80 protein-coding genes, 11 tRNA genes, 1 other RNA gene and 1 riboswitch (1 of these 93 running past the window's edge) are annotated in these 95,684 nt (G+C 72.4%); of the genes, 47 read left to right on the top strand and 45 right to left on the bottom strand.

Annotated features, from left to right (window positions below; genetic code table 11):
* Positions 1 to 193 (top strand): hypothetical protein (locus tag ACZ67Q_RS17855; RefSeq protein ID WP_471182679.1); only part of this gene is annotated, 193 nt, incomplete at its 5' end.
* Between the two features lie 276 nt (positions 194 to 469).
* Here ACZ67Q_RS17855 and ACZ67Q_RS17850 read toward each other — a convergent pair.
* On the bottom strand, positions 470 to 1,024 hold the full coding sequence (locus tag ACZ67Q_RS17850) for a MarR family winged helix-turn-helix transcriptional regulator (RefSeq protein ID WP_471182676.1): 555 nt from the start codon (positions 1,022 to 1,024) through the stop codon (positions 470 to 472).
* A 134-nt stretch (positions 1,025 to 1,158) separates the two neighbouring features.
* Here ACZ67Q_RS17850 and ACZ67Q_RS17845 point away from each other — a divergent pair, with 134 nt between their 5' ends.
* Positions 1,159 to 2,418, top strand: a complete 1,260-nt coding sequence (locus tag ACZ67Q_RS17845; protein WP_471182732.1) for an MFS transporter — start codon at positions 1,159 to 1,161, stop codon at positions 2,416 to 2,418.
* 30 nt (positions 2,419 to 2,448) lie between these two features.
* On the opposite strand, the gene ACZ67Q_RS17840 is transcribed toward ACZ67Q_RS17845, so the two are convergent.
* Positions 2,449 to 4,104: an ATP-binding SpoIIE family protein phosphatase gene (locus ACZ67Q_RS17840; protein WP_471182673.1), complete on the bottom strand. Its 1,656-nt coding sequence runs from the start codon at positions 4,102 to 4,104 to the stop codon at positions 2,449 to 2,451.
* 242 nt (positions 4,105 to 4,346) lie between these two features.
* Positions 4,347 to 5,726: an NAD(P)/FAD-dependent oxidoreductase gene (locus ACZ67Q_RS17835; protein WP_471182670.1), complete on the bottom strand. Its 1,380-nt coding sequence runs from the start codon at positions 5,724 to 5,726 to the stop codon at positions 4,347 to 4,349.
* Positions 5,727 to 6,111: 385 nt separating this feature from the next.
* On the opposite strand from ACZ67Q_RS17835, the gene ACZ67Q_RS17830 reads away from it, so the two are divergent.
* Positions 6,112 to 6,876, top strand: coding sequence for a TetR/AcrR family transcriptional regulator (locus ACZ67Q_RS17830; protein ID WP_471182668.1), 765 nt, complete (start codon positions 6,112 to 6,114; stop codon positions 6,874 to 6,876).
* Positions 6,877 to 7,102: 226 nt separating this feature from the next.
* Positions 7,103 to 8,983: a sigma-70 family RNA polymerase sigma factor gene (locus ACZ67Q_RS17825; protein WP_471182665.1), complete on the top strand. Its 1,881-nt coding sequence runs from the start codon at positions 7,103 to 7,105 to the stop codon at positions 8,981 to 8,983.
* Here ACZ67Q_RS17825 and ACZ67Q_RS17820 read toward each other — a convergent pair.
* Both ACZ67Q_RS17820 and ACZ67Q_RS17815 read right to left on the bottom strand, forming a co-directional pair.
* On the bottom strand, positions 8,970 to 12,275 hold the full coding sequence (locus tag ACZ67Q_RS17820; protein WP_471182663.1) for a BTAD domain-containing putative transcriptional regulator: 3,306 nt from the start codon (positions 12,273 to 12,275) through the stop codon (positions 8,970 to 8,972). The two genes, ACZ67Q_RS17825 and ACZ67Q_RS17820, sit on opposite strands and share 14 nt — an antisense overlap.
* Before the next feature lie 597 nt (positions 12,276 to 12,872).
* Positions 12,873 to 14,972 carry an asparagine synthase-related protein gene (locus ACZ67Q_RS17815; protein ID WP_471182661.1) on the bottom strand — a complete coding sequence of 700 codons (2,100 nt, stop codon included), beginning with the start codon at positions 14,970 to 14,972 and terminating at the stop codon, positions 12,873 to 12,875.
* 713 nt (positions 14,973 to 15,685) lie between these two features.
* Between ACZ67Q_RS17815 and ACZ67Q_RS17810 the strand changes: the two genes are divergently transcribed.
* From ACZ67Q_RS17810 to ACZ67Q_RS17795, 4 genes are all read left to right on the top strand, one after another.
* Positions 15,686 to 17,107 carry an MFS transporter gene (locus tag ACZ67Q_RS17810; protein ID WP_471182658.1) on the top strand — a complete coding sequence of 474 codons (1,422 nt, stop codon included), beginning with the start codon at positions 15,686 to 15,688 and terminating at the stop codon, positions 17,105 to 17,107.
* 131 nt (positions 17,108 to 17,238) lie between these two features.
* The gene (gene lhgO, locus ACZ67Q_RS17805; RefSeq protein ID WP_471182655.1) at positions 17,239 to 18,459 is read left to right on the top strand and encodes an L-2-hydroxyglutarate oxidase; all 1,221 of its coding nucleotides are present in this window, start codon (positions 17,239 to 17,241) and stop codon (positions 18,457 to 18,459) included.
* A 171-nt stretch (positions 18,460 to 18,630) separates the two neighbouring features.
* Positions 18,631 to 19,473 carry a tRNA (guanosine(46)-N7)-methyltransferase TrmB gene (gene trmB / locus ACZ67Q_RS17800; RefSeq protein WP_471182652.1) on the top strand — a complete coding sequence of 281 codons (843 nt, stop codon included), beginning with the start codon at positions 18,631 to 18,633 and terminating at the stop codon, positions 19,471 to 19,473.
* Between the two features lie 50 nt (positions 19,474 to 19,523).
* On the top strand, positions 19,524 to 20,906 hold the full coding sequence (locus ACZ67Q_RS17795) for a PrsW family intramembrane metalloprotease (protein ID WP_471182650.1): 1,383 nt from the start codon (positions 19,524 to 19,526) through the stop codon (positions 20,904 to 20,906).
* A 34-nt stretch (positions 20,907 to 20,940) separates the two neighbouring features.
* On the opposite strand, the gene ACZ67Q_RS17790 is transcribed toward ACZ67Q_RS17795, so the two are convergent.
* The 6 genes from ACZ67Q_RS17790 to ACZ67Q_RS17765 all read right to left on the bottom strand — a co-directional run bounded on the left by ACZ67Q_RS17790 (position 20,941) and on the right by ACZ67Q_RS17765 (position 26,571).
* Positions 20,941 to 21,885 (bottom strand): aldo/keto reductase, encoded by a 945-nt coding sequence (locus tag ACZ67Q_RS17790; protein WP_471182647.1) that lies wholly within the window; start codon positions 21,883 to 21,885, stop codon positions 20,941 to 20,943.
* Between the two features lie 144 nt (positions 21,886 to 22,029).
* Positions 22,030 to 23,061, bottom strand: coding sequence for a M23 family metallopeptidase (locus tag ACZ67Q_RS17785; protein ID WP_471182644.1), 1,032 nt, complete (start codon positions 23,059 to 23,061; stop codon positions 22,030 to 22,032).
* Positions 23,062 to 23,072: 11 nt separating this feature from the next.
* Positions 23,073 to 23,228, bottom strand: a riboswitch (cyclic di-AMP (ydaO/yuaA leader).
* Between the two features lie 241 nt (positions 23,229 to 23,469).
* Positions 23,470 to 24,591, bottom strand: coding sequence for a PP2C family protein-serine/threonine phosphatase (locus ACZ67Q_RS17780; RefSeq protein WP_471182641.1), 1,122 nt, complete (start codon positions 24,589 to 24,591; stop codon positions 23,470 to 23,472).
* 518 nt (positions 24,592 to 25,109) lie between these two features.
* A tRNA-Met gene (locus ACZ67Q_RS17775) sits at positions 25,110 to 25,183 on the bottom strand.
* Between the two features lie 115 nt (positions 25,184 to 25,298).
* Positions 25,299 to 25,943: a GTP cyclohydrolase II gene (locus ACZ67Q_RS17770; protein ID WP_471182638.1), complete on the bottom strand. Its 645-nt coding sequence runs from the start codon at positions 25,941 to 25,943 to the stop codon at positions 25,299 to 25,301.
* A 124-nt stretch (positions 25,944 to 26,067) separates the two neighbouring features.
* Positions 26,068 to 26,571, bottom strand: coding sequence for a MarR family winged helix-turn-helix transcriptional regulator (locus ACZ67Q_RS17765; protein WP_471182635.1), 504 nt, complete (start codon positions 26,569 to 26,571; stop codon positions 26,068 to 26,070).
* 69 nt (positions 26,572 to 26,640) lie between these two features.
* Between ACZ67Q_RS17765 and ACZ67Q_RS17760 the strand changes: the two genes are divergently transcribed.
* Complete coding sequence (locus ACZ67Q_RS17760) at positions 26,641 to 27,771, top strand: dihydrofolate reductase family protein (RefSeq protein WP_471182632.1); 1,131 nt, start codon at positions 26,641 to 26,643, stop codon at positions 27,769 to 27,771.
* 79 nt (positions 27,772 to 27,850) lie between these two features.
* Here ACZ67Q_RS17760 and ACZ67Q_RS17755 read toward each other — a convergent pair.
* The 4 genes from ACZ67Q_RS17755 to ACZ67Q_RS17740 form a co-directional block, all read right to left on the bottom strand.
* Positions 27,851 to 27,923, bottom strand: a tRNA-Lys gene (locus ACZ67Q_RS17755).
* 212 nt (positions 27,924 to 28,135) lie between these two features.
* Positions 28,136 to 30,298, bottom strand: coding sequence for a DEAD/DEAH box helicase (locus tag ACZ67Q_RS17750; RefSeq protein WP_471182629.1), 2,163 nt, complete (start codon positions 30,296 to 30,298; stop codon positions 28,136 to 28,138).
* A 279-nt stretch (positions 30,299 to 30,577) separates the two neighbouring features.
* Positions 30,578 to 31,114: a hypothetical protein gene (locus ACZ67Q_RS17745; protein WP_471182627.1), complete on the bottom strand. Its 537-nt coding sequence runs from the start codon at positions 31,112 to 31,114 to the stop codon at positions 30,578 to 30,580.
* Positions 31,115 to 31,328: 214 nt separating this feature from the next.
* Positions 31,329 to 31,679 (bottom strand): metallopeptidase family protein, encoded by a 351-nt coding sequence (locus ACZ67Q_RS17740; protein WP_361636289.1) that lies wholly within the window; start codon positions 31,677 to 31,679, stop codon positions 31,329 to 31,331.
* 83 nt (positions 31,680 to 31,762) lie between these two features.
* Between ACZ67Q_RS17740 and ACZ67Q_RS17735 the strand changes: the two genes are divergently transcribed.
* From ACZ67Q_RS17735 to ACZ67Q_RS17720, 4 genes are all read left to right on the top strand, one after another.
* Entirely contained in the window at positions 31,763 to 33,328 is a 1,566-nt protein-coding gene (locus ACZ67Q_RS17735; RefSeq protein WP_471182624.1) for a metallophosphoesterase family protein, read from the top strand.
* A gap of 81 nt (positions 33,329 to 33,409) precedes the next feature.
* Positions 33,410 to 33,482 (top strand) — tRNA-Glu (locus tag ACZ67Q_RS17730).
* A 60-nt stretch (positions 33,483 to 33,542) separates the two neighbouring features.
* Positions 33,543 to 33,617 (top strand) — tRNA-Asp (locus ACZ67Q_RS17725).
* A gap of 24 nt (positions 33,618 to 33,641) precedes the next feature.
* A tRNA-Phe gene (locus tag ACZ67Q_RS17720) sits at positions 33,642 to 33,715 on the top strand.
* Positions 33,716 to 33,776: 61 nt separating this feature from the next.
* Here the strand turns inward: ACZ67Q_RS17720 and ACZ67Q_RS17715 are convergent.
* A complete protein-coding gene (locus ACZ67Q_RS17715) occupies positions 33,777 to 34,151 on the bottom strand; it encodes a hypothetical protein (RefSeq protein WP_471182621.1) in 375 nt (124 codons plus the stop codon).
* Positions 34,152 to 34,465: 314 nt separating this feature from the next.
* Between ACZ67Q_RS17715 and hrpA the strand changes: the two genes are divergently transcribed.
* The 3 genes from hrpA (at position 34,466) to ACZ67Q_RS17700 (ending at position 39,070) form a co-directional block, all read left to right on the top strand.
* Positions 34,466 to 38,410, top strand: coding sequence for an ATP-dependent RNA helicase HrpA (gene hrpA / locus ACZ67Q_RS17710; RefSeq protein WP_471182609.1), 3,945 nt, complete (start codon positions 34,466 to 34,468; stop codon positions 38,408 to 38,410).
* A 92-nt stretch (positions 38,411 to 38,502) separates the two neighbouring features.
* Positions 38,503 to 38,577 (top strand) — tRNA-Asp (locus ACZ67Q_RS17705).
* Positions 38,578 to 38,878: 301 nt separating this feature from the next.
* The gene (locus ACZ67Q_RS17700) at positions 38,879 to 39,070 is read left to right on the top strand and encodes a DUF6274 family protein (RefSeq protein WP_471182606.1); all 192 of its coding nucleotides are present in this window, start codon (positions 38,879 to 38,881) and stop codon (positions 39,068 to 39,070) included.
* A 439-nt stretch (positions 39,071 to 39,509) separates the two neighbouring features.
* On the opposite strand, the gene bldC is transcribed toward ACZ67Q_RS17700, so the two are convergent.
* Positions 39,510 to 39,716: a developmental transcriptional regulator BldC gene (gene bldC / locus ACZ67Q_RS17695; protein WP_003949541.1), complete on the bottom strand. Its 207-nt coding sequence runs from the start codon at positions 39,714 to 39,716 to the stop codon at positions 39,510 to 39,512.
* 590 nt (positions 39,717 to 40,306) lie between these two features.
* A complete protein-coding gene (locus ACZ67Q_RS17690; RefSeq protein ID WP_471182603.1) occupies positions 40,307 to 41,149 on the bottom strand; it encodes a DUF8083 family protein in 843 nt (280 codons plus the stop codon).
* 243 nt (positions 41,150 to 41,392) lie between these two features.
* On the opposite strand from ACZ67Q_RS17690, the gene ACZ67Q_RS17685 reads away from it, so the two are divergent.
* Both ACZ67Q_RS17685 and ACZ67Q_RS17680 read left to right on the top strand, forming a co-directional pair.
* The gene (locus ACZ67Q_RS17685) at positions 41,393 to 42,499 is read left to right on the top strand and encodes a Leu/Phe/Val dehydrogenase (RefSeq protein WP_361636271.1); all 1,107 of its coding nucleotides are present in this window, start codon (positions 41,393 to 41,395) and stop codon (positions 42,497 to 42,499) included.
* A 314-nt stretch (positions 42,500 to 42,813) separates the two neighbouring features.
* A complete protein-coding gene (locus ACZ67Q_RS17680; RefSeq protein ID WP_471182601.1) occupies positions 42,814 to 43,071 on the top strand; it encodes a DUF3073 domain-containing protein in 258 nt (85 codons plus the stop codon).
* A gap of 133 nt (positions 43,072 to 43,204) precedes the next feature.
* Here ACZ67Q_RS17680 and purM read toward each other — a convergent pair whose 3' ends face one another.
* The 7 genes from purM to purS form a co-directional block, all read right to left on the bottom strand.
* Positions 43,205 to 44,269 carry a phosphoribosylformylglycinamidine cyclo-ligase gene (gene purM / locus ACZ67Q_RS17675; RefSeq protein WP_471182598.1) on the bottom strand — a complete coding sequence of 355 codons (1,065 nt, stop codon included), beginning with the start codon at positions 44,267 to 44,269 and terminating at the stop codon, positions 43,205 to 43,207.
* Positions 44,270 to 44,312: 43 nt separating this feature from the next.
* A complete protein-coding gene (gene purF / locus ACZ67Q_RS17670; RefSeq protein WP_471182595.1) occupies positions 44,313 to 45,842 on the bottom strand; it encodes an amidophosphoribosyltransferase in 1,530 nt (509 codons plus the stop codon).
* A 61-nt stretch (positions 45,843 to 45,903) separates the two neighbouring features.
* Positions 45,904 to 46,341: an META domain-containing protein gene (locus ACZ67Q_RS17665; RefSeq protein ID WP_471182593.1), complete on the bottom strand. Its 438-nt coding sequence runs from the start codon at positions 46,339 to 46,341 to the stop codon at positions 45,904 to 45,906.
* A 56-nt stretch (positions 46,342 to 46,397) separates the two neighbouring features.
* Positions 46,398 to 47,195: a maleylpyruvate isomerase family mycothiol-dependent enzyme gene (locus ACZ67Q_RS17660; RefSeq protein WP_471182590.1), complete on the bottom strand. Its 798-nt coding sequence runs from the start codon at positions 47,193 to 47,195 to the stop codon at positions 46,398 to 46,400.
* Between the two features lie 130 nt (positions 47,196 to 47,325).
* The gene (purL, locus tag ACZ67Q_RS17655) at positions 47,326 to 49,584 is read right to left on the bottom strand and encodes a phosphoribosylformylglycinamidine synthase subunit PurL (RefSeq protein WP_471182588.1); all 2,259 of its coding nucleotides are present in this window, start codon (positions 49,582 to 49,584) and stop codon (positions 47,326 to 47,328) included.
* Positions 49,581 to 50,261 carry a phosphoribosylformylglycinamidine synthase subunit PurQ gene (purQ, locus tag ACZ67Q_RS17650; RefSeq protein ID WP_471182585.1) on the bottom strand — a complete coding sequence of 227 codons (681 nt, stop codon included), beginning with the start codon at positions 50,259 to 50,261 and terminating at the stop codon, positions 49,581 to 49,583. The genes purL and purQ overlap by 4 nt, the downstream gene beginning before the upstream one ends.
* Positions 50,258 to 50,521 (bottom strand): phosphoribosylformylglycinamidine synthase subunit PurS, encoded by a 264-nt coding sequence (purS, locus tag ACZ67Q_RS17645; RefSeq protein ID WP_103783996.1) that lies wholly within the window; start codon positions 50,519 to 50,521, stop codon positions 50,258 to 50,260. Before purS ends, purQ begins: the two co-directional genes overlap by 4 nt.
* Positions 50,522 to 50,830: 309 nt before the next feature.
* Between purS and ACZ67Q_RS17640 the strand changes: the two genes are divergently transcribed.
* From ACZ67Q_RS17640 to ACZ67Q_RS17605, 8 genes are all read left to right on the top strand, one after another.
* A complete protein-coding gene (locus ACZ67Q_RS17640; RefSeq protein WP_361636330.1) occupies positions 50,831 to 51,148 on the top strand; it encodes a histone-like nucleoid-structuring protein Lsr2 in 318 nt (105 codons plus the stop codon).
* Between the two features lie 328 nt (positions 51,149 to 51,476).
* Positions 51,477 to 51,548, top strand: a tRNA-Gly gene (locus tag ACZ67Q_RS17635).
* 80 nt (positions 51,549 to 51,628) lie between these two features.
* Positions 51,629 to 51,701, top strand: a tRNA-Gly gene (locus ACZ67Q_RS17630).
* 130 nt (positions 51,702 to 51,831) lie between these two features.
* Entirely contained in the window at positions 51,832 to 52,782 is a 951-nt protein-coding gene (locus ACZ67Q_RS17625; RefSeq protein ID WP_471182582.1) for an ABC transporter ATP-binding protein, read from the top strand.
* Positions 52,783 to 52,814: 32 nt separating this feature from the next.
* Positions 52,815 to 53,558, top strand: coding sequence for an ABC transporter permease (locus tag ACZ67Q_RS17620; RefSeq protein ID WP_471182728.1), 744 nt, complete (start codon positions 52,815 to 52,817; stop codon positions 53,556 to 53,558).
* A gap of 83 nt (positions 53,559 to 53,641) precedes the next feature.
* On the top strand, positions 53,642 to 54,916 hold the full coding sequence (locus ACZ67Q_RS17615; protein WP_471182579.1) for a sensor histidine kinase: 1,275 nt from the start codon (positions 53,642 to 53,644) through the stop codon (positions 54,914 to 54,916).
* 2 nt (positions 54,917 to 54,918) lie between these two features.
* A complete protein-coding gene (locus tag ACZ67Q_RS17610; RefSeq protein ID WP_361636328.1) occupies positions 54,919 to 55,521 on the top strand; it encodes a response regulator transcription factor in 603 nt (200 codons plus the stop codon).
* Between the two features lie 23 nt (positions 55,522 to 55,544).
* Positions 55,545 to 55,617 (top strand) — tRNA-Gly (locus ACZ67Q_RS17605).
* A gap of 127 nt (positions 55,618 to 55,744) precedes the next feature.
* Here the strand turns inward: ACZ67Q_RS17605 and ACZ67Q_RS17600 are convergent.
* The 6 genes from ACZ67Q_RS17600 to ffs form a co-directional block, all read right to left on the bottom strand.
* Entirely contained in the window at positions 55,745 to 56,644 is a 900-nt protein-coding gene (locus tag ACZ67Q_RS17600; protein WP_471182576.1) for a phosphoribosylaminoimidazolesuccinocarboxamide synthase, read from the bottom strand.
* A 104-nt stretch (positions 56,645 to 56,748) separates the two neighbouring features.
* Positions 56,749 to 58,251: a N,N-dimethylformamidase beta subunit family domain-containing protein gene (locus tag ACZ67Q_RS17595; RefSeq protein ID WP_471182573.1), complete on the bottom strand. Its 1,503-nt coding sequence runs from the start codon at positions 58,249 to 58,251 to the stop codon at positions 56,749 to 56,751.
* A gap of 199 nt (positions 58,252 to 58,450) precedes the next feature.
* The gene (locus ACZ67Q_RS17590; RefSeq protein WP_471182725.1) at positions 58,451 to 60,337 is read right to left on the bottom strand and encodes a hypothetical protein; all 1,887 of its coding nucleotides are present in this window, start codon (positions 60,335 to 60,337) and stop codon (positions 58,451 to 58,453) included.
* 278 nt (positions 60,338 to 60,615) lie between these two features.
* The gene (gene purD, locus ACZ67Q_RS17585; protein WP_471182571.1) at positions 60,616 to 61,869 is read right to left on the bottom strand and encodes a phosphoribosylamine--glycine ligase; all 1,254 of its coding nucleotides are present in this window, start codon (positions 61,867 to 61,869) and stop codon (positions 60,616 to 60,618) included.
* 138 nt (positions 61,870 to 62,007) lie between these two features.
* Complete coding sequence (locus ACZ67Q_RS17580) at positions 62,008 to 64,527, bottom strand: DNA polymerase III subunit gamma and tau (protein WP_471182569.1); 2,520 nt, start codon at positions 64,525 to 64,527, stop codon at positions 62,008 to 62,010.
* 160 nt (positions 64,528 to 64,687) lie between these two features.
* Positions 64,688 to 64,786: signal recognition particle sRNA small type (gene ffs / locus ACZ67Q_RS17575), an RNA gene on the bottom strand.
* Positions 64,787 to 64,858: 72 nt separating this feature from the next.
* Here ffs and ACZ67Q_RS17570 point away from each other — a divergent pair.
* Both ACZ67Q_RS17570 and ACZ67Q_RS17565 read left to right on the top strand, forming a co-directional pair.
* A tRNA-Ser gene (locus tag ACZ67Q_RS17570) sits at positions 64,859 to 64,946 on the top strand.
* A 201-nt stretch (positions 64,947 to 65,147) separates the two neighbouring features.
* Positions 65,148 to 65,606, top strand: coding sequence for a protein-tyrosine phosphatase family protein (locus ACZ67Q_RS17565; RefSeq protein WP_471182566.1), 459 nt, complete (start codon positions 65,148 to 65,150; stop codon positions 65,604 to 65,606).
* 132 nt (positions 65,607 to 65,738) lie between these two features.
* Here the strand turns inward: ACZ67Q_RS17565 and ACZ67Q_RS17560 are convergent, their stop codons facing one another.
* The 6 genes from ACZ67Q_RS17560 to ACZ67Q_RS17535 all read right to left on the bottom strand — a co-directional run bounded on the left by ACZ67Q_RS17560 (position 65,739) and on the right by ACZ67Q_RS17535 (position 73,224).
* Positions 65,739 to 66,368 (bottom strand): response regulator, encoded by a 630-nt coding sequence (locus tag ACZ67Q_RS17560; protein ID WP_471182563.1) that lies wholly within the window; start codon positions 66,366 to 66,368, stop codon positions 65,739 to 65,741.
* Complete coding sequence (locus ACZ67Q_RS17555) at positions 66,365 to 67,573, bottom strand: sensor histidine kinase (RefSeq protein WP_471182561.1); 1,209 nt, start codon at positions 67,571 to 67,573, stop codon at positions 66,365 to 66,367. The genes ACZ67Q_RS17560 and ACZ67Q_RS17555 overlap by 4 nt, the downstream gene beginning before the upstream one ends.
* A 77-nt stretch (positions 67,574 to 67,650) precedes the next feature.
* Positions 67,651 to 68,484 (bottom strand): pyrroline-5-carboxylate reductase family protein, encoded by an 834-nt coding sequence (locus ACZ67Q_RS17550; RefSeq protein WP_471182558.1) that lies wholly within the window; start codon positions 68,482 to 68,484, stop codon positions 67,651 to 67,653.
* Between the two features lie 277 nt (positions 68,485 to 68,761).
* Positions 68,762 to 70,495 carry a copper resistance CopC/CopD family protein gene (locus ACZ67Q_RS17545; protein WP_471182556.1) on the bottom strand — a complete coding sequence of 578 codons (1,734 nt, stop codon included), beginning with the start codon at positions 70,493 to 70,495 and terminating at the stop codon, positions 68,762 to 68,764.
* A gap of 64 nt (positions 70,496 to 70,559) precedes the next feature.
* Complete coding sequence (locus ACZ67Q_RS17540) at positions 70,560 to 71,171, bottom strand: GNAT family N-acetyltransferase (RefSeq protein WP_471182554.1); 612 nt, start codon at positions 71,169 to 71,171, stop codon at positions 70,560 to 70,562.
* On the bottom strand, positions 71,164 to 73,224 hold the full coding sequence (locus ACZ67Q_RS17535; protein WP_471182551.1) for a penicillin acylase family protein: 2,061 nt from the start codon (positions 73,222 to 73,224) through the stop codon (positions 71,164 to 71,166). The genes ACZ67Q_RS17540 and ACZ67Q_RS17535 overlap by 8 nt, the downstream gene beginning before the upstream one ends.
* An 80-nt stretch (positions 73,225 to 73,304) precedes the next feature.
* Between ACZ67Q_RS17535 and ACZ67Q_RS17530 the strand changes: the two genes are divergently transcribed.
* From ACZ67Q_RS17530 to ACZ67Q_RS17510, 5 genes are all read left to right on the top strand, one after another.
* Positions 73,305 to 74,000 (top strand): siderophore-interacting protein, encoded by a 696-nt coding sequence (locus ACZ67Q_RS17530; protein WP_471182549.1) that lies wholly within the window; start codon positions 73,305 to 73,307, stop codon positions 73,998 to 74,000.
* A gap of 437 nt (positions 74,001 to 74,437) precedes the next feature.
* Positions 74,438 to 75,034, top strand: coding sequence for an HhH-GPD-type base excision DNA repair protein (locus ACZ67Q_RS17525; RefSeq protein WP_471182547.1), 597 nt, complete (start codon positions 74,438 to 74,440; stop codon positions 75,032 to 75,034).
* 46 nt (positions 75,035 to 75,080) lie between these two features.
* On the top strand, positions 75,081 to 75,782 hold the full coding sequence (locus ACZ67Q_RS17520) for an HdeD family acid-resistance protein (protein WP_471182544.1): 702 nt from the start codon (positions 75,081 to 75,083) through the stop codon (positions 75,780 to 75,782).
* 75 nt (positions 75,783 to 75,857) lie between these two features.
* Positions 75,858 to 76,181 (top strand): hypothetical protein, encoded by a 324-nt coding sequence (locus ACZ67Q_RS17515; RefSeq protein WP_471182542.1) that lies wholly within the window; start codon positions 75,858 to 75,860, stop codon positions 76,179 to 76,181.
* A 59-nt stretch (positions 76,182 to 76,240) separates the two neighbouring features.
* Positions 76,241 to 76,387, top strand: coding sequence for a hypothetical protein (locus ACZ67Q_RS17510; protein WP_471182540.1), 147 nt, complete (start codon positions 76,241 to 76,243; stop codon positions 76,385 to 76,387).
* A gap of 24 nt (positions 76,388 to 76,411) precedes the next feature.
* On the opposite strand, the gene ACZ67Q_RS17505 is transcribed toward ACZ67Q_RS17510, so the two are convergent.
* Positions 76,412 to 78,061, bottom strand: a complete 1,650-nt coding sequence (locus ACZ67Q_RS17505; RefSeq protein ID WP_471182537.1) for a helicase HerA-like domain-containing protein — start codon at positions 78,059 to 78,061, stop codon at positions 76,412 to 76,414.
* Positions 78,062 to 78,169: 108 nt separating this feature from the next.
* Here ACZ67Q_RS17505 and ACZ67Q_RS17500 point away from each other — a divergent pair, with 108 nt between their 5' ends.
* The gene (locus tag ACZ67Q_RS17500; RefSeq protein WP_004943146.1) at positions 78,170 to 78,466 is read left to right on the top strand and encodes a type II toxin-antitoxin system VapB family antitoxin; all 297 of its coding nucleotides are present in this window, start codon (positions 78,170 to 78,172) and stop codon (positions 78,464 to 78,466) included.
* Between the two features lie 156 nt (positions 78,467 to 78,622).
* The gene (locus ACZ67Q_RS17495) at positions 78,623 to 79,234 is read left to right on the top strand and encodes a LytR C-terminal domain-containing protein (RefSeq protein ID WP_471182723.1); all 612 of its coding nucleotides are present in this window, start codon (positions 78,623 to 78,625) and stop codon (positions 79,232 to 79,234) included.
* Positions 79,235 to 79,319: 85 nt separating this feature from the next.
* On the opposite strand, the gene upp is transcribed toward ACZ67Q_RS17495, so the two are convergent.
* Entirely contained in the window at positions 79,320 to 79,955 is a 636-nt protein-coding gene (gene upp / locus ACZ67Q_RS17490) for a uracil phosphoribosyltransferase (protein WP_361636194.1), read from the bottom strand.
* A gap of 139 nt (positions 79,956 to 80,094) precedes the next feature.
* Between upp and ACZ67Q_RS17485 the strand changes: the two genes are divergently transcribed.
* From ACZ67Q_RS17485 to ACZ67Q_RS17470, 4 genes are all read left to right on the top strand, one after another.
* A complete protein-coding gene (locus ACZ67Q_RS17485; protein WP_471182535.1) occupies positions 80,095 to 80,319 on the top strand; it encodes a hypothetical protein in 225 nt (74 codons plus the stop codon).
* A 588-nt stretch (positions 80,320 to 80,907) separates the two neighbouring features.
* Entirely contained in the window at positions 80,908 to 81,444 is a 537-nt protein-coding gene (locus ACZ67Q_RS17480; protein ID WP_471182532.1) for a tRNA adenosine deaminase-associated protein, read from the top strand.
* Between the two features lie 59 nt (positions 81,445 to 81,503).
* Positions 81,504 to 81,935 (top strand): tRNA adenosine(34) deaminase TadA, encoded by a 432-nt coding sequence (gene tadA / locus ACZ67Q_RS17475; RefSeq protein WP_471182720.1) that lies wholly within the window; start codon positions 81,504 to 81,506, stop codon positions 81,933 to 81,935.
* A 45-nt stretch (positions 81,936 to 81,980) separates the two neighbouring features.
* Positions 81,981 to 82,065 (top strand) — tRNA-Ser (locus ACZ67Q_RS17470).
* A 101-nt stretch (positions 82,066 to 82,166) separates the two neighbouring features.
* Here the strand turns inward: ACZ67Q_RS17470 and ACZ67Q_RS17465 are convergent.
* A complete protein-coding gene (locus ACZ67Q_RS17465; protein WP_471182530.1) occupies positions 82,167 to 82,511 on the bottom strand; it encodes an MmcQ/YjbR family DNA-binding protein in 345 nt (114 codons plus the stop codon).
* Between the two features lie 99 nt (positions 82,512 to 82,610).
* Here ACZ67Q_RS17465 and ACZ67Q_RS17460 point away from each other — a divergent pair, with 99 nt between their 5' ends.
* The 4 genes from ACZ67Q_RS17460 (at position 82,611) to ACZ67Q_RS17445 (ending at position 85,417) form a co-directional block, all read left to right on the top strand.
* Positions 82,611 to 82,790: a hypothetical protein gene (locus ACZ67Q_RS17460; RefSeq protein WP_361636187.1), complete on the top strand. Its 180-nt coding sequence runs from the start codon at positions 82,611 to 82,613 to the stop codon at positions 82,788 to 82,790.
* 15 nt (positions 82,791 to 82,805) lie between these two features.
* Entirely contained in the window at positions 82,806 to 83,099 is a 294-nt protein-coding gene (locus ACZ67Q_RS17455; protein WP_471182527.1) for a Dabb family protein, read from the top strand.
* 202 nt (positions 83,100 to 83,301) lie between these two features.
* Positions 83,302 to 84,120, top strand: a complete 819-nt coding sequence (locus ACZ67Q_RS17450; protein WP_361636181.1) for an RNA polymerase sigma factor SigF — start codon at positions 83,302 to 83,304, stop codon at positions 84,118 to 84,120.
* 379 nt (positions 84,121 to 84,499) lie between these two features.
* Entirely contained in the window at positions 84,500 to 85,417 is a 918-nt protein-coding gene (locus ACZ67Q_RS17445) for an RNA polymerase sigma factor SigF (RefSeq protein ID WP_471182525.1), read from the top strand.
* A gap of 413 nt (positions 85,418 to 85,830) precedes the next feature.
* Here the strand turns inward: ACZ67Q_RS17445 and ACZ67Q_RS17440 are convergent, their stop codons facing one another.
* The gene (locus tag ACZ67Q_RS17440) at positions 85,831 to 86,031 is read right to left on the bottom strand and encodes a hypothetical protein (protein ID WP_471182523.1); all 201 of its coding nucleotides are present in this window, start codon (positions 86,029 to 86,031) and stop codon (positions 85,831 to 85,833) included.
* Between the two features lie 194 nt (positions 86,032 to 86,225).
* Between ACZ67Q_RS17440 and ACZ67Q_RS17435 the strand changes: the two genes are divergently transcribed.
* The 4 genes from ACZ67Q_RS17435 (at position 86,226) to ACZ67Q_RS17420 (ending at position 90,725) form a co-directional block, all read left to right on the top strand.
* Entirely contained in the window at positions 86,226 to 86,723 is a 498-nt protein-coding gene (locus tag ACZ67Q_RS17435; protein WP_471182520.1) for a MarR family winged helix-turn-helix transcriptional regulator, read from the top strand.
* A gap of 88 nt (positions 86,724 to 86,811) precedes the next feature.
* Positions 86,812 to 89,271 (top strand): MFS transporter, encoded by a 2,460-nt coding sequence (locus tag ACZ67Q_RS17430; RefSeq protein WP_471182717.1) that lies wholly within the window; start codon positions 86,812 to 86,814, stop codon positions 89,269 to 89,271.
* 109 nt (positions 89,272 to 89,380) lie between these two features.
* Positions 89,381 to 90,202, top strand: coding sequence for a YceI family protein (locus tag ACZ67Q_RS17425; RefSeq protein ID WP_471182518.1), 822 nt, complete (start codon positions 89,381 to 89,383; stop codon positions 90,200 to 90,202).
* 49 nt (positions 90,203 to 90,251) lie between these two features.
* Complete coding sequence (locus tag ACZ67Q_RS17420) at positions 90,252 to 90,725, top strand: PPOX class F420-dependent oxidoreductase (protein WP_471182515.1); 474 nt, start codon at positions 90,252 to 90,254, stop codon at positions 90,723 to 90,725.
* A 3-nt stretch (positions 90,726 to 90,728) separates the two neighbouring features.
* Here the strand turns inward: ACZ67Q_RS17420 and ACZ67Q_RS17415 are convergent, their stop codons facing one another.
* The 4 genes in view from ACZ67Q_RS17415 to ACZ67Q_RS17400 are tightly spaced (at most 46 nt apart) and all read right to left on the bottom strand, a layout consistent with a single transcriptional unit that may run on beyond the window.
* A complete protein-coding gene (locus tag ACZ67Q_RS17415; protein ID WP_471182512.1) occupies positions 90,729 to 91,493 on the bottom strand; it encodes a TetR/AcrR family transcriptional regulator in 765 nt (254 codons plus the stop codon).
* 36 nt (positions 91,494 to 91,529) lie between these two features.
* Positions 91,530 to 93,035, bottom strand: a complete 1,506-nt coding sequence (locus tag ACZ67Q_RS17410) for an MFS transporter (RefSeq protein ID WP_471182510.1) — start codon at positions 93,033 to 93,035, stop codon at positions 91,530 to 91,532.
* Between the two features lie 46 nt (positions 93,036 to 93,081).
* Entirely contained in the window at positions 93,082 to 95,334 is a 2,253-nt protein-coding gene (locus tag ACZ67Q_RS17405) for an ArnT family glycosyltransferase (RefSeq protein ID WP_471182508.1), read from the bottom strand.
* Positions 95,331 to 95,684, bottom strand: partial view of a bifunctional glycosyltransferase family 2/GtrA family protein gene (locus tag ACZ67Q_RS17400; protein WP_471182505.1) — the 3' portion only. Its footprint extends 915 nt past the window's final position; the window shows 354 of its 1,269 coding nt (coding positions 916–1,269); its start codon lies beyond the right edge, outside the window; the stop codon is at positions 95,331 to 95,333. The genes ACZ67Q_RS17405 and ACZ67Q_RS17400 overlap by 4 nt, the downstream gene beginning before the upstream one ends.

The following is a 95,684-nucleotide window of genomic DNA, read 5'->3' as shown; positions in this document are numbered from 1 at the left end:
GTTGAGTTCTCAAGGAACGGTCGCTTCCTTTGTACTCACCCTCTCGGGCTTTCCTCCGGGCTTCCCTTCGGTCTTGCGTTTCCGACTCTATCAGATCTTTTCTCGACCCGATTTCCTCGGTGCTTTCCAGGTTTCCGCTCTCGCGTTCCCCTTTCCGGCGGTTCCGACTCTATCAGATCCTTTCGGCGTCTGATCCCCGGTCAGCGGGGTTTGCCTTCCCGGCTGTTGGGCCGTTCCGACGTCTCAAACCTTAGCGGATCCTTCCGGCGATTCCCAATCGGGCCGCCGAGTCCCTATTCGAATTGAATTCGGGCAAGCCGAAATCAATCCCGTTGGGAGATCGTGCTGATGGTGTGAGGTGCCGCTCGAGGCGGCGGGAGATGCCGTCGCAGAACCGTTACGGCCCCGCGGCAACCCGAAGAACTCTACGGATCGAGGAGGGGGCTGTCAAGCGCCCCTGTCAACCTCTTTAGTCGAGGTCGGTGAGCCGACCGCCGGCGTCCGGCTGGGCGTGCTCCACGCGGCGCAGCAGGCGGGTCAGCACCTCGTCGAGGACCGTCCGTTCCGCGGGCGTGAGGTCCTGGAGGAGCTCCTCCTCGAACACGGACGCGAGGCGCATCGCCTCCAGCCACTTCTCCCGGCCCTCGGGAGTCAGCTCCACGATCACGCGGACCCGGTTGGACTCGTCGCGTTCCCGGGTGACCAGACCCTCGGCGACCATGCGGTCGATGCGGTGGGTCATGGCGGCCGGCGTGAGGCCGAGTCGCTTGGCCAGTTCGCTGGGGCCCATGCGATAGGGGGCGCCGGACAGGACGAGGGCCTTGAGGACCTCCCACTCGGCGTTGCTGATGCCGAGCTCGGCGGTCTGCCGCCCGTAGGCGACGTTCATACGGCGGTTGAGCCGGGAGAGCGCCGAGACGATCTTCTCGACCTGGGGGTCGAGGTCCTGGAACTCGCGCTGGTAGGCCGCGATCTGCTCTTCGATGGTCGGCTCGGCGCCGAGCGTGCCGGGGGTGTCGCCCATGGCCGCAGTATGGCACGCCCGTCCTTTGCCTTGAAGTCCTTCGCTGTGTACTCTTTAGCTTCGAACTTTACTTTCGAAGTCTTCACTCCTAACTAGTGAGAGAGGTGAACGTGACCAGGGAGAAGGGCGCAGCGATGCGCCGGATCCACGTGGGCAACGCACTCAGCGCGTTCGGGCTCGGCTTCACGGTCCCCTACCTGTACGTCTATGTGGCGCAGGTGCGGGGCCTCGGGGCCATGACGGCGGGGCTGGTTCTCGCCGTGTTCGCCGTGGCCGCGCTGATCGTGCTGCCGTTCGCCGGTCGGGCGATCGTGCGGCGCGGCCCCCTGCCGGTCCTGCTCGCCGCCCTGGTCACCGCCGCGCTGGGAGCGCTGAGCCTGGGGCTGGCGAGCACGTCGGCCGCCGTACTGCTGTCGGCGGCGGCGCTGGGGGCCGGGCAGGCCGTCATGCAGCCGGCGCTGGCGACGATGATCGTGGACTGCTCGACCACGGAGACCCGGTCCCGGGCGTTCGCGATGCAGTTCTTCCTGCAGAACCTGGGGCTCGGTATCGGCGGGCTCATCGGCGGGCATCTGGTGGACACCTCGCACGTGTCGTCGTTCACGCTGCTGTTCGCGATCGAGGCGGCGGTGTTCCTGTCGCTGGTCGTGGTGATGGCGACGGTACGGATACCGCACGCGCCGAAGATCGAGGACGCGCCGGCTTCGGCCGGGGGCAGCTGGAAGCAGCTGCTGGGCAACCGGGCCATGGTGCAGTTGTGCGTGCTGGGCTTCGTGCTGTTCTTCGCCTGCTACGGGCAGTTCGAGTCCGGCCTGAGCGCCTACGGCGTCGAGGCCGCCGGGATATCGACGTCCGCGCTGGGGACGGCGCTGGCCGCGAACACCGCGATGATCGTGGTGGCGCAGTTCGCCGTGCTGAAGTTCGTCGAGCGTCGCCGGCGTTCCCGGGTGATCGCGGCCGTGGGGCTGATCTGGGCCGTGGCGTGGGTCGCGGCCGGGTACGCGGGGCTGGGGCACGGCAGCCAGGAGATGGCGACGGCTGCTTTCGTCTCGACGTACGCGCTGTTCGGGCTGGGTGAGGCGATGCTGTCGCCGACGGTGGCGCCGCTGGTCGCCGATCTGGCGCCGAGCGGGCTGGCCGGGCAGTACAACTCCGCGTTCGCCCTGGTCAAGCAGCTCGCCCTGGCCGTCGGTCCGGCGGTGGGCGGTCCCATGGGGGCCGCGTTGCACGCGCCGTACATCGTGACCTTCCTGCTGTTCTCGCTGGCGATCAGCGTGCTGGCGATACGGCTGGGGAGGCGGCTCACCGAGGTGCAGGACCAGCCGTGGCGGGCCCGCAGCCGGGTGGTCCAGCGCGGTGGCGCGCCGGCCGACGCGGTGACCGCGGACGCGTAAGCGCGCGCACGACTGCCGTGCCCGCCGGTCTTACGTCTTCGGCAGGGCGAACTCGCACCACACCGCCTTGCCTCCGCCGGGGGTGCGTCTGCACCCCCAGTTGGAGGCGATGGTGGCGACGATGGCGATGCCCCGGCCCGACTCGTCGGCCGGTTCGGCGCGGCGGCGCCGGGGCAGGTGGTCGTCGCCGTCGGTGACCTCGACGATCAGCCGGCGGTCGGTGCGGCGCAGGCGCAGCTTCATCGGCGGCGTGCCGTGCTGGAGGGAGTTGGCGACCAGTTCGCTGGCGGCCAGGACGCCGAGGTCGTGCAGCTCGGGCGGGAAGCGCCAGCTGGTGAGGACACCGGAGGCAAAGGCACGCGCGCGGGGAGCCGCCTCGATACCGCCGAGGAGTTCCAGGGCCGCGTTGCGGAACAGTTCGCCGGCGGGGCCGGTGCGCGCGGGGTGCTGGAGGACCAGCACAGCGACGTCGTCGGCGTGGTCGGCGGTGACGCCGGCGGAGCGCACCAGGCGGTCGCAGACGACCTGGGGGGTGCCGGTGGCGCCGGCCAGGGCGCGCTCCAGGGCGGCGATGCCCTCGTCGAGGTCCTCGTCGCGGCGTTCGACGAGGCCGTCGGTGTAGAGGACGGCGGTGGAGCCGGGGGTGAGCGGGATGGAACCGGAGGTGTGCATCCAGCCGCCGGTGCCGAGCGGCGGGCCGGTGGGTTCGTCGGCGCGGTGCACGGTGCCGCTCTCGTCGCGCACGAGGATCGGCAGATGGCCCGCGGAGGCGTACATCAGCCGGCCCTCGTTGGGGTCGTGGACGGCGTAGACGCAGGTGGCGATCTGGTTGGCGTCGATCTCGGTGGCCAGGCCGTCGAGGAGCTGGAGCACCTCGTGCGGCGGCAGGTCGAGGCGGGCGTAGGCGCGTACCGCGGTGCGCAGCTGGCCCATGACGGCGGCGGCGCGCACACCGCGGCCCATGACGTCGCCGATGACGAGGGCGGTGCGGCCGCCGCCGAGGGTGATCACGTCGTACCAGTCGCCGCCGACGGCGGCCTCGGTGCCGCCGGGGTGGTAGGTGGCGGCGATGCGCAGGTCGTCGGGTTCCTCGAGTTCCTGCGGGAGCAGGGAGCGCTGGAGGGTGACCGCGGTTTCGCGCTGACGGCGTTCGCTGGCGCGCAGGCGTTCGGCGGCCTCGGCGTGGTCGGTGACGTCCGTGGCGAAGACGAGCACTCCGGGGCCGCCCCCGTCGCCCTCGGTGACGGGGGTGCAGGTGAAGGTGTAGGAGCGGCCGTCGGGGGCCTTGCGGGACTTCAGGGTGCGAGGGCGGCCGCTGCGCAGGACCTGGTCGAGCAGGGGGAGCAGGCCGAGTTCCTTCAGCTCGGGCAGGGCGTCGGCGGCGGGGGCGCCGGCGGGGCGGGGGCCGAAGGCCGCGCTGTAGGCGTCGTTGACGTGGGCGAGGCGGTGGTCGGGGCCGTGGACGAGGGCGACCAGGGCCGGGACGCGGTCGAGGACCGCGCGCACGGACAGGCCGTCGACGGCGGGGACGTCGGCGGCGGGCGTCGTCCCGTCGGCGGGCTGCTCGGCGCGGGCCGCGGGGACGGAGCCGTCGCCCCGCCGGTCCGCGGTGGTCGTGGCGTCGGTCCGCGCGGCGGCGCGGCGCTGCGTTCCGGGGAGCCGGGCGCTCCAGCGCGTGAAGTTCACGAATCCTTGCCTCGTGTAGTCGTCGTCGGCCGGCTCCGGGGCCCGGCCTGGGCTCTCGGGGCCGGGCGGCGGTGGCCGCACATTGTTGCAGCACCCGGGACATGCAGCACTTGGGGACAGCCTCGCATTGAGTTCGCGGACGGGTGGCGGCCCGCCCGGGCTCGGTGATCAGTCTTGCAGGGTGGCCGTCCGGGCCGACATCCGTCAGACGCCTCGGTGGCCGCGGGAGTTCCTGGGTCCGGCTAGTTGGACCCCTTCGGGTCGTTCTTCGGATGGTCGGAAGGCTTTCCACCGGCGGCCAGTTCGAACTCCGCGCGGGGATGTTCGAGTGAGCCGAGGGAGACGATCTCCCGTTTGAACAGCCCGGACAGGGTCCATTCGGCCAGCACGCGCGCCTTGCGATTGAAGGTGGGCACGCGGCTGAGGTGGTAGGCGCGGTGCATGAACCAGGCGGGGTAGCCCTTGAGTTTGCGCCCGTAGACGTGTGCGACGCCTTTGTGGAAGCCGAGGGAGGCGACCGAGCCGACGTACTTGTGCTCGTACGTCCGCAGGGGTTCGCCGCGCAGGGAGCGGACGATGTTGTCGGCGAGGACCGCGGCCTGGCGTACGGCGTGCTGGGCGTTGGGGGCGGTCTCGGTGCCGGTTTCCTCGGCGGTGACGTCGGGGACGGCGGCGGCGTCGCCGGCGCTCCACGCGTGCGGGGCGCCGTCGACGGTCAGTTCGGGGGTGCACTTGAGCCGGCCGCGCGCGGTCAGCGGCAGGTCGGTGGCGGCGAGCACCGGATGGGGTTTGACGCCGGCCGTCCACACGACCGTCCGGGTCGGGAAGCGGGCGCCGTCGCTGAGGACGGCGACGCGGTCCACGCAGGACTCCAGGCGGGTGTTCAGGCGGACGTCGATGTTGCGGCGGCGCAGCTCGGTGACGGCGTAGCGGCCCATCTCGGGGCCGACCTCGGGCAGGATCCGGTCGGAGGCCTCGACCAGGATCCACTTCATGTCCTCGGCGCGGACGTTGTGGTAGTAGCGCGCGGCGTAGCGGGCCATGTCCTCCAGTTCGCCGAGGGCCTCCACGCCGGCGAAGCCGCCGCCGACGAAGACGAAGGTGAGGGCGGCGTCGCGGATCGCGGGGTCGCGGGTGGAGGAGGCGATGTCCATCTGCTCGATGACGTGGTTGCGCAGGCCGATGGCCTCCTCCACGGTCTTGAAGCCGATGCCGTGCTCGGCGAGACCGGGTACGGGCAGCGTGCGCGAGACGGAGCCGGGGGCGAGGACGAGTTCGTCGTACCCCAGATGCTCCGGGGGTGTGCCCTTCTCCTCGGTGGCCAGGGTGGCGACCGTGGCGGTGCGCTCGGCGTGGTCGACGGCGGTGACCTCGCCGATGACGATCCGGCAGTCGGGCAGGAAGCGGCGCAGCGGCACGACGACGTGCCGTGGGGAGATCGCTCCGGCCGCGGCCTCGGGCAGGAACGGCTGATACGTCATGTACGGGTCGGGCGTGACGATCGTGATCTCGACCGCGCCTTGTCGCAGCTCCCCTCTGAGCTGCTTCTGCAGGCGCAGGGCCGTGTACATCCCGACGTAGCCGCCGCCGACAACGAGAATGCGCGCACGTTCCTTCACCATCCCATGACGCACCCGGCGCTGCCGTTTGTCCACAGCCCCGGCGATTTGTGTGACCGGGAGCCGGGGATGCCCAGGCATGGCCGAAACGTCGGACTCGGGGGCAGCTGCGCAGGTCAGCAGGTGTGCGCCGGGGTGCGCCGGGGGGTGTTTTCGGGACGTATGCGGCCCGTACTCCGATCGGGGGGCGCTCCGTGCGGAACCTGCCCCTTCTGAATTGACTCCCTCTCAACTATGTTCGTGTCACGACGGGGTGTCCTGGGGGAGGCGCTCATCGGGCCCGAGAGGTATCGCACGGCCGGGCCCGGGCACGCGATGCTTGTCCGCGCGCCCCGGCGCGTATCTAGGGGAGTCTCCGGGGGGAGACGTCATTACCGGGGGATCATTCATGCACATTCAGGACTCTCACTGGTCGTCCGCATCCGCTCTGGCCGCCGGTGGGCCGGTGAGCGCGGGGGGCCACGGGCGCGGGGAATCGGCACGGACCACGCCGCTGCGGGTGGACGCCCAGCGCAATCTGGAGCATGTACTGCGGGCGGCGCGCGAGGTCTTCGGCGAGCTGGGGTACGGCGCGCCGATGGAGGACGTGGCGCGGCGGGCACGGGTCGGCGTCGGCACGGTCTACCGGCGCTTTCCGAGCAAGGACGTGCTGGTGCGGCGGATCGCCGCGGAGGAGACGGCCCGGCTGACCGAGCAGGCGCGTACGGCGCTCGGCCAGGAGGACGAGCCGTGGTCGGCGCTGTCGCGTTTCCTGCGCACGTCGGTCGCTTCCGGTGCCGGGCGGCTGCTGCCGCCGCACGTGCTGCGGGTCAAGGTGGCCGAGGAGCAGGTGCTCGCGGCGGGCGCCGGTGTGGTGCCCGACGAGGCGCGGGTGCCGCAGCAGCGGTCGCAGCCGGGCGCCGGTGAGCTGCGGCTGGTGCCGGATCAGGGCATGGAGGACGACGCCGGTGCCTCGGCGCTGCTGGAGGTCGTGGGCCGGCTCGTGGAGCGGGCCCGCGCGGCGGGCGAACTGCGGCCCGACGTGTCCGTGTCGGACGTGCTGCTGGTGATCGCCACGGCGGCGCCGTCGCTGCCGGACGCGGCACAGCAGGCGGCGGCCTCGGCACGGCTGCTGGACATCCTGCTGGAGGGGCTGCGCTCGCGTCCCGTCTAGGCCGCCGGGGTGGGCACGCCGGGCCACTGGCGCGCCCACCCCGCGCAAGCCCTGTGTCAACGGCGTTCGTTGAGCCTTCCCCGAACGAGTGACGTTCAGTACCGCCATGCGCCAAGTCCGCCCGGACGAGTGGTTGCCGCGCACTGCCGGGCCACGGCCGAAACCCGATATGGCACGCTGACCCGGTGTTCGGGACTGGGTGGGCAGGCGGCGGGGGCGTTCCGCGATGAGCGTTGACGGGTGGGACGAGTCACTCGACGGCGAGGACGCGCAAGCCGGCGGCCCGGCCGCACCGCAGGTACCACCCCAGAGCAAGCGGGCTCCAGTGCCGCACAGTGCCCCCGCCGAGGGCGTTCCGGCCCAGCGGGAGTGGCGCGAGGGCAGCGTGCTGCCGCCGCCGCGCCCGCTGCCCCCGTCCGACGCCGACCTCATCCAGCGGATGCGCTCCGGCGACGACTCGGCCTACGAGGAGCTGTACCGCCGGCACGCCGACGCCGTCCGCCGCTACGCCCGCACCTGCTGCCGCGACGCGCACACCGCCGACGACCTCACCGCGGAGGTCTTCGCGCGCATGCTGCAGGCCGTGCGCGGCGGCTCCGGCCCCGAACACGCCGTCCGCGCCTATCTGCTCACCTCCGTGCGCCGCGTCGCCGCGCACTGGATCCAGTCGGCCAAGCGGGAACAACTCGTCGACGACTTCGCCGCCTTCGCCCAGCAGGCCGCCCGTTCCGCGGAAGTGGCCGACGACGACACGCTGGACCTCGGCGCCGATGTGCGCGCCATGCACGAGGCCGAGCAGTCCATGGCCATGCAGGCGTTCCGTTCGCTGCCCGAGCGCTGGCAGGCCGTCCTGTGGCACACCGAGATCGAGGACGAGTCGCCGAGCGAGGTCGCCGTCCTGTTCGGTCTGGACGCCAACGGCACGCGTGTGCTGGCCAGCCGCGCCCGGGAGGGCCTGAAGCAGGCCTACCTCCAGGCCCATGTCTCCACCGCCCTGGCCGGCGACGAGGAATGTGCCCGCTACGCCGACCAGCTCGGCAGCTACGCCCGGCGCAAGCTGCGCACCCGCGCCGAACGGGGTCTGCGCAAGCACCTCGAGGAGTGCGCCAAGTGCCGGCTGGCCGCCAGCCAGGTCGAGGAAGTCGCCGGCGGCATCCCCGCCGTGGTCCCGGTCGCCGTCATCGGCTGGTTCGGTGCCGCCGGGTACGCCAAGGCGCTGGGACTCGTCGCCGGGGGCGCCGGAGCGGGTGCGGCCGGCGCCGCGGGCACGGCTGCGGCGGCGAGCGGCGGCTCCTCCGGCTCGGCCGGCGGTGCGGCGGCCGCGGAGGGGCTGGGCGCGCCGGTGAAGGCCGGCATCGCCGCCGGTGTGGTGGCGGTCGCCGCCGCGGCGGTGGCGCTCGCCCTCGTCGGCGACGACAGCCCGGCGAGGAAGCCCGCGGCGGCGCCACCGCCCGTGTCCACACCCGTCGTACGGCCGCAGCCGCACACCCCGACCCCGCCTCCCCGGCCCAGGCCCGCACCGCAGCCGGTGGTCGCCGAACGGACCCCCGCCCCGTCCCCGACGCCGACACCCAGCCCCACCCCGAGCCCCCGGCCCAAGCCGAAGCCCGCGCCCCGCCCCAGGCCGACGCCGACCCCCACCCCGACACCGACCCCGCCCCCACCGCCGGCTCCGGCCGTCTACGAGTGGAACGAGCTGTCCTACGACATCGCCGGTGACGGCACCGGGCCCGAGATGCGCCTCGCCGGCAGCAGCTGGGTGTGGCAGCGCCACGGCCTGTCGATCGGCGGCAAACAGTACGACCGCGGGGTGAGCGTGCACGGCGACTCCTCCGTCACCATCGACCTGAACCGCTCCTGCACCGCCTACGACGCCCTCGTCGGCGTCGACGACATGACCCTGAAGCTCGGCAAGGTCTACTTCTCCGTCTACGCCGACGGGGTGCGGCTGTGGCGGTCCGGCAGGATCAAGGGCGGCGACAGCGCCGTACCCGTCCATGTGGACCTGACCGGCCGCAAGACCGTGACCCTGGTCGTCGAGCCGCACAGCCACTTCGACAGCCTGGCGGTCGCGGACTGGGCCGAGTCGAAGTTCAGCTGCGGGTAGAACGGGCCCCCGCCGGGAAGTGGGCCACGGCGGCCTCCAGCGCTTCCAGGGCCTCGTCGGCGGTGAGAGCCGCACCGCGCGCCCGCTCGGCGGCGTACACGGCGGCGGAGAGTCCCGCGCGGGCCGCGTCCTCGACCCGGCCGGCGGTCGCGCGCTCCGGCTGCGGGCGCGGCCGGCCGTCGCGCCAGGCGTCGGAGGCCGCCAGCAACCCCAGCGCACGCGGCAGATCGCCGAGCCGCGCCAGCAGATCGGCGGCCATGTCGGCCAGCGAGGAGATGACCACCTCCGAGCAGTGCGCCGCCAGGGCCTCCCGCATCGCCTCGGCGAGCATCGGCAGCCCGTGCTCGGGGCCGGACTCCGCGGCCGTGATCAGGGCGCCGACCGCCTGCAGCACGGCCAGGAACTGCGGGGGCGGAGTGCCGTTGCCGATCTCCGCGCCGGCCCTCTGCCACAGCTCACGCGCGGCGGGGAGGTCCCCGTCGTCCAGGGCGAGCTGCGCCCGCAGCAGCAGGATGAAGGAGCGGGAGTCCACCACCGCGTACCGGTCCGCCGCCTCGCCCGCCTCGTCCAGCGCGCGCAGGGTCGCCGCCCGGTCGCCGGAGCGGTAGGCGATCTCGGCGAGCCGCGCCAGCAGGAACGGCGACTCGGCGAGCGCCCCGACCTCGCGGGCCAGCCGCAGCGCCTCCTCGTACTCCGCCCTGGCCTCGGCGAACCGGCCGCGCGCCATGGCCGCCTCGCCGGCCGCGCTGCACACCTGGGCCCGCATCCAGCGGTCGCCCGCGCGCCGGCTGAGCGTGCGCAGCTCGGCGAGGTCCTGATCCAGACCGGCCAGGCCGCCGGAGGAGTCGACGACGGTGTGGGCACGGAACATCAGGGCCACACCGAGCTCCCAGTCACCGCCGTACGCCCGGCAGTTGGCGACCGCCGTGTCCAGGGCGGGCCGTACGTCGTCGCGGCTGCCCAGATGGAACAGGGTGATCGGCCACACCAGGCCCGGCAGCCGGGCCGCCTGCGGACCACCGCCCTCGAACGCGCCCCGCACGCGCGCGAGGTAGTCCTCGAACCGCTCGTCCCGCAGCAGCCGCTGCCCCGCCTCGGACTCCACGGTGAGGAACAGGTGGAGCATCCTCAGTGCCATCCGCAGCGAGTGCAGCGGGTGACGCGACTCTCCCTCCGGCGCGTCGAGAAAAGCGCCCACCGGATCCACCCTGGCCAGCTGAGCGCGCAGGGCGTCCCCGCCGTCCCGGCCGGCCGCGGTCAGGGAGTCCCTGGCGGCGCCCAGGCGCAGCACGCGGTCGGCCCAGCCGGTGCCCTCCTGCCGGTAGTTGCGCAGCCACCAGAACCACCCCATGGCGAGGACGAGCGCGGCCGCCTCCGCTTCCTCCCCCTCGGCGAGAGCGCGGTCAAGCGCCGCCCGGATGTTGTCCAGTTCGCTCTCCAGACGGGCGATCCACCGCAGCTGGTCGGCGGAGCGCAGCCGGGAATCGGCCTCCTCCACCAGGGCGCGCGCCCAGGCGCGATGCCGCCGCTCGGCCTCCGTGCGCAGCACGGGGTCCTCGGCGGCGCGCTCCGCGGCGTACTCGTGGATGGTCTCCAGCATGCGGTAGCGCATACCGCCGGAGCCCTCCCGCTCGTCCGGGGTCGCGACGACGAGGGACTTGTCGACGAGCGCCCCGATCAGCTCCGTGGCCGGGCCGGAGCACACGGCCTCGGCCGCCGCGAGGTCCCAGCCGCCCGCGAACACGGACACCTCGCGCAGCACCGTCCGCTCCTGCTCGTCGAGCAGGTCCCAGGACCAGTCGACGACCGCGCGCAGCGTCTGCTGGCGGGGCAGGACCGTGCGGCTGCCGGAGGTGAGCAGACGGAAGCGGTCGTCTAGCCGGTCGGCGATCTGCCGGGGGGTCAGCAGGCGCAGCCGGGCGGCCGCCAGCTCGATGGCGAGCGGCAGCCCGTCCAGGCGCCGGCAGATCTCCGTGACGGCCTCCGTGTCCCCGAGCGCGCCGGCGGCGTCGGGGCGGACGGCGGTGGCGCGCTCGGTGAACAGGCGGCGCGCCTGGTCGGGGAGGAGGGGCTCGACGGGGCGCACGGACTCGCCGGGGACACCCAGGGGTTCACGGCTGGTGGCGAGGATCGTGAGCCCGGGGCAGCGGGTCAGGAGCGTCTCGGCGAGGTCGGCGGCCGCGCCGATGACATGTTCGCAGTTGTCAAGGATCAGCAGCTCGCTGCGCGGGGCGCAGTGCTCGACGAGCAGGGCGACGGGGTCGTCCTGCCAGGGCGCCGACTCGTTGGTCATCAGCACGGTCTCGCGCAGACCGAGCGCGCTGACCACCGCGTCCGGCACCGCCTCCGGCCGGTCGAGCGGCGCCAGCTCGACCAGCCACGCCTGGGGGAGGCCGGCGGCGGCCTCCTCGGCGAGGCGGGTCTTCCCGGATCCGCCGGGTCCGGTGAGCGTGACCAGACGGGCCCTGTGCAATTCGGAACGGATGGCGGCGAGCTCGGGTTCCCGCCCGACGAAACTCGTCAGCCGGGGCCGCAGATTGCCGGTCCGGCGGGGCGGTGGTGCCGGGGCGGCCGCATCCGGGTGGAGCAATTCCGCGTGCACGGAGCGCAGTTCCGGACACGGGTCGGTGCCGAGGCCGTCGGCGAGGGTGCGGCGGGCGGACTCGTACGCGGCGAGCGCGTCGGCGGTGCGGCCCGTGTCGCGCAGGGCGCGGATGAGCAGGGCGTGCAGCGGCTCGTCGTACGGATGCGCGGTGGTGAGTTCCCTCAGCTCCGGTACGGCGTCGGCGGCACGGCCGAGCAGCAGCCGGGCCTCGGCCCGGGCGCGGATCGCCTCCCGGCGCAGGGCCTCCGGGCGGGCGGCGGCGGTGCGGTCGGGGAGGTCGGCGAGTGCGGGCCCGCGCCACAGCGCGAGGGCGTCGTCGAGGAGGCGGGCGGCGGTGCGGGCGTCATCGCTGTCCAGGGCGCGGGTGCCGTCGCCGACGAGCCGCTCGAAGACGTACAGGTCGACGTCGTCGTCGGTGGCGATGAGGCGATAGCCACCGGGGTCCGATACGACGGCGTCCTTGCCGAGGGCGCGGCGCAGGCGCCCGACGAGCGCTTGCAGGGCGGCGGGAGCGTCCTGCGGCGGGGCGTCCCCCCAGACCTCGTCGATGAGGGCGCCGGGTGCGGTGACGCGGCCGGGCCGCAGGGCGAGCGCGGTGAGCACAGCCCGCAGCCGGCTGCCGCCGAGCCTGACTGCTCGGCCGTCTCCATCGTCCACTTGGGCAACGCCAAGGATTCTGTACCGCACGGGGCCATTGTGGTCTGCGCCCGCCTACGGACCCGCGCGCGCCGTGGGCTCCGCGCCCGGCGACCTTGGGTCACGCGCCCGGCGTTTCATGCCACCGGCGTCTGGGGTGGCCGGGGGTCGGGGCGCTCACCGGCGTTGGCGGGTGCCTCCCCCAAGCTCTTCGAGCAGGGGGGACCCCCAGCGCCCACCCGTGCCGCCCCAGGGGCACGACCGCCGCAGCTGGGTCGGCATGGCGACCGCCCGGCGCTGCGGACGCCACAGCTACGCGGGGCGGCGACCCGCGGCCCGCCACCGGGACGCCGCACCCGCCGCCCGCCACCGCGACGCCGCACCCGCGTACGGCGGTAAGGGGACGGGGTGGGGGTGTCCGCCCGCAGCGGCCGGCACCGGGCAACGGTGCCGTCTCAAGTGACGGGCGGCCGGACCGAGGACGGACACCCCCGCCCCGTCCCCGACTCACCCACCGGCCGCAGGCAACGCACGCACGCCACGACGCGACCGCCACGGGCCGCCGCAGGCAAAAAAGGGGCGCGGGGAACGGCGCGACCAGCCACAACGCACCCGCAGAGCGACAACGCACCGCAGGCCGAGCAAGGCCTACCCCCGCCCGCTCCCGATCCCCCGCACCGGCTCCACCGCCCCCCGAGGCCGCACGATCCCCCCCGGGACCGCCCGCGCCCGCGCCGGCGTCCCCGTCCAGCACGTGCCGCGCCGCGACAGCAGCCGCCGGAGCCACAGTTCGAGCGAGATCAGGTCGGCCAGCCCGTCGAGGGGCAGAGGCTCACCCGCCACCGCCCCCCGCAGGGCCTCCCGCACGACCCGCGCCTCGATCAGCCCCGCCTCCGCGAGCAGCGGAGAGTCGAACAGCTCCATGAGCGGCTCACGGGAAACCCTCAGCCCCGCCCGCGCCGCCGCCGCGGCCGGCGCGTGGGACGGCGTCCCCCACCCGGGCGGCAGCTCCGTCACCCCCGCCCCCTTGAGCACCGTACGCAGAATCTCCGCCCGCGCCCCCGGCTGCACCCGCAGCGTCTCCGGGAGCGCCCGGCACGCCCGCACGACCTGGTTGTCGAGGAACGGTGCGTGCAGCCGCTGGCTGCGGATCTCCGCCGCCTGCTCCAGCACCCGCAGGTCCGCCGCGTGCCGGGCCAGCGCCGCACGCGCGCGATAGTCCCCCGGACGCTGCCCCGGCCCCACCCCGGACCGGTGCGTGGCCCCCTGCAGGCGAACCGATACTTCAGCCAGCGCCTCCCCGGTCAGCCAGCGCGCCGCGGGCCCGGGTCTGGCCCAGGTGAGCGCCGCGAGGGACGCCCCCACGGCCCCCTGGGGTTCGTCGAGCCGCCGGTCCATCAGGCGCGCGGCGAGGACCTCCAGCCCCGTGCGGTAGGGCGTGCGGGCGAGCCGCCGCGCCGCGCCGTACACGCGCGCGGGCACCAGCACCGACCCGTCCGCCTTCGCCAGCGCGGCCACCGGCCGCACCAGATGGCGCCGCTTGCGGTCCATCAGCAGGTCGGCCAGGCGCGCCGGATGGGCGTCGAGCACCTGCCGCGCGCCGTACCCGATGAAGTGGTCCGCGCTGCCCGAGGCGAGCCGGGCGCGATGCCGGGCGGCCGTCACGAGGGCGGGTCCCGGCTCGTCCGTCAGCGGCCCGTCCAGAGCGGCGTACGGCAGCTCCTCCTCCCCGCCCGTGACGACGACGTGGTGCAGCCGCGGGTTGGCCGCGAGGACGCCGGCCCTCTCCAGTTCGGCCTCGCGGCCGGGGACGGCGAGGTCGTTGAAGGTGACCGCCAGCAGCCGCTCGCCCGCGCCCGTCCCGTGTCCGAGGAGCGTGCCCGGCATCCCGGGCAGCCCGGCGGCGAGCAGCGCGAGCGTGCTCGAGGCGGGACCGCCGGAGAGGTCGGCGCCGATGCCGGGCACCGGCATGCCGCGGGCGGCGCGGCGTTCGGCGGGCCCCATCCCGGGCACCGGGCCTGGGTCGAGGTCGGGCACGTGGCGCGGCGCGGCCATACGTGCGCGTACCGCTTCGATCAGCGCGTCGCGCACACCGTCGACCGCGCGGTCCGGGTCGGCCGGGGGCGCGGCGACCGCGAGGGAGGCGACGGGCTCGTACCCGGCGATCTCGCGGGCCCCGGCGCGCAGGATGAGCGCGTGCCCGGGAGGGATGCGCTGCACGCCCGCGTACGGCGTCGAGTCGTGCAGCGCGGCGGGGACGTCGGGGGCCGCCAGCAGGGCGGCGAGGTGGCCGAAGTCGAGGTTGGCCTCGATGAGGTCGGCGAGCGGCAGCGCGGCGGTGGCGTAGGCGGTGCCGCCCGCCCAGGGGGTGTGGAACACCGGGCGCGCGCCCGCGAGGTCGCCGCAGACGGTGACGCGGCGGCCGACCTTGACTACGGCCGTGTAGCTGCCGGGCCAGGCGGTCAGGTGGCGCAGGGCGCCGCCGCGGGCGGCGAGCAGCCCGACGCGCAGCTGTTCGTCGCTCGCGCCGCACAGGCCGAGGACCGCGATCCGGGTCTGGTCGTCGGCCTTGACGACGCGCACCTCGTCGGGGCGCCAGTCGCCGACGGCCCACAGGGGGTCGGGGTCGCCCCACAGGAGCTGGGAGCCCACCGGGTGCACGGTCTCGCCGTCGTACCCGGTGGCGCCGGCGGAGCCGGACACGGCGGCTCCCGCGGCGGTGCTGCTCCATCCCACCAACCACCGCATCGACGCCTCCACAGGCTGTGGACAACCAGTGCACCGTACGAACGGTTCACCATGCTGCCACGAAGGACACGCCGCAGAGGTGCGACAGAGCCGCTCACGCTCCCCGGAGTGCGCCCCTGCCGACCCTGTTCACGCCCCTGTCACCCCGGCGTCGGCACCGTCGACTCCCGCGCACGGTACGGCATCCACGGCGCGAATGCGCCCCCTGTGCGCTCCTCCGCAATACCCCGTGCGCCCTCAACTGCCGTGGTGGGAGCGGGAATCAAACGACCGGGGCGGGGACGGGTTTCGGCCAAATCGGCGTCTCGGCGCGGCCGTTGGATCACTGCCATGCACGCTCCGTGCAGGCTCTGCGCGCGGCCGGCAGGCGCGCAGTCCGGGAGGCTTGTGGCGCCTCCCGGACCGGTCCGCCGCCCGCGGGGATGAAGACGGCGGCATCCCCCAGCCCACTGGATCCAGTACAGCGGGCCGACCCACGCAACGCCCATGGAACCGCTCCCGAGATGGCCGGAGAAGAGCGCACGGCCGGGCGCACGGCCACACGTCGGGAGCGCGCCACGACACAGCGTGCACGGCCCCGTACTCCCGTGCGGACCACAATCCCGCCAACCGGAACAAAGCCCCTTAACGCTTGGAAGCCAAGGAACTACGCTGGGTTTACGAATGCCGCGTGGTTATGCCAGAGCGGCAGCCGGCTTTGTCGAGGGGTGGCCATGTCCAGGGAGCAACGCGGGCCGAACGAAAAGCTCGGCGCCGTTCTCGCCCTCGCGGGAATCAGCAATGCGGGACTCGCCCGACGCGTCAACGACCTTGGTGCGCAGCGCGGGTTGACTCTTCGCTACGACAAGACGTCGGTGGCGCGCTGGGTGTCGAAGGGCATGGTGCCGCAGGGTGCCGCACCCCACCTCATCGCGGCCGCCATCGGCCAGAAGCTGGGCCGCCCGGTCCCGCTGCACGAGATCGGCCTGGCCGACGCCGACCCCGCGCCGGAGGTGGGCCTCGCCTTCCCGCGGGACGTCGGACAGGCGGTGCGCTCGGCGACGGAGCTGTACCGGCTGGACCTCGCCGGACGCCGGGCCGGCTCCGGCGGCATCTGGCAGTCGCTGGCCGGATCCTTCGCCGTGAGCGCGTACGCGACGCCCGCCTCGCGGTGGCTGATAACCCCGGCCGACAGCTCGGTGGCGCGCGAGGCGGGCCCCGCGGAGGGCGCCGGCGCACCGATCAAAGTCGGCCACAGCGATGTGCAGAAGCTGCGGGAGGCCGCCGAGGACGCCCGGCGGTGGGACTCCAAGTACGGCGGGGGCGACTGGCGTTCGTCGATGGTGCCGGAGTGCTTAAGGGTCGAGGCGGCGCCGCTGCTGCTCGCCTCCTACTCCGACGAGGTCGGCCGCGCCCTGTTCGGCGCGACCGCCGAACTCACCCGGCTCGCCGGGTGGATGGCCTTCGACACGGGCCAGCAGGAGGCCGCGCAGCGGTACTACATCCAGGCGCTGCGCCTGGCGCGCGCGGCGGCGGACGTGCCGCTGGGGGGATACGTCCTGGCGTCGATGTCGCTGCAGGCGACCTACCGGGGCTTCGGCGACGAGGGCGTCGACCTCGCGCAGGCCGCCCTGGAACGCAACCGGGGCCTGGCCACGGCCCGCACCATGAGCTTCTTCCGCCTCGTCGAGGCACGCGCGCACGCACGTGCCGGCGACGCGCAGGCCGCCGGCACGGCGCTGAAGGCCGCCGAGAGCTGGCTCGAGCGCGCCCGGCCCGGCGACAGCGACCCCACCTGGCTCGGCTTCTATTCCTACGACCGGTTCGCCGCCGACGCCGCCGAGTGCTACCGCGACCTGAAGGCACCGCGCCAGGTGCGCCGCTTCACCGAGCAGGCGCTGTCACAGCCGACGGAGGAGTTCGTCCGCTCGCACGGGCTGCGACTCGTGGTCGCCGCGGTCGCCGAGCTGGAGTCGGGCAACCTCGACGCGGCCTGCGAGCAGGGCGTGCGGGCGGTGGAGGTGGCCGGACGGATCTCGTCGGCGCGCACCACCGAGTACGTGAAGGATCTGCTGCACCGGCTGGAGCCGTACGGGGACGAACCGCGGGTGGTCGAGCTGCGCGAGCGGGCCCGCCCCTTGCTGACCACGGCCTGACCCGATCCTGACCCGAGCCGGAGAGGGCCGCAGACGGTCCGGAGACAGGCCCGGGACCGGCTGCGCAGACCGGCGGGGCCGCCCGCGTTTGAAGGCGTTGTCAGTGGCGCAGTGCACTATCGAAGCGGGAGGTGGTGCAGGTGCGGCAGAAGGTCGCGTACGACTGTGACGTGCTGGTGGTCGGCGGTGGCATCGTCGGGCTGTCCACCGCGTACGCGATCACGCGTGCCGCGCCGGGGACGCGGGTGACGGTGCTGGAGAAGGAGACCGGCCCGGCCCGGCACCAGACGGGACGCAACAGCGGCGTCATCCACAGCGGGATCTACTACAAGCCGGGCTCGCTCAAGGCGCGGTACGCGGTGCGCGGCGCGGCGGAGATGGTCAAGTTCTGCGCGGAGTACGGCATCGCGCACGCCGTCACCGGCAAGCTGATCGTCGCCACGGACCGGGACGAGCTGCCCCGGCTGCACGCGCTCGTGCAGCGCGGCCGGGAGAACGGCATTCCGGTGCGGGAGCTGGGCGGCTCGCAGATCGCGGAGTACGAGCCGGAGGTGCGCGGCCTCGCCGCGATCCATGTCGGCACGACGGGGATCTGCGACTTCGTCGGCGTCGCCCGGCAGCTCGCCGAGGCCTCCGGCGCGGAGATCCGCTACGGCGCTCAGGTGGTGCAGGTCGACCGGCGGCCGTCGCTCGGCGTCGCCGTGCGCACGGCGACCGGCGACGTCGTCCGCGCCCGAGCTCTGGTGAACTGCGCCGGGCTCTACTGCGACGAGGTGGCGCGGCTGACCGGCGACGAACCCGAGGTCCGGATCGTCCCGTTCCGCGGGGAGTACTACGAGCTGGCGCGGCCGGAACTGGTGAAGGGCCTCGTCTACCCGGTGCCGGACCCGGCGTTCCCCTTCCTCGGGGTCCACCTGACCCGGGGTGTCGACGGCGGCGTCCACGTGGGCCCCAACGCGGTCCCGGCCCTGGCCCGGGAGGGGTACGGCTGGGGGGTCGTCCGGCCGCGGGAGCTGGCGGGGACGCTGGCCTGGCCCGGCTCGTGGCAGATAGCCCGCCGCCACTGGCGGTACGGCGCCGGTGAGCTGCGCCGGTCGGTGTCCAAGGCAGCGTTCGTCGACGCCGTACGACGGCTGCTGCCGGCCGTGGAGGAAGAGGACCTGGTGCGCACGGAACCGGGCGTGCGGGCACAGGCGGTCCTGCGGGACGGCACGCTGGTGGACGACTTCCTCATCCGGGAAGGAGCACGCACGGTGCACGTCCTGAACGCACCGTCCCCGGCCGCCACAGCGTCCCTGCCGATCGGCAGAGAGGTGGCCCGCAGAGCACTGAAGGCTCTCGCGGAGGCGTGACCGGCGCGCTGGTTTCGGGCGACGACAAAACGGAGGGCACCGCACCCCGGCCAGGGGCGCGGGGAACCGCGCGACCAGCCCCCATGGGTCCGCGGACGCCCGACGCCCGCAGCCCACCCCCGCAAGCGGCGTACTCGGATCGCGGAGCGCCTCCGTACAATCGATCCCACTGTGTCTGACTCCCCCAACGCTCCCGAAACCCCCCGGCCCGCCCGCGAAGCGGACCCCGGCGACTCTGTCCGGCACACCCGGGCCAAGGGTGAGCCGCGGTTCCCGGACGGGCCGAGGGCCGACCCCGCCGGATCGCACTTCGAGCGGCGCATCCGCAGCTTCCAGCCGCGCCGCAGCCGGGTCACCGCCGGACAGGCCGACGCCCTGCAGCGGCTGTGGCCCAAGTGGGGGCTGGACATCGACGGGCAGCGCACCCTCGACCTGACCGAGCTGTTCGGCAACGACAACCCCGTCGTGCTGGAGATCGGCTTCGGCATGGGCGAGGCCACCGCACAGATGGCCGCCGCCGACCCCGGCACCAACATCCTCGCCGTGGACGTGCACACCCCCGGCCAGGGCAACCTGCTGAACCTCGCCGACCACCACGGCCTGTCCAACATCCGCGTCGGCAACGGCGACGCGATCATCCTGCTGCGCGAGATGCTCACCCCCGACGCGCTGGACGGCCTGCGCGTCTTCTTCCCGGACCCGTGGCCCAAGAAGCGGCACCACAAGCGCCGGCTGATCCAGCCGGAGTTCCTCACCCTCGCCGCGACCCGGCTGAAGCCGGGGGCGGTCCTGCACTGCGCCACGGACTGGGAGCCGTACGCCGAGCAGATGCTCGAGGTGCTCACCGCGCACCCCGACTTCGAGAACACCCAGCCGGACGGCGGCTTCGCACCGCGCCCCGCGTTCCGCCCGCTGACCCGCTTCGAGGGCCAGGGCCTGGACAAGGGCCACGTCGTGAACGACCTGCTCTTCCGCCGCGTACCGCATCTGCGGAGCGACCAAGATCCGGACTGACACCGCCGTCAACGTCGCGGGCGGCGCTGTCCCTCGTTAGGGTCAATGCCGTGGCCACGAGTCCCCCGTATCCGACATACCCCGGCGGCCCCGGCGACGGTGCGCTCCATCACCCGCACTGGTGGCAGCGCAGAGGGGTGCGGTACGGCGCGCTCATCACGCTGCTCGCCCTGTCCGGTCTGGTCATCCTCGCGCTGGTGCGCGAGCAGACCGGCACGGAGGGCTTCCTGGTCGGGCTGGGGCTCGCCGTCTTCCCCGTACCGCTGCTGACCGCCGCCTTCCGCTGGCTGGACCGGGTCGAGCCCGGCCCCTGGCGGAACCTGCTGTTCTCCTTCGCCTGGGGCGCCTGCGCGGCGGCCCTGATAGCGATCGTCGCCAACAGCTTCGCGACGAAGTGGATAGCGACGGCGACCGCGGACCCGGCCGGTGCGGACACCCTCGGCGCCACGGTGATAGCGCCGATCGTGGAGGAGTCGGCGAAGGCTGCCGCAGTCCTGCTCGTCTTCCTCTTCCGCAGACGCGACTTCACCGGGATCGTCGACGGCGTGGTGATAGCCGGCGTCACCGCCACCGGCTTCGCGTTCACCGAGAACATCCTCTACCTCGGCACCGCCTTCGGCACCGACCAGATCACCGGTGGCCGGGGCATCGCCTCCGTCACCGCGGCGACCTTCTTCGTCCGCGTGATCATGTCGCCGTTCGCGCACCCGCTGTTCACCACCATGACCGGCATCGGCTTCGGCATCGCCGCGCTGTCGGGGGAGGGCCGGCGCCTGCGCCGTGTCCTCCTTGCGCTGGGCGGGCTGCTGCTGGCCATGTGCATGCACGCCCTGTGGAACGGCTCGGCGTCCTTCGGACCGTTCGGCTTCTTCGCCGTGTACGGCGGCTTCATGATGCCCGCGTTCGGGCTGCTGACCTGGCTGGTCGTCTGGACCCGGCAGCGCGGGCTGCGCACGATCCGCGAGGAGCTGCCCGCCTACGTCGCCGCGGGCTGGCTCGCGCCCGCCGAGCCGTTCGCGCTCGGTTCGATGCGGGCGCGCCGCATGGCCCGCGAGTACGCCGCGCATCACCTGGGCAAGCCGGCGGCCAAGGAGGTCGCGCGCTACGAGGTGTACGCGACGTCCCTGGCGTTCCTGCGACACCGGGGCCGCCGCGGCCGCGCCGGCGCCGACTTCGTCGTACGGGAAAGGGAGCTGCTGAACGACATGTGGCGGCTGCGGGAGCAGGCCCGGCCGGCGCTGGAGTACGCGGCCCGGGCGGCCGCGCCCCCGGTGCCGGTGATGCTGCCGTGGCCCGCGCACCCGTGGCCGGCCCCCGGGGCGGCGCGGCCGCACCCGCCGTACGCCGGGTACGCGGGGTATGCCGGGCACTCGGGGTACGCCGGGTACGGCGCCCATCCGGTGTACCCGGCGTACAACCCCTACCGCTCGTAGAAAGCCGCTCGCCGCGGAGGCGGCAGGGCGCCGGTCAGGCCGACGCCTGCGTCAGCCGCTCCCGTTCCGCCTCCGTCAGGGTCAGGTCCGCCACGCCCAGCAGCGCCGGAAGCTGGTCCGTGGTGCGCGCCGAGGCGATGGGGGCGGTGACCGTCGGCTGCGCGGCGAGCCAGGCGAGGGCGACCGTCGCGACGGGGGCGTCATGGGCCTGAGCGATCTCGTCCAGGGCGGTCAGGACCGCGCGGCCGCGTTCGGACTGCAGGTGCTGCGCCGCGCCGCCTGCCCGCGGGCTGTCCACGCTCGCCCCGGGCCGGTACTTGCCGGTGAGGAAGCCGGAGGCCAGCGCGTAGTACGGGACGGCGGCGAGACCGGCGTCGGCGGCGAGGTCCTGGAGGTCGCCCTCGTAGGTGTCGCGGGAGACCAGGTTGTAGTGCGGCTGCAGCGCCACGTACCGCGCGAGACCCTCGCGGTCGGAGAACTCCAGGGACGCCCGCAGGCGCTCGGCGGAGATGTTGGAGGCGGCGATGTGGCGGACCTTGCCGGCCTTCACGAGCTCGTCCAGGGCGCCGATGATCTCCTCGACCGGCACCTCGGGCTTGTCGAAGTGGGTGTAGTAAAGGTCGATGTGGTCGGTGCCCAGGCGGCGCAGGGAGGCGTCGGCGGCGGCCTTGATGGTCGCGGCGGACAGGCCCTGGTACTCGGGGTGCTGGCTGACCTTGGTGGCGATGACGACGTCGTCGCGGTTGCCGCGGGCCTTCACCCACCGGCCGATGATCGTCTCGGACTCCCCGCCCTGGTTGCCCGCCACCCAGGCGGAGTAGGAGTCGGCGGTGTCGACGAAGTTGCCGCCGGCGGCGGTGTAGGCGTCGAGGACGGCGAAGGAGGTCGTCTCGTCGGCGGTCCAGCCGAAGACGTTGCCGCCGAGGGCGAGCGGGAAGACCTCGAGGTCGGACGTGCCGAGCTTGCGAAGAGCAGTCATGCTCTGTTGCAACACCACGGCCTGCTCGACCCATTCCGCACGCAAACCAACAGTGTGCAAACACCTCGGCACACACGAACCGGCAGCCCTGACGTCGGGGGGGTTGCCGTCAGGACCGCCGGGGATCCGGAGCCGGGCGTGGTGTCAGGGGGTGAGGCCCTTGTCCTGCAGCCACGCCATCGGGTCGATACCGGAGGCCTGCCCGTCGGGGTGAACCTCCAGATGCAGGTGCGGGCCCGTGACGTTGCCGGTGGCGCCGACGCGACCGATGACGTCACCGGTTGCGACCTTCTGCCCGACGCTGACGCTGATCGACGACTGGTGGCAGAACCACAGCTCGGTGCCGTCGTCGAGGGTCAGGATCGTGCGGTAGCCGTAGGACCCGGCCCAGCCTGCCTCGGTGATGGTGCCGGTGTGGACGGCCTTGATCAGCGTGCCGGTGGGGGCGGCGAAGTCCAGGCCGGTGTGGTAGCCGGAGGACCACATGGAGCCGGCCTGCCCGAAGCGGGAGGTGAGGGTGTACGAGGAGGTCGGCAGCGCGTACTGCTTGGCCAGTTCGGCCAGGCGCTCGGCCTCGGCCTTCTGCTTCGCCTCCGCCTCCGCCTTCTCCTTCGCGGCGGCGGCCTTGGCCGCGGCCTCCTTCTCCGCCTGCGCGGCGGCCTCGGCGGCCTGCTTGGCCACGGCGGCCTGGGCGGCGGCCTGCGCCTTGACGTCGACCTGGACCTGCTGCGACTCGGCCTGGGCCATGATCCGGTTGCGCAGCGCCTCACCGGCGTCGGAGGTGCCCTGCGCGGTGTCGGCGGAGCTGACGATGTCACTCAGCGGGGTGGCGGAGCCCTGCGGCTTGCCGTCCTCGTGGTCGGAGATCAGTGAGCCGACCGAGGGCAGGTCGGGCATGGAGATGGAGACCGGCGGCTTGCCGGTCTGCGCGCTGGCCATGCCGCCCGCGCCGACGGCGGCGATGACGCCGACGCCGAGGACGGTGGAGCTGCGGGCGAGTCCGCCGCGCTGCTTGGCGACGCGGTGCCGGCCGCGGACGGGACGGACGGACTCCTCAGTGGGGTTCCACTCCTCCCAAGGGCCCTCGTCGGTGCGGTGGCCGCCGTAGACGAGGGTCTCGGGGCCCTGCTGGCTCGGCACGAACGGGGCTGTCGGGGCAGGCCGGTTGGACGCCACGCGGGCGTACTCCTTTCCTTCCGTCTCGCCTACCGGGTTAGCTGACGGGTTCGGAGCAGGAAGGTCTCCTACGCGCGTATACCGGCCGTCATCGACGGCGGCTGACGCGAGATTCACCCCAAGGTGGTGGTTCCCCGGTTCCCTACGGGATTCGGCGCGTGAGCACGGAGCCGTCTCTTGTGACGGCTGGGACGACCGCGCTGCGTTATCGAACGTTAATAGACCCGGAGGCTTGATTCCAAGCCGTTCGTCTTGATCATTAACATTCTTGGCCTGGACTTTCATGCCACGACCGGCGCAAAAGGGGCGACTTGATTGCCCCTCAGGCGTCACGTCCAAAACCTGGTTTTGGTGATGGTGTGTCAATTGTTATGCAGAGGGCTGTCGCCCGCTCACCCATCGTGACCTTCACGGCCGGCGGACGGCGAGCAGCGCCATGTCGTCCGCCATGCCGCCCCCCGAGTGCCGGCGCACGTCCTTCGCCACCGCGGCGAGCAGGGCGCCGGGCGCGGTGACGACACGTCCGGCGAGCCGCGCCTCGACGTCGTAGAAGCGGCCATGGCGGTCGCGGCTCTCGGAGAGGCCGTCGGTGTACAGCAGGAGCGTGGCGCCGCCGGGGAAGACGACCTCCTCGGCGCGGTCCGGCCACAGGCCCAGCTCGCCCATGCCGAGCGGCAGCGCGGGCTCGGCGGGCAGGAGTGCGCGCAGGGCGCCGTCGGCGTGCAGCAGCACCGGCGGCGGATGACCGCGGTTGAGCAGGCGGACGACGCCGTCGCCGTGCGGGAGTTCGGCGAGGACGGCCGTGGTGAACCCCTCGAACGCGTCCAGCCCGTCGCGCCGGGCGCCCTCGCGGGCCAGCGCCCGCTCCAGCCGCTGGGCGACCGCCTCCAGGGTCGCCTCCTGCTCGGCGGCCTCCCGGAACGCACCGATGACCACGGCCACGGCCGCCACCGCGCCCATGCCCTTGCCGCGCACGTCTCCGACGATCAGGCGGACGCCGTACGGGCTGTCCTGCACGGCGTACAGATCGCCGCCGATGAAGGCGTCGGCGCGCGCGGCCTCGTAGCAGGCGGCGATCTGGAATCCGCCGATCTCTTCGGCGGGTTCGGGCAGTACGGCGCGCTGGGCGGCCTCGGCGACCTCGCGCGCGGAGGCGAGCTGCTCGCTGCTGCGGCGCGCGAGGGCGTTGATCAGGACGGCCAGGACGGCGACCGTGGCGACGGTCACCAGCTCGGTGACGGCGTCCGTGTGCCAGACGATACCGATCGTCAGATGCAGCCCGAGCACGACGGCGACGGCGGCGAGCCCGGTGAGCACGGTGCCGCGGCGGCTGTAGAGCGGGGCGGCGACCAGGGGCGCGGCGGTGAAGAAGGGGACCGCGGTGAAGTCGGACGGGGTGCAGTAGTCGTAGACCGCCCCGGCGGCGATGAGCAGCGCGGGCAGGATCCGTACGAAGGCGCGCGCGACGAAGATCCTGCGGCCCTCCTCGGGCCGCGGCTCCCCGCCGTCCCCGGGCTCGGACTCGGGCACGAGGTCATCGGCCAGCCGAACGGCGGCCCGGGAGCCGAGACCGAGAGCCGGGGCGGGGTCGTCGCCGCGGGGATCCGGGGCGCATCCGCGGGCCACGGAACCGGTCCCGCCACCGGGAACCCACCCGTCGGCGAACGGGCCCGTCCCGGCCTCGGGAACGCGCCTGCCGATCCGGGGGTACGGCCCGTCGTCCGTCGCGTCTCCAGGCCGCACCGCTCGTCTCCCACCGTCCCTGTCCGCCGTCGTCCCGCCCGTCCAGGGTTGCCGGTGCGGGCGCGAGCGGCGAGCGGTGAGGGCCGACCGGATGACACCGGGCCGCAGCGGGCCGAAGGCGACGGGCCCAGCGACGGAGAGCCGAGTAGCGGCAGGCCCAGCGACGGAAAGCCGAGCGGCGGCGGCCCCAGCGGCCGAGGGCCGAACGGCGGCGGCGCCGAGTGGCAAAAAGAGGCAGCCAAGCCGGTCGCGACGGAAAAAGCCGAGGGCCGGAAACCTTTCGGCTTCCGGCCCTCGGCCTTCAGTAGCGGGGACAGGATTTGAACCTGCGACCTCTGGGTTATGAGCCCAGCGAGCTACCGAGCTGCTCCACCCCGCGTCGTTGTGACTCCAGTGTACGTCATCCGCGGGGCCGCCGACGACCACGTTTCTTCGCCGGCCCCCCGGGCCCTCTGCGGGTCAGCCCGCGCAGGCCCCCCGGTCCCCTGCGAGGGTCAGCCCACACTCCGTTCCGCCAGCTCGGCCAGCGGCAGCGTGTGCTGGGTCTGCAGGACCTTGGCGCGCAGGTAGCGCACGTTGTGCGGGGTGGAGAAGACACCGGTCGGCACCCGGTCGCGGACGTCGAGCCCCAGGGTGCGCAGCTGGCCGGCCTTGTCCGGGTTGTTGGACAGCAGATCCAGCGACCCGATCCCGAGGGCGGTGAGCATCTGCGCGGCGGCGGTGTAGTCGCGGGCGTCCTCGGGCAGCCCGAGAGCGGCGTTGGCGGCGTAGGTGTCCAGGCCCTGGTCCTGGAGGGCGTAGGCGTCGAGCTTGTTGTAGAGGCCGATGCCGCGCCCTTCCTGACGCATGTAGAGCAGGACGCCGCCGCGGTCGGCGATGCGTTCGACGGCCTCGCGCAGCTGGGGGCCGCAGTCGCAGCGGGCGGAGCCGAAGACGTCGCCGGTCAGGCACTCGGAGTGCAGCCGGACGAGCGGGACCGGGCCCGGCTCGCCGAGCACGACGGCCACGTGCTCCTGGCCGTCCGTGAGGCCGTGGAAGGTGACCAGTTCGGCGTCGGCGCGGTAGCCGTCGGCGAAGTGCAGCGGGACCCGGACGCGGGCGCGCGGGGTGGCGGCGGGGACAACGGGGATGTCGGCCATGCGGGTGCTCCGGGTTCCGTCCAGCTGCTTCAGATTTGAAGCAGAAGCTCAGACCCGGGACCTTACTCCTGCTTGAAACTTGAAGCAATACACCCGGTCGTGGACCCGCCGGGTATGACGTGACTCACCCACACGACGGCCCGGACCGTCGACGCCAGGGCACGTCCTCCGCCTCCGCCCCCTCGAGCGCCCGCGCGATCCCCGCGCAGATCTCCTCCAGCTGTCCGACCTGCTCCGGGCCGAGATGGTCGAACAGCGCGGTCCGGACCGTCTCCACATGGCCGGGGGCCGCGCGCTCGACATGGGCCAGCCCCTCACCGGTCAGGACGGCGATGCTCCCCCGCTTGTCCGACGGACAGCTCTCGCGCGCCACGAGCCCGTCCTTCTCCAGCCGGGTCACCGCGTACGTCAGCCGGCTGCGGGTGATCTTCAGGGCCTCGGCGAGGTCGGTCATCCGCAGCCGCCGCTCGGGCGACTCGGACAGGGTGGCCAGGATGGAGTAGTACAGATGCGGCATGCCGGCGTCCTGCTGGAGCTGCCGGTCCAGCGCGTCCTCCAGGAGGTGCGTGGCCGCGAGGTAGGCGCGCCAGGCACGCTGCTCGTCGGGGGAGAGCCAGCGGGTCGTCATGCCGCCAGTGTAGGTTTGTTTAAAAGTTGAACCAAGCCGTGTCCGCCACCTCACCCGACGGGGAGCGCGATGCCCCACCCGTACGTCCTGCTGTCCGCGGCCGTCTCCCTCGACGGCTACCTGGACGACACCGGCCCCGACCGGCTGCTGCTGTCCGGCCCGGCCGACTTCGACCGCGTCGACGAGGTCCGCGCGTCCGTCGACGCGATCCTCATCGGCGCCGGCACCCTGCGCGCCGACAACCCGCGGCTGCTGGTCAACTCGCCCGAGCGGCGGGCGGCCCGCGTGGCGGCCGGCCTCCCGGAGTACCCCCTGAAGGTCACCGTCTCCGCCTCCGGCGACCTGGACCCGTCGGCCAACTTCTGGCACACGGGCGGCGAGAAGATCCTCTACACGACGCGGCTCGGCGCCGAACGGGCGAGGCGGGCCGGCATCCGCGCGTACATCGTCCCTCTCGGCCCCGACCTGGACTGGCCCTCCCTCCTCGGCCATCTGCACGGCGCCCGGGGCGTGCGACGCCTGATGGTCGAGGGCGGCGGCACGATCCACACCCAGCTGCTCCAGCAGCAGCTGGCGGACGAACTCCAGCTGGTCCTGTCCCCGCTCCTCGTCGGCGACCCCGACGCCCCCCGCCTCTTCGGGCCGGGCGCCTACCAGAAGGGCCGCCTGCGCCTGCTGCAGACGCGGCAGATCGAGGACGTCGTCCTCATGCGCTACGCGCCCACCGCCCCCGGCACGGGCACCGCCACCGCCCCCGCCGACCGACACTGGCTGCGCCTGGCGTGCGAGCTGGCGGACCGCTGCCCGCCGTCGGACACGGCGTTCAGCGTCGGCGCGGTGATCGTCGCGGCCGACGGCACGGAACTGGCCCGTGGTCACTCGCGCGAGGCCGGCGACCCGACGGTCCACGCCGAGGAGGCGGCCCTCGCCAAGATCCCGGCGGACGACCCCCGCCTGCCCACCGCCACGGTGTACACCAGCCTGGAGCCCTGCACCCGCCGCGCCTCCCGCCCCCTTCCCTGCGCCCAGCTGATCCTCCGCGCACGCGTACGCCGCGTGGTGACGGCCTGGCGCGAGCCGGACACCTTCGTCCCGTCCGCCGACGGCACCGGCACGCTGACCGCCGCGGGCGTGGACGTGGTGCTGCTCGAGGAGTTCGAAACGGCGGCCCGAGAACCGAACCGCCATCTGCTGCCCTGACACGACAACGCCCGGGCCGGCAGAAACCGGTCCGGGCGTCGAAGGCGGGTGAGAGGGGCGAAACCCTCCGCCGCGTGCGTAGGCCCTGTGGGACTCGAACCCACAACCAATGGATTAAAAGTCCACTGCTCTGCCAATTGAGCTAAGGGCCCTGGCGATGTTGCCTCCCCGAGCATAGCGGGACGAGCCCGCGTCGCCGATCGGGTATCGCCGACGCGGCCGCGTCGGACCGTCGGCAGCGGCCGGAAGTGTCGGCTGTAGACCGGTTCGCGACGGTCGGCGGGATACGGAAAGGCCCGCACGACCGAAGTCGTACGGGCCCTCACCTCAAGGCTGCGACAGCGTCAGCGGTGCTGCGGCACCGTCAGCCGTTGCGCTTCCAGCGCGGCTTGTCGTCGCGGCGGCCGAAGCCGGCGGAGCCGCCACGGTGGTCGTCACGACGGCCGTTGGGGCGCTCGTGGCCGCCGGTGCGGAAGCCCGGGCGGTCGTCGCGGCGGTCGCGGTTGAACGGGCGGTCGTTGCCACGGTGGCCGCCACGCTCGTCGCGGCGGAAGCCACCACGGTCGTCACGGCGCTCGAAGGTACGGCCGCCACGGTCGCGGTCGAACGGACGACGCTCGTCACGGCGGAAGCCGCCACGCTCGTCGTCACGACGGAAACCGCCACGCTCGTCGTCACGGCGGAAGCCGCCACGGTCACCGCGCTCGTTCCGCTCGCCGTCACGGCGCTCGAAGGTACGGCCACCGCGGTCGCGGTCGAACGGACGACGCTCGTCACGGCGGAAGCCGCCACGCTCGTCGTCACGACGGAAGCCACCGCGCTCGTCGTCACGGCGGAAGCCGCCACGGTCACCGCGCTCGCCGTCCCGGCGGTCGAAACCGCGCTCACGGTCCCGGCGGTCGAAGGAACGACGGTCGTCGCGGTCCTGCGGACGGCGGTCGTCGCGGCGGTCGTCCCGGCGGAAGCCACCGCGGTCGCCGTCACGGCGCTCGCGGCGCTCGTACGGCGCCGCCGCCGGACGCTCGGCGCGCTCGGCGCGGTCCACGTCCTCGGCGCCCGGCTGCTCCGGCACGGACACCTCGGCCACGACCTGCGCCGCGGCGGCCTCGACGGCCGCGGCCGGGTCCTCGCCCCGCTCGCGCGCCACCCGGGCGACCAGCCGGTCGGCCTCCTCACGCAGCTCGGTCGCACGCCGCTGGGCGCGCTCGAGCTCCTTGGTGAGCTGGGCGACCTCGCGCTCGGCCTGGCTCGCGGCGTTGCCCGCGGACTCGGCCTGGACCTCGGTCATGGAACGGGCGCCGGTGATCTCGGCGACCTCCGGCTCGAAGGCGCCGGCGCTCTGGATGATGTGGCGCGCGGCGTCCACGCCGGCGTCCTCCATCAGGCGGAAGATCTGGCGGCGCTGGTGCGGCAGGGACAGCGAGACGACCGTGCCGGTACGGCCCGCACGCGCGGTACGGCCCGCACGGTGCAGGTAGTCCTTGTGGTCGCCGGCCGGGTCGACGTTCAGCACCAGGTCGATGCCGTCGACGTGGATGCCGCGGGCGGCGACGTCGGTGGCGACCAGGCAGTTGACGTAACCGTCCTTGAAGTCGGCCAGCGTCCGGGTGCGGGCGCCCTGCGTCATGCCGCCGTGCAGCGCGTCGGCCTTCACGCCGGCGTCCCGCAGCTGCTCGGCGATGCGGTCGGCGCCGAGCTGGGTGCGCACGAAGATGATGGTGCGGCCCTTGCGGGAGGCGATCGCGGCGGTGACCGGCGCCTTGTCCTTGGGCTTCACGATCAGGATGTGGTGCGACATGGTCGTGACGTTGCCCTGGGCGCTGTCGACCTCGTGCGTGACCGGGTCGCTCAGGTAGCGCTTGACCAGCGTGGAGATCTCGTTCTCCATCGTGGCCGAGAACAGCATCCGCTGGCCGCCGGCCGGGATCTGGTCGAGCAGCTCGGTGACCTCGGGCAGGAAGCCCAGGTCGGACATCTGGTCGGCCTCGTCGAGGACGGCGACCTCGACGTTCTCCAGGGAGCAGGCGCCGCGGTTGATGATGTCGCGCAGGCGGCCCGGGGTGGCGACGAGGACGTCGACGCCGCGCTCCAGGGCGTAGATCTGGTTGCCCATCGACGTACCGCCGCAGACGACCTTCATCTTCAGGCCGAGGACGTCGCCGTACGGCTGGAGGGCGTCCGCGACCTGCATCGCGAGCTCACGGGTCGGGGTGAGGATGACGGCGCGCGGCTTGTGCTTCTCGGTGCGGCCGCCGGCGAGGCGGGCCAGGGTCGGCAGACCGAAGGAGAGGGTCTTGCCGGAGCCGGTGCGGCCCCGGCCGAGGATGTCCTTGCCCTCCAGCGCGTCCGGGATGGTCGCGGCCTGGATCGGGAAGGGGGTGGTCACGCCGTTCTGCGCGAGCTTGCGCACGACGCCCTCGGGCAGACCGAGGTCGGCGAAGGTGATCTCGGGGGTGGTGTCCTGAGGGGTGTCCTGGGAGACGTTGTCCTCGGACACGACGGCGTGATCAGTACTGGCGATGGACATGCGAATGCGAAACCTTCCGGAGTCTCGTCGGCACGCGCCCGTCAACTCCGTGAATCGCACACGACCGCCTCGATGCGGTCCGCCACGGCAAGGGAGAGTACGCGCCACACGGCGCGCTTCTGCGTTGGCGCCGGGCAAATGGGATCAAACGATCTACCACCATACGCACCTCGGGCCCCCCAAGGCAAACCGCGTGGATGAGCCGCTGGTCACACCAGGGCTCCGGAAACCGGGCCCGCACCGGTGACCGGGAGCCGGGCTCGCACCGGTGGCCGCGGCTCACACCGGCGCCCCGGCCTGAGGCGCCGGCTCGCGCTGCATCAGCTGCGGCCCGGTCTCCTCGTGCGCGGACGAGGAGGGCTGCGGGGACGGCGGCTCGGAGGTGGCGGGCGGCTGGGACGGCTCCGGGGTGGGCTCCGGGTCGGGCGTGGTGTGTGTGGCGGTCGGCTGCGCCTCGGTGGGCGACGGCTCGGGCGGGCGCGGGGGCTGCGGCGCGGCCGAGGGCCGGCCGCTCACCGCCGGCGTCGCTGTGCCCGTGGGTGCGGCCGACGCCGTGGCGCTGCCGTCGGAGGCACCGCGGCCGTCCTTGGCGTCACCGTGCCCGTGCCCGTGTGCGTCACGACCGGCCCCGGCACCGCCCGCGCCGCCCCCGGACACCGCGGCGCCCCCGTCGGGCCCCTCACCGCCGCGCGCCCCCGCCGAGTGCGACGGCCTGGCCTGACTTCCGTCCTCGTCCCCGACGCTCATGCAGCCGGCGGCCGCGGCCACGGCGATGAGCGTGGCGGCCAGGCGGACGGGTACGTACAAGGGGCGCACGGGCAGCCACCTCCGGGATGAGGGAGAGTCGACGTGCCCAACTCCCGCCGCCCGCAAGAGGACACGCCCGGGCCCCTGCCGTCCGGGGCGCGCGGGCACCGCGGTGGGAACCCATGAGCGAGCCGCCGTGGGCCCAACGATGAGGTGCCCGTCGTGGGGCCCACTGATGAGCTGCCCGTCGTGGGGCTTCTCCCTCAGCGGGCCGCCGTGGGGGCTAGCCGTACCCCAGGCTGTGCAGTCGCGCGTCGTCGATGCCGAAGTGGTGGGCGATCTCGTGCACGACGGTGATCTCGACCTCCTTCACGACCTCCGCCCGGTTCTCGCAGAACCGCAGGGTCGGCCCCCGGTAGACGGTGATCCGGTCCGGCAGCACTCCGGCGTACCACTCCCCGCGGTCGGTCAGCGGGGTGCCCTCGTACAGCCCGAGCAGCTCGGGATCGTCCGCGGGCGGTTCGTCCTCGACGAACACCGCCACGTTGTCCATCAGCCGCGTCAACTCCGGCGGGATCCGGTCGAGCGCCTCGGCGACCAGTTCCTCGAACTCCTCGCGCGTCATCTCCAGCACACCGCCATTGTCCGGTACGACGCCCTCGCGCGACCGTCGTACGGCGCCGCATACCCGCACGCGCACCTGGGCATACGGCACCAATGGTCCGCGTCCTCGCCGCAGTCCGACACCGCACGAAACGACCCCGCCCGACCCCGCTCACCCTCGATGACCAGCCCTCCCCCTGGCTGCGCGCCTGCGGCATGATCGCGGTCGTCCTGCTCGGCGCCTGGCTGGGCCTGCTGGTCGTCGGCGACGTCCGGGCACCCGTCGGCCCGATGGACACGACCATGACGCTGCGCCCGTCCCTGAACGGCGGCACGAAGATCAACGTCTCGCCGCTCGGCGCCCTGCACCTGGACAGCCACATCGCCCCCGTCCGTCTGGACGTGAACGTCGACCAGCTCGACCCGGACCGCGCCCAGGCCCTGGTCGACCATCCCGAGCGCATCTCCGGGCTCCAGGACGAGGTCGCCCGGGACGTCGAGCACGGCACGCTCGACCTGGCGCTGCGCTCCTGCGTGGCCGTCGTCATCGGCGCGACGGCCCTCGGTCTTGCGGTCTACCGCCGCCCCCGCCGCGCCCTGGCCGCCGGCGGTCTCGCGCTCGCCCTCCTGACCGCCTGCGGAGTGACGGCCTACGCGACCTGGAACCCCAAGTCCGTCCTGGAACCGAAGTTCTCGGGCCTGCTCTCCTCCGCACCCTCGCTGGTGGGCAACGCGCGCAACATCGTGACGGAATTCGACGTCTACCAGAAGGAATTGGCCCGCCTGGTCACCAACGTGACCAAGTTGTACGACGTCACCTCCACGCTCCCCGCCTACCAGCCCGACCCGACGACCATCCGCGTCCTGCACGTCTCCGACATCCATCTCAACCCGGCGAGCTGGAAGATCATCGGCTCGCTGGTGCAGCAGTACAAGGTCGATGTGATCGTCGACTCCGGCGACACGATGGATCACGGCACGGCGGCGGAGAACGGCTTCCTGGACCCGATCCGGGACCTCGGCGCCCCCTACGTCTGGGTCCGGGGCAACCACGACTCGACGACGACGCAGCGCTATCTGGAGCACATGAGGAACGTCCACGTCCTGGACGGCGGCCGGGCCGTGTCCGTCGCGGGTCTGCGCTTCGCCGGCACCGGCGATCCGCAGTACACCCCCGACCGCTCGGTCGAGCCCGGCGGCGACGCGGCGGAGGAACTGGCGGGCGCGCGCCTGGCCTCCGCCCTGCGTGACCAGAGGGCCAAGGGGACGCCGGTGGACATCGCGATCGCCCATGAACCGGTCGCGGCGCGCCAGACGGACGGCGAGGTGCCGCTGGTCCTGGCCGGCCACATCCATCACGAGGCGACCGAGCTGCTCCCCTACGGCACGCGTCTGCGCGTCGAGGGCTCCACGGGCGGCAGCGGTCTGCGCGCGGTGGAGGGGAAGCACCCGGACCCGATCGAGGCGTCGATCCTCTACCTGGACCGTGACACCCACCGCCTGCAGGCCTGGGACGAGATCGAGCTGGGCGGGCTCGGCCTGACGACGGCCGAGGTCAGCCGTCACCTGCCGAAGGAGAACCAGCCGGGCGGCTCACCCTCCCCGTCCTCCCCGTCGCCCTCCGCCCCGTCCTCGCCCTCGTCCCCCGCCCCGCCGTCGCCGTCGCCCACCCGCCGCTGAAACCGTTTTGGCGATACCCCCCGCCATCCCATATGCTTCTCACGTCCCCGACGCGCTGAGAAGCGCCCAGGCGGGCCGATAGCCCTCATCGTCTAGCGGCCTAGGACGCCGCCCTTTCAAGGCGGTAGCACGGGTTCGAATCCCGTTGGGGGCACGCAGTATCGTGTGCGACACTGTCCTAGGCGTCAGCCGAAGACATGCGCAGACACCACTTGGTCCTGTGGAGCAGTTTGGAGTGCTCGCCACCCTGTCAAGGTGGAGGCCGCGGGTTCAAATCCCGTCAGGACCGCTGAGGTTTCACGTGAAACCTCGTGGCTGGGTAGCTCAGTTGGTACGAGCGATCGCCTGAAAAGCGATAGGTCGCCGGTTCGACCCCGGCCCCAGCCACAATCGCCCTAGCAGGGCAAACACCCCCTCCGGGATTCCGGAGGGGGTGTTCTCGTTCCGGTTACCTGGTCTCGGTGTAGCCCGCGACCAGCGTGGAGCGCAGCGGGCAGGTGACCGAGGACTTCTTGCCCAGGGCCACCCACGGGCCGTGGACGGTGACCAGGCGGTCGTGGATGAAGGGGCCGGTGCCGCGGTCCTGGTCGCACACGGCCTTGGCGCGGTGCTCGCTGGCCTTCTTCGTGCCGACGCTCGTGATGACGTAGCAGTGCGACGTCACCTTCTTGCGCGGGATGGACGTCGCCGTCGGGTCGCACTTGTAGAAGTGGGCGGTCGCGGCCTGGGCCTGGCTAGCGCCGAGGCCCGTGAACGCGAGCGCGCCGACGGCCGGCAGCACGGCGAGGGCGGCAGCGCGCTTCCACTGGGTGAACGTGGTCATGGGTACTCCCCGATTCAGCCGCTCAGCCGACCTGCGCGGTGTCCGGGCAGGTGAGAGCGGTCCCCGTTGGGTGGATGGTCGTGTGCCCCATCGGGAGACGAGCGTGCGGAGGAAGTCGTGCGCGGCCTGTGGCCTGCGTCGGTGACGGATCCCCGCGTCCCCCGTGGAGCGGTCGCGATCAACATAAAGGTCCGGTCACTGGATGATCAACTTCCGGCCACGTGACCCTGTCCACACCCGTCGGCGTCACCCGCTCGGGGCTCGGAGCAAATCGTTCGCCAGTCTTTTGGGGGAGGTGAGATCCTGGATCGCGTATGTCTACGCACCCTGCCCCCGCCCTCGGCGCCCTCGCGCCCCGTCTGACCGAGCTGTCCCTGCGCGACGCGCACCGGCTCGGCCGCCGGCTCGAAGGCGCGCGCAAGATCCGCAAGCCGGAGGCCCGCGCCGCCGTCCTCGCCGAGATCGAGGCCGAGGTCGGCAAGGCCGCGGAGCGGATGAGCGCCCGCCGCGAACGCGTGCCCGCGATCACCTACCCCGAGCAACTGCCCGTCAGCCAGAAGAAGGACGACATCGCGGCCGCCATCCGCGACCACCAGGTCGTCATCGTCGCCGGTGAGACAGGTTCCGGTAAGACCACGCAGATCCCGAAGATCTGTCTGGAGCTGGGCCGGGGCGTGCGCGGCATGATCGGGCACACCCAGCCGCGGCGGATCGCCGCCCGCACCGTCGCCGAGCGGGTCGCGGACGAGCTGAAGACCCCCCTCGGGGAGGCAGTCGGCTGGAAGGTCCGCTTCACCGACCAGGTGAACCCGGACGCCACCTTCATCAAGCTGATGACGGACGGCATCCTGCTCGCCGAGATCCAGACCGACCGCGAGCTGCGCGCCTACGACACGATCATCATCGACGAGGCCCACGAGCGGTCCCTGAACATCGACTTCCTGCTCGGCTACCTCGCCCAGCTCCTGCCGAAGCGCCCCGACCTCAAGGTCGTCATCACCTCGGCCACGATCGACCCCGAGCGTTTCTCCCGGCACTTCGGCGACGCCCCGATCATCGAGGTCAGCGGCCGCACCTACCCGGTGGAGGTGCGCTACCGCCCGCTGCTCGAGGAGGACAGGGACGACGCCGACCGCGACCAGATCACCGCGATCACCGACGCCGTCGAGGAGCTGATGGCGGAGGGCAAGGGCGACATCCTCGTCTTCCTCTCCGGCGAGCGCGAGATCCGGGACACCGCCGACGCGCTGGAGAAGAAGAGGTATCGGTTCACTGAGGTGCTGCCGCTGTACGCCCGGCTCTCCCACGCCGAGCAGCACCGGGTCTTCCAGCAGCACACCGGGCGCAGGATCGTTCTGGCGACCAACGTCGCCGAGACCTCGCTCACCGTTCCCGGCATCAAGTACGTCATCGACCCCGGCTTCGCCCGCATCAGCCGCTACAGCCACCGCACCAAGGTCCAGCGGCTGCCGATCGAGCCGATCTCGCAGGCCAGCGCCAACCAGCGCAAGGGCCGGTGCGGCCGTACCTCGGACGGTATCTGCATCCGCCTGTACAGCGAGGAGGACTTCGAGGCCCGCCCGGAGTTCACCGACGCGGAGATCCTGCGCACCAACCTGGCCTCCGTCATCCTGCAGATGACCGCCGCCGGCCTCGGCGACATCGAGAAGTTCCCCTTCATCGACCCGCCGGACCACCGCAACATCCGCGACGGCGTCCAGCTCCTCCAGGAACTGCACGCCCTGGACCCGGCCCAGAAGGACCCGCGCAAGCGCCTGACCGACACCGGCCGCAAGCTCGCCCAGCTGCCCGTCGACCCGCGCCTGGCCCGGATGGTCCTGGAGGCCGACAAGAACGGCTGCGTCCGCGAGGTCATGGTCATAGCGGCGGCGCTGTCCATCCAGGACCCTCGCGAGCGCCCCGCCGACAAACAGGCCCAGGCCGACCAGCAGCACGCCCGCTTCAAGGACGAGACCAGCGACTTCCTCGCCTACCTCAACCTGTGGCGGTACATCCGCGAGCAGCAGAAGGAACGCGGCTCCAGCTCCTTCCGCCGTATGTGCAAGCAGGAGTACCTGAACTTCCTGCGCATCCGCGAATGGCAGGACATCTACACGCAGCTGCGCACGGTCGCCAAGCAGATGGGCATCCACGTCAACGAGGACGACGCCCCGGCCGACCGCATCCACGTCTCCCTCCTCGCCGGCCTGCTGTCCCACATCGGGATGAAGGACGTCAAGGACGGCAACAAGAACGAGTACCTGGGTGCCCGCAGCGCCAAGTTCGCGATCTTCCCGGGCTCCGCGCTGTTCAAGAAGCAGCCGCGCTTCCTGATGTCCGCGGAGCTGGTCGAGACGTCCCGCCTGTGGGCCCGGGTCAACGCGAAGATCGAGCCGGAGTGGGTGGAGCCGCTCGCCGGCCACCTGATCAAGCGGACGTACAGCGAACCGCACTGGGAGAAGGACCAGGCCGCGGTGATGGCGTACGAGAAGGTCACGCTGTACGGCGTGCCGATCGTCGCCCAGCGCAAGGTGAACTACAGCCGGATCGACCCGGAGGTCAGCCGCGAGCTGTTCATCCGCAACGCGCTGGTGGAGGGCGACTGGCGCACCCACCACAAGTTCTTCTCCGACAACCGCAGGCTCCTCAGCGAGGTCGAGGAGCTGGAGCACCGGGCCCGCCGCCGCGACATCGTCGTGGACGACGAGACGCTGTTCGACTTCTACGAGCAGCGGGTGCCCGAACACGTCGTCTCGGGCGCGCACTTCGACTCCTGGTGGAAGCACAAGCGGCACGAGCAGCCGGATTACCTGGACTTCGAGCGGGAGATGCTCATCCGGGAGTCGGCGGAGGCGGTCACCAAGGCCGACTATCCCGACTCCTGGCGGCAGGGCGACCTGAAGTTCCGGGTGACGTACCAGTTCGAGCCGGGCGCGGACGCTGACGGTGTGACCGTCCACATCCCGCTCCAGGTGCTCAACCAGGTCACCGACGAGGGCTTCGACTGGCAGATCCCGGGCCTCAGGGAGGAGCTGGTCACCGAGCTGATCCGTTCCCTGCCCAAGCCCATCCGCCGTCACTACGTGCCCGCGCCGAACCATGCCAAGGCGTTCCTCCGGAAGGCGACGCCTCTTCAGGAGCCGCTGACCACGACGATGGCCCGTGAGCTGAAGCGTGCGGTCGGCGTTCCCTTCGAGGCGGAGGACTTCGACTGGGCGAGGGTCCCCGACCATCTGAAGATCACGTTCCGGATCGTTGACGAGCGGCGCCGCAAGCTGGCCGAGGACAAGGACCTCGAGGCGCTGAAGCTCCAGCTGAAGCCGAAGGCCCGCAAGGCCCTCTCGCAGGCCGCGGCGGCCACCGTCTCGCGGCAGGGAGGGGAGGCGCTGGAGCGCAAGGGCCTGACGGACTGGACGATCGGCTCGCTCACCCCCGTCTTCGAGACCCGCCGCGCCGGCCAGCCGGTGAAGGCCTACCCGGCACTGGTGGACGACGGCGACACGGTCTCCGTGCGCCTCTTCGACACGGAGGCGGAGCAGGCGGAGGCGATGTGGAAGGGCACGCGCCGGCTGATCCTGCGCAACATCCCGGTCAACCCGGCGAAGTTCGCATCCGAGAAGCTGACGAACGCCCAGAAGCTCGCGCTGTCGGCGAACCCGCACGGCTCGATCCAGGCCCTGTTCGACGACTGCGCGATGGCGGCGGCGGACAAGCTGATCGCGGACTTCGGCGGGCCGGTGTGGGACGAGGAGTCCTACCGGAAGCTGTACGACAAGGTGCGCGCGGAGATCGTGGACACGACGGTGCGCACGGTGGGCCAGGTCCAGCAGGTGCTGGCCGCCTGGCAGGCCTGTGAGCGCCGTCTGAAGGGCCTGCGCAGCCCCGCGCTGCTGGCGAACCTGCAGGACGTGCGCAAGCAGCTGGACGCCCTGGTGAAGCCGGGCTTCGTGACGGCGACCGGGCTGCGGCGGCTGCCGGACCTGATGCGGTATCTGATCGCGGCGGACCGGCGGCTGCAGCAGATGCCGACGAACGTGCAGCGGGACACCACGCGCATGGAGAAGGTCCACGAGATGCAGGACGAGTACGCGTGGCTGCTGGAGCAGATGCCGCAGGGACGCCCGGTGCCGCAGGCGGTGCTGGACATCCGCTGGATGATCGAGGAGCTGCGGGTCAGCTACTTCGCCCACGCGCTGGGCACGGCGTACCCGGTCTCGGACAAGCGGATCGTGAAGGCGATCGACGCGGCCGCACCGTAGCCGGGCCCGCACGGAGGGTGAGTTCGACCCGGGGGCTCACCCTCCTGTACAGTCCTTCTCGCAGCGCAGGAACGACAAGCGCCGCAACACCTGGTCCTGTGGAGCAGTTTGGAGTGCTCGCCACCCTGTCAAGGTGGAGGCCGCGGGTTCAAATCCCGTCAGGACCGCAGTATGAGGGGCCCGTCCGGCAACGGACGGGCCCCTCACTCGTTCCCCCCGGGGCCCGTCCAGCAGCGGACGGGCCCTCAGTCGTTCTCGCGCCCAGGCGCGCCGGAAAGCGACCGACGGCCCCCCTTCCGCACAAACGGCCGAGAACCGCCCCTGTGACTCCCGGCCGCGGTCGCGGAGCTTCCGGCTCCTCCTGCGTCTGTGCGCCCCCAGCAGGGGCCCGCGGCCTTGACGGCGTCACATTCCGCCAGTACCCCAGAAGCACGGACCCGTTCCCCACGGGACTGACGGAGGTGGCGTATGGCGGCATCGGCGAAGCACGAGACGCGAGCGCTGCTCCGGGCGCACCTGTCGGCCGCTTCGTCGTACCGGCATCTGACCCGCCACTGCCCGATCTGCCACCACCTGCTGCGGCTGGCGCTGGCCACGGCTCCGGCGAGCCCGCCGCCGGCCCGCGAGCCCGAGGAGGACGAATCTCCCGGCGAGGCGTGACGTCACACCCGCTCAACACCCGTACTCGCGTGGGACGCTGGAACCCGCGCCTCCATTAGCGCACGCCGGCGGCGGGCAACAAGGACAGTGGCATGTGACGGGAGTCACCGCACGAGTTTCCTGAGCTCCCGTTCTTACCCCGCTCCTACAACCCGTCAATTTAATATGTGCAATTGCACCTACGTCAGGGCATCCCCGCAGAGTCCCACCAGACTCCGACAAGGGCACTCACAGACCCCCGCCGGGACGCGCACAGCGTGCACCGCGCGCACAAAAAAGATCGCGCTGGACCCGGCGGAGTCCAGCGCGATCGACGACGCACCCTTGTGTTCCGTGTGGGCGTGGGGCCTGTTGGGGCAGTCCCCGCGTCGCTTGGAGCTGTGGTTCCGGGCGGCCCGACAGGTTGGGGGACCTGGCGCTACGCCCGTTATTCAGTTGTTCAGGCCTCGCTGCGCTGCTGCGGGATGCCCGCGAGCAGAGCGCGGACCTCGGCCTCGCGGTAGCGGCGGTGCCCGCCGAGCGTGCGGATCGACGTGAGCTTGCCGGCCTTCGCCCAGCGCGTGACCGTCTTCGGGTCGACGCGGAACATGGTGGCGACCTCAGCCGGGGTCAGCAGCGGCTCGGCATCAGGGGTGCGAGCGGTCATGAGCGGCCTCCTCGGGAGAACCGAACCTTCTCGGTTCTTTCCTCTAAATTCTGCACCTTGACCCGCGTTGCCCGAAATGGCGGACGCGAGTCGAGTCGGTTATAGGACGAACGGCTTGTCCTCGGCACTACAACTACACCATCTGTCCAGCCGCGTCGGCCAAACCGATGGAATTGCCCTCCCAGGTGTTCATCAGCGACGGAAGCCGATGGACCATGCCATAGCGGACAGTCACGCCACTGTGACGATCAGTCACAGTGGCGTCAGGAGATACCAGACCCCCCAAAGCGTGCAATGCTGAGATTCCGCCCACAGTGGAGCATAGTTGGACGGACGGAGCCCTCCCCGGACTCCTTGTCCTATTTTGGCACGAGGGCGGGTAACGGGCGCAAGGGGCGTGTACGTGCGGTCTGTCACGCTTGACGCAAACGCCCGGATCGGGGTCTACGTCCCGTCAACTCGCGTAGTGCGGAGTCCGTCCGGTGCGTAGACCGTACGCGGTGACCGGCGTCACGGCCGTGACGCACATCACTCCACTCGAACCTCTGTCGGATCCTCCGTCACAGGGCTGTCACGCGTCTGGCGATATGTCAGTTCGCCGAACGCAGGTCGCGCACCGACCGCCAGCGCTCCACCAGCCGCCCGTAGGCCGCGCCGGCCGCCACCCCGTCCCCGCGCCGCAGCGCCGCGATCCCCTCGGCCACGTCCGCCGCCGAGTGATCGTCCTCCAGTGCCCCCGCGGGCAGCGCGTGCACCAGGCCGCCGTAGTCGAGCTCCACCAGGGAGCGCGGATGGAACTCCTCCAGCCAGCGCCCCACGTCCACGACGCCCTCGACCAGCGGCCCCTCGTCCATGGTGTCCTTCAGCGTGCGCAGCGCCCGGGCCACCCGGCGCCGGGCCTGCACCATGGGCGTGCGGTAGCGCAGCACCGGGGCCAGGTCGGCGGAGCCCTTGTCGTACTCCCGCTCCTCGTCGGAGACCAGCACGAACCAGTTCAGCGGCACCTGCCAGGTCGCCGTACGGATCCACGGCCTCGCGTCGGGGTTGCGCTCCCGCCAGCGCTCGTAGTCCTGGGCGGCCTGGCGGCGCACCACCTCGGGCAGGACGGCCTCCAGCACCGGCTTCGGCAGTTCCTCGCCGAGGTCGGCCAGCGCCTGCCAGCCGCGCAGCCGGGTCCGCCAAGGGCACACGCACACCACGCCGTCCACCTCCAGCACGAAGGCGTCGTCGCTCTCGTGCACCGGCACCGCGACGGGCGGGGTGGGCAGCAGGTCGGCCAGCGAGCGGCGCAGTTCGTCCTGGTAGGAGGGGCGCTCGGCGCGACGGGCGTAGCGCGTCCAGTGGCCGCGCTCCGGCTCCGGGAAGGCGGCCAGCGGCTCGTACACCCGCAGATACGCCGCATACGGGACGATCACCGAGGACACCTTGGGCACGCCTGCTCCCTCCCCCGCGGGCCGCTGCGGAAACCTGCCGGGCCCGCACCCACACCCTGCGGGAAATCCATGCAAATCGTCGCACGGCCGCGCACGCGCGTACGTGCACGTACTCCCTGAGAAGGTGATCTGCGGCACTGCACGGCGCGTGGCCGGTGGCAGGCTCTACCCTCATGCCACGGGGCCCCGCCACCCCCATGGAGCCCCGCGTCACTCGCCGCTATTTACTCAGGAGTCACCACCGTGACCGACGTAACCGGCGCACCTGTTGGTGTACTGCACACCCTGTTCCACTCGGACCAGGGCGGCCATGAGCAGGTCGTGCTCTGCCAGGACCGTGCGAGCGGCCTGAAGGCCGTCATCGCCCTCCACTCCACCGCGCTGGGCCCCGCGCTCGGCGGTACGCGCTTCTACCCGTACGCCACCGAGGAGGAGGCCGTCGCCGACGCCCTCAACCTCGCGCGTGGCATGTCGTACAAGAACGCCATGGCCGGGCTCGACCACGGCGGCGGCAAGGCCGTGATCATCGGTGACCCGGAGCGGGACAAGACCGAGGAGCTGCTGCTCGCCTACGGTCGCATGGTCGCCTCGCTCGGCGGCCGGTACGTCACCGCCTGCGATGTCGGCACCTACGTCGCCGACATGGACGTCGTGGCCCGCGAGTGCCGCTGGACCACCGGCCGCTCCCCGGAGAACGGCGGCGCCGGCGACTCCTCCGTGCTCACCGCCTTCGGTGTCTACCAGGGCATGCGCGCCTCCGCGCAGACCCTGTGGGGCGACCCGTCGCTGCGCGGCCGCAAGGTCGGCATCGCCGGTGTCGGCAAGGTCGGCCACCACCTGGTGGAGCACCTGCGGGCGGAGGGCGCCGAGGTCGTCATCACCGATGTCCGCGAGGACGCCGTGCGCCGCATCCTCGACCGGCACCCGGAGGGCGTCAGCGCCGTCGCCGACACCGAGGCGCTGATCCGGACCGAGGGCCTGGACATCTACGCCCCCTGCGCGCTCGGCGGGGCGCTGAACGACGACAGCGTGCCGGTGCTGACCGCGCGCGTCGTCTGCGGCGCCGCGAACAACCAGCTCGCCCACCCGGGGGTGGAGAAGGACCTCGCCGACCGCGGGATCCTCTACGCGCCGGACTACGTGGTGAACGCGGGCGGGGTCATCCAGGTCGCCGACGAGCTGCACGGCTTCGACTTCGACCGGTGCAAGGCGAAGGCCGCGAAGATCTTCGACACCACGCTGGCCATATTCGCACGTGCGAAGGAAGACGGCATTCCGCCGGCCGCGGCGGCCGACCGGATCGCCGAGCAGCGGATGGCCGAGGCCGCCGCCGCCAAGCGCGGACGCTGACGTTCCGTACCGCTCGCCGTACGACGAGCGCACGGGTTCGTGCGGTACCTGCCGGTGGGGACTTCGAGAGAACTCTCACTTCCACCGGCGGGTCGTCCTCGGATAAGTGGTTAAAATCGCCATTGACCAGCGAGGACGGGGCGCCTCGGTGGTCCTGTGCACACGCGCGTGCTGCGGGCGACGTACCGTATGGGCGCGGGCTCAGGTACCGTGGAAGCCCTACGGACCGGCCTCTCTGCGGAGAGTCCGTGCCGGAACATGAACGCGTGTCAGACTCTGGGGCCGTCGAGCCCCGTCGTTGAGGGGGTCGAGCCATGGGGCGCGGCCGGGCCAAGGCCAAGCAGACGAAGGTCGCCCGCCAGCTGAAGTACAACAGCGGTGGGACTGACCTCACACGCCTGGCCGAGGAGCTGGGCGCATCGACATCGAATCCGTCGCCGCCGAACGGCGACCGTTTCGAGGACGATGAGCACGACGACGATGACCTGTACTCCCGGTACGCCGACCTCTATGAGGACGACGACGAGGAGGACGAGGACGACCAGTCCTCGCGGCACCGTCGCGGCGCGTAAGGCTGCGCGGCATCAGCCGTCTCACCCGGTCCGGGGTCCTGCTCCGGACCGGGTTTCGTGCTGCCGTACCGCGGGCTGCCGCCCCTGACGGACCCCACGCTCTGCGAGCGGCGGGGTCCCCAGGGGCCGGGCGTCACGCGTAGTCGCCGACCAGCTCCGCGCCGGTGGTGTGCTCGCCGCGGTCGGTGATCTCGCCGGCGACCCATGCCTCCACGTCGCGGTCGGCCAGCGTGGCCAGGGCCACGTCCACCGACTCCTGCGGGACGATCGCCATCATGCCGACGCCCATGTTCAGCGTCTTCTCCAGCTCCAGCCGCTCCACCTTGCCGGTGCGGCCGACGAGGTCGAAGATCGGGTCCGGCGTCCAGGTGGAGCGGTCGACCACGGCGTGCAGCGTGTCCGGGATCACCCGGGCGAGGTTCGCGGCGAGGCCGCCGCCGGTGATGTGGCTGTAGGCGTGCACCTCGGCGGTCCGGATGAGCGCCAGGCAGTCCAGCGAATAGATCTTGGTGGGCTCCAGCAGCTCCTCACCGAGGGTGCGGCCGAGCTCCTCGATCCGGGCGTCCAGGGACAGACCGGCCTGGTTCAGCAGGACGTGCCGCACCAGCGAGTACCCGTTCGAGTGAAGCCCGGAGGACGCCATGGCGATGACGGCGTCACCCGTGCGGATGCGATCCGGGCCGAGCAGCCGGTCGGCCTCCACCACGCCCGTACCGGCGCCCGCGACGTCGAAGTCGTCCTCGCCGAGCAGGCCGGGGTGTTCGGCCGTCTCGCCGCCCACCAGGGCGCAGCCGGCCAGCACACAGCCCTCCGCGATGCCCTTGACGATCGCGGCGACCCGCTCGGGGTGGACCTTGCCGACGCAGATGTAGTCGGTCATGAACAGCGGCTCGGCGCCGCACACCACGATGTCGTCCATGACCATGGCGACCAGGTCGTGGCCGATGGTGTCGTAGACACCCATCTGGCGGGCGATGTCGACCTTCGTGCCCACGCCGTCGGTGGCGGAGGCGAGCAGGGGCCGCTCGTAGCGCTTGAGGGCGGAGGCGTCGAAGAGGCCGGCGAAACCGCCGAGGCCGCCGAGGACCTCGGGGCGCTGCGTCTTCTTCACCCACTCCTTCATCAGCTCGACGGCGCGGTCGCCCGCTTCGATGTCGACGCCGGCAGCCGCGTAGGAGGCACCAGTTGTCTCAGACATGGTGAGGAGAACTTTCGTGTCGTACGGCAGGTGATGCGGCGCCCTACGGGCGGCGGATGGCGTCGGCGGCGGCCGTGGCGGCGGGGCCGGCGGCCAGCTCGGTCTCCAGCAGCTGCTTGCCGAGCAGCTCCGGGTCGGGCAGCTCCATCGGGTACTCCCCGTCGAAGCAGGCGCGGCACAGGTTCGGCTTGGCGATGGTGGTCGCCTCGATCATGCCGTCGATGGAGATGTACGCCAGCGAGTCGGCGCCGAGCGAGGTGCCGATCTCGTCGATGGTCATGCCGTTGGCGATCAGCTCAGCGCGCGTGGCGAAGTCGATGCCGAAGAAACAGGGCCACTTCACGGGCGGCGAGGAGATCCGGATGTGGACCTCGGCGGCGCCGGCCTCGCGCAGCATGCGCACCAGGGCCCGCTGGGTGTTGCCGCGGACGATCGAGTCGTCGACGACGACCAGCCGCTTGCCCTTGATGACTTCCTTGAGCGGGTTCAGCTTCAGGCGGATGCCGAGCTGGCGGATGGTCTGCGAGGGCTGGATGAAGGTCCGGCCGACGTAGGCGTTCTTCACCAGGCCGGCGCCGAACGGGATGCCGGAGGCCTCCGCGTAGCCGATGGCGGCCGGGGTGCCGGATTCCGGCGTCGCTATCACCAGGTCGGCCTCGGCGGGTGCCTCCTTGGCGAGACGGCGGCCCATCTCGACGCGGGAGAGGTACACGTTCCGGCCGGCGATGTCGGTGTCCGGGCGGGCCAGGTACACGTACTCGAAGACACAGCCCTTGGGCTTTGCTTCCGCGAATCGCGAGGTGCGCAGGCCGTTCTCGTCGATGGCGACGAACTCGCCCGGCTCGATCTCGCGCACATAACTGGCGCCGCAGATGTCGAGGGCGGCGGACTCGGAGGCGACCACCCAGCCGCGCTCCAGGCGGCCCAGGACCAGCGGGCGGATGCCTTGCGGGTCACGGCCGGCGTAGAGGGTGTGCTCGTCCATGAAGACGAGGCTGAAGGCGCCCTGCACCTTCGGGAGGACGACGTGCGCGGCCTCCTCGATGGTCAGCGGCTTGCCGTCCTCGTCGACCTGGGCGGCCAGCAGGGCCGTCAGCAGGTCGGTGTCGTTGGTGGCCGCGACCCGGGTGGAGCGGCTGTTGTTGTCGCTCGGCAGGTCGGCGACCATCTCCGCGAGCTGCGCGGTGTTGACCAGGTTGCCGTTGTGGCCGAGTGCGATCGAGCCGTGCGCCGTGGCACGGAACGTCGGCTGGGCGTTCTCCCACACGGAGGCGCCGGTGGTCGAGTAGCGGGCGTGTCCGACCGCGATATGACCCTGGAGCGAACCGAGCGAGGTCTCGTCGAAGACCTGGGAGACCAGGCCCATGTCCTTGAAGACGAGGATCTGGGAGCCGTTGCTGACCGCGATTCCCGCGGATTCCTGACCCCGGTGCTGGAGGGCGTAGAGCCCGAAGTACGTGAGCTTTGCGACCTCTTCACCGGGAGCCCAGACGCCGAAGACGCCGCAAGCGTCCTGGGGGCCTTTTTCGCCGGGAAGCAGATCGTGATTGAGTCGACCGTCACCACGTGGCACGCCTCCGAGTGTAGGCGAGATCGACCACTGGTCCGAATTGGGGATGTGCGGACCCTACGGATCACTTCCGTGCGACGGCTTGGATGATCGTTCCGTTTGCGCAGGTCAGCGTGAGGGTGCGGTGCTCGACGCGGTACTTGAGGGTGCTGTTGAAGACGTCGAGCAGGGTCCGCTCGGTGCGCATGAGTGAGGCGTCGCACATCATTCGGGTGGTGGTCGGGGACCCCAGGGTGATACGCCCGTCGCGCACGGTGGCGGTGGCGCTGAAGTGGTTGCAGCCGAGGCGGCCGCCGGCCTTGCCGGTCGCCGCGTCGAAGCTGAGATGCACGGTGCCCTTGGGGCGGTCGGTGCCGGCGTGCGTGGCGATGCTGTCGATGCGCCAGTCGGTGCCGGTGACTGGCGGTTCGGGGCTGACCGTGCCCCTGCCGGCCTGTCCCGCGTGGTCGGTGCCGCAGGCCGCCATCAGCGGGACGAGCGCGGCGGCGGCCAGGAGAACCATGCGCGGTTTGTGCCTGTTCATACCGGTGTGACGGGGCGCGGAAGTAACCGGTTCCGTCACGCCAGCAACGGCAGCAGCCCGCTCAGGTCGGCCCGCTCCCCGCTCGCGCTGACCTTGGCCGCCTCGACGGCGTCCTTCCACTCCAGCCGCCCGGTCGCGAGCCGGATCCAGGTGAGCGGGTCGGTCTCAACCACGTTGGGCGGGGTGCCGCGGGTGTGCCGGGGCCCCTCGACGCACTGCACGACCGCGTACGGCGGGATCCGCACCTCGGTGGCACCGCCGGGCGCCTTCGCGGCGAGGGCGTCGGCGAGCAGCCGGGTGCACGTGGCCAATGCCTGTTTGTCGAAGGGCACGTCGAGACCCGGTACCGCGGCGTTCAGGTCGTCGGTGTGGACGATCAACTCGACGGTACGGGTGACGAGGTAGTCGTCGAGGGTCAGCGGCCCGGCGCTGGTGTCCAGCAGCCGGGTGCCGGGGTGGGCGGCGAGGTCGGCGGCGAAGCGCTCCTCGGTGGCGGCGAGGTAGGCGTCGAGGTCCGGGTGCTCCTCGGCGAGCCGGCGGGCGTACCCGGCGATGTCGGGCGCCTCGGCGGCGATGGCGAACGGCCAGTCGAGCAGCGCCCCCTGCGGGCCGGTGGGCGCCGGCAGGCCGAGCAGCCGGGTGGCCGCGCGCAGCGTCATCCCGAGGTGGGCCACCAGGTCCCGCACGGTCCACTCGCCGAGCCGGGTGGGCGCCCGAAGTTGCTCGGGGGTGAGGGTGCGCACCGCCTCGCGTACGTGCCCGAACTGGGCGTGGACGGCGGTACGGATCTTGGCCGGGTCGTAGGTCCGGGTGCGCTTCTTCGCCGTGGGCATGGCGGTGAGCCTATGCCTTCACGGTGTGTGCGCTCAGGCCGTTTTCGCCTCGGCTCGTCGCCGGTGCCAGGGAGCGCGAAGGCCCCGCCCGACGCATGCGGGCGGGGCCTTCGGGGTCGTACGACCGGCGTTACTTCAGCAGTGCCGGGATCGTCTCCTCGTGGGCCGTGCGCAGGTCCTCCAGGGACAGCTCGAACTCGCCCTGGAGCTCGACGGTGTCACCGTCCACGACGCCGATGCGCGTGGCCGGCAGACCGCGGGCACCGCACATGTCGTTGAAGCGGACCTCCTCCGAGCGCGGCACCGCGACGATCGCGCGGCCCGCCGACTCGGAGAACAGGAAGGTGAACGCGTCCAGACCGTCCGGGACGATCAGACGGGCGCCCTTGTCCCCGAGCAGCGCCGACTCGACCACGGCCTGGATCAGACCGCCGTCGGACAGGTCGTGCGCGGAGTCGATCATGCCGTCACGGGAGGCGGAGATCAGGATCTCGGCGAGCAGGCGCTCGCGCTCCAGGTCCACCTTCGGGGGCAGCCCGCCCAGGTGGTCGTGGATCACCTGCGACCAGGCCGAACCGCCGAACTCCTCACGCGTGTCGCCGAGCAGGTAGAGGAGCTGGCCCTCTTCCCGGAAGGCGACCGGCGTACGGCGGGCCACATCGTCGATCACGCCGAGGACCGCCACGACCGGGGTCGGGTGGATGGCGGCCTCGCCGGTCTGGTTGTACAGCGAGACGTTGCCGCCGGTCACCGGCGTGCCGAGCTGCTGGCAGCCGTCGGCCAGACCGCGCACGGCCTCGGCGAACTGCCACATGACCGCCGGGTCCTCGGGCGAGCCGAAGTTCAGGCAGTCCGACACCGCGAGCGGCTTCGCGCCGGTCGTGGCGACGTTGCGGTAGGCCTCGGCGAGGGCCAGCTGCGCGCCCGTGTACGGGTCGAGCTTGGCGTACCGGCCGTTGCCGTCCGTGGCGATGGCCACGCCGAGGCCGGTCTCCTCGTCGATACGGATCATGCCGGAGTCCTCGGGCTGGGCGAGGACGGTGTTGCCCTGCACGAAGTGGTCGTACTGGGACGTGATCCACTTTTTCGACGCCTGGTTCGGGGAGGCGACCAGCTTCAGGACCTGGTCGCGCAGCTCCTCCGAAGTCGCCGGGCGCGGCAGCTTGTTGGCATCGTCGGCCTGCAGCTCGTCCTGCCAGGACGGGCGGGCGTAGGGACGCTCGTAGGTCGGGCCCTCGTGGGCGACCGTGCGCGGGTCGACGTCGACGATCTTCTGGCCGTGCCAGAAGATCTCCAGACGGTCGCCGTCGGTGACCTCACCGATGACCGTGGCGATGACGTCCCACTTCTCGCAGATCTCGAGGAAGCGGTCGACCTTCTCCGGCTCGACGACCGCGCACATGCGTTCCTGCGACTCGCTCATGAGGATTTCCTCGGGCGAGAGCGTCGAGTCGCGCAGGGGTACGTCGTCGAGGGTGACGCGCATGCCGCCGGAGCCGTTGGACGCCAGCTCGGTGGTGGCGCAGGAGATTCCGGCCGCACCCAGGTCCTGGATACCGACGACCAGCTTCTCCTTGAACGCCTCCAGGGTGCACTCGATGAGCAGCTTCTCCTGGAATGGGTCACCCACCTGGACGGCCGGGCGCTTCGAGGGCTTCGCGTCGTCGAAGGTCTCGGAGGCGAGGATGGACGCGCCGCCGATGCCGTCACCACCCGTGCGGGCGCCGTACATGATGACCTTGTTGCCGGCGCCGGACGCCTTGGCCAGGTGGATGTCCTCGTGCCGCATCACACCGATGGCACCGGCGTTGACCAGCGGATTGCCCTGGTAGCAGGCGTCGAAGACGACCTCGCCGCCGATGTTGGGCAGGCCGAGGCAGTTGCCGTAGCCGCCGATACCGGCGACCACGCCGGGCAGGACACGCTTGGTGTCGGGGTGGTCGGCCGCCCCGAAGCGCAGCGGGTCCACGACCGCGACCGGGCGGGCGCCCATCGCGATGATGTCGCGGACGATGCCGCCGACGCCGGTCGCGGCGCCCTGGTAGGGCTCCACGTACGACGGGTGGTTGTGCGACTCGACCTTGAAGGTGACCGCGTAGCCCTGGCCGACGTCGACCACACCGGCGTTCTCGCCGATGCCGACCAGCAGGGCGTCGCTCTCGGGGGCCTTCTCGCCGAACTGGCGGAGGTGGACCTTGGAGGACTTGTACGAGCAGTGCTCGGACCACATGACCGAGTACATGGCGAGCTCGGCGCCGGTGGGCCGGCGGCCGAGGATCTCGACCACGCGCTCGTACTCGTCCTTCTTCAGGCCGAGTTCGGCCCAGGGCAGCTCGACGTCGGGGGTCGCGGCCGCGTGCTCGACCGTGTCCAGAGGCGTCCGGCTCATGCGTTGACCAGCTTCTTGAGGATCGAGGTGAAGAACGGGAGACCGTCGGTGCGGCCGGTGCCGATCAGCGGCTCGACGGCGTGCTCGGGGTGCGGCATCAGGCCGACGACGTTGCCGGCCTCGTTGGTGATGCCGGCGATGTCCCGCAGGGAGCCGTTCGGGTTGAAGTCGACATACCGAAAGGCGACACGGCCCTCCGCCTCGAGCTTGTCGAGGGTGTACTCGTCGGCGACGTACCGGCCGTCCATGTTCTTCAGCGGGATGTGGATCTCCTGACCGGCGCTGTAGTCGCTGGTCCAGGAGGTCTCCGCGTTCTCCACCCGCAGCTTCTGGTCGCGGCAGATGAAGTGGAGGTGGTCGTTGCCGAGCATCGCGCCCGGGAGGAGGTGGGCCTCGGTGAGGATCTGGAAGCCGTTGCAGATACCGAGGACCGGCATGCCGGCCTTCGCCTGCTCGATCACGGTCTCCATGACCGGCGAGAACCGGGCGATGGCGCCGGCGCGCAGATAGTCGCCGTAGGAGAAACCACCGCACAGCACCACGGCGTCGACCTGGTGGAGGTCCTTGTCCTTGTGCCACAGGGCGACGGGTTCGGCGCCCGCGAGGCGGATCGCGCGCTGCGTGTCCCGGTCGTCCAGAGATCCCGGGAAAGTGACGACGCCGATACGAGCGGTCACTTCGCCGCCTCCGCGACTTCCTCGACCTTGACGGTGAAGTCCTCGATCACGGTGTTGGCGAGGAAGGACTCCGCAAGATCGTGAATGCGGGCGAGGGCGGCCTCGTCGACCGGGCCCTCAACTTCCAGTTCGAATCGCTTTCCCTGACGGACGTCCGAGATCCCTTCGAATCCCAGGCGCGGCAGCGCACGCTGGACCGCCTGGCCCTGGGGGTCGAGGATCTCCGGCTTGAGCATGACGTCGACTACGACGCGTGCCACTGGCACTCCCGGTGTGTGGTGCTGAGCAGGTTCCTTCAGACTACCCGCACAAAATTTCTACGCGAGTAGAGTTGTAGGAAACTACGTGACCGCCATCACGCTGCGGTAGCGGCCGGGTACGGTCGCGAAAAGTTCTGGGAAAGATCCCGGATCGGCTCGCGGCACCTATTGCGCCGGGACACGCGGGGCGATTTAGTCGGGCTTCACTTTCCAATGGCACGCCCTGTACAAATGAAATACCGATAACCGATACTCGGCACGTCATCGCAGATGAGCTGTATCAAGGTGCCGCAGAAGGGACCGATATTCGTGGCGCAGAAGGTCGTGGTCACGCTCTTTGACGACATGGACGGCTCGGAAGCGGCGGAAACGGTCGCCTTCGGACTCGACGGCAAGTCGTACGAGATCGACCTGAACGAAACCAACGCCAAGAAACTGCGCAAGGCGCTCGCGCCCTACGTGGAGGCCGGCCGCAAGCGCTCGCGGTCCGGCAAGGCGTACCAGCAGACCGAGGTCGCCCCCGACCCGGCGGCCGTGCGGGCCTGGGCCCAGGCCAACAAGATGGACGTCCCGGCCCGCGGCCGGATCCCGAAGAAGGTCTACGAGGCGTTCGCGGCGGCCCGCTGAGGCGGCGCGCGCGCTGGGCGGCGGTGCGGGGCCGCAGCGGCCCGGCGCCGCCCCGGCGACCGGTTCCGCAGCCGGTCCGTCGCCTGCCGGTGGATCTGGTTCCGCAACCGTCCGGCGCTGCCTCCGGCCGGCCGGGTCCCCGGCCGGCCGGCACCGCGCCGGGGACGGCGGTGCTGCCGAGAGGCCTCCGACGCCCCGCACGCCACCACGCCCGACGCCCGGTCAGCCGGCCCTGCGGGAAGCCGACTTGCGCTGCACCCCTCCCGGTCGGCTAAAGTCTGAGCACGCCGCGGGGCGAAAGCCGAAAGGCCCAGCTCATACCGGCTGTGCGGGTGTAGTTCAGTAGTAGAACATCCCCCTTCCAGGGGGAAGGCGCAGTGTGCGATTCCTGTCACCCGCTCTGCATCGCCGTCATGACCACACATGTGGATCAGGTAAGCTGGTGCACGCACCGATCGGTGGGAGCCGGTCGGCCGCAATGCGGACGTAGCTCAGTTGGTAGAGCGCAACCTTGCCAAGGTTGAGGTCGCGAGTTCGAGCCTCGTCGTCCGCTCGGGAATGAGACCCCGGTCCTCTTGGGACCGGGGTCTTCTTCGTGTTTTCCCGCTCTTTCTGACATTTGTCATGAGCAGTGATGACAGCGCGCACTGCCGGACGCTTCGGCGCACCGGGACGCTGAAGTCATGGACACGAAAGAACACGTGATTGAGGTCACCGACCTCCGGCGTGTGTACGGGGGCGGCTTCCAGGCGGTGTGCGGCATCACGTTTCACGTGAAACGCGGGGAGGTCTTCGCGCTGCTCGGCACCAACGGCGCCGGCAAGACGTCCACCGTCGAGCTGCTGGAGGGACTCGCCCGGCCCTCCGGCGGTCGAGTGCGCGTCTTCGGCCATGACCCGTACACCGAACGCGCCGCCGTACGGCCGCGCACCGGCGTGATGCTGCAGGAGGGCGGTTTCCCCTCCGAACTCACCGTCGCCGAGACGGCACGGATGTGGGCGGGATGTGTGAGCGGGGCCCGGCCCGTGGACGAGGCGCTGACCCTTGTGGGGCTGACCGGCCGGGCCGCGGTGCGGGTGAAGCAGCTCTCCGGCGGCGAACGACGCCGGCTCGATCTGGCGCTCGCCCTGCTCGGCCATCCCGAGGTGCTGTTCCTGGACGAGCCGACGACCGGTCTGGACGCCGAGGGTCGCCGGGAGACCTGGGACCTGGTCCGGGCGCTGCGCGACACCGGCACGACGGTCCTGCTGACCACGCACTACCTGGAAGAGGCCGAGGATCTCGCCGACCGGCTGGCGATCCTGCACGACGGGCGTATCGCGGCCGCCGGTACCCCGGCCGAGGTGACCGCGGCACAGCCGTCGCGGATCACCTTCGAACTGCCCGAGGGGTACGTCCTCGGCGATCTGCCGGCACTGCCCGGTCTCGGGGTGTGCGGGTACGAGGTGAACGGCCGGGTCGTCCGGCTGCGCACCCGCGAGCTGCAGCGCACGGCCACCGAACTGCTGGTGTGGGCCCGTGGGGCGCGGGTGGAGCTGGGCCGGCTGGATGTGCGGTCGGCCTCGCTGGAAGAGGCCTTCCTGGGGATCGCCCGGGAGGCAGCCGGATCGAGGACCGAGGAGTACGCGGCGTGAGCAGCACGACGACCACCTCCCCCACGGGCCGGATGGCGGCACTGGCACGGGCCGAGCTGACGCTCCTCGGGCGGAGCAAGGGCGTGATCGTCACCGCCTTGTTCGTGCCGCTGGTGATGCCGGCCACCGTCCGGTCCACGGTCAAGGACATGGACCTCGCGAGCGCCGGTCTGAACGTCGGACTCGCCGTGCTGCCCGCCGCGATCGGCTTCTCGCTGCTGTTCGCCGTCTACGCCGGGCTGGTCGGTGTCCTCGCCTCCCGGCGCGAGGAGCTGGTGCTCAAGCGACTGCGCACCGGCGAGCTACGGGACGCGGAGATCCTCGCCGGGGCCTCGCTGCCGGCCGTGCTGACGGGACTGGTGCAGTCACTGGTGCTGGTGGCGGGCTGCACGGCCGTACTCCATGTGCACGCCCCCAAGGCGCCGCATCTGGCGGTTCTGGGGCTGCTGGCGGGACTGGTGCTGTGCGCCGCGCTCGCCGCGCTCACCGCGAGCTTCTCGCGGTCGGTGGAGAGCGCCCAGGTCACCTCGCTGCCGCTGATCGTGGCGTCCATGGCCGGCTCCGGGATGATGGTCCCGCTGGAGCTGTTCCCGGACCGGGTGGCGTCGGTGTGCGAACTGCTGCCGCTGAGCCCGGTGATGACGCTCATCCGCGGCGGCTGGACCGGCGGGCTCTCGGCGCACGAGGCGCTGGGCGCCGTCGCGACCGCACTGGCCTGGATCGTCGTCGCGGTGTTTGCTGTACGCCGGTGGTTCCGGTGGGAACCGCGGCGCTGAGCACGCCGGGCAGGGGACAGGGAGCCGGGCAAGGACGGGGAGCCGCGGCACACAGCACGCCGGGCAACGGACAGGGGGAAGCGGTGCTGGGCCGGATACGGGGGTGGCAACGACGCCACTGGCGGGAGCGGAGCAAGGCGGAACGGGTCGAGCTGCAGTCCCTGGTGAGCTGGTACATCAGCATCTGGGCGTTCACCGGGACCTGGATGATGCTGCCCCTCGCCGGAGATCTGCGCCATGACACCGTGTCCCTGGCCCTGGGCGGCCTCCTGGGCCTGGTCGGCGTGGCGCAATGTGTGTGGGGCAACCTGCTCACCCGCCCCGCACTCGACCACTACCTGGGGCGCCGCGCCCTGCCGGGGCGTCGGCTGGCCGGCCCGGCCGTGCTGCTCGCGGTGGGTGTGGTGCTCATCGAGGTGCTTCGCGGCACCGGCTCCGTCCCGTCGTTCAGCGGCCGGCTGCTGCTCGGCGCCGTCCTGATGGCGTTCGGCGTCGTGTACGCCCTCTGGGTGCCGCCGCGGAGGTTCCTGCTGCACGGCGCCGCGCTCGGGGCGGTCTGCCTGATCGCGTGCGTCCTCACGGGCGGCACCGGTGTCGACGTCCTGCTGGACGGCTGCCTGGTCGCCTTCAGCCTCCTGTTCTCCCTGGCCGCCTGCCGCTGCGGCGCCTGGACCCTGTCCGTGCTGTGGGAGGCCGAGCGGTCCCGGGACATCGAGGCACGGCTCGCCGTCGCCGAGGAACGGCTGCGGTTCGGGCGGGACCTGCACGACGTGATGGGGCGCAACCTCGCGGTGATCGCGCTCAAGAGCGAGCTGGCGGTGCAGCTGGCGCGGCGAGGCCGGCCGGAGGCCGTGGAGCAGATGATCGAGGTCCAGCGGATCGCGCAGGAGTCGCAGCGGGAGGTGCGGGAGGTCGTGCGCGGTTACCGGGAGGCCGACCTGGGCGTGGAACTGGCCGGCGCGCAGGGCGTGTTGGCGGCCGCCGGGATCGCGTGCGAGGTGTCCGGCGCGGTGCGCGGGCTGCCGGCCGGGGTGCAGTCGGCGCTCGCCTGGGTGGTGCGTGAGGCGACGACGAACGTGCTGCGGCACGGGGACGCCGGGTGGTGCTCGGTGGCTGTTGAGGTGTCGGAGGGGCGTGTGGTGCTGACGGTGGAGAACGACGGCGCGGGCGCCGTGCGTGGCGAGGTGGGCGGTTCAGGGCTCGCCGGGCTGCGGGAGCGGCTCGCGGAGGTCGGCGGGGCGCTGGCGGCGGGGCCGGCCGAGGGCGGGACGTTCCGGGTGGTGGCCGAGGTGCCGCTTACGTCCGGGCAGGGGTCGGCGTCCCCGGCGCCGGCAGCGGTCGAGGGGGTCGTGGCGTGAGCGTGCGGGTGCTGCTCGCGGACGACGAGCACCTCATCCGGGGTGCGCTGGCCGCGCTGCTCGCGCTGGAGGACGACCTCGTGGTGGTCGCGGAGGCGGCGAGCGGACCGGAGGCGCTGGCGATGGCGCGGGCCCACGAGCCCGATGTGGCGGTGCTGGATCTGCAGATGCCGGGGGCCGACGGTGTGAAGGTCGCCACATCCCTGCGGGCCGAACTGCCGGGTTGCCGGGTACTGATCGTCACCAGTCACGGCCGTCCCGGGCATCTGAAGCGTGCCCTCGCGGCCGGGGTGCGCGGCTTCGTGCCGAAGACGGTCAGCGCCCAGCGGCTCGCCGAGATCATCCGTACCGTGCACGCGGGAAACCGCTATGTGGACCCGGAGTTGGCGGCCGACGCGATCTCCTCCGGGGACTCGCCGCTGACCGCCCGGGAGGCCGAGGTGCTCGAACTCGCCGCCGACGGGGCTCCCGTCACGGAGATCGCCGAGCGGGCCGCACTGTCGCCCGGAACCGTGCGGAACTACCTCTCCTCCGCCGTGACCAAACTGGGGGCGGAGAACCGGCATGCGGCAGTGCGTCTCGCACGCGAGCGAGGTTGGGTATAGTTGCTCTCGCGCCACGGCGCACTGCGGACGTAGCTCAGTTGGTAGAGCGCAACCTTGCCAAGGTTGAGGTCGCGAGTTCGAGCCTCGTCGTCCGCTCTGTGGAAGAAGCCCCCGGTTCCCGCCGGGGGCTTCTTGCGTTTCCCGACGGCGCCCCCGCCGTCCCGGCCCAGCGGAGGCCGTCCGGCCCGGGGGTGCCCCCGGTTCTCACCGGGGGCGGGGCGCGTCAGCTCCAGCGCACGCCGGTCAGGCGCTCGTACGCCTCGACGTACTTGGCGCGGGTGGCCTCGACCACCTGCTCGGGCAGCTCCGGCGGCGGCTGCTCGCTCGTGCGGTCCCAGCCGGACTCGGCCGAGGTGAGCCAGTTGCGCACGAACTGCTTGTCGTACGACGGCTGGGTGCGGCCCGGCTGCCACTGGTCGGCCGGCCAGAAGCGCGAGGAGTCCGGGGTGAGCACCTCGTCGGCGATGACCAGCTGCTCGCCCTCGAAGCCGAACTCGAACTTGGTGTCGGCGAGGATGATCCCCCGGTCCCGGGCGATGTCGCGGGCCCGGGCGTACACGGCGAGGGTGGCCTGGCGCAGCTGGGCGGCGGTGTCGGCGCCGACCTGGCGGGCGACCTCCTCGTAGGAGACGTTCTCGTCGTGCTCGCCGACCTCGGCCTTGGTGGCCGGGGTGAAGATCGGGGCGGGCAGCTCCGAGCCGTCGACCAGCCCCTCGGGCAGGGCGAGGCCGCACACCGTGCGGGAGGCGTTGTACTCGAGCAGGCCCGAGCCGGTGAGGTAGCCGCGGGCCACGCACTCCACCGGGACCATCTTCAGCGACTTGCACACCAGGGTGCGGCCGCGCCAGTCGGCGGGGGCGCCCTCGGGCAGCTCGGTGCTCAGCACATGGTTGGGGACCAGGTCGACGAGCTGGTCGAACCACCACAGGGAGAGCTGGGTGAGGATGCGGCCCTTGTCGGGGATCTCCGTGGGCAGCACCCAGTCGTAGGCGGACATGCGGTCGCTGGCGACCATCACGAGGTCGCCCGCCTCGTTCTGGTACAGCTCGCGCACCTTTCCGGTGTGCAGATGCACCAGGCCCGGCACCTGAAGGGGCTCGGGCTTTTCTACGAATCCGGACACGGTTCCTCCCCGTGGGTCTGTCCAATGGCTTGATTGTCCCGTATGAGGGACGTGCCCGGGACGCCGGGTGGGCGGGAGGTGCCCGCGGGGCACCCCTTCGCCGCTCAGTCCCGTTTGCAGATGCGGTCGAGGAGGTTGGCCGTGGCGCGCTGGATGCGCGGGTCCACGTGGCCGGGGCGGTCCAGGGCCGGGGACCAGGCGAAGGTGCCGGCGGCGAACACCCAGGCGCCGGAGGGTGCCCGGTACAGGGAGGTCTCCTGGTGGCGCAGGGCGCCCTCGCTGTCGGTGTACGGGGAGTGGGCCAGCAGGATGCGCTCCTCGTGCTCGGGCAGCGCGGTGCGCGGGAAGTAGCGGTCGGCCTCACCGGCGACCAGACCGTCCAGCGCGTCGCCCTCGTGCGCTCCGGACGCCCCCCACAGCCAGTGGCCGGCGTTGCGGACGATCAGCGGGTGGGGCTCCGGCACCCGGCCGGCGTACTGGATGCCGACCACCTGCTGCTCCGGGCGGTCGATGTCCCGCCACAGCACGGGCTTGCCCGGGCCCTTGCGCTTGCGGCAGGTCAGCAGGCGGTCGGCGACGCCGGACGGGGAGGGGCCGAGCTCGACCTGCCAGTACATGGTGTTGGCGGACAGGAACACCAGGGACGTGCCGTGGTCGCGGGCCTGCTCGACGGCCCGGCGCATCGGGGCGGACCAGTACTCGTCGTGCCCGGGGAAGACCAGGCCCCGGTAGCGCGCCGGGTCGATGCGGCCGGCGTGCAGGTCGCGGGCGTCGGCGTAGGCGAGGTCGTAGCCGTAGCGCTCGGCCCAGCGGATGAAGTCGTAGGCGTGCCCGACATGCAGGGGCAGGCCCGCGCCGGCGTAGGGGCGGTCGAAGGAGACGGTCGTGGCCGCGTCCGCCTCGCCGAGCAGCCGGCCCTCCTCGTCCCACGCGTGGTACAGGCTGGCACCGGTGCGCCCGTCCTCCGGATAGAGGTTGTACGCCTGCCAGGTGACGTCCGGCAGGAGCAGCAGCAGCTCGGCGGGCCGGTCGTCGCGCACGGTGAACGGGATGTGGGAGCGGTAGCGGCCGTCGCCGGTGGTGAGGACCGCCACATACGCGCCGACGCTCCAGAAGGACGGGATCTGCATACGCCAGGACAGCCACCAGTGGTGGCAGGAGACCGTGCGGTCCGCGGCGAGCGGGGGCGGCTGGACGATGCCGGACAGCCGGGGGCTGGTGGTGATCTTGGCGGCGCCGTCACCGCCGTAGTGGCCGATGCGGTAGATGTCGACGAAGAACTCCTGGGGCGGGTCGACCGTGACGTGGAAGTCGACCGCCTCGCCGGGTGCGACCGCGCCGGTGGAGACGAAGCCCTTGATCTGGCGGTGCACGTCGTCGGCGGAGCGCAGGTCGTGCCGCTCCGCGCGGGGGGCCGGGACGCGGGCGGCGCCCTTGCGTGTGCTCTGCGGGGGGACCGGGTCGACGTACCAGGGGACGACGTGACCGGTGTCGTCGAAGTACGTCTCGCTGCCGCGCAGCCAGGGAACGGGACCCTGACCGAAGGGATCCGTCACGGCGTGCGCCAGTGCTCCCGACTCCCAGCGGCGGATCTGCTCCGACCCCATGGTCGCTCCCCTCCCTCACGCCCCCGTACGCGCCTGACGTCGTGTTCGTTCACCTGTCTTATGTCGCACGCGCTTGCCATGTGCGTGACCGGTCCCAGCACATCACATTACGCACGCATGCTGTCACTATTCGTTGCGAATTGGCCGAAAGTGGAATCAGGTGCTCCGGCCGGGGCGACGCCTCGGCGCTGCCCGGCGGTCAGACGAGCCGCAGGGGCTTCTCGGGGCGTATGCCGGTCGCGGTGAGCCACTCGCGCAGCGGGGAGGCGTCGCCGTCCTCTATCAGGCTCAGTACTCTCGGCGTGAGGTCGGTGGCGCGTTCGCCGTTGATCAGCAGGGTGGGGCCGTCCAGCCAGTCCAGACCCGGGGCGGCGCCGGCGGTGTCGATGGCCGCGCAGCACACCGTCGCCGTGACGTGGTCGGTGAGAATCTCCCGCGGGGTGCGCGGGGGCTGAAGCGGGAACAGGGGGAGCGCCGCGTCGGCCCACAGGGCGGCCGGGGCGTGCTCGGCGGAGCCCGCGGGGGTGCCGGGGGCGGCGGTCTCGGCGGTCTCCTCGTCCGCCAGCTCCGCACTCAGGCTCGCGGCGAGCGCAGCGCTGTGGGGGTGCGCCAGGTCGTCACCGTCGGGGGCGATCCGGTCGTACTGGTCTGCCGGATCGGCCGGGTCGACCGGATCGACCGGGTAGGCCGGTTCGGCCGGGTCGACCGGCTCGGCCGGGTGTGTGTGCGGCGGCGGGGCCTCGCCGGCCACGGCCGGTGGCCTCGACGGGTCGGGGGACAGCGGTGCGGCAGCGTGGGAGGTCAGCGGGTCGGACAGGTGTTCCAGGACGCGGGCGAGCGTGGGGCCAGCCGGGTCGGGAGCGGCGGCGTCACTGGGACGGCGCACGCCCAGGGTGTCCAGGACCCGGTGCAGGCGGGCGGCGTCGGTGCGCCACTTGCGGTCGACGACCTCCTCCGGATACGCCTGCCAGTCCACCGGCGACCAGTCAGGACCGGACGCGGCGGGACCGCCGTGGAAGAGGCGGGCGGCCAGCAGCGAGGCGGCCTCGTCCACCAGGCCGGGCTCCTCCAGCAGATCGCAGGCGGGACGCTCGCCGAGCCGGGAGGTGAAACCCTCCGCGAGCCGGTCGCGCCGGGACAGCTCGGTGAGCGCGGCCACCACACCGGCGTCCAGCCGGGCCGGCCACCGGCCCATCCGCCAAGCGGGCAGCGCGACCCGGGTGAGCAGACGGTCCCAGCCCGCGTAGGCGAGGCCGACCTGCTCCTGGGCGACGATACGGAGGCCGTAGTCCACGGTCTGGGCCCGCTCGGAGGCCGCCGCGGCGACCCCGCGCTCCATCTCCGCCGCGTGCCCGCGGCAGCTGCGCAGCAGCAGACGGGACACCCAGCCGACGACCGCGCACGCCGCCTTCAAGAACCGGCAGCGGCCCGGCGAGGCGGCGACGGCCACGGCCGCGTCCAGCCCCCGTACGAAGCGCCGGGCGGCGGCTATGTCCGGGTGCGCCGCGGGTCCCGTGCCGGCGACGACCGGGGCCAGCAGGGCGCGCAGCTCGCCGACCCGCATCCACCACAGGAACGGCGACCCCACGACAAGGACGGTGGCGGGAGCGCGCCGGTGGGGCTTTTCCGCCCCGGCGAGGTCGTCTCGGTCCGTCGGGCGCGCGACGGGGGCGGGCGGGCCGTGGGGCGGGTGGGTGCGCTCCTCCAGCCAGCTGTCGCAGTCCGGGGTGAGCGCTATGGCCGACGGGGCCGGGACGTCCAGGCGGTCGGCGAGGTCGCGCACCAGCCGGTACAGGTCCGGCGCGGCGTCCTCGGCGATCGGGACCGTCGGGCTGACGGCGGGGTGGGCGCGGGCGACAACCAGGGCGATACCGGCGGCGGCGAGCAGCACGAGCAGCGCCGGTACCGAGACCACCCAGCGGGCGGCGTCCCAGCCGGGCCCGACGAGATGCCCGGTGGCGCCGCCGGCCAGGAGGATCACCGCCAGGGCCGCGGGCAGCAGGGCCACCGCGGTCGCCCGGCTGCGGATCCGCAGCACGGCCAGGGCCCGGGCCCGCGCGGCCTGCGCTCCTGCCTCCACACCCATACCGGTCACGACCGGACCTCACCCCCTGCCTCTCGTCGCGGCTTCCTGGACTTGCTCACTCCCCCACTGTGGCACCCGCCACTGACATCGCAATGCCGGTGGGCCAAGTGCCGGAACCATTGCGCCGCACCCTAGTTGGGGGCCCGCCTCCCGTCAGCAGATAAGCCCATCGGTCACTCGATGGAATGGCTTTGGTCAGAGCTGGGTGACGGACAGCAAAGATCAGGCCCCGGGTTCCACGAGGAAACCCGGGGCCTGAACATGCCTGGTGAGAGGGCTTACGACCCCGCCGCCGCCTTCGCCGCGATGTCCGTGCGGTGCTGGGAGCCGTCGAGACCGATCCGGCCGACGGCGGCGTACGCCCGCTCGCGGGCCTCGGTCAGGTCCTTGCCGATGGCCGTGACCGACAGCACCCGGCCGCCGGCGCTGACCACGTTCTCCCCGTCCCGCTTCGTCCCGGCGTGCAGGACGTAGGCGTGCGGGGCGTCCTGCGCGGCCACCTCGTCGAGGCCGGTGATCGGGTCACCGGTGCGCGGGGTGCCGGGGTAGTTGTGGGAGGCGACGACCACGGTCACCGCGGCGTCGTCGCTCCAGCGCAGCGGCTCCAGGTCGGCGAGGTTGCCGGTGGCAGCGGCCATGAGGATCCCTGCCAGCGGCGTCTGCAGCCGGGCCAGGACCACCTGGGTCTCGGGGTCGCCGAACCGGGCGTTGAACTCGATGACCCGCACCCCGCGGCCGGTGATGGCCAGACCGGCGTACAGCAGCCCGGAGAACGGGGTGCCGCGGCGGCGCATCTCGTCGACGGTGGGCTGCAGGACCGTCTGCAGCACCTCGTCCACGAGCTTGGGGTCGGCCCAGGGCAGCGGGGAGTACGCGCCCATGCCGCCGGTGTTCGGGCCCTCGTCGCCGTCCAGCGCGCGCTTGAAGTCCTGGGCGGGCTGGAGCGGGACCACGGTCCGGCCGTCGGTGATGGCGAAGAGGGAGACCTCGGGGCCGTCGAGGTACTCCTCGATGACCACCCGGTCGCAGGCCGCCGCGTGCTGGACAGCGGTCTGGAGGTCGTCGGTCACGACGACGCCCTTGCCGGCGGCGAGCCCGTCGTCCTTGACGACGTAGGGGGCGCCGAAGGCGTCGAGCGCCTCGGCGACCTCCTCCGGGGTCGTGCAGACGTACGACCGCGCGGTGGGCACGGCCGCACCCGCCATCACGTCCTTGGCGAAGGCCTTGGAGCCCTCGAGCTGCGCGGCCTCCTTCGAGGGGCCGAAGACCGGGATGCCGGCCGCGCGCACGGCGTCGGCGACGCCCGCGACGAGCGGGGCCTCCGGGCCGACGACCACCAGGTCGGCACCCAGCTCACCGGCCAGCGCGCTGACGGCGGCGCCGTCCAGGGCGTCCACCGGGTGCAGCTCGGCGACCTCGGCGATGCCGGCGTTGCCGGGGGCGCAGTGCAGCGCGGTCACGGCGGGGTCGAGGGACAGGGAGCGGCACAGGGCGTGTTCGCGGGCGCCGCTGCCGATGACGAGGACCTTCACGGGGTCAGCCTAACGGCAGGCGGCGCGGTGACCTTGTGCGGGCTTCCGAGGAACCAGGTCCCGGCGCTTCGTGGTTTTCTCCGAACGAACCGCCCTGAGCTGCCCCGATCCGGGCGCTCAGGGGCACCGCTGGGAGGGTCACTCGTTGGTGAACTCCTCCACGACCGTCGCTCCCAGCTCCTTGACGATCAGTTCGTAGCCGGACAGCGCCGACTCGTTCAGGTCCGGGTCGTCGTCCTCCGGGATGTCGTCCTCGATGGACACGGGGGGCGGCTCGGGCGCCGAGGACTGCCGGGCCGGCGCGGGGGCCGGAGCCGGTACCGACGCCGACGCGTGCGGGGCCGAACCCGGTCCGGACGCCGGGGCGGTGGACTGTGCGGGCGCCGGGCGCTGTACGGCCGTGGCGCCCCCGCCACCGCCGTAGCCGCCGCCGTGACCGGAGGAGCCGCCGCCGAAGCCGGACGGGCCGCCGGACTGCGGCGGCGGGGCCGAGCCGCCCGAGGGGTCGACGACGGCCTCGATCTTCCAGTGGACGTTGAACTGCTCGGCCAGCGCCTGCTTCAGCACGTCCTCGCTGCCGCTGCCGGCGAAGTTGTCCCGGGCGCCGGCGTTGACGAAGCCGAGCTGGAGCGTGGTGCCGTCGAAGCCGGTCACCTGGGCGTTCTGGCTGAGCAGGATCCAGGTGAAGCGGCGGCGGTTCTTCACGGCCTCCAGGATGTTCGGCCACAGCCCCCTCGGGTCGAGCCCACCGGCGGCGGGCGCCGGAGAGGCGGCAGGGGGTGAGGCCGCGGCCGCGGGGGCCGAGCCGGGGGCGGGGGTGGCACGACCGGGGCCGCCGCCCGCGGGACCCGAGCCGGCCGGGCCCTGGCTGCCGGGACCCGAACCGCCGGGGCCGGCGCCGCCGCCCGCCGGGACGGCGGTGGGCCAGCCGCCGGGCCGTCGGCCGCCACCGGCCGGGGTGGCGGTGGGCCAGGCACCGGGAGAGGCCGCGGCAGAAGGTGCGGCCGCCTCGGGAGCGGTCGGCGCCGTGGGGGCGGCGGGAGCGGTGGGCGGGTGCTGGGCGGCGGCGTCGGTGTCGGCCGGTGCCGGCGCGGAGCCGTGCGCGGCCGGGGCGACCCCGGCATCGGGCTGGTCGCCACCCGGCTGCCCGGACGCACCGGCAGCCACGGCCGGAGCGGGAGCCTGAGCGCCTGCGGGAGCGCCGGGGGAGGTGGGAGCGGGTACGCCCGCGCCGGGACCTCCACCAGGCCCCGCGCCAAGCCCCGTACCGGGGCCGCCACCGGCCCCGGGCGCCCCAGCGGCCGCGGGCGCACCCGCGGCCGCGCCGCCCGAAGCGCGCACCGCCGCGCGGGCCGCCGCGGGGCCGCCGCCGGGCGGGACGGACTGGACGGGCGGCACGGGCGCACCGGCGGCCGCCGGGCCGCCGGGGTACCCGCCCCCGTGGACCTCGGGGCCGGGGACGTATCCCATGGCCGGCATACCGGCGCCCGTGGTGAAGTTCACGCCGCGCTCGATGCGGTCGAGGCGGGCCATGACGGAACGCTCGTCGCCGTAGGCGGCCGGGAGCAGGACGCGGGCGCAGATCAGCTCGAGCTGGAGGCGCGGCGAGGTGGCGCCGCGCATCTCGGTCAGGCCCTCGTTGACCAGGTCGGCGGCGCGGCTGAGCTCGGCGGCACCGAAGGAGCGCGCCTGGGCCTGCATGCGCTCGATGACGTCGGCCGGGGCGTCGATCAGCCCCTTCTCCGCGGCGTCCGGCACGGCGGCGAGGATGACGAGGTCGCGCAGCCGCTCCAGCAGGTCGGCGACGAAGCGGCGCGGGTCGTTGCCGCCCTCGATGACCCGGTCCACGACCTCGAAGGCCGCGGACCCGTCACCGGAGGCGAAGGACTCGACGACGGAGTCGAGCAGCGAGCCGTCCGTGTAGCCGAGCAGGGAGGTGGCCATGGCATACGTCACACCGTCCGCCCCGGCGCCGGCGAGGAGCTGGTCCATGACGGACATGGAGTCACGCACGGAGCCGCCGCCGGCCCGCACGACGAGCGGCAGGACGCCGTCCTCGACCGGGATGTCCTCCTTCTGGCACACCTCGCCGAGGTATTCGCGAAGCGTGCCCGGGGGGACCAGGCGGAAGGGGTAGTGGTGGGTCCGCGACCGGATGGTGCCGATGACCTTCTCGGGCTCGGTGGTCGCGAAGATGAACTTCAGATGCTCCGGGGGCTCCTCGACGACCTTCAGCAGCGCGTTGAAGCCGGCCGACGTGACCATGTGGGCCTCGTCGATGATGTAGATCTTGTACCGGCTGCGGGCGGGGCCGAAGAACGCCTTCTCGCGCAGGTCACGGGCGTCGTCCACACCACCGTGGGAAGCGGCGTCGATCTCGATGACGTCGATGGACCCGGGGCCGTTGCGCGCGAGGTCCTGGCAGGAGTGGCACTCCCCGCACGGCGTCGGGGTGGGACCTTGCTCACAGTTGAGGCAGCGGGCCAGGATCCGGGCGCTGGTGGTCTTGCCGCAGCCGCGGGGACCGCTGAACAGGTACGCGTGATTGACCCGGTTGTTCCGCAGCGCCTGCTGCAGCGGGTCGGTCACATGCTCCTGCCCGATGACCTCCGCAAAGGTCTCCGGGCGATAGCGGCGGTACAACGCGAGAGACGACACGCTTACGAGGTTATAGGCGCCCGGTGACAACGGGCTCCGCCCGCGGAACCGGGGGGCGCCCCGCACCGGAAACCGGAGGCGTGCCGCACCCGAACCGGGAGGCGGCCCGCGCCCGAACCGGAACGTGTCCCGGGAGATGTCCCGCGCTGCCGGCCCGCCGAACGCAAGCGCCCCCCACGCACCCGCCAGAGCCGACCTACCCTTGCTGCCTTCCGGCCCTGGGGGAGTTCAGTCAGATAGCGCCGCGTGAGGGGCTGCGCACAGCGTACCCGATCCGGGCCAGGGGGAACGAGTTCGCGAGCACCCTCCTCGGTCATGTAATGTTTCCGGCGGAGGATTCGCCTAGAGGCCTAGGGCGCACGCTTGGAAAGCGTGTTGGGGGCAACCCCTCACGAGTTCGAATCTCGTATCCTCCGCCAGTGCCTCACCGGGCACGATGTCGAAGGGCCCCACCGTTCGCGGTGGGGCCCTTCGACGTTGCCCGTCCCGGTTTCCGTCTCGGCGGGATCTTCGCTGCCCCGGGCTGCCGTCCCCTGGCACCGGTCCTGACCGGACCCGCTCGGGAATGATGGCGATGACCGGCCATGCGATGCGCGGCAGCGATGGGAGTGCGGATCCTCATGACCGAGCCGTGGAACTCCGCTGCGCCGGGGGTCGTCACTCTTCCGTCGGGCCGCAGGATCCGCGGGCGCGGGCTCAGGTACGGCCTCCCGGCGGGGCAGACTCCGACGCTGGCCGTCCACCTGACGGGGCACCGGCCGCCGGAGACCCCGTGGGAGTCGCTGTGGGTGGCCTGGCGGGACTTCTGGCTGCCCGCCGATCCCGTGGACGCGATGCGCACTCTCCGCCTCGCTCACGACCGTGCCGCAGGCGAACGCATGGAGATCTGCTGCGGGGGCGGCGTCGGGCGGACCGGTACGGCACTGTCCGCGCTGTGTGTCTTCGAGGGAATGACTCCGGAGGAAGCGGTCACATGGGTCCGGCGGAACTACCACCCCCGTGCGGTGGAGGTGCCGTGGCAGCGGCGTTTCGTCCGCCGGGTGTTCGCCACCGGCCCGGCCGGCTCACAGCAGCCGTAGGGCCCGGCGCCCGGCCGCCGTCGTACGCACCGGCGCCGGCACTGCCGTAGCCCCCCATGCCCGCTCCCTGCCCTAGCCCCCGCCTCACCGCTGTCGCGGCCCCCGGCGCCCGAACCGCGCGGCGCGCCCCCCTCAGGTCACCAGCCTGCGTTCCTTCGCCACCGCCACCGCGCCCGAGCGGGTGTCGACGCCGAGCTTGTCGTAGATGCGGCGCAGGTGTGTCTTGACCGTGGCCTCGCTGATGTGGAGGGCGCGGGCGATGTCGCGGTTGCCGAGGCCGCGGGAGAGGTGGGTGAGGATGTCCCGCTCGCGCGGGGTGAGCGCGAGGGCCGGGTTGCGCAGGTGGGCCATGACGCGGCCGGCGACGGGGGCGGACAGGGTGGTGCGGCCCCGCGCGGCGGAGTGGATCGCGGCGAACAGTTCCTCGGGGCGTTCGGCCTTGAGCAGGTAGCCGGTGGCGCCGGCCTCGATCGCGCGGGTGATGTCGGCGTCCGTGTCGTAGGTGGTGAGGACCAGGACGTGCGGGGCGGCCGGTTCCGCGGTCAGGCGGCGGGTGGTCTCCACGCCGTCGATGCCCTCGCCGAGCTGGAGGTCCATCAGGACGACGTCCGGGCCCAGTTTGCGGGCCAGGGCGATCGCCTCCTCGCCGCTGCCGGCCTCGCCGATCACCTCGATGTCGGGGGCGCTGCCCAGCAGGGCGAGCAGCCCGGCGCGGACCACGGCGTGGTCGTCGCAGACCAGGACACGGACGGCGGTGCTCATACGGGCGGCTCCAGGGGGATCGCGGCCGACAGCACCGTGCCCTCGCCCGGCGCCGACTCGATGGTGAGGGTGCCGCCCAGCTGGCGCAGCCGGGCGCGGATCGCGGGCAGGCCGTGACCGCGGACGGAGCCGGCCGGCCGTTCACCCGTCGCGGAGGCCTCGAAGCCGCGGCCGTCGTCGGCGACGTCCAGGACGATCTCGTCGTCCAGGCAGGTCAGGGTGAGAGTCGCGGTGCGGGCGCCGGCGTGTTCGCGGACGTTGGCGAGCGCGCCCTGCGCGATGCGCAGGAGCGCCGACTCGACCAGGGCGGGCAACGGGTGCGCCGGGATGCCCTCCGTGTGTACGCGGACCGTGAGTTCCCCCGTGCTCGCGCGCTCGGCGACCGCCCGCAGGGCCTTCACCAGTCCGCCGCCCTCCGCGAGGTCCGCCGGGGCCAGGTCGTGCACGAAGCGGCGGGCCTCGGCGAGGTCGCGTTCGGCGACGGAGGCGGCCGTACGGACGTGGGTGCGGGCCGTGGCCGGATCGGTGTCCCACAACCGGTCGGCGGCCTGCAACAGCATGCGCTGGCTGGACAGGCCCTGGGCGAGGGTGTCGTGGATCTCCCGGGCGAGCCGCTCGCGCTCGGCGAGGGTGCCCTCGCGGCGTTCGGTGGCGGCCAGTGCGCGGCGGGTGCGGATCAGGTCGTCGATCAGTGCGCGCTGCCGGCGCGCCTGGCGCTCCATGACGACGAACACGGCCGTGGCGATGGCGGCCACGGCCGGCGGCGCCAGCAGCACGTTCGGGTCGGCCCAGCCCGCGAGTTGCAGCTGGGCGGCGACGGCGAGCGCGGTGAGCCCGGTGACGAGGACGATCGCGGCGCGCGGGGGCAGGGTGCGCAGCCCGGTGTAGAAGAGAGGGACCGCGCACCAGGCGAAGCTCGGGGCGAGCGTCACCAGCACCGCCCAGGCGGCGACCACCGCCGTCAGCCAGGCCAGCCGGCGTGCGGTGAGGCGGGCGCCGAGCGCGGGCCCGAGGACGTAGAGCACCGCCAGGAACAGGGACAGGGCCAGCACCCAGGGGGTGCGGGGCTCACCGGGGTGGCGCAGCAGGAAGCGGGCCAGTGAGGCGCCGAGCAGCACGAAGAACGCCGTGTGCATGATCACGGCGAGGGTGCGGGTGTCGGCGTCGCCGTCCCGTCCGGACGCGGCCGCCGCCGTCGTGTCCATGACCCGCTCACACCTCCCCGGTACGCCGTTGAACTGGGCAAACACCTTCATTGTCGCCCCGCTTCGGCGCCGCGGGGTCATCCGATCGGCTGACTGCCGTCCGAGTCGTCCGTGTCGTCCCCGAGTTCCCGTGCCCGCCGCGCCGCCCGCCGCAGCGCGGTGACGAGGATGCCGTGCAGGTCGTGCTCCTGCAGGGCGAGGATGCCCTGCTCCGTCGTACCGCCCGGTGTCATGACGCTGCGGTAGACCTGCTCGGGGTCCTGGCCGGTGCGCTCCAGCAGGTCGGCGGTGCCGCGCAGCACCTGGCAGGCGAGGTCCAGGCCCTGCTCGGCGGTGAAGCCGGCGGCCTCGGCGAAGTCGCGGAACGCCGCCGCGATGTACGCCACGAACGCCGGGCCGCCGCCCGCCAGCGCCGTCGCGTCGTCCAGCAGTGCCTCGTCCGACACGGCCAGCACCCGGCCCATCGAGCCGAGCACGCCCTCGGCCCGGGCGGCCTCGGCGGGCGTCACCCCGGGTCCGGCGCACAGTACGGTCATGCCCTGGGACACCTGGGAGGCCATGTTCGGCATGGCCCGCACGACGCGCGGGGCGCCCAGGCGGCGGGTCAGCGCGGCGATCGGCACCCCGGCCATCACCGACACGACGGTCGCCTCGCGGAACGTGCCGGGCGCGGTGGCGGCGGCGAAGGAGTCCAGCGCCTGCTGCGGAAGGGCGAGGAGAACCAGGTCACCCGGCACGGGCCGGTACTCCGGCGCCGTCTCGACGCCCTCCGCCCGCAGCGCCGCCGCCCGCTCGTCGGCCGCCTCGACCACGGTCAGCGGCGCGTCCGGCAGGGTGGCCCGCAGCGCCTGGACGAGCACGGAGCCCATGTGACCGGCTCCGACGACGACGATGCGCTGGTGCAAGGGCATACCCCCAGCGTCCCCGGCACCGGGGGGCGGCGCGCCCGCGCGTGCTCCGACCGGGTGCCGCTGCCGCAACGGGCACGGCCGTCACGACGCGATACGACCGACCGCACCGGGCACGGCCGGCCCACGCCCTACCGAAGGCCCGCACCGGGCACGGCCGTCACCACGCCCTACCGACCGCAGCACGCTCCGCCCGGATGCCACACCCGCCACGGTCGTCACCGCACACTCTCCACCGGCCGCACCTCGCTGACCTGCCGCACCCCACCCGGAACCACCGTCACCGCGAGATCTCCACCGGCCGCACCTCGCTGACCTGGTCGGTCTCCGACAGCCGCACCGTCACCTTCATCGTCCAGGTGCCGGCCAGCGGGAGGGTGACGCGGTCGGCCGCCCAGTAGCCGCCCCGGTCGGTGACGCGGGCGTCGAGGGGGCCGATCCGCTGCGCGGGCAGGGTGAAGGACACCCGCAGTTCGGGCACGGCGGCCAGGCCGCCGTCGGGGCCGTAGACGACCGCCTGCACGGAGTTGTCGCCGACCCGGCCCGGCTCCAGCGTGATCTGCGCCTTGCCCTGGCCGCCCGGGGTGCCGACGTCGAAGGGCACGTCGGTGACGGAGGCGCCGGGCAGCCCGGGCGCGGCGAGCGGCTGCCGCTCGGCGGCCTCGGCGGCGGCACGCCCCGGGACCGTACCGGCGAGCACCGTCGAGACCAGCACGACCAGAACGCCCAGAACCGCCTCGGCGGCCACGGCCCGGCGCAGTCGCCGTCGGCCGGTCACGGACGGAGCGGAGCCCTCCGGTGCCGGCGCCCCGCTCGGCGCCCCGCCCACCAAGGCCGGCACCCTCTCCGGCACCACGGTCCCCGTCCGCAGCCGCCCGGCGAAGTGCCGCGCGCACGCCGCCCCCGCGAGCAGCAGGGCCACCGCGACCAGTTTGACCAGCAGCAACCGGCCGTACGCCGTACCGGTGAGCGCGTCGAGGGAACCGAGACCGCGCCAGGACTGGTAGACACCGGTCCCGACCAGCGCGGCGACGCACCCGAAGGCGAGCCGCGAGAACCGGTCCACGGCAGGCACCTGCACATCGGACGTGCACAGCAGTGTCACCAGCCCGCCCAGCCACACCGACATCGCCAGCAGATGCAGTACGGCCGAGACGACCGCGACGGGCACCTGGATCCCGGCGACGGCGTGCTCGGCGAGGGCCCAGGTCAGTGCGAGGCCGACGGCGACGGCGGCGCCCGCCGCACGCGCCGTGCGGCCCCATGTCCGCCTGCGCAGCAGCACCGCGGCCACCGCCAGCAGCGGCAGCCGGGCCGCCAGCGCGAGCCCCGGCCGGGTGGTCAGCGTGCGGGCCGCCGCGGCCGGATCGAGGGCGGTGGACAACCCGGTGCCCGCCTCGTAGGGAGCGCGCAGGAGCAGCAGGACGACGGTGACGCCGGCCAGCGTCCACGCCCCCACCGCCGCCGGAGCGCGCGCCGCCCTCGTCGACACCGCCCGGAACGCGCCCCCGCCGACGAGCAGGGCCACGCCCAGGTCGGCGACGTAGCGGGCGAGGTCGTACAGGCCGCCGGTGGCCGGGTCCTCGGCCGCCCCGGTGTCGAGGGGGGCCGGGGCGGGGGTGGGGGCGCCGACGGAGAACGTGAACGCGCCGGAGACGGGGTGGCTGTCGGCGGACACCACGCGCCAGGCCACGGTGTACGTGCCCCGGCCCAGCCCGCCGGGCAGGTCGACGCGCACGGTGTCGGAGTGTCCGGGGACATGCCGGGCCTCGCCCGTGCGCAGCCGGTGGTTGCCGGGGTCGAAGACGCGGAAGGAGCCGTCGAGCAGGGCCACGGACTCGGTGAAGGTGAGCGTGAGCCGGTCCGGGGCCGTCTTCAGGACCGACCCGTCACCGGGTGCGGTGTCCCGCAGGGCGGCATGCGCGGAAGCCACCCCGGCACCACCGAACAGGAACAGCGTCAGCAGGAGCCCGAGCAGCGCGACCCGCCCGAACCGCCGTCCGCCACCGACCACGCCGTCCGCTCCCCTCCTGCCGGCACCCCTCTGCCAAGAGGTACGCGCCCAGGGCCAGAAACGCTCACGCCGGCGCGGGAAAGGCGACCTCCCGCCGCAGGAAGGCCAGTCGGGCGTGTTTCTCGGGCAGGTGGACGTCCGGCAGATCGACCTCGGGCAGGACGACGGCCGGTCCCTTCTCGAATCCCAGCCGCTCGAACCGGGCGATCGCCTTGGCGTTCCGCACGTCCGGGTCGACGACGACCCGCCGCCGGTCCAGCCCGAGCAGCACGTACGACGTGATCGCCGAGGCCAGCCGCGCGGTCCAGCCGGGCCGGGCGCCGTCCGCACCGGCGGGCGCGAGCAGCAGGTGGACGCCGATGTCCCCGGCCTGGACGGGGTAGCACTCACCGACGCGGTCGGCCTCGGGCTCATAGGTCTGCAGCAGCGCGGCGCCGTGGCCGTCCTTGACGACGAGAAAGGCATGGTGGGTGTCCAGTGTGCCCATATGGCCGTAGATGTCGGCCACTTCGGCGACGGACAGCTCGGCCATCCCCCAGAACACGGCCCGCTCCTCGCTGACCCAGTGGTGGATCAGCGCGGCGTCGGCGGACGCGTCGACGGGCAGGACGCGGACGGTGCCGAAGCCGTCGATCCGCTGCTCGTGCACGGCCTCGCGGTGGCGGAGGTCAGACATCGGTCTCCTTCGTGAGCTGGTCCCAGTCGGTGACGACGGGAACGAGATCTCCCCTGAGCCACAGGGGGAGTTGGTCGCGGTGGTGCGCGGAACCGGGTGTGCCGTCGGCGCCGAAGGGCACCACCCACAGGCTGTCCTCGCGCCGGGCGAGGTCCCAGACGTAACGGGCGGCGGGCCCGCGGGCGGCCCGGTCGGTGACCCCGGGCACGGCGGAGGTGCACAGCACGCAGTCGTGGTCCCCGGACAAGGCGGGTTCCTTCTGCGGCGCCGACGGCAGCGCCCGCCAGGGTGCGAGGCGGTGGGTGTCGCCCCAGGTACCGGCCGGCGGCGCGGCGGCGACCTCCTCCAGGGCGGCGCGCACCACGGCAGGGCGGTCGACGCCGTACAACGTCTCGGCGCGCAGCAGGTGTTCCAGGGCGAAACCGATGCGCGGGGTCAGGGCGAGCCAGGGCTGGAAGACCTCCGGGTAGGCGGGCGGGGACGCGAGGGCGGCGAACGCCTCGTGCGCGGCCAGCCGCCGCACGACCGCGCCGCGCACTGCGGCGTACAGCGCCGCATCCCGGCTGCCGGCGTCCATCCGCCGGTCCCACCCGAGCAGCCGCTCCCGCAGTGCGCCGGCCTCGCCCCCGACCCCGCCGAGCGCGGCCACCTGCTCGAGCAGCGCCCCCGCGGAACCGAGAAAGACATCCGTGTGTACGGCGCTCATGTCCGCAGCGGACCACTCCCGCCGCGCGCCGAGCAGCTCGCGAATGCGGTCGGCGCGATGGGCGGGGGCGAACTCGGTCCCCAACTCGGCCGCGACGCCGCGTGCGTTGGCCATGACGGCGACACCGTCGTCGAGCCCCGCCCGGGGCATGGCATGCCAGCCGGTCCACTCGTGCCCGGGCTCCCACGCCGGTACCAGGCGGGCGCGGTTGGCCGGGTCCCGCAGCGGCACGCGTCCGGCGACCCGGTGCAGCACACCGCCCTCGGTGTCGGCGGCGTGGACGACGTTGACGGGCTCGGCCCAGGCGTCCAGGGCCCGGTCGACGTCGGCGACCCGGCGGGCACGGAGCAACGGCAGGAGGGCGCTGAAGCCCAGATCGCCGGTGACCCGGGGCGGGTGGCGCAGGCTCACCGCGCCCGGTGTGCCGTCGTCGAGCCCCTCCGGCCCGCCGGCGATGACGGGCCCGCGCGCGGTCTCGACGACCTCGACCTCGACCGTCCCCTCTCCGGCCACGCCGACGAGTTCGGTGTGCCGGACGGCCCGGTGCCAGCGGCCGTCCGGCCCCAGGGCCTCGATCCCGGCACCGGCACGGCGCAGCCGCTCCCGGTACAGGTCCTGGTAGTCGGCCATGGCGTTGGTGATGGCCCAGGCGACGGTCCCGGTGTGCCCGAAGTGGGCGATGCCGGGCACCCCTGGCACGGCGAACCCCACGACGTCGAACTCGTCGCACGCCAGCCGGATCTGCTGGTAGACGCCCGGGTCCTCGATGAACCGGTGCGGATCACCGGCGATGATCGCGTGCCCGCTCGTGGTGCGCTCCCCGCTCACCAGCCAGCCGTTGCTGCCGGCGGTGGCGGGTCCGTCGGCGGCGAACAGACCGACCGCCTCGGGCCCGAGCCGCCGGACCGCCTCCTCCCGCCACAGCTTGGCGGGAAACCCGGCGAACAGAACATGAGTGGACAGCCAGACGGCCAGCGGGGTCCAGGGCTCCCACCGCCCGGGCGTGAGGCCGGCGCGCCGGAACTCCTCACCGGGCCGCAGTCCGTCGTTCACGCCGTCGACGTAGGCACGCACCCACTGCGCGGTCTCGGGATCGCGCTCCTCCAGGGCGGTGAAGCAGCGGCGGGCGGTGTCGGCGAGCCGGGCCCGGCGGGCGAACCGGTCCCAGTCCAGCGCGCCGGGGCCGAGGAAGGCGGCGGACGTGCCCTGCGCCCGGTGCCGCTCGACCTCCAGCTGCCAGGCGCGGTCGCGGGCGGTGACCAGACCCTGGGCGCGGGCGAGGTCGTGGACGCCCGGGGCGCGCAGGTGCGGGATGCCCCAGGCGTCCCGGTGTATGGCGGTCGTCACCCTGTGACCCTTCTCGCTTTAGGTTAGGCTCACCTAACTAAACAGGTGCGGGGATCGTACTTGAACGGTGAAGGAGCGCCATGGGGCAGGGTCACGGGTGGCAGGGCACGGTCCTGAAGCTGCTGCGAGCGCGGGACTTCACGTTCACGGTGACGGGGGCGGAGGACGTCACCGCCACCTACCGACGGGTGCACCTCACCGACGGCGGCATGCTCGCGGCGACGGGAGTGCATCCGACGATGTGGGTCCGGCTGTGGTTCGAGCACGCCGGCAAGCAGCACCAGCGGGCGTACACGCTGGTCGACCCCGACCCGGAGGCCGGCACCTTCCGTCTGGAGTTCGCCCTGCACGAGGGCGTCGCGAGCGACTGGGCGCGGTCGGCCGCGCCGGGCGCCACGGTGGAGGCCACCGTCCACGGCACGGGCTTCGAACGCCCGGACCCGGAGCCGTCCCGCCTGATAGCCATCGGCGACCCGGCCTCACTGCCGGCGATCAACTCCCTCCTCGCCGCCTTCCCCACGACACCGGCGACGCTCTTCTTCGAGGGCACGCTCGAGGGCCTCCCCCTCGCCTCACACCCCGACGTCCGCGAAATCCCTCGCGGGGCGTTGCTGGAACGGGTGCGGTCCGAGCTCCCCCCGCTCCTGGACCCCGACACCTACCTCTGGATCGCCTGCGACACGACCACGACCCGCGCCCTCTCGACCCACGTCCGCAAGGAACTGTCGTTCCCGAAACGCCGAGTACACGCCCTGGGCTACTGGCAGACGAAGTAACCGCGCCGACGCCGGCGGGCTGCCACGCGCCACGACGTTAGGGCACCCACCGCCCGCCACGACGTCGGTGCAGTCGCCGACGGCGGTAAGGGGACGGGGTGGGGAGTGTCCGCCCGCAGCGGCCGGCACCGGCACAGGGCGCCGTATCAGGCGACGGGCGGCCGGACCGAGGACGGACACCCCCCGCCCCGGCCCCGACTCACGAACCGGCCGTAGGCGCTAGGCACGCCACGACGAGACGACAACGGGCCGCCGCAGGCAAAAAAGGGGCGCGGGGAACGGCGCGACCGGCCACAACGCACCCCGCAGCCGAAAAACGACCAGGCCCCGCAAGCACCGGCGACCAGCCACAACGCACCCCCACGGGACAACGCCCCGCAGAAGAACGACGCGACCCCGACAGGCACACCCACCCCCCACGCGACATCATCAAAGACATGGACGTCACCCTGCACCTCGCCCAGGACGCCACCGCCGACGCGCTCCTCGGCCGCTCCCCCCTCGCCGCCCTGATCGGAATGCTGCTCGACCAGCAGATCCCGATGGAGTGGGCGTTCAAGGGCCCCCGCACCATCGCCGACCGCCTCGGCACCGATGACCTCGACGCCCACGACATCGCCGCCACCGACCCGGAGGCCTTCGCCGCCCTGCTCTCCGAGAAGCCGGCCGTGCACCGCTACCCCGGCTCCATGGCCAAGCGCATCCAGCAGCTGTGCCAGTACCTCGTCGACCACTACGACGGCAACGCCGAACTCGTCTGGAGGGGCGTCGACGACGGCCGCGAGCTGCTCCGCCGCCTCGAGGAACTCCCCGGCTTCGGCAAGCAGAAGGCCCAGATCTTCCTCGCCCTCCTGGGCAAGCAGCTCGGCGTACGCCCCGCCGGCTGGCAGGAGGCCGCCGGCAGCTACGGCGAACCGAAGTCCTTCCGCTCCGTCGCCGACATCACCGGCCCGGAGTCGCTGGCGAAGGTACGCGCCCACAAGCAGGAGATGAAGGCCGCGGCGAAGGCGAAGAAGCAGGCGTCAACCGGTTGACCTTCCTCCGCTGGCGGCGGACACCGCCACGGCGTCAGCTTGGACCATGGCCGAGCCCCCCACCGGCTCCCCCCGGAGCCACGACGACGACACCGCGACGCACCGGCACTTCGCCCACACCACGGGCGCCCCCACCCCCACCCCCACCCACGCCCACGCCCACGCCCACGAGCCGGAACCCCCCTTCGAGGGCCCCCTGCACGCCCTCTCCCGCGCCACGTGGCAGATCGTGCTGCTCACCGGCGTCGCCTCCCTGATCCTCGGCGTCCTGGTCCTCGTCTGGCCGGGCCCCTCCCTGCTCGCCGCCGGCGTCCTCTTCGGCCTCTACCTGCTGATCAGCGGCATCTTCCAGCTCGTCGCCGCGTTCGGCACGCACCGCACGACATCCCTGCGGGTCCTGGCCTTCATCAGCGGCGCGCTGTCCGTCCTGCTGGGCCTGGTCTGCTTCCGCGCCCCCCTGCGGTCGATCCTGCTGCTCGCCCTGTGGATCGGCATCGGCTGGCTGATCCGCGGCATCACCCAGACCCTCGCCGCCGCCTCCGACCGCACCATGCCCGCCCGCGGCTGGCAGATCTTCCTCAGTGTCGTCACCTTCCTCGGCGGCGTCGTCCTGATCGACTCGCCCTTCCGTTCGGTCGCCGTCCTCACCGTCGTGGGCGGCATCTGGCTGGTGGCGGTGGGCATCACCGAGATCGTCACCGCCCTGCGCATCCGCGGCCGCGTGCACGACGTCCCCCGCACGCTGTGACGGGGCGTAGCCCGAGCGGGCGTTTCTCACTCCCGGACGCACACCACCGGCCCGCCCCCGGGGAGACGTCCTGACATGAGCCGCACCCCACGAGCCCTCCCCCGCAGTCGCACCTGGCTGCGGGCGCTCGTGCTGCTGCTCGCCCTGCTCGTCCCCGGCGAGGCGTACGCCGCCACGGCCCCGCCCGCGGCCACCGCCGCGGCGAGCGCCGAACACGACGTCACCGACACCGCCGTACGCCTGCCCGCGCACCGCGCGCACCGCACGGCCGTACCGCCGCGCCCCGCGCCGCTGCCGGACGTCCCGGCCGCCGACCACCCCCGCACCCTTGGAGAAACCCGGCCGGGGACGTCGTACACCGCCCTGTCCGTGCTGCGTTCCGTGGTGCTGCGCTGCTGACCGGACCGGCCTTTCACCCCCGGTCCGTACGACAGACAGACACCACGAGGAGCACAGCCATGCCCACGGACCCCTACGCGGTCCTGCGCGCCCTGCTGCGCGCCGAGGCCGCGCGCGGCGCCGCACCGAAACAAGGCGAACGACCACCGCACTCCCGGCAACCGCACCGGCCCCCGGCCGCTCCCCCCGAGCAGCAGGACCGCTGACGCCCCCGGCGGGGGCAGGTGGGACTACCGCCTCCGCCGGGCCGTACCGAAGAGGGACCGCGTGATCTCCCGACCGATCGTCGTCCCGACGGACCGCGCCAGCGACTTGAACATCCCGCTGCCCACGACCTGCTCGATCACCGAGGGCTCCTCGCGCGACTCCGCCCGCGGCTCCCCCCGCCGCGCCGTACGCCCCTCCGCGTCCCCCTTCGTGCGCCCCTCCGCACGCCCCTCGGGAGCCGCGCTCTCCGTCTCGCGCGCAGCGGTCAGCTTCTCGTACGCCGACTCGCGATCCACAGCCTGTGCATAACGCCCGTAGAGCGGTGAGGACGTCACCGCCCGCTCCAGGGCGGCCGTCTCGTACGGCGCCATCAGGGACTCCGGCGCACGCAGCCGCGTCGCCGCGACCGGCGTGGGCGCGCCCTTCTCGCTCAGCACCGTCACCACGGCCTCCCCGGTGCCGAGCCCGGTGAGCAGCTCCTCCAGGTCGTAACCGGAGTCCGGAAAGGTCCGCACGGTCGCCTTCAGCGCCTTGTCGTCCTCCGGTGTGAACGCCCGCAGCGCGTGCTGGATGCGGTTGCCGAGCTGGGCGAGGACGTCGGACGGTACGTCCTTCGGGGTCTGCGTGACGAAGAAGACGCCGACCCCTTTCGAGCGAATCAGCCGCACGGTCTGCGTGATCGACTCCAGGAACGCCTTGGAGGCGTCGTGGAACAGCAGATGCGCCTCGTCGAAGAAGAACACCAGCTTCGGCTTGTCGGCGTCACCGATCTCCGGCAGGTCGTGGAAGAGGTCGGCGAGCAGCCACATCAGGAAGGTGGAGAACAGTTGCGGCTTGTCCTGCACGGCGGGCAGCTCCAGGACGGAGACGACGCCCCGCCCGTCGTCCGCCGTCCGCAGCAGCTCACCGGTGTCGAACTCCGGCTCGCCGAAGAAGTCGGCCATGCCCTGCGCCTCGAAGGCGGTCAGGGACCGCAGGATCACCCCGGCGGTGGCGGTGGACAGCCCGCCGATGTTCTTCAGCTCCGCCTTGCCCTCGTCGGAGGTCAGGAAGGCGACGACCGCGCGCAGGTCCTTGAGGTCGATCAGCTCCAGGCCCTTGGTGTCGGCGTAGTGGAAGATCAGGCCGAGGGACTGTTCCTGGGTCTGGTTGAGCCGCAGCACCTTCGACAGCAGCACGGGGCCGAAGCTGGTGACGGTGGCCCGTACGGGGATGCCGTGGCCCTGGCCGCCGAGGGCGTAGAACTCCGCGGGGAAGCCGGTCGCCGTCCACTCCTGGCGGACCTCGGCGGCGCGGGAGCGGACCTTGTCGCCCGCGAGGCCCGGCGCCGCGATGCCGGACAGGTCGCCCTTGATGTCGGCGAGGAAGACGGGCACACCCTGCGCGGACAGCTGTTCGGCGATGAGCTGGAGCGTTTTGGTCTTGCCGGTGCCGGTGGCGCCGGCGACCAGGCCGTGCCGGTTGAGCACGGGCAGCGGGATGCGCACCGGCGCGTCGGGCAGGCAGTTCCCGTCCCACAGCAGGGCGCCGAGGTCGAGCGCGGGGCCGGTGAAGACGTACCCGGCGGCGATCCCGGCGGCTGCGGCGGGTAGCGAGGAGGGGGTGTCACCTGAAGGGGCGTGGGCGGACGGGGTGTTCGTGCCTGCCGCGTGGGTCTCGTCGCTGGTGCCCATCCGCCCGACCCCTCGTTTCCGTTTCGCCCTGCTATGCAACATCTTTTCCAGCGTCGCACTCCGCCTCCATGGCTGCGCCCGGAACGCCGGGACCGGTAGGCTTTCCGTGTGATCTTCAAGCGCATCGGAAACGGCCGGCCGTACCCCGACCACGGCCGGGAAAGCACCCGGCAGTGGGCGGACGTCGCACCGCGCCCGGTCCGCCTCGATCAGCTGGTGACCACCAAGCAGCAGCTCGACCTGGAGACCCTGCTCGCCGAGGACTCGACGTTCTACGGCGACCTCTTCGCGCACGTCGTGAAGTGGCAGGGCGACCTGTATCTGGAGGACGGCCTGCACCGCGCGGTCCGCGCCGCTCTCCAGCAGCGCCAGGTGCTGCACGCGCGCGTCCTGGAACTGGACTGACGAGCGTCCGGGAGCGGTACCGACCCGACGGAAGGACTCCGTCCGGTTACGGTTTGGCCCTTTCGGGTTCTCCTGGGCGGATCGAATGATCATCTAGTAGGAATCGTCGCCCGGGCGCACTACGCTGCGCCCATGAGCATGCTGACTCCCCCCGGCATGGGCGGTAAGTACCGGATCACGGGAGACAAGTACCCGCGCATGCGCCCTCCCCGGCGCCGCGGCAGGCTCGTGCTCCTCACCGCCGCCTGTGCCGTCGTGCTCGGGCTGATCGGCTGGGGCACGCTGCAGCTCATCGACGTCTTCACCGGCGGCGGCAAGAAGACCGCAGCGGCCGGCGGCAAGGCGGCGTGCGTGGCCAAGGCGAGCGCGTCGCCCGGGACCACCGCCGCGCTGCCCGCGCCGGCTCAGATCACCGTCAACGTGTTCAACGCGACGCCCCGCAGCGGCCTGGCGAAACAGACCGCCGACGAGCTGAAGAAGCGCGGCTTCCGCATCGGCGAGGTCGGCAACGCGGCCAAGCAGTACGACAAGAAGGTCCCCGGCACCGCGGTGCTGCTCGGCCCCGCGTCGTCCCTGAACAGCTCGCTGCCGGTGCTGGCCACGCAGCTGGCCGGTGCCGAACGCCGCACCGACGCCGCCCGCAAGGGCCCGGCGATCGACCTCATCCTCGGCAACACCTTCAAGTCCCTCGACGCCGAGCCGGCCGCCGACCAGGCCCTGACGAAGCTGAGGACGCCGGCGGCGACCGGAACCAAGAAGGGCTGCTGAACGCTCCGCCGGACGGCGTCGCACAGCAGCCCTCTTCGCTCCGCGGCGGCCGTCACTCCACCACCGCGTACGCTCCGCGCCGGTGTTACTCCGCCGACCCGTACAGCCGGTCGCCCGCGTCGCCGAGGCCCGGGATGATGTAGCCGTGTTCGTTGAGGTGGTCGTCGACCGCGGCCGTGACCACCGTGACCGGCGTGCCGGCCAGCTCGCGCTCCATGATCTCGACGCCCTCGGGGGCGGCCAGCAGCACCACGGCCGTGACGTCGTCCGCGCCGCGCTTGATCAGCTCGCGGATCGCGGCGACGAGGGTGCCGCCCGTGGCCAGCATCGGGTCCAGGACGTACACCTGGCGGCCGGAGAGGTCCTCCGGCATGCGCGTGGCGTAGGTCGAGGCCTGCAGCGTCTCCTCGTTGCGGATCATGCCGAGGAAGCCCACCTCGGCGGTCGGCAGCAGCCGGACCATGCCGTCCAGCATGCCGAGGCCGGCCCGCAGGATCGGCACCACCAGCGGACGCGGCCGGGCCAGCTTCACACCGGTGGTCCGGGCCACGGGGGTCTGGATGTCGACCGCCTCGGTACGCACGTCCCGGGTCGCCTCGTAGGCGAGCAGGGTGACCAGCTCGTCGGCGAGCCGGCGGAAGGTCGCGGAGTCGGTGCGCTGGTCGCGCAGCGTGGTGAGCTTGTGGGCGACCAGGGGGTGGTCGACGACGTGGAGACGCATGTCCACAACAGTAACCGGGCGCACCGGCCCCGGCGTCCGCACGCTGCGTGAGCCTTTGCGGATCGTTTTCTTCCGCCTGCTGGCATCGGACCGCCTGCCGGGGGGAAGGTGGTGGGGACGGACCGGGGGTGGTGATCTCATGGCTGACCTGTCTGAACCCGACATACCCGACCGCGCGTCCAGAAACGAACCGGAGCCCCCGCAGCGGGACTCGCCCGAGAGCGACACGGAGCGGCGCCGCCGCCGCGCCCAGTTCCTGCGGGACCTGGCCGAGGCGCGGGAGCTGCGCGACCGCGTGCAGCCCCGCCGCGCCAAGGCGGCCCGGCTGCGCCACGCGATGCGCATGCGCACCTTCCGCTGGTGAGCCGCGCAGCGAGTCAGGGCCGGCGCCGGAGATCCGCACGAACGCACGACGCGCCGTAACGGTGACGTGCGCGGACACGCCACGCGCCGCACTGATGAACCGTGGGGGCGCGCCACACGCCGCACCGGCGATCCCTGCGGGCACGACGCGCCGTACCGGTGACCCTCGTCGGCACGGCATGCGCCGTACCAGTGATCCGTGCCGGGATGCCACACGCCGTACCGGTGACTCCCGTGAGGGCACGGCGCGTTCCGGTGGTGAGCGGGCACGCGTGTCACGGATGCGGGCCGCACGCGGGAAGATCCGCACGCCGTGCGCGCGTTGCCGGGGTGGACGTGCGGAGGAGATGTGAAAAGCCGCGTACGATCCGCAGGTGGTGGCAACGAGTGCGCTGGTGAGTCCGGACGGACGTGCCCGCGGACCCGCGTGCAAAACTGCCGGACACAGGGAGCCGAAGACGTCCCCTGAACGCCTTGTTTCTGCCACGATTCCGAGTGGGTGGGGCTCGGAGCCCGAGCTTCTCCCCGTCCGTAACCTCCGCCGGGGGGACCCCCAACCGGCACGCCTAAGACCAGTGGGAGAGTCACGGTGTACTTCACCGCACTGCTCGCGCGCACCGAAGACGGGTGGGAAGCGAGCGACACAGAGCTCGACGATGTGGAGACCCTGTCGGATCTGGCCGACCTGGCCCGGGAAGCCTCAGCCGACGAGGACACGGTGCTCGTCCTGATCGAGCAGGAGGACGCGTGGTTCGGCGTCGTCCGCGTGGACGGCGAGGAGGACCCGCGGGTCTTCGTCTCGAACGCCGCCGTCGCCGCCCGCAGCTCCTACGGCGAGTTGCTGCTCACCGACGAGTTGCTGGGCCGGGAGCCGGGTGAGGACGACACCGACCTGGACTCCCTGGATCTGGACGGCACCGAGGACGGTGAGCCCGAGGACGCCGTCGTCGCTGACGAGGACGGCGGCACCGACACCGGCACCGTGCCCAACGGCCCGGTGGGCGACGCCGGACTGCTGAACGACCTGGGCATCAGCGGCAAGGAACTGCTGGCCCTGGACGGCGACGCACTGTCGGAGATCGCCGACGCCCTGGGCGCCTCGGAGATGCTGGAGGCCGTTCGCTGACCCCCCGGTACGACACCACGCCGGCCCCGGACCCGGTGCGCGACCGCTGGCGGCGCGCGATGCGGCTCGCCCTGGACGAGGCGGAGCGGGCCGCCCGGGGCGGTGACGTGCCCGTCGGGGCGCTCGTGCTCGCGCCCGACGGCACGAGCGTGCTCGGCACGGGGCACAACGAGCGCGAGGTCACCGGCGACCCCACCGGGCACGCCGAGATCCTCGCGATCCGGCGGGCGGCGGAGCGGCTCGGCGAGTGGCGGCTGACCGGCTGCACGCTCGTGGTGACGCTGGAGCCGTGCACGATGTGCGCGGGCGCGATCGTCCAGTCCCGGGTGGACCGGGTGGTCTACGGCGCCCGGGACGACAAGGCGGGAGCGGCCGGCTCCTTGTGGGACGTGATCCGGGACCGGCGGCTCAACCACCGGCCCGAGGTCATCGAGGGCGTGCTGGCGGACGACTGCGCGCGGCAGCTCACGGAGTTCTTCCGCGCTCGCTGAATACCGATTTCTGAGCACGGGCCTGTGTGCTGTAAGGTCTCCCTCGGTAGCGTGTCCGAGCGGCCGAAGGAGCTCGCCTCGAAAGCGAGTGTGGCGCAAGTCACCGAGGGTTCAAATCCCTCCGCTACCGCTGACAACACCCTCTGACCGTGGGATCACGGACAGGGGGTGTTCTGCTTGTCCCGGTAACCGCCCCGGCACTTGCCCCGCTTGTCCCGGCGTCTGCCCCGGTCAGCCGGCACCCAGGTGCGCACGGGCCACGCTCGCCGGGACGCACATGCGCCAGGCGTCCGTGACCAGTTCCGCCAGCTCGTCCCGGGTGAGCGCGGCGAGCCGGGCCTCGGCCCAGTTGTAGCGCAGGTCCGAGGCGCGGGGCAGGGAGAACTTCTCCGGCTCGGAGGCGACCAGCGCGGCCCGCTCCTCCTTCGGGAACGCGAAGCCCAGGACCGTCTCGTCCCGGGAGAGGGCCAGGTAGACGATCCGTCCGATGCGGAACTTCACCCGGTCTCGGACCAGATGTTCCTCGGTGCGCGGCAGCGCCAGCGCCAGGCGCCGCACGTCCTCGACGGTGGCCACGCCCCCGCCCCCCTTCGGTCGCCCTCGCACAGGCCTGAAGTTACACTCACCGCCGGCAACAGGGGACCCTCAAAGCACGTCGGTGACAGGGAGGCCGCGATGGCGGTGAACGCGAAGAAGATCGCCGTCTATGCGCTCGTGGTCTTCGCGCTGTACGTGATCATCACGGACCCGGCCAAGGCCGCGGACTACGTCCAGATAGGGTTCGAGGGCATATCGGACGCCGCCAAGGCCATCGGTGACTTCATGACGTGGGTCGCCCATGGAGGCAAGGGCTGACACCCGGGAGTACCCATGATCCGCCACCTGGTTCTCTTCAAGCTCAACGAGGGCGTCGAGCGTGACGACCCGCGGGTCGTCAAGGGCGTCGAGGCCTTCCAGGCGCTCGACGGCAAGATCCCCGAGATCCGCTTCTGGGAGCTCGGCTGGAACCTCAGCGACCGACCGATCGCCTACGACTTCGCGATCAACTCCGGCTTCGAGGACGCCGAGGCGCTGCGCCGCTACGTCGAGCACCCCGAGCACCAGGCGGGCGTGGCCCTGTGGCGCGAGTTCGCCACGTGGGTGATCGCCGACTACGCGTACTGAGCCGTCCGGCCGCACGCCGACAACCCCGCACCCCTCACGGGTGTGGGGTTTTTGTTGTTTTATGCCCCGCTTCTTACCCCAACACGTAGATATGCGGTGCTTGCACACAGTGGACATGTCTTGTGATGCTATGACCGCTTTTGACGGATGAGTTGACCGATCGGTTGACGGATGAGCGACGGATGAAGAGGTGGAGTTGACCGTGCCGGCCAGTACTGCGCCTCAAGCACCGCCCCAGGAGGCCGCCCCGCGGCGCAGCCGGGGCGCCGACACCCGGGCACTCACCCAGGTGCTCTTCGCGCAGCTGAAGGAGCTCACGCCGGGCACGCCGGAGCACAACCGGGTGCGCGGGGCGCTGATCGAGGCCAACCTCCCGCTCGTGCGCTACGCCGCCGCCCGCTTCCGCTCCCGCAACGAACCGATGGAGGACGTCGTCCAGGTCGGCACCATCGGGCTGATCAACGCCATCGACCGTTTCGACCCCGACCGCGGTGTGCAGTTCCCGACGTTCGCGATGCCCACGGTCGTCGGCGAGATCAAGCGGTACTTCCGTGACAACGTCCGCACCGTCCACGTACCGCGCCGGCTGCACGAGCTGTGGGTGCAGGTCAACAGCGCGACCGAGGACCTGACCACCGCGTTCGGGCGCACCCCCTCCACCGCCGAGATCGCCGAACGGCTGCGGATCAGCGAGGACGAGGTGCTGTCCTGCATCGAGGCCGGGCGGTCGTACCACGCCACCTCGCTGGAGGCCGCGCAGGAGGGCGACGGGCTGCCCGGGCTGCTCGACCGGCTCGGCTACGAGGACCCGGCGCTGGACGGCGTCGAGCACCGCGATCTCGTACGGCACCTGCTGGTGCAGCTCCCGGAGCGGGAGCAGCGCATTCTGCTGCTGCGGTACTACAGCAACCTCACCCAGTCCCAGATCAGCGCCGAGCTCGGTGTCTCCCAGATGCATGTCTCGCGGCTGCTCGCGCGCAGCTTCCAGCGGTTGCGGTCGGCCAACCGGATCGAGGCCTAGCCGCTCCGCGGGGGCGGGGGCGGGGCGGGGGTAGCGGGGAGGGGTGGTGGGGAGGGGGTCGCTCACCGGGGGCGGGCGTTTTCGTCACCCGTTCGCGCTACCGGCGCACAACCGAATGCGGGATCGAGCCCTCACCGGGGTGAGCGAATCGCTCATCAGCGCGGATGGCCCCGTTCTTGGGCCGACAGACCGTCAGACCCCCTGTTTCCAGGGGCGATTCGCGTCTCGCATGTCGACATGTCACTACGGCGCGTTGCCGACATGTGACATTCTGCGGGAAGAGCGTTTGCCGGAGCTCCGGCTCCGGTATTCAGGTGAAGGCTGCGTTCCTTCTGTGGGAGCGTCCGCCGCGACCGTCCCGCGACCCAAAGGGGGTGGCATGTCCGCAGACCAGGGCAGCTCGAAGGTGCTCACGCTCACGAAGAGCGAGACAGCGCCGGAGACGCTCGACGCTCTCGATGACGCCTCGGCCCTCGAGGCCGTGCCGGCCCCCGCCCTGCCGACGGAGCCCCCCGTGGCCCCGCCGGTCTCCGGGGACATCGACACCCGCACGCTCTCCCGCTCCCTTTTCCTGCGGCTCGCCGCCCTCGACGAGAACAGCCCCGAGCGGGCGTACGTCCGGGACACCCTGATCGAGCTCAACCTGCCGCTGGTGCGGTACGCGGCCGCGCGATTCCGCTCCCGCAACGAGCCGATGGAGGACATCGTCCAGGTCGGCACCATCGGGCTGATCAAGGCGATCGACCGGTTCGACTGCGAACGGGGCGTGGAGTTCCCGACGTTCGCGATGCCTACCGTCGTCGGGGAGATCAAGCGGTTCTTCCGGGACACGTCGTGGTCGGTGCGGGTGCCTCGGCGGCTGCAGGAGCTGCGGCTGGCGCTGACCAAGGCCAGTGACGAGCTGTCACAGAAGCTGGACCGGTCGCCGACCGTCGCCGAACTCGCCTCCGTGCTCGGGGTGTCCGAGGAGGACGTCGTCGACGGGCTCGCGGTGGGCAACGCGTACACCGCGTCCTCGCTGGACTCGCCGGCGCCCGAGGACGACGGTGGCGAGGGGTCGCTGGCGGATCGGCTCGGTTACGAGGACACCGCGCTGGAGGGTGTCGAGTACCGGGAGTCGCTCAAGCCGCTGCTGGCGAAGCTGCCGCCGCGTGAGCGGCGGATCATCATGCTGCGGTTCTTCGCGAACATGACGCAGTCGCAGATCGGTGAGGAAGTCGGGATTTCGCAGATGCATGTGTCGCGGCTGCTGACGCGGACGTTGGCGCAGCTGCGGGAAGGTCTGATCTCGGACTGAGGTCGTTGTGCGGGTGCGGGTGCGTGGGGGGTGGTCGCGCCCACGCGGCCGAGCCGCATATCGACGCAGCCCCGCGCCCCTTTTTTGCCTGCGGCGGCCCGTTGCGGTCCGGTGGGTGGCTGGTGTCGCGCCTGCGTCTCGTTGTGGGTCGGGGCCGGGGTGGGGGTGTCCGTCCTCGGTCCGGCCGGCCGTTTCCGACGAGGGGCGCCCTTGCCCGGTGCCGGACGCTGCGGGCGGACACCCCCACCCCGGCCCAACACCGCCGTACGCGGGTGCCGCAACGTCGTGGTGCGCGCGACCGCGGGCCGCCGTCTCGCCTAGTTGCGGCGGGTGGCGCATCACCCGGCGGACACCTCACCGCCGGGTGCCCGCACACGCCGAGCCACCTGACCCACTCAACCGCGGCCCGGTTGTTACTTGAGCGCCAGCCAAGCCACCGCCGCCACGATCGCCACCGCTGCGATGACGCCGATGATCAGGCCGATGCGGGGGCCGGAGGACGCGGGGGCTGCCTGCTGCTGGCGGCCCTGGGGAGCCTCGTCGACGAACGCGCGGAACATCTGGGTGCTGCCGGCGGGATCGTAATTGCCCTGGGGGCCCTGGGTGTTAGCCATGGGCCGAGACACTAGCGAATCTGCCGGTGCGGCCCAAGTGCGGGGCCGACCATCCCTGCGGCCACCCTCACCTGCGCGTTTACTTTCGTAATACTTGCCTTTGCCAAGTTTTTGTGCGGAGCACCTCCGTTTTATTTGCCTGCGGCAACCAACCAAGCCTATGGTTGCCCTAAGCAACGAACACGGGAGGCGTGATGGCCGCACAGGCGCAGTACGAGGAGCTGATCCGTCAGTTCAGCGCCTTCGGCGCCGTCAAAAGGGAGCTCGGCCGGATCCTGCCCTCCGACTGCCCCAGCGGCTCGGCCGCCGTACTGACGCTGCTCGGCCGGTACGGCGACATGCGCATGAGCAAGCTCGCGGAGCTGCTCGCCGTGGACATGTCGGTCACCAGCCGGCATGTGGCGCACGTGGCCGAGCGCGGCTGGATCGAGCGCTCCCCGGACCCGGCGGACAAGCGGTCGCGCATCGTGCGGCTCACCGCGGCGGGGAACCACAAGCTCGACGATCTCTCCCAGGCCACCACCCGGCTGCTCGCCGAGCGGCTCGGCGACTGGAGCGACGAGGAGGTCGCCCAGCTCACCCGGCTGATGCAGCGGCTGCGGTCCAGCTTCGACGACTGCCGGGCGCCTCTCCGGCCGCCCGCACCGCCGCCCGTGCTCGAGACGACCACCCGTACACCCGCAAGCATGTAAGTAAAGGAAGCCCATGGCAACGACCACACCAGCCGGTGTGCGGGCTCATGCCAAGCACGGGGGAGGCGCCTCCGGCGACCACGCTCCGATGACGCACCGGCAGATCATGGAGGCGCTCTCCGGGCTGCTGCTCGGCATGTTCGCCGCCATCCTGTCCTCCACCATCGTCTCCAACGCGCTGCCCGAGATCATCACGGACCTCGGCGGCGGTCAGAGCGCGTACACCTGGGTCGTCACCGCCTCGCTGCTGGCGATGACGGCCACCACTCCCCTGTGGGGCAAGCTCGCCGACCTGGTCAGCAAGAAGGCGCTGGTCCAGATAGCGCTCGTGGTCTACATCGCGGGCTCGGTCGTCGCCGGCCTGGCGCAGAACCCCGGCATGCTGATCACCGCGCGTGCCGTGCAGGGCATCGGCGCCGGTGGTCTGTCCGCCCTGGCGCAGATCATCATGGCCGCGATGATCTCCCCGCGTGAGCGCGGCCGGTACTCCGGCTACCTCGGCGCGACCTTCGCCGTCGCCACCGTCGGCGGCCCGCTCATCGGTGGTGTCATCACCGACACCGACTGGCTCGGCTGGCGCTGGTGCCTGTACGTCGGTGTGCCGTTCGCGCTGATCGCCCTGGTCGTGCTCCAGAAGACGCTGCATCTGCCGGAGACCAAGCGCAAGGTCAAGGTCGACTGGGCCGGTGCCTTCTTCATCACCGCGGCCGTCTGCCTGCTGCTGGTCTGGGTCACCTTCGCCGACGACAAGTACGACTGGCTGTCGTGGCAGACCGGTGTCATGGTCGGTGGCGCGGTGCTGCTCACCCTGCTGTTCGTCTTCACCGAGACCAAGGCCAGCGAGCCGATCATCCCGCTGCGCCTGTTCAAGAACCGCACCATCACGCTGGCCTCGATCGCCTCGCTGTTCGTCGGTATCGCGATGTTCGCGGGCACCGTCTTCTTCAGCCAGTACTTCCAGCTCGCCCGGGACAAGTCCCCGACGATGTCCGGCGTCATGACCATCCCGATGATCGGCGGCCTGTTCGTGTCGTCCACGGTCTCCGGCCAGGTCATCACCCGCACCGGCAAGTGGAAGGCCTGGCTGGTCTCCGGCGGTGTGCTGCTGACCGCGGGCCTCGGCCTGCTGGGCACCATGCGCTACGACACCCCGTACTGGCACCTGGCGATCTTCATGGCGCTGATGGGTCTCGGCGTCGGCATGATGATGCAGAACCTGGTGCTGTCCACGCAGAACCAGGTCGCCCCGAGCGACCTCGGCTCCGCGTCCTCCACGGTCACCTTCTTCCGCTCCCTCGGCGGTGCGGTCGGCGTCTCCGTGCTGGGCTCGGTGATGACCACCCGGATCAGCCACTACGCCAAGGACACCATCGGCCAGCTCAGCCCCAAGGAGCAGCTGGCCGCGGCCAAGGCCGCCGGCGGCAGCACGCTGCCCGACATGGACGCCCTGCCCGCCCCGATCCGCAACTGGCTCGAGAGCGCCTATGGGCACGGCATCGGCGACATCTTCCTGTACGTCGCGCCGATCGCGTTCCTCGCCTTCCTCGTGACCCTGTTCATCAAGGAGGTCCCGCTGCGTACCACCGGTGCCCTGGCCCAGGCCGCCGAGGCGAACACCGAGGCCGCGGCCCCCGCCGCCGCCCCCGTCGTCGCCGAGGCCACCGTCACTCCGGTCCAGGACAAGACCCCGAGCTGGGCGTCGGCCCCCTCGGACGCCGAGGCCGCCACGGACGGCACGCAGAAGCTCGCCGCCGTCGCCACCATCGAGCGGGACGAGCCTGTCTCCGGCGGCATCCCGGTCCGCGGCTTCGTGCGCGGCGCGGAGAGCGCGCCCGTTCCGCAGGCCGCCGTCACGCTGATCTCACTGGCCGGCCGGCAGCTCGGCCGCTCGGTGGCGCAGGCCGACGGCTCCTACGCGGTCCACGCGCCCGGCGCCGGGAGCTACGTCCTGATCGCCTCCGCCGACGGCTTCCAGCCGCAGGCGTCCACCGTCGTGGTGGGCCAGGAGCCCGTCGCCTACGACATCCTGCTCAGCGGCACCAGCGGTCTGACCGGCGTGGTGCGGGCCGTCGAGTCGGCGCTTCCGGTCAAGGACGCGATGGTCATCGTCACCGATGTGCGCGGTGATCTGCTGGCCAGCGCCACCACCGGCGAGCAGGGCGAGTTCTCCTTCGCCGAGCTGGTCCCGGGCACCGTCACGATCGCGGTCAACGCCGCCGGTTACCGGCCGCGCGCGCTGCCCGTCGAGGTCGGCGGCACCGGCGTGACCCGCGTCGAGGTCGACCTGGAGACCGGCGCCGAGGTCCAGGGCGTCGTCCGGGCGCCGCACGGCCCGCTGGCCGACGCCCGGGTGACCCTGGTCGACGCCGCCGGCAACGTCGTCTCCACCGCGACCACCGGCTCGGACGGGGCGTACGCCTTCACCGACCTGGACAGCGGCGAGTACACCGTCATCGCGACGGGTTACCCGCCGGTGGCCACCGCCCTGACCGTGAACGGCGGCGGCGTGGACGGCCACGACATCGAACTCGCCCACCCCGGCGAGTAGTCCGACCCCGGCCCGCGGCGGGCGCGCGCACTTCGAGCGGAGGTGCGCTCCCGCCGCGGGCCGGACTCTTACGACCGATTTGCACAGCTTCGCAGGGAGAAGAAACGGGATGGGACTGACCGCGAGGATCCGCACCCGGGACGGATGGGCCGTGTCGCACGCGGTCGTCACGGTGACCGACATGACCGGCACGCAGGTGCTGCGCGCCGAGGCCGACGCCGAGGGCGCCGTACGCGACGAGGCGGCCCTGGCTCCCGGGGCGTACACCGTCATCGTCACCGCCGTCGGCTACGCGCCGGCCGCCTCCAGCGCGATCGTCACCGCGAGCGGGCGCGCCGAGGTCGGCACGGTGACGCTGGCCCGGCAGGGCGGCACCGAGCTGCCGCCGCCCGGGCCGTGGACGATCGACCCGGTGCACTCCTCCGTGGGCGCCGTCGCCCAGCACCTGGGCATCTCCAGCGTGCGCGGCCGCTTCACGGACTTCGCCGGGCGCATCGAGATCGCCCCCGACGACGTCACCAGGTCGCGCGTCGAGGCCGTCATCCAGGCCGCGTCCATCGACACCGGCAACAAGATGCGCGACGACCATCTGCGCTCACCGGACTTCCTTGACGTCGACACCTACCCGGAGATCACCTTCCGGTCCACGGGCCTGACGGCGGCCGGGCCGGACCGCTGGACCGTCCACGGCGAGCTCGGCATGCACGGTGTGCTGCGCCCTGTCGACCTGGACCTCGCCTACCTCGGCTCCGGCGCCGACCCCTGGGGCGGCACCCGTGCCGCGTTCCGCGCCACGACCGAGCTGCACCGCGAGGACTTCGCGATGAACTACAACCAGGTCCTCCAGGCGGGCATCGCCGCCATCGGCACCACCCTGAAGGTCGAACTGGACATCCAGGCGGTCCAGGGCGACACCCTGCCGCAGGCGTAGGCACGCCAGGGTCAGGCAGATGCGGGCGCGGGCGGCCTACGCTGGCGCCATGGCACCCAACATCGCGACCAACACCCGTGTGTCCTTGGACGAGCTGCTGGATTTCGTACGTCCCCGTCACCGCGCCCTGCTGCTGACCCGGCGCGGTGACGGAAGCCCCCAGGCGTCCCCGCTGACCTGCGGGGTCGACGACTCCGGGCGGATCGTGGTCTCCACGTACCCGGAGCGGGCCAAGACCCGTAACGCCAAGCGCGATCCGCGGGTCGCCGTCGTCGTGCTGAGCGACGAATGGAACGGGCCGTGGGTGCAGATCGACGGCGCGGCCGAGGTGATCGACGCGCCCGACTCCGTCGAACCGCTCGTGGAGTACTACCGCACGATCGCCGGGGAGCACCCGGACTGGGACGAGTACCGGCAGGCCATGGTCAAGCAGGGCAAGTCGATCATCCGGATCACGCCGGAGCGGTGGGGGCCGATCGCCACGGGCGGCTTCCCGGCCCGGCTGGCAGAGCAGGACGGCTGAGCCTCAGCCGCGTTCCACCAGCGCCTCGATGCCCGCGATCAGCAGGTCGAGCGCGTAGGTGAAGTCACGCTCCATCATCTCCTCGACCGTGTCGCCGCCGCGGGCCTCCATGATCTCCTTGGACTCCTGGAGGACCTCGGCGTGGGCCGCGGACCCGCTCACCTCGGCCACCGAGTGCCGGAAGTACTCGTCGCGGGACATGCCGAGGGCCGCGCTGCGCGTGTTGAAGTGGCCCTCGAGCGTGCCGTAGCCGTACACGAACTGGAAGACGGCCGAGATCGTGCTGGTGAGCCGGTGGACCGGCAGGCCGGTGCGGCGCACGACCTGCTGCACCACCCGGGAGAAGGCCAGGTTGTTCGGACCGATGTTGAGGTACCGGCCGATCAGCGGCGACACCCAGGCGTGGCGCACCAGCACCGCGCGGTACTGCTCGGCCAGTTCGCGCAGTTGCTCCCGCCAGTCGACGTCGGCCGCGGGGTCGGGCAGCTCCATTTCGCCGTAGACCGCGTCGAGGGCGAGTTCCAGCAGGTCGTCCTTGGTGTCGACGTACCAGTAGACGGACATCGCGGTGACGTTCAGCTCGGCGGCCAGCCGGCGCATGGAGAACTTCGCCAGCCCCTCGGCGTCCAGCAGCCGCACGCTGACCTCGGTGATCCGGTCCCGGTCGAGTCCCGACGGCTGGCCCGTGCCCCGCCCGCGGCGCGCCTTGCCGTCCAGCCAGACGCTGGTCCGCGCGGCCCCCTTGGCCTCCTGGCCTGCCTTCGCCATGGCGCACCTTCCTCGATTCCGTCACCGATCAAGATGCTAGGCCGCGACCACCTTCGCGTCTGCCTTCGTCTCTTCCCGCTGCGCGCGGTGCAGCAACGCGGCGGCGAGAATTCCGCCGAGCAGGACCGCGCCGGCGCCGACCAGTTGGCTGGTCTGCAGCCCGGAGGAGAACGCGTCCACGACCCGCTGCCGTTCGCCCGCACCGTGCGCCGCGGCCAGCGCGGCCGGCAGGGAGGAGGCGGCCACCGGGGTCAGCGCCGCGAACCGCGCGTTCAGTACGGCGCCCAGCGCGGCCACCCCGAGGCCGTTGCCGAACTCCGCCAGCGTGCCGTTGACCGCGGCGCCGACACCGGCCTTCGCGGGCGGGATCGAGCTCATGATGGCGTGGGCCATCGCCGGGCTGGCGATCGCCGTGCCCGCGCCGATGAGCAGCAGCCCGAGCAGTGTCCCGGCGTAGCCGTGCGCGGCGAGCGCGGCGATGGACACCAGGCCCGCGGACATCAGCACCATGCCGAGCAGTACCGCCCCGGGACCGCCGATCCGGGCCGTCCAGCGCGCGGCCACCCCGGTGAAGTTCAGGGCCACGACGGTCAGCGCCAGCGGCGCGGTCCGCAGGCCCGCCTCCAGGGGGCCGTAGCCGATGACGAACTGCAGGTGCTGGGTGAACAGGAACAGCGCACCGCCCATGCCGAACACGACCAGCACCGCCCCGGCGACCGCGCCGGTGAACCGGCGGTCGCGGAAGAAGCCCAGGTCCAGCATGGGGTACGGGATGCGGCTCTCCCACCAGGCGAACAGCGCGAGGACGGCCACGGCGACGGCCGCGCCGGCCCCCACACGGGAGGAGGTCCAGCCGTGCACGGGGCCGGAGATGATCGCGTACACCAGCGCGGCCATGCCGATCGTGGACAGCAGCGCGCCGAGCAGGTCCGGGCGGTCGCCGTGGGGGCTCCTGGACTCGGGGACGAACGCGACGACCGCGGCGAGGGCGAGCACCGCGACCGGCAGATTGACCAGGAAGATGGCGCCCCACCAGTAGTGGTTGAGCAGGAAGCCGCCGATGACCGGCCCGGCGGCGAAACCGAGGGAGTTGACCGCGGCCCAGATGCCGATGGCCTTCGGCTGCTGCTCGGACGTGAAGATCTGCATCACCACGGCCAGCGTGGTCGTCATGAGCAGCGCGCCACCGACGCCCATGCCGGCCCGGGCGGCGATCAACTGTCGGGTGCTGTCGGCGAGTCCGGCGGTCACTGATCCGGCACCGAACAGGACGAGCCCGGTGAGCAGCATCTTCTTGCGCCCGTACCGGTCGGCGGCGTTGCCCGCGGTGAGCAGCAGCCCGGACTGCACCAACGAGTACGCGTTGATCATCCACTGGACGTCGGAGGTCGACGCGTCCAGCTCCCGGGTGAGCGAGGGGATCGCGACGTTGAGGACGGTGTTGTCGAGCAGCACCGTGAGCTGGGCGAGGCAGATGACACCGAGGATCAGCCAGCGCTGCGGGTGGGCCGGGACGGCCGGGGAAGGGGAGACAGCGGACATGTTGTACACCGTATAGTCATCGCTATACGGTGTACAACAGGCTTTCTCAGCCGTTGGCCTTCCGGGTCAGGTCGTAGAAGGTGGCCGAGCCGGCCGTCACCTTCTTGAAGGTGCTCTCCACCCACGAGGTGATCTGGGACGACGTGCCGTTGCCGCCGCCCATGCCGCCCATGCCCCCGGCGATGAAGTAGTGGATCTTCCCCTCCTCGACGTACCTCTTGAACTGGGCGAGCGTCGGTGACGGGTCGGTGCCGTTGAAGCCGCCGATCGCCATCACCGGTTTCCCGGTGGACAGTTGATAACTTGCCGCGTTCTGCGAGCCGATGGACGCGGCGACCCAGGTGTACTTCGAGGCGTCCGTCCGAAGCAGCTTCTCGGCCTCGGCGGAGACGTTCGCGCCGTTGAGCAGTCCGCCGGCGCCGCCCCCCATGCCGCCTTCGGCGCCCGTACGGCCGCCGGGGAAGCCGTTGCCGTTCCCGGCGCCCGGCGACTGGCCCTGGTTCTGGCCCTGTCCCTGGTTCTGGTTCTGGTTCTGGTTCTGGCCCTGGTTCTGGCCCGGCATACCGCCGCCGGGAAAGCCGCCCGTGCCTCCCGTGCCGCCACCCGGGAAGCCGTTGCCCTGACCTTGCCGGCCTTGCTGACCCTGCCGGCCCGGCAGCGCGCCGCCGGGGAAACCGCCGCGCGTGCCGCCGCCGGGTCCGCCCCGGCCGCCCATCATGCTCGCGCCCGCCGGGCCCGCCGTCGGGATGGAGCCGGTGTGCGCGGAGGCGAGGGTGCTCAGTGTGTACGCCGTCGGCCCGGCCAGCGCCGCCAGCGTGCTCACGGCCGCAGCGGCGAGCGCGAGCCGACGTGTCACGCGCCCCGCGGAGATCAGGCCGAGCGCCCCGGCCGATCCGCCGACCAGCACCAGCCACTTCAGCCAGGGCAGGTGGTCGGGCGTGCGGTTGAGCAGCACGTACCCCCAGACCGCGGCCGCCACCGCGGACGCCGCGAGCGTGAGCGCCGCCCAGGTCTCCTTGCGACGCTCCCACAGCAGGGCGGCGCCCATGCCGGTCACGGCCGCGAGGTACGGGGCGAGCGCCACCGTGTAGTACTGGTGGAAGATGCCCGCCATGTAGCTGAAGACGGCCGCCGTGATCAGCAGCGAGCCGCCCCAGACCAGGAACGCGCCGCGCGTCACCGACGTACGGGGGGCCCTGCGCGTGGCCCACAGCGCCGCCGCCAGGAGGATCAGTGCCGTCGGCAGCAGCCAGGAGATCTGACCGCCGACCTCGGAGCCGAACATCCGGTTCCAGCCGGTCGCGCCCCACATGCCGCCGCCGGTGCCGCCGCCGGGACCGCCGCCTCCGCCGACGCTGCCGGTCTCGTCGCCGCTGATGCGGCCGAGGCCGTTGTAGCCGAAGGTCAGCTCAAGGAAGCTGTTGTTCTGCGAGCCGCCGATGTACGGGCGCGAAGAGGTCGGCCACAGCTCCACGATCGCGACCCACCAGCCACCGGAGGCGACCAATGCCAGTGCGGCGAGTGCCAGTTGGGCGAGCCGTTTGCGCAGCCGCACCGGCGCGCAGACCGCGTACACCAGCGCCAGCGGTGGCAGGATCAGGAACGCCTGGAGGGTCTTGGCCAGGAACGCGAGACCGATCGCGACACCGGCCCACACCAGCCACGTGGTCCGGCCGTCCTCCAGCGCCCGGACGACCAGGTAGCAGGCGGTCGCCATGAGCAGCGCCAGCATCGCGTCGGGGTTGTTGAAGCGGAACATCAGCGCGGCGACCGGGGTGAGTGCGAGCACCGCACCCGCGATCAGGCCCGCCACCGGGCCGGACCGGCGCCGCACCGCCGCGTACACGACGGCGACCGTGGCCACTCCCATCAGCACCTCGGGGACGAGGATCGCCCAGGAGTTCAGACCGAAGAGCCGCACCGACAGCTCCATCGGCCACAGCGAGGCCGGGGGCTTGTCGACGGTGATGGCGTTCGCGGCGTCGAGGGAGCCGAAGAAGAACGCCTTCCAGCTCTTGCTGCCGGCCTGGACCGCCGCCGAGTAGAAGGAGTTGGCCCAGCCGGAAGCGCTCAGGTTGTAGAGGTAGACCAGGGCGGTGGCCAGCAGCAGGCCGAGGAAGGCGGGGCGTGCCCAGCGGGGGTCCCGCGGCCGGTCCGAGGGCTCCGAGGCCACCAGGGGCTCTGCGGCCGCCGGGGGCTCTGCGGCCGCCTGAGGTGGCGCGGCCGACGGGGCGGTGCCGGGGGGAGCGGTCGGGGGCGGGCCCCAGGTGGCCACGTCGTCGGTGCGGTGGGTGGTCATCGGCGGTCCTTCGGGTCGGGCATGGGGTCGTGGTCGGGGAACACCCACGCGCGGAAGAGCAGGAAGCGCAGCACGGTCGCCGCGAGGTTGGCGGCGATCAGCACGGCCAGCTCGGTGGAGTGCGCGGGCTGCGCGGTGGCCGCACCGAGCGCGGCCAGCGAACCGCTGGTCAGGGCCAGTCCGATGCCGAACACGACGAGGCCCTGGGCCTGGTGGCGTACGGCCCCGCCACGGCCGCGCACCCCGAAGGTGAGCCGGCGGTTGGCGGCGGTGTTGGCGATCGCGGAGACCAGCAGGGCGAGCGCGTTGGCGAGCTGGGAGCCGGTGAGGGTCCGGAAGCCGCTGTAGAG

This window comes from Streptomyces sp. NPDC036813 (assembly GCF_055609245.1).
Note: the sequence above shows the minus strand (reverse complement) of the source record. Positions and strands in the feature narration are given on the sequence as shown.

What these genes read in the sequence shown, in the direction of transcription:
- ACZ67Q_RS17750 (WP_471182629.1), bottom strand. Translation starts at nt 30,298, where the DNA reads ATGTCCATCGCCAGTACTGATCACGCCGTCGTGTCCGAGGACAACGTC.
- ACZ67Q_RS17525 (WP_471182547.1), top strand. Translation starts at nt 74,438, where the DNA reads ATGGACGTCACCCTGCACCTCGCCCAGGACGCCACCGCCGACGCGCTC.
- ACZ67Q_RS17415 (WP_471182512.1), bottom strand. Translation starts at nt 91,493, where the DNA reads ATGGCGAAGGCAGGCCAGGAGGCCAAGGGGGCCGCGCGGACCAGCGTC.
- ACZ67Q_RS17735 (WP_471182624.1), top strand. Translation starts at nt 31,763, where the DNA reads ATGGTCCGCGTCCTCGCCGCAGTCCGACACCGCACGAAACGACCCCGC.
- ACZ67Q_RS17835 (WP_471182670.1), bottom strand. Translation starts at nt 5,726, where the DNA reads ATGGTGAAGGAACGTGCGCGCATTCTCGTTGTCGGCGGCGGCTACGTC.
- ACZ67Q_RS17540 (WP_471182554.1), bottom strand. Translation starts at nt 71,171, where the DNA reads ATGTCTGACCTCCGCCACCGCGAGGCCGTGCACGAGCAGCGGATCGAC.
- ACZ67Q_RS17620 (WP_471182728.1), top strand. Translation starts at nt 52,815, where the DNA reads ATGGCGGCACTGGCACGGGCCGAGCTGACGCTCCTCGGGCGGAGCAAG.
- ACZ67Q_RS17530 (WP_471182549.1), top strand. Translation starts at nt 73,305, where the DNA reads ATGGGGCAGGGTCACGGGTGGCAGGGCACGGTCCTGAAGCTGCTGCGA.
- ACZ67Q_RS17765 (WP_471182635.1), bottom strand. Translation starts at nt 26,571, where the DNA reads ATGACGACCCGCTGGCTCTCCCCCGACGAGCAGCGTGCCTGGCGCGCC.
- tadA (WP_471182720.1), top strand. Translation starts at nt 81,504, where the DNA reads ATGCGGCTCGCCCTGGACGAGGCGGAGCGGGCCGCCCGGGGCGGTGAC.
- ACZ67Q_RS17510 (WP_471182540.1), top strand. Translation starts at nt 76,241, where the DNA reads ATGCCCACGGACCCCTACGCGGTCCTGCGCGCCCTGCTGCGCGCCGAG.
- ACZ67Q_RS17440 (WP_471182523.1), bottom strand. Translation starts at nt 86,031, where the DNA reads ATGGCTAACACCCAGGGCCCCCAGGGCAATTACGATCCCGCCGGCAGC.
- ACZ67Q_RS17485 (WP_471182535.1), top strand. Translation starts at nt 80,095, where the DNA reads ATGGCTGACCTGTCTGAACCCGACATACCCGACCGCGCGTCCAGAAAC.
- upp (WP_361636194.1), bottom strand. Translation starts at nt 79,955, where the DNA reads ATGCGTCTCCACGTCGTCGACCACCCCCTGGTCGCCCACAAGCTCACC.
- hrpA (WP_471182609.1), top strand. Translation starts at nt 34,466, where the DNA reads ATGTCTACGCACCCTGCCCCCGCCCTCGGCGCCCTCGCGCCCCGTCTG.
- ACZ67Q_RS17680 (WP_471182601.1), top strand. Translation starts at nt 42,814, where the DNA reads ATGGGGCGCGGCCGGGCCAAGGCCAAGCAGACGAAGGTCGCCCGCCAG.
- ACZ67Q_RS17850 (WP_471182676.1), bottom strand. Translation starts at nt 1,024, where the DNA reads ATGGGCGACACCCCCGGCACGCTCGGCGCCGAGCCGACCATCGAAGAG.
- purM (WP_471182598.1), bottom strand. Translation starts at nt 44,269, where the DNA reads ATGTCTGAGACAACTGGTGCCTCCTACGCGGCTGCCGGCGTCGACATC.
- ACZ67Q_RS17770 (WP_471182638.1), bottom strand. Translation starts at nt 25,943, where the DNA reads ATGGCCGACATCCCCGTTGTCCCCGCCGCCACCCCGCGCGCCCGCGTC.
- ACZ67Q_RS17515 (WP_471182542.1), top strand. Translation starts at nt 75,858, where the DNA reads ATGAGCCGCACCCCACGAGCCCTCCCCCGCAGTCGCACCTGGCTGCGG.
- ACZ67Q_RS17790 (WP_471182647.1), bottom strand. Translation starts at nt 21,885, where the DNA reads ATGACTGCTCTTCGCAAGCTCGGCACGTCCGACCTCGAGGTCTTCCCG.
- ACZ67Q_RS17430 (WP_471182717.1), top strand. Translation starts at nt 86,812, where the DNA reads ATGACGCACCGGCAGATCATGGAGGCGCTCTCCGGGCTGCTGCTCGGC.
- ACZ67Q_RS17665 (WP_471182593.1), bottom strand. Translation starts at nt 46,341, where the DNA reads ATGGTTCTCCTGGCCGCCGCCGCGCTCGTCCCGCTGATGGCGGCCTGC.
- ACZ67Q_RS17845 (WP_471182732.1), top strand. Translation starts at nt 1,159, where the DNA reads ATGCGCCGGATCCACGTGGGCAACGCACTCAGCGCGTTCGGGCTCGGC.
- ACZ67Q_RS17810 (WP_471182658.1), top strand. Translation starts at nt 15,686, where the DNA reads ATGTCCAGGGAGCAACGCGGGCCGAACGAAAAGCTCGGCGCCGTTCTC.
- ACZ67Q_RS17420 (WP_471182515.1), top strand. Translation starts at nt 90,252, where the DNA reads ATGGCACCCAACATCGCGACCAACACCCGTGTGTCCTTGGACGAGCTG.
- ACZ67Q_RS17425 (WP_471182518.1), top strand. Translation starts at nt 89,381, where the DNA reads ATGGGACTGACCGCGAGGATCCGCACCCGGGACGGATGGGCCGTGTCG.
- ACZ67Q_RS17505 (WP_471182537.1), bottom strand. Translation starts at nt 78,061, where the DNA reads ATGGGCACCAGCGACGAGACCCACGCGGCAGGCACGAACACCCCGTCC.
- ACZ67Q_RS17410 (WP_471182510.1), bottom strand. Translation starts at nt 93,035, where the DNA reads ATGTCCGCTGTCTCCCCTTCCCCGGCCGTCCCGGCCCACCCGCAGCGC.
- ACZ67Q_RS17715 (WP_471182621.1), bottom strand. Translation starts at nt 34,151, where the DNA reads ATGACCACGTTCACCCAGTGGAAGCGCGCTGCCGCCCTCGCCGTGCTG.
- ACZ67Q_RS17455 (WP_471182527.1), top strand. Translation starts at nt 82,806, where the DNA reads ATGATCCGCCACCTGGTTCTCTTCAAGCTCAACGAGGGCGTCGAGCGT.
- ACZ67Q_RS17565 (WP_471182566.1), top strand. Translation starts at nt 65,148, where the DNA reads ATGACCGAGCCGTGGAACTCCGCTGCGCCGGGGGTCGTCACTCTTCCG.
- purL (WP_471182588.1), bottom strand. Translation starts at nt 49,584, where the DNA reads ATGAGCCGGACGCCTCTGGACACGGTCGAGCACGCGGCCGCGACCCCC.
- ACZ67Q_RS17555 (WP_471182561.1), bottom strand. Translation starts at nt 67,573, where the DNA reads ATGGACACGACGGCGGCGGCCGCGTCCGGACGGGACGGCGACGCCGAC.
- ACZ67Q_RS17825 (WP_471182665.1), top strand. Translation starts at nt 7,103, where the DNA reads ATGAGCGTTGACGGGTGGGACGAGTCACTCGACGGCGAGGACGCGCAA.
- ACZ67Q_RS17700 (WP_471182606.1), top strand. Translation starts at nt 38,879, where the DNA reads ATGGCGGCATCGGCGAAGCACGAGACGCGAGCGCTGCTCCGGGCGCAC.
- ACZ67Q_RS17495 (WP_471182723.1), top strand. Translation starts at nt 78,623, where the DNA reads ATGGGCGGTAAGTACCGGATCACGGGAGACAAGTACCCGCGCATGCGC.
- ACZ67Q_RS17405 (WP_471182508.1), bottom strand. Translation starts at nt 95,334, where the DNA reads ATGACCACCCACCGCACCGACGACGTGGCCACCTGGGGCCCGCCCCCG.
- ACZ67Q_RS17830 (WP_471182668.1), top strand. Translation starts at nt 6,112, where the DNA reads ATGCACATTCAGGACTCTCACTGGTCGTCCGCATCCGCTCTGGCCGCC.
- ACZ67Q_RS17520 (WP_471182544.1), top strand. Translation starts at nt 75,081, where the DNA reads ATGGCCGAGCCCCCCACCGGCTCCCCCCGGAGCCACGACGACGACACC.
- ACZ67Q_RS17625 (WP_471182582.1), top strand. Translation starts at nt 51,832, where the DNA reads ATGGACACGAAAGAACACGTGATTGAGGTCACCGACCTCCGGCGTGTG.
- ACZ67Q_RS17815 (WP_471182661.1), bottom strand. Translation starts at nt 14,972, where the DNA reads ATGCGGTGGTTGGTGGGATGGAGCAGCACCGCCGCGGGAGCCGCCGTG.
- ACZ67Q_RS17550 (WP_471182558.1), bottom strand. Translation starts at nt 68,484, where the DNA reads ATGCCCTTGCACCAGCGCATCGTCGTCGTCGGAGCCGGTCACATGGGC.
- ACZ67Q_RS17595 (WP_471182573.1), bottom strand. Translation starts at nt 58,251, where the DNA reads ATGGGGTCGGAGCAGATCCGCCGCTGGGAGTCGGGAGCACTGGCGCAC.
- ACZ67Q_RS17435 (WP_471182520.1), top strand. Translation starts at nt 86,226, where the DNA reads ATGGCCGCACAGGCGCAGTACGAGGAGCTGATCCGTCAGTTCAGCGCC.
- ACZ67Q_RS17590 (WP_471182725.1), bottom strand. Translation starts at nt 60,337, where the DNA reads ATGGGTGTGGAGGCAGGAGCGCAGGCCGCGCGGGCCCGGGCCCTGGCC.
- ACZ67Q_RS17760 (WP_471182632.1), top strand. Translation starts at nt 26,641, where the DNA reads ATGCCCCACCCGTACGTCCTGCTGTCCGCGGCCGTCTCCCTCGACGGC.
- ACZ67Q_RS17460 (WP_361636187.1), top strand. Translation starts at nt 82,611, where the DNA reads ATGGCGGTGAACGCGAAGAAGATCGCCGTCTATGCGCTCGTGGTCTTC.
- bldC (WP_003949541.1), bottom strand. Translation starts at nt 39,716, where the DNA reads ATGACCGCTCGCACCCCTGATGCCGAGCCGCTGCTGACCCCGGCTGAG.
- ACZ67Q_RS17560 (WP_471182563.1), bottom strand. Translation starts at nt 66,368, where the DNA reads ATGAGCACCGCCGTCCGTGTCCTGGTCTGCGACGACCACGCCGTGGTC.
- ACZ67Q_RS17445 (WP_471182525.1), top strand. Translation starts at nt 84,500, where the DNA reads ATGTCCGCAGACCAGGGCAGCTCGAAGGTGCTCACGCTCACGAAGAGC.
- ACZ67Q_RS17660 (WP_471182590.1), bottom strand. Translation starts at nt 47,195, where the DNA reads ATGCCCACGGCGAAGAAGCGCACCCGGACCTACGACCCGGCCAAGATC.